87 protein-coding genes, 1 tRNA gene and 1 other RNA gene (2 of these 89 only partly in view) are annotated in these 115,343 nt (G+C 66.1%); 56 read left to right on the forward strand and 33 right to left on the reverse strand.

The genetic code is table 11. From position 1 onward, the window contains the following. On the forward strand, positions 1 to 247 hold the end of the coding sequence (gene purT / locus ABQ039_RS05915; RefSeq protein WP_349778528.1) for a formate-dependent phosphoribosylglycinamide formyltransferase. 953 nt of this gene lie to the left of the window's left edge; only the last 247 of its 1,200 coding nucleotides appear in the window; the start codon falls outside the window, past its left edge; the stop codon is at positions 245 to 247. 107 nt (positions 248 to 354) lie between these two features. On the opposite strand, the gene ABQ039_RS05920 is transcribed toward purT, so the two are convergent. Then, positions 355 to 1,584 carry an endonuclease/exonuclease/phosphatase family protein gene (locus ABQ039_RS05920; protein ID WP_349778529.1) on the reverse strand — a complete coding sequence of 410 codons (1,230 nt, stop codon included), beginning with the start codon at positions 1,582 to 1,584 and terminating at the stop codon, positions 355 to 357. A gap of 52 nt (positions 1,585 to 1,636) precedes the next feature. Next, positions 1,637 to 2,551 (reverse strand): arginyltransferase, encoded by a 915-nt coding sequence (locus ABQ039_RS05925; RefSeq protein WP_039519976.1) that lies wholly within the window; start codon positions 2,549 to 2,551, stop codon positions 1,637 to 1,639. Between ABQ039_RS05925 and ABQ039_RS05930 the strand changes: the two genes are divergently transcribed. Then, positions 2,442 to 3,179: an EF-hand domain-containing protein gene (locus ABQ039_RS05930; protein WP_374057716.1), complete on the forward strand. Its 738-nt coding sequence runs from the start codon at positions 2,442 to 2,444 to the stop codon at positions 3,177 to 3,179. The genes ABQ039_RS05925 and ABQ039_RS05930 overlap by 110 nt on opposite strands. Positions 3,180 to 3,365: 186 nt before the next feature. Here ABQ039_RS05930 and ABQ039_RS05935 read toward each other — a convergent pair whose 3' ends face one another. From ABQ039_RS05935 to ABQ039_RS05950, 4 genes are all read right to left on the reverse strand, one after another. Further along, a complete protein-coding gene (locus tag ABQ039_RS05935; RefSeq protein ID WP_054590907.1) occupies positions 3,366 to 4,559 on the reverse strand; it encodes an RNA polymerase sigma factor in 1,194 nt (397 codons plus the stop codon). Between the two features lie 99 nt (positions 4,560 to 4,658). Further along, positions 4,659 to 5,168: a hypothetical protein gene (locus ABQ039_RS05940; RefSeq protein WP_054590908.1), complete on the reverse strand. Its 510-nt coding sequence runs from the start codon at positions 5,166 to 5,168 to the stop codon at positions 4,659 to 4,661. A 148-nt stretch (positions 5,169 to 5,316) separates the two neighbouring features. After that, on the reverse strand, positions 5,317 to 6,231 hold the full coding sequence (gene tesB, locus ABQ039_RS05945) for an acyl-CoA thioesterase II (protein ID WP_184611089.1): 915 nt from the start codon (positions 6,229 to 6,231) through the stop codon (positions 5,317 to 5,319). A gap of 71 nt (positions 6,232 to 6,302) precedes the next feature. Further along, positions 6,303 to 7,073 carry an enoyl-CoA hydratase/isomerase family protein gene (locus ABQ039_RS05950; protein WP_184611087.1) on the reverse strand — a complete coding sequence of 257 codons (771 nt, stop codon included), beginning with the start codon at positions 7,071 to 7,073 and terminating at the stop codon, positions 6,303 to 6,305. 83 nt (positions 7,074 to 7,156) lie between these two features. Here ABQ039_RS05950 and ABQ039_RS05955 point away from each other — a divergent pair, with 83 nt between their 5' ends. After that, complete coding sequence (locus tag ABQ039_RS05955; RefSeq protein ID WP_374057845.1) at positions 7,157 to 7,564, forward strand: copper chaperone PCu(A)C; 408 nt, start codon at positions 7,157 to 7,159, stop codon at positions 7,562 to 7,564. 251 nt (positions 7,565 to 7,815) lie between these two features. Here the strand turns inward: ABQ039_RS05955 and ABQ039_RS05960 are convergent, their stop codons facing one another. After that, positions 7,816 to 8,223, reverse strand: coding sequence for a thioesterase family protein (locus ABQ039_RS05960; protein ID WP_126965677.1), 408 nt, complete (start codon positions 8,221 to 8,223; stop codon positions 7,816 to 7,818). Beyond that, positions 8,223 to 11,189 (reverse strand): excinuclease ABC subunit UvrA, encoded by a 2,967-nt coding sequence (uvrA, locus tag ABQ039_RS05965; protein ID WP_024940077.1) that lies wholly within the window; start codon positions 11,187 to 11,189, stop codon positions 8,223 to 8,225. The genes ABQ039_RS05960 and uvrA overlap by 1 nt, the downstream gene beginning before the upstream one ends. A gap of 291 nt (positions 11,190 to 11,480) precedes the next feature. Between uvrA and rplU the strand changes: the two genes are divergently transcribed. From rplU to obgE, 3 genes are all read left to right on the forward strand, one after another. Further along, positions 11,481 to 11,801 (forward strand): 50S ribosomal protein L21, encoded by a 321-nt coding sequence (gene rplU / locus ABQ039_RS05970; protein WP_046342025.1) that lies wholly within the window; start codon positions 11,481 to 11,483, stop codon positions 11,799 to 11,801. Between the two features lie 12 nt (positions 11,802 to 11,813). Next, positions 11,814 to 12,074 (forward strand): 50S ribosomal protein L27, encoded by a 261-nt coding sequence (rpmA, locus tag ABQ039_RS05975; RefSeq protein ID WP_003484326.1) that lies wholly within the window; start codon positions 11,814 to 11,816, stop codon positions 12,072 to 12,074. A gap of 232 nt (positions 12,075 to 12,306) precedes the next feature. Beyond that, a complete protein-coding gene (gene obgE / locus ABQ039_RS05980) occupies positions 12,307 to 13,356 on the forward strand; it encodes a GTPase ObgE (RefSeq protein WP_016901714.1) in 1,050 nt (349 codons plus the stop codon). Positions 13,357 to 13,447: 91 nt separating this feature from the next. Here obgE and rpsT read toward each other — a convergent pair whose 3' ends face one another. Continuing rightward, positions 13,448 to 13,717: a 30S ribosomal protein S20 gene (rpsT, locus tag ABQ039_RS05985; protein WP_002807888.1), complete on the reverse strand. Its 270-nt coding sequence runs from the start codon at positions 13,715 to 13,717 to the stop codon at positions 13,448 to 13,450. Between the two features lie 116 nt (positions 13,718 to 13,833). On the opposite strand from rpsT, the gene murJ reads away from it, so the two are divergent. The 13 genes from murJ (at position 13,834) to ABQ039_RS06050 (ending at position 30,593) form a co-directional block, all read left to right on the forward strand. Beyond that, a complete protein-coding gene (murJ, locus tag ABQ039_RS05990) occupies positions 13,834 to 15,426 on the forward strand; it encodes a murein biosynthesis integral membrane protein MurJ (protein ID WP_167762910.1) in 1,593 nt (530 codons plus the stop codon). 223 nt (positions 15,427 to 15,649) lie between these two features. Continuing rightward, complete coding sequence (locus ABQ039_RS05995) at positions 15,650 to 16,729, forward strand: bifunctional riboflavin kinase/FAD synthetase (RefSeq protein WP_046342027.1); 1,080 nt, start codon at positions 15,650 to 15,652, stop codon at positions 16,727 to 16,729. Further along, complete coding sequence (gene ileS, locus ABQ039_RS06000) at positions 16,726 to 19,557, forward strand: isoleucine--tRNA ligase (RefSeq protein ID WP_349778530.1); 2,832 nt, start codon at positions 16,726 to 16,728, stop codon at positions 19,555 to 19,557. Before ABQ039_RS05995 ends, ileS begins: the two co-directional genes overlap by 4 nt. 320 nt (positions 19,558 to 19,877) lie before the next feature. Then, entirely contained in the window at positions 19,878 to 20,396 is a 519-nt protein-coding gene (gene lspA, locus ABQ039_RS06005) for a signal peptidase II (RefSeq protein WP_349778531.1), read from the forward strand. Between the two features lie 64 nt (positions 20,397 to 20,460). After that, positions 20,461 to 21,411, forward strand: coding sequence for a 4-hydroxy-3-methylbut-2-enyl diphosphate reductase (ispH, locus tag ABQ039_RS06010; protein ID WP_184611083.1), 951 nt, complete (start codon positions 20,461 to 20,463; stop codon positions 21,409 to 21,411). Between the two features lie 180 nt (positions 21,412 to 21,591). Further along, positions 21,592 to 21,667 (forward strand) — tRNA-Thr (locus tag ABQ039_RS06015). A gap of 357 nt (positions 21,668 to 22,024) precedes the next feature. Beyond that, a complete protein-coding gene (gene cyoA, locus ABQ039_RS06020) occupies positions 22,025 to 22,960 on the forward strand; it encodes a ubiquinol oxidase subunit II (protein WP_024940071.1) in 936 nt (311 codons plus the stop codon). Continuing rightward, complete coding sequence (gene cyoB, locus ABQ039_RS06025) at positions 22,960 to 24,960, forward strand: cytochrome o ubiquinol oxidase subunit I (RefSeq protein WP_039511404.1); 2,001 nt, start codon at positions 22,960 to 22,962, stop codon at positions 24,958 to 24,960. Before cyoA ends, cyoB begins: the two co-directional genes overlap by 1 nt. Then, entirely contained in the window at positions 24,957 to 25,586 is a 630-nt protein-coding gene (gene cyoC / locus ABQ039_RS06030) for a cytochrome o ubiquinol oxidase subunit III (protein ID WP_006450194.1), read from the forward strand. The genes cyoB and cyoC overlap by 4 nt, the downstream gene beginning before the upstream one ends. Continuing rightward, entirely contained in the window at positions 25,586 to 25,921 is a 336-nt protein-coding gene (gene cyoD, locus ABQ039_RS06035; protein WP_006450195.1) for a cytochrome o ubiquinol oxidase subunit IV, read from the forward strand. Before cyoC ends, cyoD begins: the two co-directional genes overlap by 1 nt. Positions 25,922 to 26,101: 180 nt before the next feature. After that, on the forward strand, positions 26,102 to 27,982 hold the full coding sequence (locus ABQ039_RS06040) for a M61 family metallopeptidase (protein ID WP_184611081.1): 1,881 nt from the start codon (positions 26,102 to 26,104) through the stop codon (positions 27,980 to 27,982). A gap of 531 nt (positions 27,983 to 28,513) precedes the next feature. Beyond that, a complete protein-coding gene (radA, locus tag ABQ039_RS06045; RefSeq protein WP_016901522.1) occupies positions 28,514 to 29,905 on the forward strand; it encodes a DNA repair protein RadA in 1,392 nt (463 codons plus the stop codon). 301 nt (positions 29,906 to 30,206) lie between these two features. After that, complete coding sequence (locus ABQ039_RS06050; protein WP_024940069.1) at positions 30,207 to 30,593, forward strand: DUF805 domain-containing protein; 387 nt, start codon at positions 30,207 to 30,209, stop codon at positions 30,591 to 30,593. Between the two features lie 403 nt (positions 30,594 to 30,996). On the opposite strand, the gene ABQ039_RS06055 is transcribed toward ABQ039_RS06050, so the two are convergent. Continuing rightward, positions 30,997 to 31,782: a response regulator transcription factor gene (locus ABQ039_RS06055; protein WP_102581795.1), complete on the reverse strand. Its 786-nt coding sequence runs from the start codon at positions 31,780 to 31,782 to the stop codon at positions 30,997 to 30,999. 909 nt (positions 31,783 to 32,691) lie between these two features. Between ABQ039_RS06055 and ABQ039_RS06060 the strand changes: the two genes are divergently transcribed. From ABQ039_RS06060 to ABQ039_RS06070, 3 genes are all read left to right on the forward strand, one after another. Beyond that, positions 32,692 to 34,047, forward strand: coding sequence for a helix-turn-helix transcriptional regulator (locus tag ABQ039_RS06060; protein WP_024940067.1), 1,356 nt, complete (start codon positions 32,692 to 32,694; stop codon positions 34,045 to 34,047). Positions 34,048 to 34,268: 221 nt separating this feature from the next. Beyond that, complete coding sequence (locus ABQ039_RS06065; RefSeq protein ID WP_349778532.1) at positions 34,269 to 36,137, forward strand: ATP-binding protein; 1,869 nt, start codon at positions 34,269 to 34,271, stop codon at positions 36,135 to 36,137. 24 nt (positions 36,138 to 36,161) lie between these two features. Beyond that, positions 36,162 to 38,486: a hypothetical protein gene (locus tag ABQ039_RS06070; RefSeq protein ID WP_104608703.1), complete on the forward strand. Its 2,325-nt coding sequence runs from the start codon at positions 36,162 to 36,164 to the stop codon at positions 38,484 to 38,486. Positions 38,487 to 39,466: 980 nt separating this feature from the next. On the opposite strand, the gene ABQ039_RS06075 is transcribed toward ABQ039_RS06070, so the two are convergent. After that, positions 39,467 to 40,567, reverse strand: a complete 1,101-nt coding sequence (locus ABQ039_RS06075) for an NADH:flavin oxidoreductase/NADH oxidase (RefSeq protein WP_184379799.1) — start codon at positions 40,565 to 40,567, stop codon at positions 39,467 to 39,469. A 545-nt stretch (positions 40,568 to 41,112) separates the two neighbouring features. Here ABQ039_RS06075 and ABQ039_RS06080 point away from each other — a divergent pair. The 6 genes from ABQ039_RS06080 to ABQ039_RS06105 are packed head-to-tail and all read left to right on the forward strand — an operon-like array spanning position 41,113 to position 46,532. Continuing rightward, on the forward strand, positions 41,113 to 41,955 hold the full coding sequence (locus ABQ039_RS06080) for an STAS domain-containing protein (RefSeq protein ID WP_046342035.1): 843 nt from the start codon (positions 41,113 to 41,115) through the stop codon (positions 41,953 to 41,955). A 1-nt stretch (position 41,956) separates the two neighbouring features. Next, positions 41,957 to 42,319 carry an STAS domain-containing protein gene (locus tag ABQ039_RS06085; protein ID WP_104552896.1) on the forward strand — a complete coding sequence of 121 codons (363 nt, stop codon included), beginning with the start codon at positions 41,957 to 41,959 and terminating at the stop codon, positions 42,317 to 42,319. Next, on the forward strand, positions 42,316 to 42,711 hold the full coding sequence (locus ABQ039_RS06090; protein ID WP_016901512.1) for an ATP-binding protein: 396 nt from the start codon (positions 42,316 to 42,318) through the stop codon (positions 42,709 to 42,711). Before ABQ039_RS06085 ends, ABQ039_RS06090 begins: the two co-directional genes overlap by 4 nt. After that, on the forward strand, positions 42,702 to 43,712 hold the full coding sequence (locus ABQ039_RS06095; protein WP_349778533.1) for an ATP-binding protein: 1,011 nt from the start codon (positions 42,702 to 42,704) through the stop codon (positions 43,710 to 43,712). The genes ABQ039_RS06090 and ABQ039_RS06095 overlap by 10 nt, the downstream gene beginning before the upstream one ends. Continuing rightward, positions 43,709 to 44,584 (forward strand): sensor histidine kinase KdpD, encoded by an 876-nt coding sequence (locus tag ABQ039_RS06100; RefSeq protein ID WP_024938083.1) that lies wholly within the window; start codon positions 43,709 to 43,711, stop codon positions 44,582 to 44,584. Before ABQ039_RS06095 ends, ABQ039_RS06100 begins: the two co-directional genes overlap by 4 nt. Then, on the forward strand, positions 44,574 to 46,532 hold the full coding sequence (locus ABQ039_RS06105) for a response regulator (RefSeq protein ID WP_104568783.1): 1,959 nt from the start codon (positions 44,574 to 44,576) through the stop codon (positions 46,530 to 46,532). Before ABQ039_RS06100 ends, ABQ039_RS06105 begins: the two co-directional genes overlap by 11 nt. 217 nt (positions 46,533 to 46,749) lie before the next feature. Here ABQ039_RS06105 and ABQ039_RS06110 read toward each other — a convergent pair whose 3' ends face one another. Then, a complete protein-coding gene (locus tag ABQ039_RS06110) occupies positions 46,750 to 48,354 on the reverse strand; it encodes a family 43 glycosylhydrolase (RefSeq protein WP_349778547.1) in 1,605 nt (534 codons plus the stop codon). Between the two features lie 249 nt (positions 48,355 to 48,603). Continuing rightward, positions 48,604 to 48,680: non-coding RNA, sX9 sRNA (locus ABQ039_RS06115), on the reverse strand. Between the two features lie 108 nt (positions 48,681 to 48,788). On the opposite strand from ABQ039_RS06115, the gene ABQ039_RS06120 reads away from it, so the two are divergent. After that, complete coding sequence (locus tag ABQ039_RS06120; protein ID WP_039520026.1) at positions 48,789 to 51,164, forward strand: TonB-dependent receptor; 2,376 nt, start codon at positions 48,789 to 48,791, stop codon at positions 51,162 to 51,164. Between the two features lie 157 nt (positions 51,165 to 51,321). Here ABQ039_RS06120 and trxC read toward each other — a convergent pair whose 3' ends face one another. From trxC to ABQ039_RS06150, 6 genes are all read right to left on the reverse strand, one after another. Next, positions 51,322 to 51,768, reverse strand: a complete 447-nt coding sequence (trxC, locus tag ABQ039_RS06125) for a thioredoxin TrxC (RefSeq protein ID WP_016901506.1) — start codon at positions 51,766 to 51,768, stop codon at positions 51,322 to 51,324. Positions 51,769 to 51,944: 176 nt separating this feature from the next. Continuing rightward, positions 51,945 to 52,310, reverse strand: coding sequence for a DUF1428 domain-containing protein (locus tag ABQ039_RS06130; protein WP_349778534.1), 366 nt, complete (start codon positions 52,308 to 52,310; stop codon positions 51,945 to 51,947). Between the two features lie 379 nt (positions 52,311 to 52,689). Further along, entirely contained in the window at positions 52,690 to 53,820 is a 1,131-nt protein-coding gene (locus tag ABQ039_RS06135; protein WP_102252541.1) for a hybrid sensor histidine kinase/response regulator, read from the reverse strand. After that, positions 53,817 to 54,404, reverse strand: a complete 588-nt coding sequence (locus tag ABQ039_RS06140; RefSeq protein ID WP_184611071.1) for a chemotaxis protein CheB — start codon at positions 54,402 to 54,404, stop codon at positions 53,817 to 53,819. The genes ABQ039_RS06135 and ABQ039_RS06140 overlap by 4 nt, the downstream gene beginning before the upstream one ends. Then, a complete protein-coding gene (locus ABQ039_RS06145) occupies positions 54,401 to 55,252 on the reverse strand; it encodes a protein-glutamate O-methyltransferase CheR (protein WP_172454412.1) in 852 nt (283 codons plus the stop codon). Before ABQ039_RS06145 ends, ABQ039_RS06140 begins: the two co-directional genes overlap by 4 nt. Then, the gene (locus tag ABQ039_RS06150; protein ID WP_184611069.1) at positions 55,225 to 58,389 is read right to left on the reverse strand and encodes a response regulator; all 3,165 of its coding nucleotides are present in this window, start codon (positions 58,387 to 58,389) and stop codon (positions 55,225 to 55,227) included. Before ABQ039_RS06150 ends, ABQ039_RS06145 begins: the two co-directional genes overlap by 28 nt. 156 nt (positions 58,390 to 58,545) lie before the next feature. Between ABQ039_RS06150 and ABQ039_RS06155 the strand changes: the two genes are divergently transcribed. Together ABQ039_RS06155 and ABQ039_RS06160 are read left to right on the forward strand one after the other, a co-directional pair. Then, positions 58,546 to 59,709, forward strand: a complete 1,164-nt coding sequence (locus tag ABQ039_RS06155) for a PAS domain-containing sensor histidine kinase (protein ID WP_046342045.1) — start codon at positions 58,546 to 58,548, stop codon at positions 59,707 to 59,709. Further along, positions 59,702 to 60,070 carry a response regulator gene (locus ABQ039_RS06160; protein ID WP_102581770.1) on the forward strand — a complete coding sequence of 123 codons (369 nt, stop codon included), beginning with the start codon at positions 59,702 to 59,704 and terminating at the stop codon, positions 60,068 to 60,070. Before ABQ039_RS06155 ends, ABQ039_RS06160 begins: the two co-directional genes overlap by 8 nt. 61 nt (positions 60,071 to 60,131) lie before the next feature. Here ABQ039_RS06160 and ABQ039_RS06165 read toward each other — a convergent pair whose 3' ends face one another. Both ABQ039_RS06165 and ABQ039_RS06170 read right to left on the reverse strand, forming a co-directional pair. Beyond that, the gene (locus ABQ039_RS06165; RefSeq protein ID WP_104568777.1) at positions 60,132 to 61,481 is read right to left on the reverse strand and encodes a family 16 glycosylhydrolase; all 1,350 of its coding nucleotides are present in this window, start codon (positions 61,479 to 61,481) and stop codon (positions 60,132 to 60,134) included. Positions 61,482 to 61,909: 428 nt separating this feature from the next. Beyond that, entirely contained in the window at positions 61,910 to 62,185 is a 276-nt protein-coding gene (locus tag ABQ039_RS06170; RefSeq protein ID WP_039511453.1) for a DUF2798 domain-containing protein, read from the reverse strand. A 136-nt stretch (positions 62,186 to 62,321) separates the two neighbouring features. Between ABQ039_RS06170 and ABQ039_RS06175 the strand changes: the two genes are divergently transcribed. Further along, on the forward strand, positions 62,322 to 63,287 hold the full coding sequence (locus ABQ039_RS06175; RefSeq protein WP_024938068.1) for a LysR family transcriptional regulator: 966 nt from the start codon (positions 62,322 to 62,324) through the stop codon (positions 63,285 to 63,287). A 186-nt stretch (positions 63,288 to 63,473) separates the two neighbouring features. On the opposite strand, the gene ABQ039_RS06180 is transcribed toward ABQ039_RS06175, so the two are convergent. Next, complete coding sequence (locus ABQ039_RS06180) at positions 63,474 to 65,057, reverse strand: alpha-L-arabinofuranosidase C-terminal domain-containing protein (RefSeq protein WP_349778535.1); 1,584 nt, start codon at positions 65,055 to 65,057, stop codon at positions 63,474 to 63,476. 239 nt (positions 65,058 to 65,296) lie between these two features. Between ABQ039_RS06180 and ABQ039_RS06185 the strand changes: the two genes are divergently transcribed. After that, positions 65,297 to 66,346, forward strand: a complete 1,050-nt coding sequence (locus ABQ039_RS06185) for an aldose epimerase family protein (RefSeq protein WP_349778536.1) — start codon at positions 65,297 to 65,299, stop codon at positions 66,344 to 66,346. Positions 66,347 to 66,398: 52 nt separating this feature from the next. On the opposite strand, the gene ABQ039_RS06190 is transcribed toward ABQ039_RS06185, so the two are convergent. After that, positions 66,399 to 67,190 carry an inner membrane protein YpjD gene (locus ABQ039_RS06190; RefSeq protein ID WP_016901491.1) on the reverse strand — a complete coding sequence of 264 codons (792 nt, stop codon included), beginning with the start codon at positions 67,188 to 67,190 and terminating at the stop codon, positions 66,399 to 66,401. 336 nt (positions 67,191 to 67,526) lie between these two features. Here ABQ039_RS06190 and ffh point away from each other — a divergent pair, with 336 nt between their 5' ends. From ffh to rplS, 7 genes are all read left to right on the forward strand, one after another. Continuing rightward, positions 67,527 to 68,903, forward strand: coding sequence for a signal recognition particle protein (gene ffh / locus ABQ039_RS06195; protein ID WP_016901489.1), 1,377 nt, complete (start codon positions 67,527 to 67,529; stop codon positions 68,901 to 68,903). A gap of 92 nt (positions 68,904 to 68,995) precedes the next feature. Beyond that, complete coding sequence (locus ABQ039_RS06200; RefSeq protein ID WP_349778537.1) at positions 68,996 to 70,066, forward strand: nitronate monooxygenase; 1,071 nt, start codon at positions 68,996 to 68,998, stop codon at positions 70,064 to 70,066. After that, a complete protein-coding gene (locus tag ABQ039_RS06205; protein WP_349778538.1) occupies positions 70,057 to 70,854 on the forward strand; it encodes an aminotransferase class IV family protein in 798 nt (265 codons plus the stop codon). The genes ABQ039_RS06200 and ABQ039_RS06205 overlap by 10 nt, the downstream gene beginning before the upstream one ends. Positions 70,855 to 70,951: 97 nt before the next feature. Beyond that, positions 70,952 to 71,212, forward strand: coding sequence for a 30S ribosomal protein S16 (gene rpsP / locus ABQ039_RS06210; RefSeq protein WP_011036396.1), 261 nt, complete (start codon positions 70,952 to 70,954; stop codon positions 71,210 to 71,212). A gap of 44 nt (positions 71,213 to 71,256) precedes the next feature. Next, positions 71,257 to 71,769: a ribosome maturation factor RimM gene (gene rimM / locus ABQ039_RS06215; RefSeq protein ID WP_016901486.1), complete on the forward strand. Its 513-nt coding sequence runs from the start codon at positions 71,257 to 71,259 to the stop codon at positions 71,767 to 71,769. A 62-nt stretch (positions 71,770 to 71,831) separates the two neighbouring features. Continuing rightward, complete coding sequence (gene trmD / locus ABQ039_RS06220; protein ID WP_349778539.1) at positions 71,832 to 72,590, forward strand: tRNA (guanosine(37)-N1)-methyltransferase TrmD; 759 nt, start codon at positions 71,832 to 71,834, stop codon at positions 72,588 to 72,590. 144 nt (positions 72,591 to 72,734) lie between these two features. After that, positions 72,735 to 73,142: a 50S ribosomal protein L19 gene (gene rplS / locus ABQ039_RS06225; protein WP_005989873.1), complete on the forward strand. Its 408-nt coding sequence runs from the start codon at positions 72,735 to 72,737 to the stop codon at positions 73,140 to 73,142. A 364-nt stretch (positions 73,143 to 73,506) separates the two neighbouring features. On the opposite strand, the gene ABQ039_RS06230 is transcribed toward rplS, so the two are convergent. Next, positions 73,507 to 74,982 (reverse strand): MATE family efflux transporter, encoded by a 1,476-nt coding sequence (locus tag ABQ039_RS06230; RefSeq protein ID WP_024938060.1) that lies wholly within the window; start codon positions 74,980 to 74,982, stop codon positions 73,507 to 73,509. A 278-nt stretch (positions 74,983 to 75,260) separates the two neighbouring features. Here ABQ039_RS06230 and ABQ039_RS06235 point away from each other — a divergent pair, with 278 nt between their 5' ends. Next, positions 75,261 to 75,668 (forward strand): RNA-binding S4 domain-containing protein, encoded by a 408-nt coding sequence (locus tag ABQ039_RS06235; RefSeq protein WP_039528472.1) that lies wholly within the window; start codon positions 75,261 to 75,263, stop codon positions 75,666 to 75,668. Between the two features lie 519 nt (positions 75,669 to 76,187). Here the strand turns inward: ABQ039_RS06235 and katG are convergent. The 3 genes from katG to mutS all read right to left on the reverse strand — a co-directional run bounded on the left by katG (position 76,188) and on the right by mutS (position 82,282). Continuing rightward, entirely contained in the window at positions 76,188 to 78,434 is a 2,247-nt protein-coding gene (gene katG, locus ABQ039_RS06240; RefSeq protein ID WP_349778540.1) for a catalase/peroxidase HPI, read from the reverse strand. Between the two features lie 362 nt (positions 78,435 to 78,796). Further along, entirely contained in the window at positions 78,797 to 79,411 is a 615-nt protein-coding gene (locus tag ABQ039_RS06245; protein ID WP_349778541.1) for a DUF937 domain-containing protein, read from the reverse strand. 315 nt (positions 79,412 to 79,726) lie between these two features. Then, positions 79,727 to 82,282 carry a DNA mismatch repair protein MutS gene (gene mutS, locus ABQ039_RS06250; protein ID WP_374057846.1) on the reverse strand — a complete coding sequence of 852 codons (2,556 nt, stop codon included), beginning with the start codon at positions 82,280 to 82,282 and terminating at the stop codon, positions 79,727 to 79,729. Positions 82,283 to 83,161: 879 nt separating this feature from the next. On the opposite strand from mutS, the gene ABQ039_RS06255 reads away from it, so the two are divergent. Next, a complete protein-coding gene (locus ABQ039_RS06255; protein WP_349778548.1) occupies positions 83,162 to 85,087 on the forward strand; it encodes an alpha-L-fucosidase in 1,926 nt (641 codons plus the stop codon). Positions 85,088 to 85,252: 165 nt separating this feature from the next. Next, positions 85,253 to 85,606, forward strand: coding sequence for a hypothetical protein (locus ABQ039_RS06260; protein WP_024938054.1), 354 nt, complete (start codon positions 85,253 to 85,255; stop codon positions 85,604 to 85,606). Between the two features lie 196 nt (positions 85,607 to 85,802). Here the strand turns inward: ABQ039_RS06260 and galA are convergent, their stop codons facing one another. From galA to ABQ039_RS06280, 4 genes are all read right to left on the reverse strand, one after another. Next, the gene (galA, locus tag ABQ039_RS06265) at positions 85,803 to 88,370 is read right to left on the reverse strand and encodes a beta-galactosidase GalA (protein ID WP_349778543.1); all 2,568 of its coding nucleotides are present in this window, start codon (positions 88,368 to 88,370) and stop codon (positions 85,803 to 85,805) included. Next, positions 88,367 to 89,566, reverse strand: coding sequence for an arabinogalactan endo-1,4-beta-galactosidase (locus ABQ039_RS06270; protein ID WP_054590935.1), 1,200 nt, complete (start codon positions 89,564 to 89,566; stop codon positions 88,367 to 88,369). The genes galA and ABQ039_RS06270 overlap by 4 nt, the downstream gene beginning before the upstream one ends. 162 nt (positions 89,567 to 89,728) lie before the next feature. Next, on the reverse strand, positions 89,729 to 92,419 hold the full coding sequence (locus ABQ039_RS06275) for a TonB-dependent receptor (RefSeq protein WP_126965705.1): 2,691 nt from the start codon (positions 92,417 to 92,419) through the stop codon (positions 89,729 to 89,731). A gap of 362 nt (positions 92,420 to 92,781) precedes the next feature. Then, positions 92,782 to 94,167, reverse strand: coding sequence for a short-chain fatty acyl-CoA regulator family protein (locus ABQ039_RS06280; protein WP_102252527.1), 1,386 nt, complete (start codon positions 94,165 to 94,167; stop codon positions 92,782 to 92,784). Positions 94,168 to 94,290: 123 nt separating this feature from the next. Here ABQ039_RS06280 and ABQ039_RS06285 point away from each other — a divergent pair, with 123 nt between their 5' ends. The 7 genes from ABQ039_RS06285 (at position 94,291) to ABQ039_RS06315 (ending at position 103,197) form a co-directional block, all read left to right on the forward strand. After that, on the forward strand, positions 94,291 to 95,796 hold the full coding sequence (locus tag ABQ039_RS06285) for a CoA-acylating methylmalonate-semialdehyde dehydrogenase (RefSeq protein WP_115510747.1): 1,506 nt from the start codon (positions 94,291 to 94,293) through the stop codon (positions 95,794 to 95,796). A 10-nt stretch (positions 95,797 to 95,806) separates the two neighbouring features. Next, entirely contained in the window at positions 95,807 to 96,988 is a 1,182-nt protein-coding gene (locus ABQ039_RS06290; RefSeq protein WP_349778544.1) for an acyl-CoA dehydrogenase family protein, read from the forward strand. Continuing rightward, the gene (locus tag ABQ039_RS06295; protein ID WP_349778545.1) at positions 96,985 to 97,782 is read left to right on the forward strand and encodes an enoyl-CoA hydratase; all 798 of its coding nucleotides are present in this window, start codon (positions 96,985 to 96,987) and stop codon (positions 97,780 to 97,782) included. The genes ABQ039_RS06290 and ABQ039_RS06295 overlap by 4 nt, the downstream gene beginning before the upstream one ends. Next, positions 97,767 to 98,954: an enoyl-CoA hydratase/isomerase family protein gene (locus tag ABQ039_RS06300; protein WP_349778546.1), complete on the forward strand. Its 1,188-nt coding sequence runs from the start codon at positions 97,767 to 97,769 to the stop codon at positions 98,952 to 98,954. The genes ABQ039_RS06295 and ABQ039_RS06300 overlap by 16 nt, the downstream gene beginning before the upstream one ends. A 156-nt stretch (positions 98,955 to 99,110) precedes the next feature. Continuing rightward, positions 99,111 to 100,013: a 3-hydroxyisobutyrate dehydrogenase gene (gene mmsB, locus ABQ039_RS06305; protein ID WP_181097777.1), complete on the forward strand. Its 903-nt coding sequence runs from the start codon at positions 99,111 to 99,113 to the stop codon at positions 100,011 to 100,013. Between the two features lie 764 nt (positions 100,014 to 100,777). Further along, a complete protein-coding gene (locus ABQ039_RS06310) occupies positions 100,778 to 101,743 on the forward strand; it encodes a cation diffusion facilitator family transporter (RefSeq protein WP_349778443.1) in 966 nt (321 codons plus the stop codon). Positions 101,744 to 101,913: 170 nt separating this feature from the next. Next, positions 101,914 to 103,197, forward strand: coding sequence for an aspartyl/asparaginyl beta-hydroxylase domain-containing protein (locus tag ABQ039_RS06315; RefSeq protein ID WP_349778444.1), 1,284 nt, complete (start codon positions 101,914 to 101,916; stop codon positions 103,195 to 103,197). A gap of 23 nt (positions 103,198 to 103,220) precedes the next feature. On the opposite strand, the gene ABQ039_RS06320 is transcribed toward ABQ039_RS06315, so the two are convergent. Then, complete coding sequence (locus ABQ039_RS06320; protein ID WP_184611042.1) at positions 103,221 to 104,723, reverse strand: sulfotransferase; 1,503 nt, start codon at positions 104,721 to 104,723, stop codon at positions 103,221 to 103,223. Positions 104,724 to 104,883: 160 nt separating this feature from the next. Here ABQ039_RS06320 and ABQ039_RS06325 point away from each other — a divergent pair, with 160 nt between their 5' ends. From ABQ039_RS06325 to ABQ039_RS06335, 3 genes are all read left to right on the forward strand, one after another. Continuing rightward, a complete protein-coding gene (locus ABQ039_RS06325) occupies positions 104,884 to 105,342 on the forward strand; it encodes a hypothetical protein (protein ID WP_126965754.1) in 459 nt (152 codons plus the stop codon). Between the two features lie 40 nt (positions 105,343 to 105,382). After that, on the forward strand, positions 105,383 to 106,966 hold the full coding sequence (locus ABQ039_RS06330) for a sulfotransferase (RefSeq protein ID WP_184611039.1): 1,584 nt from the start codon (positions 105,383 to 105,385) through the stop codon (positions 106,964 to 106,966). A gap of 381 nt (positions 106,967 to 107,347) precedes the next feature. Continuing rightward, positions 107,348 to 110,200, forward strand: a complete 2,853-nt coding sequence (locus ABQ039_RS06335; protein ID WP_054591499.1) for a TonB-dependent receptor — start codon at positions 107,348 to 107,350, stop codon at positions 110,198 to 110,200. 170 nt (positions 110,201 to 110,370) lie between these two features. Here ABQ039_RS06335 and ABQ039_RS06340 read toward each other — a convergent pair whose 3' ends face one another. Then, on the reverse strand, positions 110,371 to 112,452 hold the full coding sequence (locus ABQ039_RS06340) for a 3-hydroxyacyl-CoA dehydrogenase NAD-binding domain-containing protein (RefSeq protein ID WP_349778445.1): 2,082 nt from the start codon (positions 112,450 to 112,452) through the stop codon (positions 110,371 to 110,373). A gap of 235 nt (positions 112,453 to 112,687) precedes the next feature. Between ABQ039_RS06340 and rpoE the strand changes: the two genes are divergently transcribed. From rpoE to ABQ039_RS06355, 3 genes are all read left to right on the forward strand, one after another. Beyond that, positions 112,688 to 113,308, forward strand: a complete 621-nt coding sequence (gene rpoE / locus ABQ039_RS06345) for an RNA polymerase sigma factor RpoE (protein ID WP_046342100.1) — start codon at positions 112,688 to 112,690, stop codon at positions 113,306 to 113,308. Further along, positions 113,305 to 114,195, forward strand: coding sequence for a sigma-E factor negative regulatory protein (locus ABQ039_RS06350; RefSeq protein ID WP_349778446.1), 891 nt, complete (start codon positions 113,305 to 113,307; stop codon positions 114,193 to 114,195). The genes rpoE and ABQ039_RS06350 overlap by 4 nt, the downstream gene beginning before the upstream one ends. A gap of 109 nt (positions 114,196 to 114,304) precedes the next feature. Further along, a protein-coding gene (locus tag ABQ039_RS06355; RefSeq protein WP_349778447.1) for a DegQ family serine endoprotease crosses the window boundary here: on the forward strand, positions 114,305 to 115,343 show its 5' portion. It continues 533 nt past the right edge of the window; 1,039 of the gene's 1,572 nt are visible here — the first part of the coding sequence; it begins with the start codon at positions 114,305 to 114,307; its stop codon lies off the right edge, out of view.

The following is a 115,343-nucleotide window of genomic DNA, read 5'->3' on the forward strand; positions in this document are numbered from 1 at the left end:
CGGCGTGATCCGTCAGAGCGGCCCGTCGGCCTCGTGCGCGCTGCTGGCGCACGGTCATGGCGTGCCGGCCTTCGACAATGTCGCGCAGGCTTTGCGCGACCCGGACACCGCACTGCGCCTGTTCGGCAAGCCGCGCGTGGACGGTCACCGCCGCGTCGGCGTCACGCTGGCGCGTGCCGACAGCATCGACGCCGCGCGCGAGAAGGCGCGGGTAGCCGCAGAGGCGTTGCAGATCCAGCTGGACTGAGCGCTGCGCGGGTCACGGCGCGGTTGCGGCAACCAGCCGCAATCGCGCCAAGACACAAGCAACCAACCGACGCTTCAAATCCCCAATCCCCAATCCCCAATCCCCAATCACCGCGCCCCAGCCACATCCACCCAAACCGCATGATGATCGCTGCCATCGGCGATCGCCGCTTCCGGCGTGGCGCTGGCGGGCCAGAAGATGCCGCTGCCGACCAAGGTGAACTGGCGCGAAGGCAGCACGTAGTCCAGCCGCATCGTGCCCGCCTGCGGCCCGAAGTCGCCGGTGACCTGGTGCGGGTCGCCCGCATGGGCAATGCCTTGCGCGGCGTATTCGGCGGTTTTTTCCGGGCCGCCTGCACTGTGCGGCGTGGGGTACTGCAGCACCCGCGGGTGCGTGATCAAGGCGCGGATCGCATCGTGCCGGCCGGCGCCGTCGACCGGGTCGTTATTGAGGTCGCCGAGAATGACGAAGCGCGCATCGGCGGGCAGCCCGCCGCAGCGGCCCTGGTCGTCGCACAGCCAGCTGGCGTCCTTGGGATTGTCCAGATACTCGCGCCACAGCCGCAGCTCGTCGTGGTTGCGGGCGACGTTACGCTTCTCGGCGCCATCGAACACCGGCGGGGTGGGGTGCGAGACCAGCGCGTGCACCACACCGAGCGGCGTGCGCACCGGCACGTCCCAATGCGACTTGGACGACAGCCGCAGCTGCGCCCAAATCGCGTCGGGATAGAACGATTGTTTGCTGGACGGGTCGGTCGGGCGCAGCGCACCCGGCAGCGCGCTCCATTTCAGCAACTGGAAACTGCGCACCGCCTGCGTGTCGATCGGGTAGCGCGACAGCACCAGCATGCCGTACTGGCCGGGATGCAATCCGTAACCCCAGGCATCGTTGCCGCGGGTGCGGCCATCGCCACCGACGCTGCCGTTGTTGTCCAGATCCAGGCCGCTTGGCACGCCGGTATTGACCGGGGCCAGGTAGCGATATGGGTAGCGCAACGCTGCGCCGCCGCCCGGCTGGGCGACCTCCAGATAGCGCTGCTGAAACAGATCGGCGGCGCGGTGCTCGGGGTCGAAGTCGAACTCGTTGAGCAGCACCAGATCCGGACGCACCCGCTGCAGCACTGCGGCGATCTTGCGCGCATGCGCGCTGTCGCCCTGCAGTTCGCGCACCAGGCCGCCGGCCTGATCCGAATACAGCGAGGTGTTGTAGGTCGCGATGCGCAGCTGGGCCGGCGCGGAGGCGGCAGTTGCCTTGGCGCTTGTCTCCGGAGAGGTCGCCTGATGGGCGCAGGCGGCGCAGAGCGCGGTCAGCGCAAGCAGTAAGAGAGGTCTGATCATAGCGATATTCTCGCATGTGCAAGACGACAGCCCGATGTCGTCCCGGCGGGGTTCACCCTTCCGGTGCAGCGGCAGGAAGCCCGCGCCACTGGCGGCCGTCGTAGGCCTCCAGCGCGCTGAAGCGGCGCTTGTAGTTCATCTTGGCATGGCCGTCGATCCAGTAGCCCAGATACACATGCGCGCGGCGCTCGCGTTGCGCCCACTGGATCTGCTGCAGGATCGCAAAGGTGCCCAGGCTGCGCGCAGTGGCATCCGGTGCGTAGAACGTATAGACCGCCGACAACGCATGCTCGGTGACATCGGTGACCGCAACGGCGAGCAGCCGCCCCGGCGCGTGCGCCACTGCGGGTTCGCGGATTTCCAGGAAGCGTCCATGCGACCACCCACCGATCAGGAACTGGTCGAATTCGGTGGCGCCATGTTCGTCCATGCCGCCGCCGGGATGGCGGTGCTTGAGGTACTGCCGGTACAACGCGAGTTGTTCGTCGGTGCGCTCGGCAGCGACCACGCGCACCACCAGGTCCTGGTTGCGCGCCAGGCAGCGGCGCTGGCTGCGATCGGGCCGGAACGCATCCACCGCGATGCGCACCGGCACGCAGGCGCGGCAACGTTCGCAATGCGGCCGGTAGACCAGATCGCCGGAGCGACGGAATCCCCATGCTAAGGCCTGCGGATAGATCGCACCCAGACGCGGGTCGTGCGGATCCAGCACCAGGTCGCGCGCGCGGCGCTCGGACCAGTAGCCACAGGCATGCTCGCCGGTCTGGAACAGGCGCAGGTCGTCATGGGTGTCGGCGTGGATGGCCATGGCGTCAGGATAGCGCCTGCGCGTCGCAACGGCGGCGACTGTCCGCCGGATGAATACGCCCGGCTGCCGCGTCAACGCGCGCGCCGATGGCTCGTTGATGTGGGTGTTGGTGGCAGCGCACGGTGGATCCGGATGCGCCACCCACGCGATGCGGCCCATGCAGGTGCCGCGTGTGGTTCCCACATTCCAGGAGTTTCTCATGACGTCTCGCAAACCGTTTCTCGCACTGGCCGTGCTGGCTGCCCTGTCCACCGGCGCGGTGTTCGCCGCTCCGCCTGCCGCCGGCGATGCGCCGCGTCCTGCCAAACTCGACAAGAACGGCGATGGCGTGATCGATCGCAGCGAGGCCGCTGCCGACCCCAAGCTGGCCGCACAGTTCGACACGCTGGACACCAACAAGGACGGCAAGCTGTCGCGCGACGAGCGGCCGCATCATCGCGGCCCGGGTCGCGGTGGACGCGGCGAATGGCTGAGCAAGCTCGACACCAACAAGGACGGCCGCATCAGCCGCGAAGAAGCCAAGGCCGACCCCAAGTTCGCCGCGCGCTTCGATGAGATGGACATCAACAAGGACGGCTTTGTCGATCGCGCGGACCGTGAGCTGCGCATGCAGCAGCATCGCGATGCATGGTTTGCCAAGGCCGATACCGACAAGGACGGCAAGTTGAGCAAGGCCGAGTTCGATGCCGCATCCAAGCAGCGCGGCGAGCATGGCCGCTGGGGTCAGGGCGAGCATGGCGATCACGGCAAGCGTCCGATGCCGGCCAAGCCTGCCGCGGGCAACTGAGTTCATCCAGTCGCTTACCCGGTCGCAGTGCTGCGACCGGGGCAGCACTGGCGTCACACGCAGCATGTAAACCGCAACACGCAACAAGGCGCCGATCGACCAACGGCCTCCCGCGCAAGCAGGAGGCCGTTTTTGTTGACTGGAATGGCCGCACTTGCCGCATGCGGCGATGGCGCCACGCCGGGATCAGAGCATCCCCAGCTTCATGTAGTGCCGCACGATGGGCAGCATGACCGCCGCCGTGCTCACCAGCATCGCGGCCGGGCTGAACATGCAGCGATACAGCAGCGGTGCCCGCGTGGTGCCGCGTCGTTGCGCATCGCGTTCCAGCATCGGGCGCATGACGCGTGGCAGCACCCGGATGGATTGGTAGGTGAGCACCGCCATGCCTGCGCCCAGCAGCAGCAATGACGCCCATGCGCCGGCATCCAGGCGTTTGAGCAGCAGCGTGCTGCCCACCACCAGCACCGACGTCAGCGTGGTGATGTGCAGGAAACGACGAATCGCCGCTGCTTCGGCGGCGGTCTGCGCAAAGCGCAGCAGATACCAGCACGACCAGTACGTGCCGACGCCGGCAATCAGCACGGCGCCGGCGGCGAATAGAGACGGCAGGCCGAGCCAGAGGCTTAGCGCACCGGCCGCGCCACCCCCGCCCAATGCCGAGCCGGTCAGCCCGCTCACGCCTAATTTGCCCGCGCCCCCCATGCCCGTCAGCACGATGGCCGCGCTCGCCGTCCCCGGCGCGGCCAGCAGGGTTGCCGAGGTCACCGCGGTGGCAAAGGCCACGCTGGGCGCGCTGCCATGGGCGAACTCGCCGAACCGGCGCAGCAGCTCGCCGCGCACGCTGGCACGTGCCCGCGACAGGCGCTTGCGCACGGCCGCATCGCTCAGCCCGAGCAGCGAGGCAACCTGCCGCGAACTCTGGCCTTCGCGATAAAACAGCAGCAGCGTCTCGCGGCTCTCTTCGGGCAATGCAGAAATGATGTCGAGCGCGGCGATCTCTTCTTCCACCTGCAGCAACTGGTCGGCGGGCGAGGGGGCCGGGTCGGCAGCCATCGCGATCGCCAGGTCCGCCGCTTCGCCGCTGAGCGCGCGATGCCGGTTGGCGCGCAGCCAGTCGCGCGCCAGGTTGCGGGTGATCTGCCGCAGCCACGGCAGGAAACTGGCCGGCTGATGCAATTGCGCCAGCCGCTGCCAGGCGCGCAGGAAGGCTTCCTGGGCGATGTCTTCGCTGGCGGCGATATCGCGGGTGATCGCCAGTGCGATGGCGGTCACCGTGTTCTGGCAGGCGCGCACGATGCGGCCGTAGGCCTGCTGGCAGCCGGCGGCGGCGACCGGCAATTCGCGTTGCAACATCAGGTCCAGCGTGTCGGTGTGCATCGGCGCAATCCATGTCCTGGTCCCAGCATGACGCAGGCGAGCAGCGGATGTGACCAACGTGATGGCGGTGGCGCCTGGCGCAGCGCCGGGTGGCTGCGCTCAGCGCGCCGGCTGGATCCGTACACGCACTTCGTCGTCCTCTGTGGCGGGCGGTGCGGTGGTGGCGGGCGCTGGCTGCGCGGCCGGCGGTGCCACTGGCCTGGCCGCATCCGGGGCATTGCGATGGCGCAGCACCACGAACATGGCGACCGCGCCGATCACCAGCAGCAGCACCAGCCGGATGCGCCAGGCCCAGCTGCGCGCATTGGTGCTCGAGCCGTTTTCGCCGTCGCGGAAGGTGTACTCCACATTCGGCAGATCGCGGCGGGTGGTGTCGAGCAGGCGTGCGTCGCGCAGCAGATCGCGGGCGCGCGGCTGGTCGTCGGCGTGCACGATCCACACCGTGGGGTAGGCCTGGGCGTTGCCCTGTTCGAGATAGCTGAACTGGCCGCTGCGCTTGCTCTCGTAGGAGCGGCCGTTGCTCATGCGCACGTCGATACCGGCGTTGCGCAGGAGATCGGCCACGCCTTCGGCGGTTTCGATACGTTGACTGCTGAAGATCTTGCGCATGCTTAAGGAGTGCCAGCGATTGCCGAGCAGGGCGCGCTGCGAATGCGCTTGCTCGAGCTGAAAGAAAGGAGCGGCAAGGACGTCGATCCAGGCCGGAAAGTGCAGGCGGCCATCAGCATGCCTGCGCGCGACGAACGCGGTGCAGCGATCAACATGGCGAGTCGTTTGCCGGCACCGCGATCGCGCTGCCGTCGGGCACCACCCGGATCAGGCCTTCCTGGGTGGTGCTGGCGACCAGCACGCCATCGCGGGTGAAGAACTGCCCGCGCGCCAGGCCGCGCGAACCCTGTGCGGTGGGGCTGTCGAGCGAATACAGCAGCCAGTCGTCGGTGCGGAACGGGCGGTGGAACCACAGTGCGTGATCGAGCGAGGCCATCTGCACGTTCGGCGTGTAGTAGCTGATGCCATGCGGAAAGGTGGAGGTGCCCAGCAGCTGAAAATCCGAGGCATAGGCCAGCAAGGCCTGGTGCAGGCCGACGTCGTCGCCGACCGGGTCGCTCAGGCGCAGCCACATCTGCTGGAAGGGCGGGCGCTTGGGCGGCTTGAGTTCGTCGCGCGGAAACACATGGCGAAACTCGAACGGGCCGCCACGCGACAGCCAGCGCTGCACCTTGGCAGGCAGTTTCTCCAGCACCTTCGCCGCCAGCGGCGGGGTGGGTTCGATGTCTTCGGGCGGCGGTACCACCGGCATCGCGGACTGGTGTTCGGCGCCGTCTTCGCGCTGCTGGAACGAGGCCGCGCAGAAGAAGATCACCTTGCCATGCTGGATCGCGGTGACCCGGCGCACCGAAAAACTGCCGCCATCGCGGGTGCGGTCGACGTCGTAGACGATCGGGTGGTCGATATTGCCGGCGCGCAGGAAATAGGCATGCAGGGAGTGCGCTTGGCGGCCGTTGTCCACGGTGGCCTGCGCGGCGGCCAGTGCCTGGCCCAGCACCTGTCCGCCGAACACGTACTTGGTGCCGATATCGCGGCTCTGGCCGCGGAACAGGTTGTCTTCCAGGCGCTCCAGCGACAGCAGGCTGATCAGTTCGGAGACGACGGGTTCGGCAGTGGCGGACAAGGGGCTGGCCTGGGCGTGCGACGGACCGCGATTATAGCGGGCCGCCCCCTGCGCGCCGTGCGGGAGCGGCGTCAGGCCTTCTGCAGCCGCGCCACCAGGCCGTGCAGGGCGGCCTGCGCATCCGGCGCGTACCAGCCGTCGATGAAGCGCTCCAGCTGGATCAGCTCCGGCGCCAGTGCCGCGCGCAGATCGGCGCGCGCAATCGCGCGCGTGGTCAGCATCGGCTGGCGCGGCAGCTGCTGCAGGTCCTGCAGCCAGGCCACCGCGCGGGCGGTGACCAATTCGCCATCGACCAGTTCGTCGACCAGGCCGATCGTGACCGCCTGCTCGGCCGGCAGCAGTTGCCCGGAGATCAGCAGGCGCTCGGCGCGGTGCGCGCCGACCACGCGGCGCAGCAGGCGCTGGATGCCTTCCGGCGCAGCCAGGCCCACCTGCACCTCGTTCAAGCCGATCGCATACGGTTTGGCGGTATCGGCGCTGCGTGCCATCACCCGGTAGTCGCAGCACAGCGCCAGCACGCAGCCGCCGGCCGGCGCATGCCCGCCGATGGCCGCGACCACGGGCACGCGGCTGTTGGCCAGCGCCTGCGCGGCCTCGAAGAAGGCCGTCCAGCTGGCCAGCAATGCGGCGCGGTCGGTGCCATGCGCCAGCAGGTGTGGCACGTCCATGCCACCGGAAAAGATCCGCTCGCTGCCCGCCAGCACGATGCCGTCGGTCTCCTCGCCGGCCTGCTGCACCGCAACGCTCAGGGCCTGGCACAGCGCGCTGTCCAGTGCATTGACCGGCGGGCGCGCCAGACGGATTTCGCGAAGACGGCCATGGTCTAAGATCTGGATGCTCATTCGGGGCTCCTGGAGGTTGGGTCATGATAGACGGCAGTCGAAGCAGGCAGCGCATATATGCACGCGTGCTCGGTGCATGGGTGATGCTGGCAAGTGCAGGCGCTGGCGCGCAGTGCCTGCCCGAGTTCAAGGGCGGCTGGATCCGCATTCCGCCACCCGGTGGCATGGGCATGGCAGCGGGCTTCGGACAGTTCCACAATGGCTGTGCGCAGCCGTCGAAGGTCACCGCGGCCAAGAGCAGTGCGTTTGCCGATGTGTCCATCCACGAGACCACGCAAACCAACGGCGTCAGCCGCATGCGCGCCGTGCCGGAGCTGGCATTGCCGGCCGGCAAGTCGGTGCCGCTTGCACCGGGCGGCCTGCATCTGATGCTGATGGAAGCGCGTGCGCCGCTGCAGGAAGGCGCGCAGGTGCCGGTGACCTTTACCTTGCAGGATGGCCGCGAGGTCAAGACCACGCTGCAGGCGCGCAAGCGCGCGCCGGGTTCGTAGACGCGCGCAGTGCGCGGCTGAGCGGAGTCTGGGTCCTGCAGTGTTTGCCGAGCCCACTGCGCGATGTTGCCGATCAAACGCGATGCGTGGTGGCGAGCAGGCTGCCACTTCACGGTGTCGGTCTCGATCACGCGGCCTGTCAGTGGTATCGCGCAGCGGCAGGACAGGAGCGCTGCAAACAACAACGGCGGCTCCCGGAAGAGCCGCCGTCGTCTTATGGCGCTGGCGAGCCAGCGCGCAACTGGCAAATCTCAGCTGCTGGCGGCGCGTACCGCATCCGGCAGCGCCGCGCTCTTGCCGGTCTGCGTATCGATCCACACCACCACCACGTTGCCATCGGAATACAGCACGCCCTCGTCCTTCTGGTCGAGGATGCGGTGGCCGATGGTGATGCTGCTGCTGCCCAGGCGCTCGACGAACAGTTCCACCAGGATGTCGTTCGGCCATATCAGCGGGCGCTTGTAGTTGACGTTGGTGGCCGCAACCACCGGCGCGATGCGGTCGGTCATCGCCACGCCTTCAACGCCCAGCATCCAGCGCACGCGCGCTTCCTCCAGGTACGAAATGTACTTGGCGTTGTTGACATGGCCCATGCTGTCCATGTCGCGCCAGCGCACGCTGATCGGGATGCGTGCCAACACCTTGTGCTCTTCGCTCATCAGCTTGCCTTCTTCTTTGCGGTTTTCTTGGTGGCGGACTTGGCGACTTTCGCCACCTTCTCCGGTTTGATCTTGCGTGGCGGGCGCGCATCGGGCTTGTTGGCCATCGCCGCCGGCCGGGTCTCGCGCGCCTTCACCGATGGCAGCATCTTGGCCAGGAACTGCCCGGTGTAGGACGCCTTGTGCGCGGCCACATCTTCCGGCGTGCCGGAGACCAGGATGCTGCCGCCGCGATGGCCACCTTCCGGGCCCAGATCCACGATCCAGTCGGCGGTCTTGATCACGTCCAGATTGTGTTCTATCACCACCACCGTGTTGCCCTCGTCGCGCAGCTTGTGCAGCACGCCGAGCAGCGCTTCGATGTCGTGGAAGTGCAGGCCGGTGGTCGGCTCGTCGAGGATGTACAGGGTACGTCCGGTATCGCGACGCGACAGCTCCTTGGACAACTTGACGCGCTGCGCCTCACCGCCGGACAGCGTGGTCGCGCTCTGGCCGAGCTTGATGTAACTCAGGCCCACATCCACCAGCGTTTCCAGCTTGCGTGCGATCGACGGCACCGGCTCGAACAGCCGCAGCGCGTCCTCGACGGTCATCTGCAGCACGTCGCTGATGTTGAAACCCTTGTAGCGGATCTCCAGCGTCTCGCGGTTGTAGCGCTTGCCGTGGCAGACATCGCAGGGCACGTAGACGTCGGGCAGGAAGTGCATTTCCACCTTGATCAGGCCATCGCCCTGGCAGGCCTCGCAGCGGCCGCCGCGCACGTTGAAGCTGAAACGGCCCGGCGAATAGCCGCGCGCGCGCGCTTCCGGCACCTGCGCGAACAACTCGCGCAACGGCGTGAACATGCCGGTGTAGGTGGCTGGATTGGAGCGCGGCGTGCGCCCGATCGGCGACTGGTCGATATCCACGACCTTGTCGAACAGATCCAGATTTTCCACCTCGCGATGCGCGGCCACCGGATGCGAGGCGCCGTTGATCTCGTTGGCCGCCAGCGAGAACAAGGTGTCGTTGATCAGCGTGGACTTGCCCGAGCCGGACACGCCGGTGATGCAGGTCAACAGGCCGGCCGGAATATCCAGGTCGACATTCTTCAGGTTGTTGCCGGTCGCCCCGCGCAGATGCAGCATCATCTTCGGGTTGGGCTTGTGGCGCTGCTTGGGAATCTCGATGCGGCGCTTGCCCGACAGGTACTGGCCGGTCAGCGAGCCGGGCGCATCCAGGATGTCCTGCAACGAGCCTTGCGCACAGATTTCGCCACCGTGCACGCCGGCGCCGGGGCCGATGTCCAGCACGTAATCGGCCAGGCGGATCGCGTCTTCGTCATGCTCGACGACGATGACGGTATTGCCCAGGTCGCGCAGCCGCGTCAGCGTGCCGAGCAGGCGTTCGTTGTCGCGCTGATGCAGGCCGATCGATGGCTCGTCCAGCACATACATCACCCCGACCAGGCCGGCGCCGATCTGGCTGGCCAGCCGGATGCGCTGCGCCTCGCCACCGGACAAGGTATCGGCCTTGCGTTCCAGGGTCAGGTAATCCAGGCCCACGTCGACCAGGAAGCCCAGCCGCTCGCCGATCTCCTTGACGATCTTGCTGGCGATCTCGCCACGCCAGCCCGGCAGCGACAAGCCGCGGAAAAAGCTCAGCGCCTCGTTGACCGGCAGCACCACCAGTTCGGGCAGCGGGCGGTCGGCGACGAACACGTTGCGCGCGGCACGGTTCAGGCGCGTGCCGTTACAGGCCGGGCAGGGCTGCTGGCTGACGTACTTGGTCAGCTCTTCGCGCACGGCCGGCGATTCGGTTTCGCGGTAGCGGCGTTCCAGGTTCGGCAGGATGCCCTCGAAGCGGTGCTTGCGCGTGGTGCGCCCGCCCGCATCGGTGAAGTAAGTGAAACTGATCACCTCATCGCCGCTGCCGAACAGCACCGCCTGGCGCACCTTGGCTGGCAGCGTGTTCCACACCGCGTCCACGTCGAACTTGTAGTGCTTGGCCAGCGAGGCGATCAGCTGGAAATAATAGGCATTGCGCCGATCCCAGCCGCGCACTGCGCCGGCCGACAGCGATAGCTCCGGATGCACCACGACGCGATCCGGGTCGAAGAACTCGGCCACGCCCAGGCCATCGCAGCTGGGACAGGCGCCCACCGGTGCGTTGAATGAAAACAGCCGCGGCTCCAGCTCCGGCAGCGAGTAATCGCAGACCGGGCAACTGTACTTGGACGAGAACAGGTGCGGCGCCGCGGCCGGGTCGTCCAGCGACTGCACTGCGACCATGCCTTCGCCGAGCTTGAGCGCAGTCTCGAAACTTTCCGCCAGTCGTTGCTTGATGTCTTCGCGCGGACGGAAGCGGTCGATCACCGCCTCGATGGTGTGCTTCTGGCGCAGCGCCAGTGGCGGCACCGCGTCGATCTCGTACAGCTCGCCGTCCACGCGCACACGCACAAAGCCCTGCGCGCGCAGCTGCTCGAACACCTGCGCATGCTCGCCCTTGCGTTCGCGGATCACCGGCGCCAGCAGCATGTAACGCTGCTCCTGGTCCTGCGTGAGCATGTGGTCGACCATCTGGCTGACGGTCTGCGCCTCCAGCGGGAAGCCGTGGTCCGGGCAGCGCGGCTGACCGACGCGCGCGTACAGCAGGCGCAGGTAGTCGTAGATCTCGGTGATCGTGCCGACCGTGGAACGCGGATTGTGCGAGGTCGATTTCTGTTCGATCGAAATCGCCGGGGACAGGCCTTCGATGTGGTCCAGGTCCGGCTTTTCCATCACGCTGAGGAACTGGCGCGCATACGCCGACAGCGACTCGACGTAGCGGCGCTGGCCTTCTGCATAGATGGTGTCGAACGCCAACGACGACTTGCCCGAGCCGGACAGGCCGGTGATCACGATCAGTTTGTCGCGAGGCAGGTCGAGGTCGATGTTCTTGAGGTTGTGCGTCCGCGCGCCGCGGATGCGGATGAAATCCATCGCCATGGGGGATCCGATGTCGGGCCGGCGAACCGGCAGTGGTGCGAGCGTGCTCAGCAGGAATGAGTGGCAGTCGATCAGCCTACCCGCCGACCTAGGTGAGGGCAATTGCCCCAAATGCCAGTCTGACCGGGCGCCTGTGGCGGCCGGATGATGCGTTGCACGGGTGGATCGGGCGGGGCCATGGCCGGCTGGCCGGCAGGTTGACCCCAAACCCCGCAAGCCCGTACAATCCCGCTCCTGTCTGCCCTAGGGCACGTCAGTGCGACCATAATAACTACAGAGGAAAACCTGGTCATGTACGCAGTTCTGGTAACTGGCGGTAAGCAATACCGCGTCGCGCAGGGCGAAACGCTCCGCGTGGAAAAGCTCGATGTCGAAGCTGGCAACGAGATCAAGTTCGACACCGTCCTGATGCTGGGCGATAGCGATGGCATCAAGCTGGGCGATGCGCTGAAGGGCGCCTCGGTCACCGCCAAGGTCGTGGCCCATGGCCGCGCCGACAAGGTGCGCATCATCAAGTTCCGTCGCCGCAAGCACCACATGAAGCGTCAGGGACACCGTCAGCACTACACCGAAATCGAGATCACCGGCATCGCCGGTGGCGATAAGAAGTAAGGAGAACCAGTCATGGCACACAAAAAAGGCGTAGGTTCCTCGCGCAACGGTCGCGATTCCAACCCGAAGTACCTGGGTGTGAAGATCTTCGGTGGCCAGGCCATCGATGCCGGCAACATCATCGTGCGTCAGCGTGGCACCCAGTTCCATCCGGGCGCCGGCGTCGGCCTCGGCCGTGACCACACCCTGTTCGCGCTGGTCGACGGCAAGGTGGAGTTTTCCACCAAGGGCCCGAAGAAGCGTCGCACCGTCAGCGTGGTTGCCGAGGCGTAATCGCCCGCTCCATGCAGGCCAGTCCGTCAGGCATCGCTGCCTGGCGGACGAGACGGAAAGCCCCGCTTTTGCGGGGTTTTTCGTTTGGCGGCCGGGAGTGGAGAATCGGGATTGGGGATTCGCAACGGCGGATTTCGACAGTCCCGGTACCGCTGCTTCCTGCTGTTTCCGCGGCCGCCTAGCGGCGTCCTGCGGTGGTGTTACCAATCCCAAATTACGAATCCCAAATCTCATGAAGTTAGTCGACGAAGCAGAAATCCTGGTCAGTGCCGGCAATGGCGGCAATGGCTGTGTCGGCTTTCGCCGCGAGAAGTTCATCCCGCTCGGTGGGCCCGATGGCGGCGACGGCGGTAACGGCGGCAGCGTATGGATCGTGGCCGACGAGAACGTCAATACGCTGGTCGACTTCCGGCATGAGCGCACCTTCAAGGCGCAGCGCGGCGAGAACGGCATGGGCCGCCAGGCCTACGGCAAGGGCGGCGAAGACCGCATCATCGTGGTGCCGGTCGGCACCGTGGTGATGAACGTGCAGACCGACGAAGTCATCGGCGACCTGACCCAGCATGGCGATCGCCTGCTGGTGGCCAAGGGCGGCAAGGGCGGCCTGGGCAACATGCATTTCAAGAGCTCGGTCAATCGCGCGCCGCGCCAGTCCACCACCGGTGAAGAGGGCGAGGAGCGGTTGCTCAAGCTGGAGCTGAAGCTGCTGGCCGACGTCGGCTTGCTGGGCTTTCCCAATGCGGGCAAGAGCACCCTGATTCGCGCGGTGTCCTCGGCAACCCCGAAGGTGGCCGATTACCCCTTCACCACCCTGTACCCGAATCTGGGCGTGGTCAGTGTCGAGGCATACCGCAGCTTCGTCATCGCCGACGTGCCAGGCCTGATCGAGGGCGCGGCCGACGGTGCCGGGCTGGGCACGCAGTTCTTGCGCCATCTGCAGCGCACCCGTCTGCTGCTGCATCTGGTGGACATTTCGCCGATGGATGGTGGGGTGGAGGCGTCGCCGGTGGATCAGGTGCGCACCATCGAGCGCGAGCTGGAGCGCCACGATCCGGAGTTGCTGAAGAAGCCGCGCTGGCTGGTGCTCAACAAGGCCGACCTGATGTTCGAGGACGAGGCCCGCGCTGCGGCCGAGACGATCGTGGCCGAACTCGGCTGGACCGCGCCGTGGTATCTGGTCTCGGCGCTGGGCCGCGATGGCACCTTCCCGATCATGAAGGACATCATGGCGTTCTTCGACCGTCAGCGCGAGGACGAGCTCGAGGCACGCAATGCCGGCTGAGCGCATGCGCAGGCACACAAAAAACCCGGCCAAGGCCGGGTTTTTCTATGCCACCGCAAGCCAGGCCTGCGGTGATGCCAACCCGGCTCGCTTACGCGGCCTTGATGGCCTTGATGCGAGCGGTCAGGCGGCTCTTGTGACGCGCAGCCTTGTTCTTGTGAATCAGGCCACGGGCGCTGAAACGGTCGAGAATGGGCTGGGCAACGGCGAAAGCAGCTTCGGCGCCTGCAGCATCGTTGGCGTCAAGGGCCTTGATCACCTTCTTGACGGCGGTGCGCAGCATCGAACGCTGGCCCGTGTTGCGCTCATTGCGCACGACGGTCTGCTTGGCGCGCTTCTTGGCGGACTTGATATTGGCCACGGTGGTGGGTTCCTGAAAAATCGGTGTAGTGGAAAAAGCAAGCGGGAAAGTATGATGGGCTTAGTTATGTACGTCAAGTCAGTTGTCAAGAGGGATGCAGCGTGAGCAAGCCCGGCATGTTGAGAGGCCTGCTCTCATTCAGCAGTATGACCATGGTGTCGCGGGTGTTGGGCCTGATCCGCGACCAGGCGATCTCCACCACCTTCGGCGCCAATGCGGTCACCGACGCGTTCTGGGTGGCGTTCCGGATCCCCAATTTCCTGCGTCGGCTGTTTGCCGAGGGCTCGTTCGCCACCGCCTTCGTGCCGGTGTTCACCGAGGTCAAGGAGACCCGCCCGCATACCGACCTGCGCGAGCTGATGTCGCGGGTGTCCGGCACGCTCGGCGGCATGTTGCTGCTGATCACCGCGCTGGGGCTGATCTTCACCCCGCAGCTGGCGTCGGTGTTTTCCGATGGCGCGGCCACCGATCCGGATAAATACGGCCTGCTGGTCGATTTGTTGCGGCTGACGTTTCCGTTTCTGTTGTTTGTCTCGTTGACCGCGCTGGCGGGCGGGGCGCTCAACAGCTTCCAGCGGTTTGCGATTCCGGCGCTGACGCCGGTGATCCTCAACCTGTGCATGATCGCCGGCGCGCTGTGGCTGGCGCCGCGGCTGGACGTGCCGATCCTGGCGCTGGGCTGGGCGGTGCTGGTGGCCGGGGCGCTGCAGTTGCTGTTTCAGCTGCCGGCCCTGAAGGGCATCGACCTGCTGACGCTGCCGCGCTGGGGCTGGACGCACCCGGATGTGCGCAAGGTGCTGACCCTGATGATTCCGACCCTGTTCGGTTCGTCGATCGCACAGATCAACCTGATGCTGGACACGGTGATCGCCGCGCGGCTGGCCGACGGCTCGCAGTCGTGGCTGTCGCTGGCCGACCGGTTCCTGGAACTGCCGCTGGGCGTGTTCGGGGTGGCGCTGGGCACGGTGATCCTGCCGGCGCTGGCGCGCCATCACGTCAAGACCGACCGCAGCGCGTTCTCCGGCGCGCTGGACTGGGGGTTCCGCACCACGCTGCTGATCGCGATGCCGGCGATGCTCGGCTTGCTGCTGCTGGCCGAGCCGCTGGTGGCAACCTTGTTCCAGTACCGCCAGTTCACCGCCTTCGATACGCGTATGACCGCGATGTCGGTCTACGGCCTGAGCTTCGGCCTGCCGGCGTACGCCATGCTCAAGGTGTTGTTGCCGGCCTTCTACGCCCGTCAGGACACCCGCACCCCGGTGCGTGCCGGTGTGGCGGCGTTGATCGCCAACATGGTGTTCAACTTCGCGTTGCTGGCAGTGGTCTACCAGATCATGGTGCCGCCCGAGCTCAAGGCGCAGGGCGTGATGCAGGCGCTGGGCAAGCAGCCGGGCCTGCATCTGGCGCTGGGCATCGCCAGCGCACTGTCCAGTTATCTCAACCTGGGTTTGCTGTGGTACTGGCTGGGCAAGTCCGGCGTGTACCAGCGCCGGCCGGGTTGGGCTGGCTATGCGCTGCGCCTGCTGCTGGCATGCGCGGCGATGGTGGCGGTGCTGTTGGGCCTGCTGTGGTGGCTGCCATCGTTCACCGTGATGGACAAGTGGGATCGCATCGGCTGGCTGGTGGTGCTGGTCGGCAGCGGTGGGGCGACCTACCTGGTGGCGCAAGTGGCGCTGGGATTGCGGCCGCGGCATCTGCGCGAGGGCTAGTCGTCCGCCGAGCTGGCCGAGCGGGTGCAGAGCCAGCCGTCATGCACGGTGGGCGGGGCCAATCCCGGGCCGGGAAGGCGCGCAATCGTCTGCCCGCTTCCGGGACGCGGCGGCACAGGCCCGCCCGGGGACGCGCCCATGCGGATTGACAGGCACGGCTATACTTGCGGGTTATGCATCAACGAGGGTCGGCCGGCAGGCCGGCATCTGTTTGGATCGAGGAATGAGCAGGCTGTTTAGAGACGTCGAGGGCGGGACGCTGTTCCCGCACGGAAGCGTGGTCTGCATCGGCGCCTTCGATGGCCTGCACCTGGGGCATCGGGCATTGGTGCAGCATGCGGTCGCGCGCGCGCGCGCGCTGGGGGTGCCGGCGGTGGCGGTGAGCTTCGAGCCACTGCCGCGCGAGTTTTTCGCCCCGGCCGCGCCGCCGCCGCGGCTGACCCTGGCCCGCGCCAAGATCGAAGGGCTGCACGGCTTCGGTGCCGACAGCGTGGGCATGATCCGGTTCGACGGTCGCCTGTCGGCGATGAGTGCCGAAGACTTCGTGCGTCTGGCCCTGGTCGGCCGACTGTGCGCCAAAGAGGTCTGGATCGGCCCGGAGTTCCGTTTCGGCCATCGGCGTGGCGGCGATATCGGCCTGCTTCGCTCGCTTGGTGCCCAATACGGCTTTGCAGCGGGCGAAATCGCGCCGGTGCACCTGCACGGCGAGCGCATCTCGGCCACGCGCATCCGTGAGCTGCTGGGCGCGGGCGAGTTCGCGCACGCCGGGCAATTGCTTGGCCGTCCGTATGCCATCGGCGGGCGGGTGGTGCGCGGCAAACAGCTTGGCCGCACCCTCGGCTATCCCACCGCCAATCTGCGCTTTCCGCGCACGCCGGCGCTGTCGGGCATTTACGCGACCTGGGTGCATGGCGTGGCCGAGCGGCCGTGGCCGTCGGTCTCGAGCTTTGGCACGCGCCCGACCGTGGCCGGTGTGGAGCCGCTGCTGGAAGCGCATCTGTTCGATTTCCAGGGCGATCTGTATGGCCGGCATATCGAGGTCGAATTCGTCGCCAAGCTGCGCGACGAAGAGAAGTTCGACGGCCTGGACGCGCTGACGGTGCAGATGCATCGAGATGCCGAGCAGGCGCGTGCGGTGTTGGACAGGCACGCAGTTTCTGCAACACATGCGAGTTCCTCGCAACAGCCCGCCTATGATGCGAGTCCCTCGCAAGAGCCGACCTATGATGCGAGTCCCTCGCAAGAGCCCGCACATCCATGTGCGGACTTATTAAAAATCCAGCGCAACGGTAGAGACCTGTGACCCAAGACTACAAAGCCACTCTCCATCTGCCCGCGACGGAATTCCCGATGCGCGGCGACCTGCCCAAGCGCGAGCCGGCGATGCTGGACCGCTGGGAGCGCGAGGGGCTGTACGCGCAACTGCGCGCCAATGCGGCAGGGCGCCCGCTGTTCGTGCTGCACGACGGCCCGCCGTATGCCAATGGCCAGATCCATCTGGGCCATGCGGTCAACAAGATCCTCAAGGACATCATCGTCAAGTCGAAGTATCTGGCTGGCTTCGATGCGCCCTACATCCCGGGCTGGGATTGCCACGGCCTGCCGATCGAGATCGCGATCGAGAAAAAGTACGGCAAAGTCGGCGTCAAGCTCGATGCAGCCGAGTTCCGCCAGAAGTGCCGCGAGTACGCCACCGAGCAGATCGATCTGCAGCGCCGCGATTTCAAGCGCCTGGGCGTGATCGGCGATTGGGACAACCCGTACAAGACGCTGGATTTCCGCTTCGAAGCCAACGAGATCCGCGCGCTGGCCAAGGTGGTCGACAATGGCCACCTGACCCGTGGCGTGAAGCCGGTGCACTGGTGCTTCGATTGCGGCTCGGCGCTGGCCGAGGCCGAGATCGAATACGCCGACAAGGTGTCGCCGACGGTGGACATCGCCTATCCGGCGCGTGATCCGGCGGCTGTCGCTGCCGCGTTCGGCGCCAGCCTGCCGGCGGGCGTGGGCGTGGCGGTGCCGATCTGGACCACCACGCCGTGGACACTGCCGGCGTCGCTGGCGGTGAGCCTGGGCGCGGAACTGGACTACGTGCTGGTCGAAGGCCCGGCCGATCGCGGCCAGCCGCGCTGGTTGGTGGTGGCCGAGGCCCTGGCCGGCAAGGCGCTGTCGCGCTATGGCGTGGACACGGTGGTGGTGCACGGCCATGCCAAGGGCGCGGCGCTGGAGCAGATGCTGCTGAACCACCCGTTCTATGCCGAGCGCGAGATTCCGCTGCTGCTGGGCGACCACGTGTCGGCCGAGGACGGTACCGGCGCGGTGCATACCGCACCGGGCCATGGCCAGGAGGACTACCAGGTCTCCAAGCAGTACGGCCTGCTCGAGCGTTACGGCGCGGCGCAGATCAACCCGGTGGACGGGCGCGGCGTGTACCTGCCGTCGACGCCGCCGCTGGGCGACACCGTGCTGGCCGGGCTGCACATCTGGAAGGCCAACGACATCATCATCGAGGCGCTGCGCGACACCGGCGTGTTGCTGGCGGCCAGCAAGATGGAGCACAGCTATCCGCATTGCTGGCGCCACAAGACGCCGATCGCGTTCCGTGCCACGCCGCAGTGGTTCATCTCGATGGAGCAGGCCAACCTGCGCGCCGATGCGCTCAAGGCCATCGACAACGTGCACTGGTATCCGTCCTGGGGCCAGGCGCGTATCGCCGGCATGGTCGATGGACGTCCGGACTGGACCATCTCGCGCCAGCGCACCTGGGGCGTGCCGATCGCCTTGTTCGTGCATCGCGAAACCGGCGAGCCGCATCCGCGCAGCACCGAGTTGCTGCGCCAGGTCGCCGACCGGGTGGAACTGGGCGGCGTGGACGTGTGGTACACGCTGGATGCGGCCGAACTGCTGGGCGACGAGGCGGCCGATTACGACAAGATCACCGACATCCTGGACGTGTGGTTCGACTCCGGCGTGACCCATGAAGCGGTGCTGGTGGACCGCGGCCTGCCCAAGCCGGCCGACCTGTACCTGGAGGGCTCCGACCAGCACCGTGGCTGGTTCCAGTCCTCGCTGCTGACCGGCGTGGCGATGGACAAGGCGGCGCCGTACAAGCAGTGCCTGACCCACGGCTTCACCGTGGACGAGCACGGCCGCAAGATGTCCAAGTCGCTGGGCAACGGCATCGAGCCTCAGGACATCATGAAGACCCTGGGCGCGGACATCCTGCGCCTGTGGATCGCCTCGGCCGATTACAGCAACGAGATGTCGCTGTCGCAGGAGATCCTCAAGCGCAACGCCGATGCGTATCGCCGCCTGCGCAATACCGCGCGCTTCCTGCTCGGCAACCTGCACGGCTTCGATCCGCTGCAGCACCTGGTGACGCTGGACGACATGGTGCTGCTGGACCGCTGGATCGTGCACCGCGCGCACGAATTGCAGGAAAAGATCGTTGCCGCGTATGCGCGCTACGACTTTGCCGAAATCGTGCAGGCGCTGCTGAATTTCTGCAGCGTCGACCTGGGCTCGCTGTATCTGGACGTGACCAAGGACCGCCTGTACACGATGGCCGAGGATGCACGCGGCCGCCGCTCGGCGCAGAGCGCGATGTATCACGTGGCCGAGGCGTTCGTGCGCTGGATCGCGCCGGTGCTGAGCTTCACCGCCGAGGAACTGTGGGGCTACCTGCCGGGCAAGCGGGTCGACAACGTGTTGTTCGCCACCTGGTACGACGGCCTGGCGCCGTTGCCGGCCGACGCCGCGCTGAGCAGTGCCGATGTCGACAGGCTGCTGGCCTTGCGCGAGCAGGTGGCCAAGGTGCTGGAGCCGATGCGTGCCAATGGGGCGATCGGCGCGGCGCTGGAAGCGGAGATCACGGTGGCCGCCGATGCGCAGACCGCCGCGCGCTGGCAGCCGCTGGCCGACGAGCTGCGCTTCCTGTTCATCAGTGGCGATGTGACCGTGACTGCGGCCAGCACCGACGACATCTTCGTCAGCGCGCAGCCGACCAGCAAGGCCAAGTGCGTGCGTTGCTGGCACCACCAGGCCAGCGTGGGCAGCGATCCGCGTCACCCGGAACTGTGCAGCCGCTGCGTCAGCAATATCGAAGGCCCCGGCGAGCAACGCCGCTGGTTCTGACGGTGTTGCGTGAAGGCGCGCGGCGGGCAGGTCCTGCCACGCGTTGTCGAGACCCCGTACGGGCTGCGTGCGCCTCTATCGCGGCATCATGGGCAGGCGCTGGTGCCGGATGACGAGTGCCTCGGCGCTGCACGCACGCCCTTGCTGAAGCGTGGCGCATACGGCACGGCGGGGCAGGGTAGCCGGCTCCGGTGCCCATGCCATCCTTGCCTGCCTGTCATTCCGCTTTCGTCAGCTTCATCTGCCACCGCCGTCACCTATCGCCATCCAGGCATCTTCTCCGACGTCGGAGAAGTCACCACCAACTGCGACCTTCCGACATGAGTCAACGCCCCAAACCCTCCGCCCTGATCTGGTTGCTGCTGTCGGCACTCGTGGTCGGGCTGGACCAGTGGAGCAAGGCCTGGGTGCTGTCCAGCCTGCCCGAATACACGCCGGTGCCGGTGATCGACGGCTTCTGGAACTGGTACCGCACCTACAACACCGGCGCGGCCTTCAGCTTCCTGAGCGATGCCGGCGGCTGGCAGCTGTGGTTCTTCACTGCGTTGGCGGTGGGCATCAGCGGCCTGCTGGCGTTCTGGCTGTCGCGCACCGCGCGTGGGCAGTGGCGCAGCGCGCTGCCGTATGCGCTGGTGATCGGCGGGGCGATCGGCAACGTGATCGACCGCCTGATGCACGGCCACGTGGTCGATTTCATCCAGTGGTACATCGGCACCCATACCTGGCCGGCGTTCAACATCGCCGACTCTGCAATCGTGGGCGGCGCCATCGGGATTGCGGTATTCGGTCTGTTCGACAAGTCCGGCAAGCAGAAGTCGGAAATCGGGAATCGACGCTGAAGTCGCGGCGCACCGGCGCCGCCCGGTCCCATCCTCCAGTCCCCATTCCCGTAGAATGCCCACCATGGATGTCCTGCTCGCCAATCCCCGTGGTTTCTGTGCCGGCGTCGACCGTGCGATCGAGATCGTCAAGCGTGCGATCGAAACGCTGGGCGCGCCGATCTATGTGCGCCACGAAGTGGTGCACAACCGTTTCGTGGTCGACGACCTCAAGCAGCGCGGCGCGGTCTTCGTCGAGGAACTGGACGAGGTGCCCGACAACGCCACGGTGATCTTCAGCGCACACGGCGTCTCGCAGGCGGTGCGTCAGGAAGCCGAGCGCCGCGGGCTCAAGGTGTTCGACGCGACCTGTCCGCTGGTGACCAAGGTGCATTTCGAGGTGGCGCGGCATTGCCGGGCCGGCCGCGACGTGGTGCTGATCGGCCACGCCGGGCATCCGGAAGTGGAAGGCACGATGGGGCAGTGGAGCCGCGAGCGCGGTCCGGGCACGATCTATCTGGTCGAGGACATCGAGCAGGTCGTCACGCTGCAGGTCCGCCAGCCGGAGAACCTTGCCTACACCACCCAGACCACGCTGTCGGTGGATGACACCATGGGCATCATCGAGGCCCTGCGTGCGCGCTTCCCGGCGATGCAGGGGCCGCGCCACGACGACATCTGCTACGCCACCCAGAACCGCCAGGACGCGGTGCGCGATCTCGCGCGCCAATGCGATCTGGTGCTGGTGGTCGGTTCGCCCAACAGCTCCAATTCCAATCGCCTCAGCGAGCTGGCCCGGCGCGACGGGGTGGAGTCCTACCTGATCGACAACGCTGGCGAGATCGACCCGGCCTGGATCGTCGGCAAGCAGCACATCGGCCTGACCGCCGGCGCCTCCGCACCACAGGTGCTGGTCGATGGCGTGCTGGCGCGGTTGCGCGAGCTGGGCGCTGAGGGTGTGTCCGAACTGGAAGGCGAGCCGGAATCGATGGTGTTCGCGCTGCCCAAGGAACTGCGGTTGCGTCTGGTCAGTTGACAGCGGGTGCTCCGGGCTGGCTGAGCCAGCGTCGAGTCGTTTGCGGCAAATCCGGGTGTTTCGCAGTTGCAGGTGGCCATCGTTCCAAGGCCACACCCCCTGACTCGAGGCCGGGATGCATCGTCCGCCGCCTGGCGGCGATTGACCCGGCACCGGCTCCGCTCCTACAATTCACGGCTCGCCGGAATAGCTCAGTTGGTAGAGCGGCGCATTCGTAATGCGTAGGTCGTAGGTTCGATTCCTATTTCCGGCACCATCGCTTCAGTACTGGGTCGACCATGGGTCGGCCCAGTTGCGTTTTGGGCCGATCACGCACATCCCGGCACTGCGCCGCCATATACGCCGCACATCACACAGGCCGCAATCGATGGCCGCAACCGCATCTTTTCCGCCCTGCGCAGCGCTGCGACAACATGTCGCACAGTTTTGCGCGCATTAATTGCGGCAGATCATTGCCGATGGGTTTCGTGCAGGTGCAGCAAAGTCTAAAATCAGGGAGCTAACTCGTGTCTTCGGTCTGCGTGGCTGCCTTCCCCCGGGAAGCGCGCCGTCAGGACGAGTCCACATGGATACGACGAACGAGGCTGGCGTTCCTTCGCACTTGGATCGACCGATGATTCCGTTGAAACATCTCGGGCGTGTACTTCGTCCAGGCCTGATGCTGCCGTTCCTGCTGTTGGCAGGCTGCAACTCGGCCATTCTCAATCCGAAAGGCCAGATCGGCCACGACGAGAAGCAGCTGCTGATCACCTCGGTCGTGCTGATGCTGATCGTGGTCATCCCGGTGATCGTGATGACGATTGCGTTCGCGTGGAAATACCGCGCGTCCAACACGAAGGCGCGCTACGAGCCGGACTGGTCGCACTCCACCGCCATCGAAGTGGTGGTGTGGTCGATCCCGTGCGTGATCATCCTGGTGCTGGCGGTGCTGACCTGGCGCTCCTCGCACGCGTTGGACCCGTACCGTCCGCTGGATTCGGACGTCAAGCCGATCACCATCGAAGCGGTGTCGCTGGACTGGAAGTGGATGTTCATCTACCCGGACCAGAACATCGCCACGGTCAACGAGATCGCGTTCCCGGTGCATACGCCGCTGAACTTCAAGATCACCTCCGATACGGTGATGAACTCGTTCTTCATCCCGCACCTGGGCACGATGATCTACGCGATGGCCGGCATGGAAACCAAGCTGCATCTGGTGGCCAACGAGCCGGGCGAATACTTCGGCCTGTCGACCAACTACAGCGGTCACGGCTTCTCGAAGATGAGCTTCAAGGCGCATGCGGTCGATCAGGCCGGCTTCGATGCGTGGGTGGCCAAGGTCAAGGCATCGCCGACTGCGTTGAACGCTGCCGAGTACCAGGTGCTGGCCGCCAACCGCAACGACAAGGAACAGTATCCGGTCACCTACTACTCGTCGGTGCAGGACGGCATGTTCCGCTCGCTCGTCGACAAATACATGAATGGTCCGGGCCATAACAAAGGCCATGGCGACCATCAGGCAGCGGCTGCAGAGCCGGTTGCCATGTGCACTTCTGGAGACAAGTGATGCTAGGCAAACTTACGATCGAGGCGGTTCCGTACCACGAGCCGATCATCATGGTCGCACTCGGTGGTGCCGGCCTGCTCGGCCTGCTCATCGCGGGCGCCATCACCAAGTACAAGCTGTGGGGCTACCTGTGGAAGGAGTGGTTCACCTCGGTGGATCACAAGCGCATCGGTGTGATGTACATCATCGTGGCGCTGGTCATGTTGCTGCGCGGCTTCGCCGATGCGGCGATGATGCGCACCCAGCAGGCGCTGGCGGGTAACGGCGGCGAAGGTGTGCTGCCGCCGCATCACTACGACCAGATCTTCACCGCGCACGGCGTGATCATGATCTTCTTCATGGCCATGCCGTTCATGACCGGCCTGTTGAACCTGATCGTGCCGCTGCAGATCGGCGCACGTGACGTGGCGTTCCCGTTCCTGAACTCGCTGAGCTTCTGGCTGTTCGTGGCCGGTGCGGCGCTGATCAACATCTCGCTGGGTGTCGGCGAATTCGCGCAGACCGGCTGGCTGGCCTACCCGCCGTTGTCGGGGCTGGAATACAGTCCGGGCGTAGGTGTCGACTACTACATCTGGGCGTTGCAGGTCTCAGGCCTGGGCACCTTGCTGACCGGCATCAACTTCTTCGTGACGATCATGCGGATGCGCGCACCGGGCATGACCCTGATGCGCATGCCGATCTTCACCTGGACCGCGCTGATCACCAACATCTTGATCATCGCCGCATTCCCGATCCTGACCGTGGCGCTGGCGCTGCTGGGTGCCGACCGTTACCTGGGCACGCACTTCTTCACCAACGACGGTGGCGGCAACGCCATGATGTACGTCAACCTGATCTGGATCTGGGGTCACCCGGAAGTCTATATCCTGATCCTGCCGGCGTTCGGCATCTTCTCCGAGCTGATCGCGACCTACAGCCGCAAGCGCCTGTTCGGCTACACCTCGATGGTCTACGCCACCTCGTGCATCGGCGTGCTGTCGTTCGTGGTGTGGTTGCATCACTTCTTCACCATGGGTTCGGGTGCCAACGTCAATGCCTTCTTCGGCATCACGACGATGATCATCTCGATCCCGACCGGCGTGAAGATCTTCAACTGGCTGTTCACCATGTTCCGCGGTCGTGTGCACATGACCTCGCCGGTGCTGTGGACGATCGGCTTCATCATCACCTTCACCATCGGCGGCATGACCGGCGTGATGCTGGCGATTCCGGCCGTGGACTTCGTGCTGCACAACAGCCTGTTCCTGATCGCGCACTTCCATAACGTGATCATCGGCGGCGTGGTGTTCGGCTACCTGGCCGGCCTGACCTACTGGTTCCCGAAGGCGTTCGGCTTCAAGCTCAACGAGAAGATCGGCAAGGCCTCGTTCTGGTGCTGGATCATCGGCTTCTTCGTGGCCTTCATGCCGCTGTACGTGCTCGGCTTCATGGGCATGACCCGTCGCATGAACACCTACAACCACCCCGAGTGGGCGCCGTGGCTGTACGTCGCTGCGGCCGGTGCTGCGATCATCGGCCTGGGTATCTTCCTGAACCTGGTGCAGATCGGTTACAGCGTGTGGAAGCGCAAGGAGCACATGGACTACACGGGCGATCCGTGGGATGGCCGTACGCTGGAGTGGGCCACCTCCTCGCCGCCGCCGTTCTACAACTTCGCCGTGCTGCCGCACATTGACGACCGCGATCAGTTCTGGGCCGACAAGCAGAACGGCAAGGGCTGGGTGCGTCCGTCCAAGTACGAGGCGATCCACATGCCGCGCAACACCGGGGCTGGCGTGTATATCGGTGCCTTCAGCGTGCTGATGGGCTTCGGTCTGATCTGGCACATCTGGTGGCTGGCCATCATCGGCCTGGTCGGCATGATCGGCAGCTTCATTGCGCGCACCTTTGATGACGACATCGATTACTGGGTGCCGGCCGACGAAGTGGAGCGCATCGAAAACGCGCGCTTTGCCCTGCTCGAACAGCAACATGCGGCGCAGGCCGCGAAGGTGGTATGACCATGTCTTCCTCGACCACGCTTGACCACGCCGCCCACGCGGGCGGCCACGACGACCACGAACATCACGACGCCGGTGGCAACACCGTCTTCGGGTTCTGGGTCTACCTGATGAGCGACTGCCTGCTGTTCGCCGGCCTGTTCGCCACCTATGCGGTGCTCTCGGGCGCCACGGTGGACGGACCGACCGCCAAGGAGCTGTTCGACCTGAAGTTCGTGCTGGTGGAAACCTTCCTGCTGTTGTTCAGCAGCCTGAGCTTCGGCGTTGCGATGATCTCCGCGCACAAGCGCAGCATGACCGGGCTGTACGCCTGGCTGGGCGTCACCGCACTGCTGGGTATCGGCTTCCTGTGCATGGAAGTGTGGGAGTTCAACCACCTGATCCATGAAGGGGCGGGTCCGGGGCGCAGCGCGTTCCTGTCGGCCTTCTTCACCCTGGTGGGCACGCACGGCCTGCACGTGGCCTCCGGTCTGTTGTGGATGGCAGTGCTGGTGATCCAGATCTCCAAGAACGGCCTGACCCCGCGCAACAGCACGCGTCTGGCCTGCCTGAGCCTGTTCTGGCATTTCCTGGACATCATCTGGATCGGTGTGTTCACCGTCGTCTACCTGCTGGGAGCGCTGTAATGGCCAATCACCACGCGCATGAAACCGCTGCCGACGCACATGCCGGCGGCCTGAAGTCCTACCTGATCGGCTTTGTGATGGCCGTGATCCTTACCGTCATCCCGTTTGCGATGGTGATGAGCGGGGCGTTCTCCAAGGGCGTCACCGTCATCGTGATCTCGCTGATGGCCGCAGTGCAGATGCTGGTGCACATGGTGTACTTCCTGCACATGGATCGCTCGCCCGAGCAGCGCTCCAACGTGCAGGTGGGCCTGTTCTCGCTGCTGATCATCGGCATCGTGATCGTCGGCTCGCTGTGGGTGCTACACAACATGAACGTCAACATGATGCATTGAGACGGCGCTGTGCCGGATTACGGCACGCCGGATCCAAGCATGCTGGACAAAAAGCCGCCGGGTCACCGGCGGTTTTTTTGTGTGTGAATCGCTGCGCAGCATGACCTATGGCATACGGGGAAGCGCGGGCAGGCGCTTAGCATCGTGGGCTTGCCTGTTCCAGGTCCCTGCGGAGTTGCGATGAAGATCCCCACCTTGTTGTCCGTGTCGTTGCTGGCGGCACTGTCGTTGCCTGCGGCCGCACAAACTGCCGCGCCGCAGGATGTGCCGTTCGAGGGCACCTTGAAGATCGACGTCGATGCCACCGATCTGGCCCATCGCATCTTCAAGGTCAAAACCACCATGCCGGCCCGGCCGGGCCCGATGACGCTGCTGTATCCGCAGTGGATTCCCGGCAATCACTCGCCGACCGGGCCGATCGACAAGCTCGCCGGTCTGGTGATCAAGGTCGATGGCAAGGTGGTGCCGTGGAAGCGCGACCAGTTCGATGTGTATGCCTTCACCGTGGACGTGCCGCAGGGCGCCAGCGAGCTGGTGGCCGAGTTCAAGTTCCTCTCGCCGCAGGCCCCCAACCAGGGCCGGGTGATGATGACCCCGGAGATGCTCAACCTGCAGTGGAACACCACGGCGCTGTATCCGGCCGGCGTCTTCGCACGTAACATCAAGGCCCAGGCCAGCGTCACGCTGCCAGCCGGCTGGAGCTATGCCACGGCGCTGGAGACCGACCGCCGGGTTGGCGACACGGTGACCTTCAAGCCGATCGACTTCGACGACCTGGTCGACTCGCCGATGTTCGCCGGCAAGTACTACAAGCGGGTGGAGCTGAGCGGCGGCAAGCAGCCGGTCTACCTCAACGTGTTCGCCGACGAAGCCAAGTCGCTGGAGGCCAAGCCCGAGCAGATCAAGGCGCATGCATCGCTGGTGCAGCAGATGGACAAGCTCTACGGCGCGCGGCATTTCGACCACTACGAATTCCTGCTGGCGCTGACCAAGAAGTTGGGCGGCATCGGCCTGGAGCACCATCGCTCCAGCGAAAACAGCGGCGTGCCGACCTACTTCACCGAGTGGGACAAGAGCTGGACCGGCCGCGACCTGCTCGCGCACGAGTTCAACCATTCCTGGAACGGCAAGTACCGCCGTGGCGCCGACCTGGCCACGCCCAACTTCAACGTGCCGATGGGTGACAGCCTGCTGTGGCTGTACGAAGGCCAGACCCAGTTCTGGGGCGAAGTGATGGCTGCGCGTTCGGGCCTGTGGACGCAGGATCAGGCGCGCGAGATGCTGGCCGGCGTGGCGGCGAACTACGAGCGTGGTCGCCCCGGCATGGCCTGGCGCACCGTGCAGGACACCACCAACGACCCGACCATGTCGATGCGCCGGCCCAAGGCCTACCGTAGCTATCAGATGGCCGAAGACTATTACTCCGGCGGCCAGATGATGTGGCTGGAAGTGGACAGCAAGCTGCGCGCGCTGACCAACAACAAGCGTTCCATCGACGATTTCGGCAAGGCCTTCTTCGGCATGAAGAACGGCGACTGGGACGTCAACCCGTACACCTTCGACGACATCGTCGCCACGCTCAATGGCATCGCCGCCTACGACTGGGCGAGCCTGTTGCGCAGCCGCATGGACGGGCATGGCTCCTTGAACGGCGGTATCGAAGCCAATGGCTGGAAGCTGGTCTATAACGAGGAGCCGAACCTGGCCACCAAGGCCGACGAGAGCGACGACAAGGACGCCAGCCTGACCTATTCGCTTGGCGTGTCCCTGAAGGCCTCTGGCGATATCAGCGATGTGCTGTGGGACGGCCCGGCCTTCAATGCCGGCCTGATCGCCGGCAACACCATCGTGGCGGTCAACGGCCGCGCCTTCAGCAGTGAGGTGATCAAGGACGCGATCAAGGCGGCCAAGGGCACCACCGCGCCTATCGAACTGCTGGTCAAGCGCCTGGACCGCTACGACACCGTGCGCATCGATTACCACGGCGGCCTGCTGTATCCGCATCTGGAACGCATCCCCGGCAAGCCGGATCGCCTGAGCGAGTTGTACAAGCCGCGCTGAGTGGCAGCCGCCCGCTCGCAGCCGTTGAAGCGGGCAATGGCAAGACCTGGAGCTGCATGACCGGCTGCGATCGATCATGTAGCTCCAGACATTGGTTCTGGTCGGTACCGATGCCGACCGACCAAAAGACAGCGCGCCAGCCAAACGCTCGGCGCCATCGATGTCCGAGCGAGAACGCAGCAGCAGGAATGCGCGGTTGCATCCATTCCAGCGCCGCCGCAGCCTGGCCGACTCCCGACTCCCGACTCCCGACTCCCGACTCCCGATTCCCGACTCCCGACTCCCGACTCCCGACTCCCGATTCCCGACTCCCGACTCCCGACTCCCGACTCCCGATTCCCGAATCCCGAATCCCGAATCCCGAATCCCGAATCCCGAATCCCGAATCCCGATTCCCGAATCCCGATTCCCGAATCCCGAATCCCGAATCCCGAATCCCGAATCCCGAATCCCGAATCCCGAGCCAGCGTCGCGCATCCTGAGACCGACGCCGACTATCCTGTCGCTCCAGAAGCGATTGGTTAACTGACGATGGCGAAGGCGAAAACGGCCTATGTCTGCGGCGAGTGCGGCGCCGAATACAACAAGTGGCAGGGGCAATGCACCGAGTGCGGGGTCTGGAACACGCTCAGCGAGATCGTGCTCGAAAGCGCCACGCCCGGCGGCAAAGCCTCGCCTGCGGCATCGCGGCGTAGCGGCTGGGCCGGCAAGGCCGAGGCGCCCAAGATCACCGCGCTCAAGGACGTGCAGCAGTCAGAGCAGGCGCGCGTGTCCACCGGCATTGGCGAGTTCGATCGGGTGCTGGGCGGCGGCCTGGTCGAAGGTGCGGTGGTGCTGATCGGTGGCGATCCCGGCATCGGCAAGTCGACGCTGTTGCTGCAGGCGCTGGCGAGCATGGCCAGCACGCTGCCGGTGCTGTACGTCACCGGCGAGGAATCGCTGGCGCAGGTGGCCGGGCGCGCGGTGCGGCTGGATCTGCCGTTGGAGGGCCTGAACGCGCTGGCCGAAACCGGCATCGAAAACATCCTGCAGCATGCCAGCGTGGCGCGGCCGAAGCTGATCGTGGCCGACTCGGTGCAGACGCTGTGGACCGAATCGCTGACCGCAGCGCCGGGCTCGGTCAGCCAGGTACGCGAGAGCGCGGCGCGGCTGGTGCGCTATGCCAAGGAGACCGGCACCGCGGTGTTCCTGGTCGGCCATGTGACCAAGGAAGGCGGCATCGCCGGCCCGCGCGTGCTCGAGCATATGGTCGATGCGGTGCTGTACTTCGAAGGCGAGAGCGGCAGCCGGTTCCGGCTGTTGCGCGCGTTCAAGAACCGCTTCGGTGCGGTCAACGAGTTGGGCGTGTTCGCGATGGGCGAGAAGGGCCTCAAGGAGGTCTCCAATCCGTCGGCGATCTTCCTGTCCGGTGGCAGCACCCAGCAGCCGGGCAGCTGCGTGATGGTCACCCGCGAAGGCACCCGTCCGCTGATGGTGGAGGTGCAGGCGCTGGTGGACGCCTCGCCGCTGTCCAATCCGCGGCGCGTGGCGGTGGGTCTGGAGCAGAACCGGCTGGCGATGCTGCTGGCGGTGCTGCACCGCCACGGCGGCATCGTGGTGGGCGACCAGGACGTGTTCGTCAATGTGGTCGGCGGCATCCGTGTGCAGGAAACCGCTGCCGACCTACCGGTGCTGCTGGCGGTGTTGTCCTCGCTGCGCGATCGGCCGCTGTCCGAGAAGACCATCGCCTTTGGCGAGGTGGGGTTATCCGGCGAGATCCGGCCGGTGCCCAACGGCGAGGACCGTCTGAAAGAGGCCGCCACCCACGGCTTCAAGCGCGCGATCGTGCCCAAGGCCAACGCGCCCAAGACCACCAGCATCAAGGGCATGGAGATCGTTGCGGTGGAGCGGCTGAGCCAGGCGCTGGAAGCGGCCGCCGAGTGATGCCGGTGCGGTAGGGGGAGCGACTGTCGGCACAGGCGTCGCTCTGCACGCGATGAGCTGACCCCGCACCCCCATGTAGTGGGCGACATGGCCGCCTGCGCCATGCCGGAATGACATCAATGAAGTTTCGGGCTGGCTGTCGCCAGCTCCGGTGACCGTCCGTCGGCCAGCAGGTCGCGATCTGCCATTCGTCGATAAGAAAACGTTTTCAGCGCAGGGCGGCTATGGCAACATGCGCGGCCCGTTGCACTGTGCACCGGATCACGGACAGCGCTCACTGCGCGTTATCAGGAGAAACACGATGGAATGGATGTTGTTGCCACTCAAGCGCTACGCCGACTTCAATGGCCGCTCGCGCCGCAAGGAATATTGGATGTTCATGCTGCTGCAGGCGATCGTCCTGCTGGTGTTGGGCGGCCTGTTCGGCATCGCGGCTGCACTGATGGGCGGCGAGAACGGTCCTGGTGCATTGGCGTGGCTGGTCGCTGCCGTCATCGGGATCGTGGTGCTGGCATTGATTGTGCCGAGCATTGCAGTGACCGTGCGTCGCTTGCACGACCAGGGCAAGTCGGGCTGGTTCTATCTGATCAGCCTGGTGCCTTATGTGGGCGGCTTCATCGTGCTGGTCTTCATGTGCCTGGAAGGTACGCCCGGCCCGAACGAGTACGGCGAGAATCCCAAGCAGTAAGCGGGTGCAAGGCCTGATCGAACAATGGCGCGGAGACTTCTCCGCGCCATTGTCGTTTCTGGAGATGTACGGTTGGCGCAGGCTGACCAACAACACGCGTGCGTTTGAGTGCCGGATTCGGCTCGATTGATGCGTTCTTCAACTGCCGGCAAAAACTTGGACGTCCTGCCAGGGTGTAGGAAGCAGTCGGCCGGCAATGCGCCAAGCTCTATTTGTATATTCAATACATTATTGAACTATTAACTGGGTGCGTTTCCACTCGACATGGAGCCGGCGAACAAGCTCTGCCAGTTAATGCCTGACCAGCTCAACGCACGGCAACGGCCGATTCACTGCCATGCAGGCGCCGGTAGCAGATAGCAAGCGCAAGTCGCCGCGCTTCGCTCTTGCAGGGCCGCATCGGTCAACAGGCCGCAGCATGATGGCCGGTGCTGGGGCTGACGACCTTGCCGGGCGTCGGTGCATCCTTGTCCTGCAGGGCAAGTTCCAGCTTGTACCCATGCGAATACACGGTTCTGATGCGCACCACGCCGCTGTGATTGCACAGCTGCAGCTTCTTGCGCAGCTTGTAGATGTGTTGCTCCATCGTGCGGTCGGTGAACTCGGTGTGGCTACCCCACACCGCCTTGGCCAACTGGCAGCGGCGGAAACACACACCGGGGCTGGAAAACAGCAGCCAGGCGATCGAGAACTCGCGTGCGGTCAACACGATCGGCTTGCCGTGCAGGTATACGGTATTTTCGTCGCGGATCAGCTGATAGGGGCCCACACTCAGCTGTTGGCTCTCGGGGCACGCCTCGGCCACCGGCGACAGCGCCAATGCTGCGCGCACATGCAGCTCGTGCGAATTGAAGGGTAGGGCGAGCACATCGTGTGCGCCGGCGCGGTACCAGGCCAGGATGTCGTGGGCACAGTCGAAACGCCCCAGCACGATCAGCGGCGTGGGATGGCCGCTGTGGCAGCGTTGCCAGGCCAGCAGCGAGCTGTCGTCCGACGCGACGCAGGTCGCATCGAAGATCAACAGCTCGCAAGGGGAATGCCGCAGCGAGCGCAGAAGTTCGAGTTCATCGGAAAACACCGCAAAACTCGGGGCCAGCGGTGCGAGGCTCGCGTTGACCTGCGATGCCAGACGCGCGTCCTGCGTCAACAGGAAAGCCGATCCGTGCTTGCCGGGAAGGTTGCCGTGCATCAGCCGGCCTTCCCATGTCTGCACACGTACCAGGCGTGCGTCGGATGCCTGTTGCGGACAGCAGGCGTCAATACAAAACCCACATGTAGAGATAAGTGCATCGCCATCGCCTTCGGCTGCCAGGGGATCCGACCTGGGGTCGGACGAATGGTATGTACCATTGCCGAGCCAGAAAGTTTCACTGCTGCGTACTTTTCTTCGGCTTTGGGTAGGCCGGCTTTAACGTACGCTCATCTAGGCGTAAAGCAGCTCTTACATCCAGGGCATGCGTCGTCAGTAACTAACAAAATTCCGACATTGCGCAACGCGCAGTCGGTCGACGCGGCGAGACGACGGGCGCGGTCGCGGAATCCATTCCAATTCGCGTCCAGGTCTATACCACGGTATTGCGATTTGCACGCGCTTGCAGCGCACATGGAATATCTGAGCGATCCGCCGATGCAGCACAACGGCGCGGCCATCGTTTGACGCGCATCTTTCATTTCCTGAAGTACCGCGCATGCGGCCATTGCAACGTCATGCCGGGACAGCACTGAAGCCGACGCAAGGCATGGGATTTGGTTGGCCCTGCCAATCTTCTCTGGCTGCCGCCCTGTCTTCAATACGGTTTCGCATGGCGTGCAATGTCCTATGCACGACAGCGCCGGCGGTATGCAAAAAGTGCCCTTTATCTGCATGCCGCATAACTGGGTTGGCAGGAGACAGAGTGAGGTTTTTTGATTTTCTTGGTGCCTTGGAGTGAGAAATTCCATTGGATCCGCTGCATACAATCGGTTGCGCCAGCCAGACCGGCGCATTGTTGTTTTTGCTCATCCCCCTATGAGAGAGCCCGGCATGATCCTTTCAACCTACTTCGCGGCGATCTCTGCGTTGTCGTACGCAGACCGTCTTCCTACCTATACAAGCAGGATGCTGGTTGGTGCCTGGCCGCAAGGTCTGCAACATCTTCAACAACGCCGTGACGGCCAGGCCGCCGCGGATGGCGCTGACGATGAAGTCGGCCTGCTCGGCGCCAGCGGCGACGCCTTGTTGATCCTCGAATACCAGGAGGAGGCCGAAGATGCCTACCGCCACGCCTTGAAGGCGATGCGCGGGCATCAGCGCCAATTGCGGTTGCTGTCCTGCCGCAATACCGCCTGGTTGATGCTGAGCCAGCGCCGCCTGAGCGCTGCATTGAACTGCTTTGCACAGCTGGCGATGGACCGCGAGACGCCGGCCTGCCTGTGCGGGGAGAGTCTGCTGGGCAAGGCGCTGACCCACTTTCATCTGGGCCAGAGCACGCTGGCGTTGCAGACGCTGGAGCGTGCCAACGACGTGCTGGCGGACCTGGACAGCGGCGCAACCGAGTGGCTGCGCATCGCCAATGCGCTGCGCCTGGACATGATTGCGCAGTTGCGCATCCGGCGCGCCGACCGGATGAGCGACCACGTGTTCTGGCAGGCCACGCTGCGCCAGGAGGATGCGGCGCACGCGTTCGAGCCCAACGAGCTGCGTGCCTGCATCGCCGACCTGGCCGAGAGCATGCCGGTGCTCGCACAGCGCATGCGCCACGTGCGCAATCTGCTGCGCATCGCCGGTGGCGACACCTTCGGTTTCGATGCGCAGATCGATGCGCTGCCGGCCGCCGCCACCGGTTGCCCGCCCTGCGCCCGGCAGGATGCGCAGGTGGAGCTGGCGCTTGCCGCATTGGCGGTAGGGCGTGCCGATCTGGCAGAGCGCGCCCTGGCCGGTGCGGGCCGGCACCACGCGCCGCGCTGGAATCTGGAGTTCGAGTATTGCCAGGCCAAGATCAGCCAGGCGCTGGGCAAGACCGAGCAGGCACTGCTGCTGTACAACCGCTATGCGCTGGGTGCGGTGCAGTGCCTGCGCAGCGAGGTACAGGCGCCGCGGCTGCTGGAAAGCGGCACGCCGGCGCATGTCAGCGACGACATCTCCGCGCGGCTGCCGGCCAAATACCGGCGTGCCTACGCCTACATGATCACCAATGCGCACCGCTCGGATCTGTCGATCAACGAGGTGGCCGCGCAGATCGGCGTCACCGGGCGCGCCCTGCAGCAGGCGTTCAAGTCCGCTACCGGGCTGTCGCCGACCCAGGTGCTGCGTCGTTACCGGATGCAGAGCATTCGCGACGAACTGCTGGCCGAAGGCGGCTGCGGCAGCGTGCTGCAGGCGGCCAGCCGCTGGGGCGTGGGCAGCCGCTCGGCGCTGGCCAAGGGCTATCGCCAGCACTTCAATGAGGCGCCGATGGAAACCCTGCAGCGCTAATCCGTTGCGCGCCACGGCCGGGCGTCGACGCAGGCCGTGGCGTGTCGTTTCCGAAGCGCATGCTGCAGTGGCGACCGAACGGCCGGCCAGCCATTGGAAGCCGTGAGAGTGCGGCGCGCGTGCGTACGACGTGGCTTGCGGCTATCCTGTTCGGCTCGCACTGCCACCCAGGAAGGCGCGTCCGAGGATGGGCGTGGCCGCCAAGGAAACGACGAACGATCATGCAAGATCACACCTCCGAGGCGACGGACGCCTCCCAGATCCGCCGTGCAGGCGTCGATCTCAACGGACTGATGTCCGTCCTCAGCAAGCATCTGTATTCCACGCCGGTGGTCGCGCTGCGCGAGCTGGTGCAGAACGCGCACGACTCGATCCTGCGTCGCCGGCTGGAACAACCCGACTGGCAAAGTGAATCGCGCATCGAAGTGCATGCCGACGCTGCCCAGGGCATCGTGCGCATCATCGACACCGGCGCCGGGCTGACCCAGCAGGAAATCCACGATTACCTGGCCACGGTCGGCGTGGGGTATACGCGTGGCCTGCGTCAGGGCGGGCATGAGGACAGCGGCCTGATCGGCATGTTCGGGCTGGGCTTTCTGTCGGCCTTCGTGCTGGCGCGCCGCGTCACCGTGCGCACCACCTCTTACCAGAGCCCGACGCTGGGGCATTGCTATATCTCCAGCAATGCCGAGCAATACACGGTGAGCCCGATCCCGGCGCGTGCGCAGGTCGGGACGGAAGTGGTGCTGGAACTGCACCAGGACTATCTGTCGTTGGCCCAGGAAGCACGGCTGCGCGAGATCCTGTCGCGCTATTGCGCGCTGCTGCGCGAGCCGATCTGGATCGGCTCCGATACCCAGGCGATCAACCCCGAGCCGCCGCCGTGGCGCATGCACGATGCGGTGCCGTTGCATCCGGTGCAGGCCTGGCGGCGCCAACGCGAGTTTGCTGCACGTTTCGAGCGCAACTTCGAACCCTTGTGCTGCATGCCGGTGCGCGCGGAGGAGGGCAGCGATGCGGTCGGCCTGCTGTGGGTGCAGGACGGGGCCACCTATGGCACCAGCGACAACCGCAATCTGTCGGTGTTCCTGCGCGGCATGCTGCTGGACGACAACGCGCGCGAATTGCTGCCGCCGTGGGCGGGCTTTATCGGGGGCGTGATCGAATCCAATCGCTTGACGCCCACCGCCAGCCGCGAAGACCTGCAGCGCGATGCCACCTACGCGGCCGTGCAGCACGCACTGTCCGAGGCGCTGGTGCAGGGCCTGGCCGATGTGGCGCGTCAGCAGCCGGAGGCCTGGCGGCGCATCCTGCTGCGGCACAACGAGGCATTGCTGGGCGCGGCCTTGTGCGACGAGCGTCTGTTCGAGTTGCTGATGGAACACGTGCGGGTGCCGACCTCGCAGGGTGACCTGCCGGCGCAGCAGTTGCCGGCGCGTGGTGCGGTGCACGTGATCCTGGACAGCGACAGCGGTTTCGAAGAAATGTTGTTCCGCGCGATGGGCGTGCCGGTGGCCTACGGAAATCGCTATGCGGTGGTGCCGTTCCTGCGCCGCTGGGCGCAGGCCAAGGGCGTGCGCCTGGTCGAGCTGGGCACCGAGCAGGGCAACCGGCAGTTGTTCCAGCTGGACACGCTGCCGGCCGACGAACTGGCCTGGCTGGAACAGCATCTGGGCGATGGCGAAGCGCTGGTGCCGGCGCGTTTCAGCCCCGAGGCATTGCCGTTGGTGGTGGTGCCCGACCGCGAGGCCGAACTGAAACGCCGCCTGGAGCAGGACGAGAACGACAAGCGCGTGTCCACCGCTGCGCTGCGGCTGGCCCGGCAGTTCACGGCGGGGATCGAAGCACGGCAGACCCAGCGGCTCTACCTGAATCTCGATAACCCGGCGTTGCAGGCGCTGCTGGCGGCGCAACGCGCCGGCAATCCGCAGGCGGCGGTGGCGGCACGGCTGCTGCGCTCACTGAAGGTGATCGTGTCGGCGCAGGGGCGCACCCAGCCGCAGCCCGGTGCCAACGCATCGGGCGGATCGGATTTGAATCGGGCCTTCGGCGATCTTGCCGAGGCCGTGACCCAATTGCTGGCACGCTGAGCGCCGCATCGAAGGAGCAACACGATGGAAATCTGGAACTGGGTGGAGAAGCTGCAGGACGATCTGGGCGAAGCCGGGCAGCCGCAGAATGCGCAACTGCTGACGCGCCTGACCGACCATATCTGCGACCTGCAGATCGAACGTGCCGAAGCGCTGTTGCCCGAGGCGCGTGCGCTGGGCAAGACGCTGGCCAATCCGTGGCTGGAGGTGTTCGTCGGGCATTGGGAAATGCGCAACCGGGTCGGCAACCTGTGCGAGGGCGAGCGTGCGCTGAGCGATGCGGTGACGCTGTTCGAACGCGCGCACCGCCCTGATGCAGTTGAGTGCCCGCAGTCGGTGTGCGTGACCCAGGATCTGGCCGCGTGCTACGCCAACATCGACGGTCCGGGCTGGGTGGAAGAGCGCATCGAGGTGTGCGAGGAAACGCTGGGCCGCATCGATCCGAGCTGGTCGTGCTACCAGTGCCTGAGCTGCGAAAAAGCCGATGCCTTGCTCGACGACGGACGCGGCGAGGCGGCGCTGAGTTATCTGGACCAGCAATCGCAGACCATTGTTGCGCATGGCGGTCAGATCTACGACGGCGTGCCGGACATGCGCATTTCGATCCTGCTCTCGCTGGGCCGCGCGGAAGACGCGCTGGCACTGATCGAGCAGCGCGAACGCGAAGCCGCGCGCGAAGGCGCGGAGTGGGCCAACTGCAGTCAGCCGCGGCGTTTGCAGAAAGCCCGCGCCTTGGCGATGTTGAATCGCGACGACGAAGCGCTGGAAGCGTTTCTGCCGTGGCGCGAGGTCGCGCCGCGCTATCGCCTGCACTGGTTGCGTGCGGTGGTGGTGCTGGTATCGCGCCAACCCGAGCGCAACACCTGGGATCTGGGCAGCCGCCTGCAGGTGATGCTCGATCATTACGCGCAGGTCGGTGCGCATCGCATCCTGATCGAGGCGGCCGAGATGGCGATCGGGCTGGCCTTGCAGCGTGGCGCGGTGTGGACCGCACGCCGCCACCTGGCGCTTGCGCGTGCGCACGTGCCCAAGTTGCGCCAGGACCGGGGCGCCACGCAATTGCTGGACGGTCTGGCCGTGCGCATCGAAACCGCACCGGCGGGCGAGCCGGCGCCGGTGCCCGCCGAGCAGTTGCTGGCATGGCTAGATGCGCAGGGCGAAGACGTGGCGCGTAACCCCGAGCGCGAGGCGCAGTGGTTGCTGCAGGCAGTGGCCGAGCGACCCGACGATGCCGAGTTGGTGGACACCACGGCGTCGGCATTGAGCGCGTGTGCGGCCGACGACGAGGCGATCGCGCTGCTGTGGGCCTTCGTGCAGCGGCATGCCGATCGCGAAACCAGCCCGACCTTCCGGCTGATGAATCTGCTGCTGGGCCGTGGCGACGAGGCCGGCCTGCGCCGGCTGGCGCAGCTGTATCGCCCGCTGGTGCCGGTGGCGGCGCTGTGGTGCGAGGCGCAGCTGGCCCAGCGGCTGGCCGATTGGCCGGCACTGGAGCAGGCCTGCACCGCGTTGCTGGAACTGTCGCCCGGCTCGCACGGTGCGCGCGGCTTGCTGGGGCGCATGTATCTCAATACCGGCCGCTTCGCCGATGCCACCGAGGTGTATCGACAGTTGACCGAGTTGATGGAAGAGCCGCGCTCGGCGCATTGGGATCACATGACCGCGGCCAGCGCGGCGCAGCAATGGGACGCAGTGCGCACCTCGGCGCTGGCGCTCGGCATGGAGCTGAGCAGCACCAGCGGCGTGGTCGAAGAAACCTGGGGTTGGGTGATCGTGCGCTGCGTGGATGACGGCGAGGCAGCCGAGTACTACGCGCGGCGCACCGGCCCGGTCACCGCGCGTATCGTCGAAAATGCACCGGCGCATCGGCGCCAGCATGTCGGCGACTGGGTGGTGTTCGATGCCGAACTGCTGTATCCGCCGCCGGAGGACGAGGCCGAGCGCGAGCGTTTCGTGCCGACCTATGCGCAGGTGCATGTGCTGGAGGCGGGCGGTTACGGCAGCAGCTGGCTGGTGGATGGCGTGCATCCCGGCGAGCAGGCGATCGAGGCCTTGCGCGAGGACATCGAGGCGCGTGGCTGGAAACTGTGGCTGCATAGCCGCGACGACTATCGTGTGGTCGATCCTGAGCACGCGGAGGCATTCGACCCGGAAGATGCGAGCACGGGTCTGCCGGGCGTGCTGTTCACCGTGGCGCTGCCGGAAGCGGCGGCGCCGCTGGAACTGCATCGCGTCCTGCTGGCCACAACCGCGCAGTGGGCGCACCCGATGTGCTGGCTGCGCCTGGCCGAGGCCTGCGATCAGGACCCGCGCCCGCATCTGGACGCAGTGGAGCGTTACGGGCTGTAGGGCGGCGATCAAGCTCGTCGCGCATTAGCTGCTGACGCGGCCGCCGCCGGGATTGGGGATTGGGCATTCGGGATTGGCATGCGTGGTTGCATGCCAACTGCTGGTATGTCGTCAGGAATGGTGGCGCTCGGAAGAACGTGCAGCTCATCTGGCTGTTCGCATTTCTTTCCGCAACCGATAGCAATCGGTGGTGCTTGCGCGCGTACCGGTGTGGGATCTTGAGCGGCATGGATGCCGCGCTGGAGCCTACACGGACGTACTTGCGGCGTGTCCCACGCCGGTATGCGTGCAAGTACCCTCGGCAGACCGAGGCATTCGCGTAGAACCGGTAAATGTCGTGCGCAAGACTGATGGGTGTGCGGAGGCGGTCGGCGGCGCGGCGTCGCATCCAGTGTCGGGACACGCCGTGAATCCATCCCTGGAGGCTCGGTGGCGGCATCGATGCCGCCACACGGTCCCGCCCCCGGACGCGACACCACGCTCCCAAGATTGCTACCGCTGATCGGCAAGCAATGCTTTCAAAGCACGTGTGGATGCCTGCGCAGTCCGTGGCCAATGCAAATCGGCAAGCCATCTATCCGCTGCCCCATCGTCAGCGATGGCGACATGCCGAAGCACCTACGGCCCAACAGGCTCTCCGCAGTTCTTTCAGCAACCGACAGCAACCGGTGGTGCTTGCACGCGTGCCGGCGTGGGACCTTGAGCGGCATGGATGCCGCGCCAGAGCCTACAGGGACGTACTTGCGGCGTGTCCCACGCCGGTACGCGTGCAAGCGCCCTCGGCAGACCGCAGCATTCGCATGGAACCGGCAGAGGTCTTGCACAAGATTGCCAGGTCTGCGGAGCTGGTCGGCGGCGCGGCGCCGCATGCAGTGTCGGGACACGCCGGGAATCCATCCATGGAAACCCGGTGTAAGCGCCCGCAGCAGACCTAAGCATTCGCCTGTACGGCTATCTCGCAGTGCATGGCAGCTGCCCGATCAGCTGCGCTTGCCGTAGCGCTCCAGCCAGTGCGCGTACGAGGGCGGCAGCACCCACGACGGGCGTTCTTCGCCCAGGGCCAGTGCGGCGTGATACGGCCAGTGTGGGTTGGCCAGGTGCGCGCGGCCGACCATCACCAGCTCCATCTGTCCGGCGGCGACGACGCGGTCGGCTTCCAGCGGATCGTCGATGTTCCAGGACGAGGCAACCGGCAGCTGCGCCTCGCGGCTGACCCGTTCGGCGTAAGGCGCCAGCAAGGCCGGTCCCCATGGAATCTGCGCAGTCGGGGTGCTGAAGCCAATGCTGACGTTGAGCAGATCCAGGCCGCCTTGCCTGAAGTTACGCGTCAGTGCGATGGCTTCCTGCAGGGTCTCTTCGTCGCGGCCATCGAATTCGATCACGCCAAAGCGTGCGGTGAGCGGCAGCTGTTCCGGCCAGACCGCACGTACGGCCTGCAGCGTTTCCAACAGGAAGCGCGCACGGTTGTCGGCCGTGCCGCCGTAGTGATCCTGGCGTTGATTGGCGTGTACCGAGAAGAAGCTCTGCGCCAGATAGCCATGGGCAAAATGCAGCTCCAGCCACTGGAAGCCGGCATCGCGCGCGCGCTGTGCGGCGGCGACAAAATCGCCGCGCACGCGGGCGATGTCGTCCAGCGTCATCTCACGCGGCACTTTGGGCAGGCCGCCGCCGAAGGCGATGGCCGAGGGCGAGATGGTGTCCCAGCCGCGCGGGTCGCCGTCGGGGATGTGGTCGTCGCCTTCCCACGGCAGGTTGGCACTGGCCTTGCGGCCGGCGTGGCCGATCTGGATGCCCGGTACGGCGCCGGCAGCGCTGATCAATGCCGCGATGCGCGCCAGTCCCTCGGCCTGGGCGTCGTTCCACAGGCCCAGGCACCCGGGGGTGATGCGTCCTTCCGGCGATACGCCGGTGGCTTCGACGATGACCAGGCCCGCACCGCCGCGCGCCATGCTGGCGTAGTGCACCTGATGCCACGCGTTGCTGAGGCCGTCGACGGCGGTGTACTGGCACATGGGCGGCACCGCGATGCGGTTGCGCAGGGTGACGTTCTTGAGTTGATACGGAGAGAACAGCGATGACATGGAGAGCGACCACCTGAGAAAAAGCAGGCTGCGATCAGACCACGCCCGGCTGCCGCGCAGACACCCTGCCGGTGGCACAGCGCGTTGCATGCGGTGCCGGTTGTGGACGAGCGGGCCAGCTGGCGCAGCGGGCGCGTCCGCTGGCATGGGATGCGCGCTTCCGACAGGTATGGGGCGGCGTCAGACGCGCTCTGCCCGCAAAACCATGACCACCGTTGCGTAGCGGTCGGCGGCTACACGCACGGCCGAGCCGGCGGTGGACGCCAACCGGCGGCCGTCGCGCCTGCAATCGTCGCGCCTGTGGCAAGGGAACGGGACGGCAGTTATCGCATCTTTCCAGGCGTGGTCGCGCTCACGTTCACCGCGTGCGCCGCAATGTCAAACTCTGTCTGCACGTTCCACTGACCGCTACAGGTTCGTCGCTGGTTGCCGAAACTGAATTGCTTTATTCTGCTGCGCTTCGGCGTGGGGGCGCCGCGCCAGTCAGGGGGCGCCATCGCCCCGCATGCCCAGCCTTCTCTCTTCTACTCTCGGCGGGTGATCTCATGGTGGCATTGCAGCAGCGCTCGATCGATGCGATTCGTGGCCAGGAAACGGCGTTGTTGGCTGCATGGCTGAGCTCCAGCCTGGGCAGCGATGGACGTATTTCCCGGCAGGACGTCGAAACCCAGAGCGCGGACTTTTTGCATCTGCTGGTCGCTTCCCTGAAGGACGGCGGCAGCAGCCTGGATAGCGCCGACTGGAGCGAGGTGCGTCGTTTCCTGGAAAACCTCTCGCGCGACCGCGCCACCCGTGGCTTCGATTCGCAGGAAACCGCCAACTTCATCTTCTCGCTCAAGCGGGTGCTGTTTGCGCTGATGCAGCGCGAGTATGCCGATGCGCCGGAGGATCTCGGCCAGCAGCTGTGGGCGCTGTCCGAGCTGCTGGACCGTCTGGGCCTGTACACCGTCAAGGCGTTCCAGAAGACCCGCGAAGACATCATCGTGCGCCAGCAGGAAGAAATGCTGGAGCTGTCCACCCCGGTGGTCAAGCTGTGGGAGGGCGTGCTGGCACTGCCGATGATCGGCACGCTGGATTCGCAGCGCACCCAGGTGGTGATGGAGTCGCTGCTGCAGCGCATCGTCGACACCGGCTCGGAAATCGCCATCATCGACATCACCGGCGTGCCCACCGTGGACACACTGGTGGCGCAGCACCTGCTCAAGACCGTCACCGCGATCCGCCTGATGGGCGCCGATGCCATCATCAGCGGCGTGCGCCCGCAGATCGCGCAGACCATCGTGCACCTGGGCCTGGACCTGCAGGGCATCGTCACCAAGGCCAACCTGTCCGACGCTTTGGCGCTGGCGCTCAAGCGCATCGGCGTGACCGTGGGCAAGGCGGGCTGACATGGAGCGCATCCCGATCCTGCGGATGGGCGACCTGCTGCTGGTCACCATCCAGGTGGACATGCACGACCAACTGGCGATGACGCTGCAGGAAGACCTGTCGGAAAAGATCAGCGCCACCTCCGCGCGCGGCGTGCTGATCGACATTTCCGCACTGGACATCGTCGACTCCTTCATCGGCCGCATGATCAGCACCATCTCCGGCTTGGCGGCAATCATGGATGCCAGGACCGTGGTGGTGGGCATGCAGCCGGCCGTGGCGATCACGCTGGTCGAGCTGGGCCTGACCCTGCCGTCGGTGCGCACCGCGCTCAATGTCGAACGCGGCATGCGCCTGTTGCAGCAACCCGATCACGCTTCATGACCACCGGTTCGCAACCGGTGCGCACCGAACAGGATGTGGTGCTGGCCCGGCAGACGGTACGCAAGCTGGTAGTGCAGTGCGGCCTGCGTCTGGTCGACCAGACCAAGCTGGTCACCGCAGCCAGCGAGCTGGCCCGCAACACCGTGATCTACGGCGGCGGCGGCGACATGGATTGGGCCCTGGTGGAAAGCGGCATCCGCAAGGGCGTGCAGCTGACCTTCCGCGACGAGGGCCCCGGCATTCCCGACCTGGATCTGGCGCTCACCGATGGCTGGACCTCCGGCAGCGGGCTGGGGCTGGGCCTGTCCGGCAGCCGTCGGCTGGTGGATGATTTCGTGCTGGACACCGCAGCCGGCAAGGGCACGCGGATCACCATCACCAAATGGAAGTGATGCTCGCCGGCGAGGTTACGCGCGCGTTTCGCGTCGACGAAACCAGCCAGGTCGGGCAGGCACGCCGCGAGGCGGCGGTGCTGGCTCAGGCGCTGGGTTTCGATGAGGCCGCCTGCGGGCGCGTGGCGCTGGTGGCTACCGAGCTTGCCACCAACATGGTCAAGCATGGACGTGGCGGCGTGCTGCAGTTGTCCACGGTCGCCACCGCCCAGGGCATGGGTGTGGAGATCTGCGCCATCGACGGCGGCCCCGGGTTCGCACTCGTGGACGGCCTGCGCGATGGCTATTCCACCGCCGGCACGCCAGGCATCGGGCTGGGTGCGATCCAGCGCCAGGCGCAGGTGCTGGATGCGTATTCCGATGCCAAGGGTGCGGTGGTGATGGCACGGTTGTTTGCGCAGCAACGCGCCGAGCTGGACCTGCCGTACGGCGCCATCCGCCTACCGCTGCACAACGAAACGGTGTGCGGCGATGCCTGGCATCTGGCGATTGGCGGGCAGCGGGCGACCGTTACCCTGATCGATGGCCTGGGCCACGGTCCGGGCGCCGCCGATGCCGCCGATGCCGGCGCGCGCGCGGCGGCGACGGCCCGCGGCGAACCCGGCGAGCGCATCGCGCAGCTGCATGCCGGCATGTCGGGTACCCGCGGCGGCGCGGCCGCGGTGATGCAGTTCGACAGCAGCACCGGCCGGGTGCGCTTTGCCGGGGTGGGCAATATCGTCGCCTCGCTGTGCGATGGCGACGGCGTGCGTGGCATGCCGTCGCATCCGGGCATCGTCGGGGTGCAGTTCCGCAAGGCGCAGCCGTTCGATTTTGCGGATGCCGCCGGCAAGCTGCTGGTCATGCACAGCGATGGCCTGCAATCGCGCTGGAACCTGCGCGATCACCCGGGCCTGCTGTCGCGCCATCCGCGTCTGATTGCGGCGGTGCTGTTGCGCGATTACACGCGTGGCCGCGACGATTGCGGCGTATTTGTCATGCGGCTGGGAGGCCTGCAATGAATGCTTCCGGTGAGACACCGCCGCTCGATCCGCTGGCCGAACTGGATGCGCTGCGGCGGCAGAACCAGGCCCTGCGCGAAGAGTTGGAAGAGACCAACCAGGGTGTGCTGGCGCTGTATGCCGAGCTGGATCAGCAGGCCGAACAGCTGCGCGATGTGTCCGAGCTCAAGAGCCGCTTCCTGTCGTACATGAGCCATGAGTTCCGCACCCCGCTCAGTTCGATCCTGAGCATCACGCGGCTGCTGGAAGACGGCATGGACGGGCCGCTGACCGCCGAACAGGCCAAGCAGGTGCGCTTTGTCAGCGCCTCGGCGCGCGAGCTCACCGAGATGGTCGACGACCTGCTGGATCTGGCCAAGATCGAGGCCGGGCGCATCACCATCTCGCCGGGCTGGTTCGACCTGATGGACCTGTTTGCGGCTTTGCGCGGCATGTTCCGCCCGCTCACCGATGCCGGCAGCACCACCTTGATCTTCGAAGACCCGCCGGTGCTGCCGATGCTCTATACCGACGACAAGAAGCTGGCGCAGATCCTGCGCAACTTCATTTCCAACGCACTCAAGTTCACCCCGCAAGGCCATGTGCGCGTATTCGCGCAGCTGGAAGGCGAGACCCATGTGCGCTTCGGCGTGCAGGACACCGGCATCGGCATTCCGGCCGAGCTTCACGACGCCTTGTTCGAGGATTTTGTACAGGTGGATTCGCCGTTGCAGAAACGCCTCACCGGCACCGGTCTGGGGCTGTCGATCTGCAAGCGGTTTGCCGAGTTGCTGGGCGGCACGGTGGGGATCAACAGCGTGGTCGGGCAGGGCTCGGAATTTTTCGTGGTGCTGCCGGTCACGCTGGCAGCGGAGGATGCACTTGGGCAGTAAGCCACACATTCTGGTCGTCGACGATAACGCGGTGACGCGTTATTCGGTGCGCCGCGTGCTCGAACACCATCAGTTCGTGGTCGAAGAAGCCGGCACCGGCACCGACGGCCTGGCCAAACTGGCCGAGCAGGCATTCTCTGCGGTGGTGCTGGACGTCAATCTGCCGGACATGAGCGGCTTTGACATCGTGCGCACGCTGCGCGCCGAGCCGCGCACCGCGTTGTTGCCGGTGGTGCACGTGTCGGCCGCGTCGATCGCCACCGGCGACATGATCACCGGCCTGGAGGCCGGTGCCGACGCCTACCTGATTCACCCGGTCGACCCCAGCGTGCTGGTCGCCACGCTGCGCACCCTGCTGCGCGCGCGCCAGGCCGAAGACGCCTTGCGCATCAGCGAGGCACGCTTCCGCGAGATCTTCGAGCACATCAGTGCACCGATTGCGGTGGTCGATGCGAGCTTGCACACGCATGAGGCCAACGCGGCGTTCCAGCGCTTGATCGGTACCGTCACGCCCGGCGAGGCGCTTGCCGTACCCGGCGTGGACCAGGCCGCCACCGTGCAGGCGCTGACCAACGCACTGGCGCAACGCGAGCGCTGGAGTGGTGCCTTGTCGATCCTGCGCGAGGGCAAGGTGCGCGAAACCGAGTGGCGCGTGTCGCCGTATCGCGAACCGGATCTGGGCCTGCTGCTGGTCGAGGACGTCACCGAACAGCGCCTGCGCGAGCGTGAGCAGCGCCAGGAGCTGGATACCGCCACCACCGAGCTGGCCCACCAGATCGCCGAGCGCCAGCGCACCGAAATCCAGTTGCTGCAGGCGCAGAAGATGGAGGCGCTGGGCAAGCTCACCGGCGGCATCGCGCACGACTTCAACAATCTGCTGACCAGCATCATTTCCGGCCTGGACATGATCCAGCTGGCGGTCGAGTCCAACCGCATCGAGCGGGTGCCGCGGCTGGCCGAGATCGCCACCGGCTCGGCGCATCGCGCCGCCGCACTGACCCAGCGCATGCTCGCCTTCGCGCGCAAGCAATCGCTGGATGCGCAGGCCTTCGATATCAACACACGCGTGCGTTCGCTGGAAGACATGCTGCACCGCTCGATCGGCGAGAACATCGTGCTGGAGCTGGAGTTGGCCGACACGCCACTGGTGGCGGTGGCCGATGCCAACCAGCTTGAAAACGTGGTGCTCAACCTGGTGATCAACGCACGTGACGCCTTGAAGGGTCGGGGTACCATCCGCATCCAGAGCGCGGCCTACACCGCGCAAGGCGATCCGGAACTGGACGATGGTGATTACGTGGTGCTGAACGTGATCGACAATGGCAGCGGCATCGAACCGGCCATCCTCAATCAGGTCTTCGAGCCGTTCTTCACCACCAAGCCGATCGGCGAGGGCACCGGCCTGGGCTTGTCGATGACCTATGGCTTTGCGCGCCAGTCCGGCGGCACCGCACGCATCACCAGCACCGTGGGCCGCGGAACCACGGTGGCCTTGCTGCTGCCGCGCGGGCTCACTGCCAGCGCGGTGCCGCCGGCACCGGCACCGAGTTCGCCCCGTACACGCAGCGAGCGCATCTTGCTGGTGGACGACACCGATGTGGTGCGCATGATGGTGAGCGAGGTGCTCAGCGATGCCGGCTACCACGTGGTGGAAGCCGATGATGCCAACGGCGCGCTGGATCAGTTGCGTGCCGGGGTGGAGATCGATCTGGTGGTGTCCGACGTCGGCCTGCCCGGCATGAACGGGCGCGACATGGCCGACGTGGCGCGCGCGCTGCGGCCGGGCCTGCCGATCCTGTTCATCACCGGCTACGCCGAAAACGCCGCCACCCGCCAGGAATTCCTGGCCGACGGCATGGCGCTGCTGCCCAAGCCTTTCAGCCTCAACGATCTGCTCAACATGGTCGGGCAGATGCTCGATAGCAGCGTGATCGCCGCCCGCGCCTGACGCGGTTTACGCGCGTAGGCGCCAGCTGTCGGTGCCTGCGCCTGCCGCGCGACGATGACGATGTGCCGCGACGCCTCAGGCGTTGCGTGCGTCCAAACCAGCGTCCAGCTGCGTGTGTTTCAGGTGTGCGCCGCCTGTGCCTGACACGCCGTGTTGCACGCGCTGGATGCCTTTCCAGTGCGCCGGCAGCACCGGCGTGTCGTTGGCGTGCGTGCGCTCACTGCGCGTACGCGTACGGGCCGAACGTGGCACCCAGGAAACCGCCGGCGCTGTCGGTACTGAGCATGCGGGCATCGCCCTGTTCCTGCAGCGTGTGCCACTGGCCGCTGCCGACTGCGTAATCCACATGCACGCGTGCGCCATCCAGGGCGAAGCGCAGCGTGACCGGTTGGGTTGCATCGGCCAGCGGCGCGCGCGCCAGCACCACCGACATGCCGGCATCCTCGCGCACCAGCAGTAAGGCCAGGTAATGCGTTTCCCTGGCGACGATCGCCAGCCCCGCCTGTTCGCCCGCTGCCAGCGTGCTGCCATCGACGGTCGCCGCCAGCGTGGCGTGGTGATGCTGCAGACGGTGGCCCAGATACGCCGGCTGCCCGCGGCCGATATCGCCCAGCGCCACGCTCGAGGGCGTGATGCGCAGACCCTGCGGGCCGGTGACATACCACGGCGCCGTTGGCGGATGGATGGTCATCCATTGCATCGGCACGCGCGCGTCCTGGAAATGCTCGCTCCACTGCATCGGCCCGCTGGTGGGTGCGTCCTGCGTGCCTGCCGGCAGCGGCGGGCGCGTGGCAACCGCAGGCACAGCCGTGCCGTGCGGCAGTATCACCGGCCAGCCGTCGCGCCATTGCACCGGCAGCAGGAAGGTTTCGCGACCCAGGGTGTAGTGGTTGCCTTGATACGGGCGGGTGGCCAGGAATACCGCCCACCAGGAGCCGTCCTGCAATTCGACCAATTGCGCGTGGGCGGCGGAGGTAATCGGCGCGCTGCGGCTGGGGTCCAGATCGCGCTGGGTCAGCACCGGATTGCCGCTCCAGGGCTGGTAGGGCCCGGCGATCTGGCGGCTGCGGTAGATCATCTGTGCATGCTGCTCGCCGGTGCCGCCCTCGGCTGCGGTCAGGTAGTAATAGCCATCGCGACGGAACAGGTGCGGGCCTTCGATATGCTCGGGGTTGCTGGCCGGCTGGAAGCCCGCATCCACCAGTACCTGGCGCGTGCCGACCAGTTTCATGCTGGCCAGATCCAGCCGCTGCAGCCAGATCGCGCGGTGCCCGTCGTAACGCAGCTTGCCTGCCGGCACATCGTTGTTGACCAGCCAGGCGCTGCCGTCGTCGTCGAAGAACAGCGATGGGTCGATGCCCTTGGCATCCAGCCAGATCGGGTCCGACCAGGGCCCGGCCGGATCCTTGGCGGTGATCAGGAAATTGCCGCCATCGCAGTAGAAGCAGGTGTTGGCGATGTAGAAGGTGCCGTCGTGGTGGCTGATGCTGGCGGCGAACAGGCCGCGGGTGAGTTCGTCGTTGCCGTATTTGATCTGATCGGGGCGATCGATCGCGTTGCCGATCTGCGTCCAGTGCACCAGATCGCGGCTCTTGAACACCGGCAGGCCGGGGAAATAGCCGAAGCTGGAATTGACCAGATAGAAGTCGTCGCCGACGCGGACCGCCGACGGGTCAGGATGGAAACCGGCCACGACCGGGTTGCGGTACTGTGCCGCGGTCGGTATCGGGCCGCCGTCATCGCCCTGGTAGTCGATCCGGCTGATCACCGCGCTGCCGGCCTGCGCCAGCTGACAACTCACTGCGGCCAGTACGCCCGCCATCCATCCAAGTCGTTTCAAGCTCTGTTCCTCTCCGCTGAGCGCGTCCGCATGGCGCCAGCATGACAGCACGCGGCCAGCGCAGGCATGCCGTTTCGAAATGCCTGGCGCGCGCCGCGGCATGGCTCTGCAACGGCGGCCATGTGCGCAACGCCACGCTTGCCATAGAGCTGCAACATTGCTGACATATCGTGCGCGCGGCGCCACCTTGCGTCGTCGGCCGGCATGCCCGGTGCCGACGGACGCTGGAGTGGCCAACAACAGGTGGCGAGCAGGTGTCAGGTGGGTGCGGACGGTGGGGGAGGAACCGGCGTGTACGAGTGCGACGTGCCGATTCCAAGTACCGGCCGTGCCCGCCTGATCGCCGCGCAGTCATGTTGATCGCCACGTTTGCCTCCGTGTCACCCCTCGCGTCACCTACCCAAGGATCATCTCGCATGTCGTTGTACTCGTCTGTCTCCGCGTCCCTGACGTCCGCCACCACGCACGCACCCGCACGCCGTCGCGCCGCCTTGCAGCGCACGCCGCTGGCGCGTGCCTGCGCCGGCCTGCTGCTTGCCTCGCTGGCCGCTGCTGCCTCTGCGCAGCAGGCGCCGACGCGCCAGGGCGAGGGTGAGGGCAGCCCGACCGCGCTGGATACGGTCACCGTCACTGCCGAACACCGCGAGCAGAACCTGCAGGAAGTGCCGGTGTCGGTGGGCGTGGTGCAGGGCGCGGCGATGCGCGAGTTCACCGCCGGTGGCGACGACACGCTGCTGGCGCTGTCCGGCCGCGTGCCGGGCTTCTATGCCGAGACCACTACCGGGCGCATCTTCCCGCGCTTCTATATCCGTGGCCTGGGCAATATCGATTTCTACCTCGGCGCTTCGCAGCCGGTGTCCATCATCCAGGACGACGTGGTGCTGGAACACGTGGTGCTCAAGTCCAACCCGGTCTACGACGTGGACCAGGTCGAAGTGCTGCGCGGCCCGCAGGGCACCTTGTTCGGCCGCAACACCACCGCCGGCATCGTCAAGTTCGACACCATCAAACCCGGCGATACCTATACCGGCCGCGTCGATGCCAGCTACGGCAGCTACAACACGGTATCTCTGGACGGCGGCTTCGGCGGCCCGATCAACGACGTGCTGTCGTTCCGCGTGTCGGCCCTGTACCAGCACCGCGACGACTGGGTGGACAATACCTTCGCCGGCAGTAGCGCCGACGGCACGCGTACCCCGCGCAAGGATGCGATGGGCGGCTACAACGACCGCAATGCGCGCCTGCAGTTGCTGCTCAAGCCCAACGACGCGTTCTCGCTGCTGGGCTCGGTGCATACCCGCGACTACGACGGTACCTCCACGTTGTTCCTGCGCAATGCGGTCACGCGCGGCAGCGACAAGGTCGACGTGCCGCGCGATCGCGTGGCCTACGACGAGGCGCACGACAACCCGCAGGCGTATCAGACCGACGGCGGCTCGATCAAGGCGATCTACGATTTCGGCGGCGTGTCGCTGACCTCCATCACCGCCTACGAAACCACCTCCGGCTATAGCCGTGGCGACACCGATGGCGGCGCAGCGGCGAACTACCCGGTCAACGGCGTGCCGAACGGCTTCGGCCAGTCGATGGGGCAGATCCGCGACCTGGACCAGTACACCCAGGAACTGCGTCTGGCCAGCGAAGGCGACGACGCTCTGCAATGGCAGGTGGGCGCGTTCTACTTCGACGGGCGCGATACCACCGATTTCTATCAGCGGGCGTATTTCCTGCAGACCGCCGCGCGCAACCCCAACAACTGGGTGCGCCTGCGCAACACCAATACCTCCTGGGCCGGGTTCGGGCAGCTCAGCTACAAGGCCACCGACGCGCTCACCCTGACTGCCGGTCTGCGCCAGACCAAGGACAGCAAGGAAACCCGCCTGCTCAAGACCGCCGATACCGCGGCCGGTGCGGTGACCTATCGCGGCCGTCGCGACGTGCGCATGTCCGACACCCAGCCCAGCTGGGATCTCAGCGCGATGTATGAGATCAATCCCGAGCTGAGCGTCTATGCGCGCGTGGCACGCGGTTTCCGCGGCCCGACCATCCAGGGCCGCAGCGCGGTGTTCAATTCGGATTTCACCACCGCCGATTCGGAAACCATCCTGTCGTGGGAGGCCGGCATCAAGAGCAGCCTGTTCGACAATCGCCTGCGTCTGAACGTCAGCGGCTTCACCTATACGGTGGACGACATCCAGCTCAACGGCAACGACTCGGACGGCAACGGCGTGCTGTTCAATGCCGACAAGGCCAAGGCCTACGGCCTGGAGGCGGATCTGGACTGGCGCCCGATCTCCAACCTGTCGCTGACCGCCGGCCTGAGCCTGTTGCATAGCGAAATCCACGACGATCGCGTCTACGCGCAGGCCTGTGCGCTCAACGGCGTGGTGGTGTGCACGGTCAACGACCCGACCATCCGCGTCGGTGCCAACACCTTTGCGCAGATCGACGGCAACCCGCTGCCCAACGCGCCCAAGTACAACCTCAACCTGGCCGCGCGCTACGACATTCCGGTGGGCAACGATGGCGCCTTCTTCGTCTCCACCGACTGGAACAAGCAGGGCGAAACCAGCTTCGTGCTGTACGACTCCACCGAGTTCCGCGCCAACGGCAATTTCGAAGGCGGCCTCAAGCTCGGTTACACCGGCGGCTATGGCGCGTGGGAGGTGGCGGCGTTTGCGCGCAACATCACCAACGAGAAGAACGTCAAGGGCGTGATCGAAAACTACATGGCTGCGGTGTACAACGAGCCGCGCGTGGTGGGTGTGTCGGTCAACGTCAACTGGCAGTAAGAGCGACTGAAAAGTCGCCAGCGGCTGCACAGTGCTCTGGTCAGCCGCTCCCGGTGCTTGATCGATCGACTGCATCACTGCGCGTGTGCCGCAGTGATGCCGATCGTAGAACGTAGAACAGACCCGCTGCGTGCATCATGCAGCGGGTTTTTTTGTGTCAACGGCTGCGCAACACCGACTGCACCCAGCTGACGATCTGCGCGCTGCTCACCGCGCCGGAGTGACGGCCCAGCTCACTGCCGCCGCGGATGACCAGCAAGGTCGGGATGCTGCGGATGCCGAAGCGCGTGCCCAGCGCCGGATGCAGATCGGTATCGACCTTCGCCAGCCGGACCTGCGGTTCGAGCAGTGCCGCGGCTGCGGCAAACTGCGGCGCCATGCTCAGGCACGGCCCGCACCACGGCGCCCAGAAATCCACCACCAACGGCAGCGCGCTGCGCACCGCATGCTTGTCGAAATCGGTGCCTGACAGCGCCACCGGCGTGCCCAGGAACAAGGGCTTGTGGCAACTGCCGCAGTTGGGGGCATCGCGCAGACGCGCAGCTGCGACACGGTTCATCGCAGCGCAGCTCGGGCAGGCGATCAAAAGCGGTGCGTCGGTCATGCGGTGGTCTCCGGTGGCAGGCAATGCAGTCGCTGCGCCCGCGCATCGTGGGCGGCGAGCGCGGCTGCATGCGGCCCAGTGTAACGGCCAACGCCGAAGACCCGGTGCCGTCGGCCACTGCCGCAACACCGGGTGTGCGGCGCTCATGCCACAAGCTGGCGCACGCGCTGCAGTGCTCAGCCCGATTGTCCCAGGCTCAGGATCGGAATAAAGCCGCCGTAGATCAGTCGCTTGCCATCGAACGGCATCGGGTTGACCGACGGGTCCATGCGCGGGTCGTCCATCATCTTGCGCATGCCCGCATCGCGGGTCGCCTTGTCCGGCCATTCGATCCACGAAAACACCACGGTTTCGTCCTCGCCGGCAGCGACCGCGCGGTGGAAGTCGGTCAGTTGTCCATGCTGGACGTCATCGCCCCAGCACTCCACCACGCGCAGCGCGCCATATTCGATGATGATGGCATCGCCCATGCGGGCATGTTCCAGAAACGCGGCCTTGTTGGCCGTGGGTACCGCGAGTGCAAATCCATCCACATACGACATGACCACCTCCTCGGACATGGCGCACGACGTGCGCCGGATGATGACGACAGATGCTGGTGCGATCGAAACAGGCTGGAACGCTGCGCCGGGACGGGGCGTGGAGTACGAGCATACGGCGCATCCGTCATGCGGGCACTGGTCGCGCCCGCATGACGATGCAAACCGTCTTCGTGCCGGCTTCCGTTGTCGGACCGCATGCGCCGCGCGCTGCGTGAGGCGTCCTGGATGAGTTCGTCAGAGGGATTATGTTGTCGCGATGGGCTGGGGTTGCGACAGGCCGCCAGCATCGGGATTGCATGGGTTTCGATCGCCCCTCACGCCTTGCCGGGTGCGCCGTGGCGGCAGCCCGGCGTGCTGCCCGGCCGCCGCATGGCCGCGACTACGCGGCCAGGTTGTGTCGCCGCAGCACGGCTTCAAACACCACGTCGCCGTCTTCGTTGCGCGCCTGCAGCGTGCCGCCGTGCGCCTTGACGAACTGGTCGGCGATGAACAGGCCCAGCCCCAGGCCCTGGCTGGCATGGAAGCTGGCCTTGAACGGCTCGAACAGGCGCGGCATCAGGCTGTCCGGGATGCGCCCGACATTGCGCACCGACAGCCGCAGCGTGTCGCGTTCGCGTCCGTCCAGATGCACCCGCACCGGCTGGCTGCCGCCATGCAGCACCGCATTGCCGACCAGGTTGGACACGACCTGGGCCAGGCGATCGCCGTCGCCATCGCCGTCCAGATCGCCTTCGGTACGCAGGTCGATCGGCGTGTGCGGGTTGGCCTGCGCCACTTCGCCCACCACGCTGTGGGTGACTTCGCCCAGATTGCAGGGGCCGAACTGCATCGACAGCCCGTCGCTGCGCAGGCGCGAGAAATCCAGCAACTGCTCGACCATCCGTGCCATCCGCCGCGCGCTGTTTTCCAGGTGATCGAGCGTGCGTGCGGCCGAGCCATCGGCCTCCACATCCAGGCCGAGCTTGTCGGCGCACAGCAGGATCACCGACAGCGGCGTACGCAGGTCGTGGGTGAGCACGGCCATCATGGTTTCGTTGAGCGTAAGCGCGCGTTCCAGCGAGGCGTTGCGTGCCTTGAGCAGGCGCCGCTGCTGGTACAACTCGATGAACACATTGACCTTGCTCAGGATCACGTGCGGCTCGATCGGCTTGTGCAGGAAATCCACCGCGCCGGTTTCGTAGCCCTGGAAGGCGCGCATCGGATCGTTCGGCGATGCGGTCAGGAAAATGATCGGCACATGCCGGCTGCGCTGCGAGCCGCGCATCAGTTCGGCCAGCGAAAAACCGTCCATTTCCGGCATGTGCACATCCAGCAGCGCCAGCGCCACATCGTGTTCGAGCAGCAGCTCCAGCGCCTGCGCGCCTGACGCGGCACACAGCACCTGGAGGCCGTCGCGCTGCAGCAGCGCTTCCATCGCCACCAGGTTCTGCGGCACGTCGTCGACGATCAGCAGCTTGGCGGGTTCGTCGCCGTTGCCGTGCGCAGCCAAGCCGGTCGCGGTGAGATTCATGGGTGAAAGGCTTCCAGTCGGCTGCAGATCGCCTGCAGGGTGAGCACCGCATCGGCGCCAGCATAGGCGAGAGCGGAGGCGGGCATCAGCGGTGAGGCGGCATCGTCGGGGCGCTGGATCCAGGCGGTGCCACCGACTGCGCGCACCGCCGCCACGCCGGCGCTGCCGTCGCTGCTGGCGCCGGTGAGCAGGATCGCCAGCAGGCGCTGCCCGAAGACGTCGGCCGCCGATTCGAACAGCGGGTCGATCGCCGGGCGCGAGAACAGCACCGGTGCATCCATCGACAATGCCAGGCTGTCGCGCGTTTCCACCAGCAGATGGTAGTCGGGCGGGGCGATGGTCACGCTGCCGGCAAGCAGCGGCTGCTTGTCTTCGGCCTCGCGCACCGGCAAGGCGCAGCGTGCATCCATCAGCTCGGCAAGATGGCTGGTGCGGTCGCGCGGCAGGTGCAACACCACCAGTACCGGCATCGGCAGGTCCGCGGGCAGGCTGGACAACAGCGCCTGCAGGGCCATGACGCCGCCGGCCGAGGCACCGATCACCATCGCGTCGAACTGCGCCGCCGCCGCGTGCAGCGCGTTCATGCCGCCGCCTTGCGGAACAGGCGCTGCTCGCGCGCCACGGTTTCGAACGCCTGCGCATGCGCCCCGAACTGCAGCGACTCCTTGCTGCCCAGGCCCAGGAACCCGCGGTGCACCAATGCATCGTGGAACAGGCCCACGGCACGGTCCTGCAGGCTGCGGTTGAAATAGATCAGCACGTTGCGGCACGACACCAGGTGTACTTCGGAGAACACCGTATCGGTGGCCAGGCTGTGGTCGGCGAAGACGATATTGCGCTTCAACCGGCGATCGAACACCGCGCCATCGTAGGCGGTGGTGTAGTAATCCGAGAGCGAGCCGCGGCCGCCGGCATCCAGGTAATTGCGGCTGAACTGCGCGATGCGGTCGATGCCGAAGGCGCCGGCCTCGGCCATGCCCAGTGCTTCGGGATTGATGTCGGTGGCGTAGATCACCGCCTTTTCCAGCAGGCCTTCTTCGTGCAACAGGATCGCCAGCGACCAGACTTCCTCGCCGGTGCTGCAGCCGGCCACCCACAGCTTGATCGATGGATAGGTGCGCAAGACCGGCACCGCATGCTCGCGCAACACGCGAAAGTAGGCCGGGTCGCGGAACATCTCCGACACCTGCACGGTGAAGAACTGCATCGCCTGCGCAAAGGTGTCCGGTTCGTGCAGCAGGCGGTGCTGCAGATCGGCCACGCGCGTGCACTCCAGGCGTGCCATCGCGTGGCGCATGCGCCGGCGCAGCGACGACACCGCGTAATCGCGGAAGTCGTAGTGGTAGCGCTGGTAGACCGCTTCCAGCAGCACCCGCAGCTCCAGGTCGAACAGCTCCACCGCGTTCATTGCCGCGAGCACCACACCCGGCACAGCGACACCAGCTTGTCCACGTCGATGGGCTTGGCGATGTAGTCGTTGGCACCGGCCTCCAGACAACGTTCGCGGTCGTCGGCCATGGCCTTTGCGGTCAGCGCGATGATCGGCAGATCCTGCCACTGGCGGTTGGCGCGGATCTGGCGCATCGCGGTCAGGCCGTCCATCTCCGGCATCATGATGTCCATCAGCACCAGGTCCACTTCGTGCTTGGCCAGATGTTCCAGCGCCTCGCGGCCGTTGCGGGCGATCTGCAGCGTCACGCCCAGCGGCTCGAGCACGCTGGAGAGCGCAAAGATGTTGCGCACGTCGTCCTCGGCCAGCAGCACGGTGGCGCCGTCCAGCACCGCGTCGCGGCGGCGCGCTTCGCGCAGCAGGCGTTGCTGGTCGCTGGGCAGCGAGGCTTCCACGCTGTGCAGGAACAGCGTCACCTCATCGAGCAGGCGTTCGGGCGAGCGCACGCCCTTGATGATGATGCTCTTGGAATAGCGGCGCAGGCGTTGTTCCTCGTCGCGGGTGAGCGCGCGCCCGGTGTAGACGATGACCGGCGGAAACGCGACTGCATCGTTGCCGGCCATGCGCTCGAGCAGGTCGTAGCCACTGCCGTCGGGCAGCGCCAGATCGGTGACCATGCAGTCGAAGGTCGAGCCGGCCAGCTGCTGCATCGCCTCGGCGATGCTGCCCACCGCGATGATCTCCAGCTGATCGCGCGCCAGCAGCAATTGCAGATTCGCGCGCAGCGCGCTGTCGTCCTCGACGATCAGCAGGCGGCGTACCGCGCGTGCATTGGTGTCTTCCAGTTGACGGATCGCGCCCGCCAGCAGCTCGCGCGTGGCCGGCTTGATCAGATAGCCCACCGCGCCCAGTTCCAGCGCAATCTGGCTGCGCTCCAGCGCGGACACCACATGCACCGGAATATGGCGCGTGGCCGGATCGCGCTTGAGGCGCTCGAGCACGCTCAGGCCGGACGCATCCGGCAGGCCGATATCGAGCAGGATGCCGCTGGGACGCAGTTCGGCGGCCAGGCGCAGCGCTTCTTCGGCGCTGGGAGCCACCACGCAATCGAAGTCCAGCTCGTGCGCCAGGTCGACCAGCGCCTGTGCAAAGCGTGCTTCGTCTTCCACCGCCAGGATCAGCCGGCCGGGGCGGGTGCGTTGGTCGCGATCGTCGTCGGCACGCTGCAGCGGCGGGGCGGCAGCTGCCGGAATCGGCAGCGGCATCCCCGCGGACGCACCCGTTGCGCGCCCATCGAGGCGCGAGGCCATGGCCGTGCCACTGGCAGATTGCGACGACGGCGCAGTGCCGATCGCCATCGCGCCCGCGTTGGCCTGTGCTGCAGTGACCGGCTCGGCCGGCGCGCCGTCGATCGGCAATTCCAGCGTGAAACAGCTGCCGCGTCCGGGCTGGCTGTCCACCCGGATGCTGCCGCCCATGCGCTGGGCCAGGTCGCGCGAGATCGACAGGCCCAAGCCGGTGCCGCCGTAGCGACGGCGCGTGCTGCCATCGGCCTGACGGAACGCTTCGAAGATGATCTCGGTCTGTTCGTGTGCGATGCCGATGCCGGTGTCGTTGACCTTGAACAGCACTCGTCCCGGCGTGTGCGCCTGGATCGACAGGCTGACGCTGCCGTGCTCGGTGAACTTGATCGCGTTGGCCAGCAGGTTCTTGAGGATCTGCTGCAGGCGCTGGCTGTCGACGACCAGTTGCGTCGGTGCGTCCGATTCGGCAGCCAGCTGCAACGCCAGGCCCTTCTGGCGCGCCAGCGGCTCGAAGGTTTCGCGCAGGCGCTGCAGCACCGAGCTGGTGGCGACGGTTTCGTCGGCCAGTTCCACATGCCCGGCCTCGATCTTGGACAGGTCGAGAATGTCGTTGATCAACGCCAGCAGATCGTTGTTGGACGACAGGATCGCCTGCGCGTATTTCACCTGCTCGGGGCTGAGCGTGCCGTCCTTGTTGTCCGACAGCAGCTTGGCCAGGATCAGCGCGCTGTTGAGCGGCGTGCGCAGCTCGTGCGACATGTTGGCCAGGAACTCGGATTTGTAGCGCGAGGCGGTGGACAGCTCGTTGCTGTTGCGCACCAACTGATTCTGCGCGATCAGCAAGGCCTGCTTCTGCGCTTCCAACGCCTGGGTGCGTTCTTCCAGCTGCACGTTGGTCTGTTCCAGCTCGGCTTGCTGCAGTTCCAGATCGCTCTGCGACTGCTGCAGGCTGCGGCTTTGTTCCTCCAGCTCCTCGTTGGCCACGCGCAGCTCTTCCTGCTGGGTCTGCAGCTCTTCGCTTTGGCGCTGGGTTTCTTCCAGCAGGGCCACCAGCTGTGCGCGCAGCAATGCCGTACGCAAGGCCAGGCCGATGTTCTCGCCGCAGCGCGTGAGGAGTTCTTCCTCGCGCGTACGGGCCGTGCCCGGCGCAGCGGCGCGCCCCAGCTCGAGGATGCCGATCACCCGCCCATCGGCGATGACCGGTGCCAGCAGCAGTTCCTGGCAGGCGCTGCGGCCCAGGCCCGAGGCGATCTGCAGATGTCCGGCTTCCACACCGCGCACCCGGCGCACCGTGCCGCTACGCAAGGCCTCGCCGAGTTGGCCGGCATCGGTCGGCAGTGTCCTGGACACATCGGCCGGCAGCGCGGCGCCGCCGGTCAGACGCAGGCGTTCGCCCTCGATGCGATACAACGCGCCGACCTGCGCATCCAGCGTGTCGCACAGCGCGCGCACGGCGGCATTGGCCAGATCGTCGGGGCTGTGATCGCCGCGCAAACTGGCTTCGACGGTGTTTTCGGCCTGCTGCAGCCACAGCGCCAGTTCGGCCTGGCGGCGCGCGCGGATCGCCTGCATCACCACCAGCGCCATCGCCAGGAACGACACCCCGCCGATGCTGCGGTTGATCGAGGAAAAACTCGAGCTGGTACTGGACGGCGCCAGCTGAAAACCGACGGCCAGCAACACGCACGAGAGCGCGGCGACCACCAGGGGCACCTGCACGCGATTCTGGAAGACCGTCACGCCCACCGCGACGAAATAGGTCAGCCACACCGCATAGCCGAGCGGCGTGACCAATTCCACGCCGAGCGTTCCGGCCATCAGGGCCCCCGCGATCACCCACACCCAGCGGTCGCGTGTGGTCGAGATGTTCTGCATAAAGGCGCGGACCGGACGGGGAGGGCGGTCATGGTAGCCGATAACTTTCACGCGCAAATCGCCGGGATTTTGACGCTCTGCAGCCGGGTCGGCTTGCACGCAGCCTTCACGCACTCGTCACTATGGTCGCGCGCTTTTCCGGGGGAAAGTTGCGTGATGGATGCGGAAACGGCCGTCGACAGTGCGGGGCCGCTTTCTCACGACAGCCGGCAGTGCCAGCTGTTGGTGCAGAGCGTGTCCGATTACGCGATCTACATGCTCGATACGGGCGGCCACGTGTGCAGCTGGAATCCCGGCGGCGAGCGCATCAAGGGTTACACCACCGCCGAGATCATTGGCTCGCATTTTTCGCGCTTCTATCTGCCGGAGGATGCGCAGGGCGGCGAACCTGCCCGCAATCTGGACACCGCCAGACGCGAGGGGCGTTTTGCCACCGAAGGCTGGCGGGTGCGCAAGGACGGCAGCCGCTTCTGGGCAAGCGTGGCGATCGAGCCGGTGCTGGAATTCGGTGTGCTGGTGGGGTTTGCCAAGGTCACCTGCGACATCGACCAGCGGCACCAGGCGCAGCAGCTGTTGCAGCATGCGCAGCATGCCCTGCTGCAGTCGCAGAAGGTGGACGCGCTGGGTCGCCTGACGCTCGGCATGGCGCACGATTTCAATAACCTGCTGACCGTGATGGTGACCAGCCTGGACCTGATCGCGCTGCGTGCCGGTGACGATGCGCGTACCCGCATGCTGGTGGACGCGGCGCAGACGGCAGTCGATCGGGGCACCTTGCTGACGCGCCAGCTGCTCGCCTTTGCGCGCGGGCAGCGCCTGATTCCCGAACGCCACGGCGCCAACGCGGTGGTAACGCGCTCGCTGGAGCTGCTGCGGCGTGCCTGTCCGGCCGGGATCGTGCTGTCGCTGGCGTTCGCCGAACAGTTGCCCGATATCCGCGTGGACCCGGGCCAACTGGAGGCGGCCTTGCTCAATCTGGTGTTCAACAGCTGCGATGCCATGCCGGGCGGCGGCACCATCGTGCTGGAAACGGCGCTACAGCAGCGTGCTGCGCCATCCGATCCGCATGGCCGGCCGCGCGCTTACGTCAGCATTGCCGTACGCGATGATGGCCCCGGCATGTCGGCACACGTGGCGCAATGCGCCAGCGAGCCGTTTTTCACCACCAAGGACGTGGGCAAGGGTTCGGGCCTGGGATTGAGCCAGGTACACGGCTTTGCGTCCCAATCCGGTGGCTTCGTCGAGCTGGACACTGCGCCTGGCCGCGGCACCACCGTTACCCTGTTTCTCCCGGCCATCGAGGAGGCTGAGCATGACTGAATCCCTGCGTCTGTTGATGGTGGAAGATCAGCAGGAATTGCGCGAACTGATCGGCGAGGCGCTGCGCGACGCAGGCATCACCGTCGAAACCGCCGACGACGGCCACACCGCCTTGCGCATGCTGCGCGAGAACGGCCCCTACGATGTGGTCTTCAGCGACATCCGCATGCCCAACGGCATGTCGGGCATCGAACTGAGCGAACACGTGGCGCAGCTGCTGCCGCAGGCGCGGGTGATCCTGGCCTCGGGGTTTGCAAAGGCGCAATTGCCGCCGCTGCCGGCGCAGGTGGATTTCCTGCCTAAACCGTATCGCCTGCGTCAGCTGATCGATGTGTTGAAAGGCGTGGCAACCAACGCCTGAGCGTTGGCTGCGGTGTCCTGCGCTGCAGGGGCCGTGACCGAGCGTCCTGCGCCTGCGCTGCTCAACGGCTCTGGTAATACACCTTGTCGATGGCGATCTCCACTGGCGCAGCCGGCGGATCGGCCACCAGCATGAACATCTGTTTGACCGCCTGCAGATCCAGGTCGTAGAACGCACTGAAGGGAATGCTCACCTCATGCCAGGCGCCATCGCGCACCAGGCCGTACTGATTGCCGCCCGCGACAAAATCCACCCAGCTGTCGCCAAAGCTGGTGTTGATGCCGATCTTGAAGGTCGATGGCGTGGTGGTTTTCAGGTGCAGCTTCAGCGCGCCGCCGGCATAGGCGGCCATGTTGCGATAGTCGGTCTGGATGCCCAGGCCATACCAGGCACCGGCGTTGGCGCGGTAGGCCATCACGTTGCTGCCTTCGAACGGCGCCTGCGCAATCGGGGTGAGGTTGTTCCACAGATACAGCTCGGCATCCTGGCCGAAGTTGAGTCGCCCGCTGGTATCGGCCTGCTCGGTGAACACCCCAAATCGCCCTGCGGGCGCTGCGTGTTGCGCACCCACATACAGTTGCGAACCGGGGTTTTGATACAGGCGGATGTAATCGATCTCCATCCTGCCCGGCAACGGCGCGGTCACCGCCGCAGGCGAGGTGATGCCGGTATAGGTGCCGCCCACGGCGAGATTGAGCAGCAGATACTGCTGCTGATGGAATTCGTGCAGCGAGGCACCTTCGATATTGGAGATCGCAAACTCGAAGTATTGCTGGCCATCGATCGACACGCGGATGAACTGCGGGTCCCAGGTCAGGCGGTACACATGGAAGTCGGCATGCAGATCCACCGGGCTGGTGTAGCTGGTGTCGTAGTCGGCCTGCTGGCCGTTGTAGTCCCAGTGCACCGCAGCGCCGATACGGCGATTGGCGGTGCCATTGGCGATCGCCGCGGCCATGCCGGCTTCCAGCAGGTCGATCTCGCCGCGACCTGGCCACACGCCGATGGTGCCCAGCATCCAGTACGCCGGCCATAGCCCGTTGCCCACCACCGGCGTCTTGATGCGCGCCTCCAGCGTGCCGTATTTGAAGTGCATGCGGCCTTCGGTCTTGAGACGCGCCGAGGTAAACGGCATGCCCTGGAACGCTTCGCGTCGCGCTTCGATCACCAGCCGGCCGTTATCGATACGCGCGTTTTCGGCGCGGCTGGTGTAGTACTGCATCTCCCCGTTACCCCAGCCGCACAGGCCGATCTGACAGCCGTTGCCGACGTCGTAGGTCCACTTGTTGCCATCGATGCCGGGGCCATTGAAGTTGTCTTCCCAGACCAGGGTTTGCGCGTGCGCACCTGGCGTCATCGCCACTGCGCATAGCAAGGCGAACTGCACAGCGACACTGCGTAGCATGTTCATTGCGTGCGTCTCCAAAAAGTGGACCGACGTCCAGGGAGAGGTGACGCTGCGCAGCGGCTACTTCAGTGTCAAAGCAATTGTGTGGCGCGTTTCAGTTCCGTGGTGTTCATTCCGGAATAATCCATCATTGGCATGACGGCGGTCGCAGACTGCATGGGGCGGATGCTGCGTGGCAGCAGCTAGATGCGGATGTTTCGTTCTGGCGCGACGGCATCTGTGGCGTCCAGGTCACTGCATTCAAGCCGGCAGATGCTTCGAGCGCCAACGCATGCACGCGTTGGCAGGCTCTGGAGTGGCTACGGCGCTGGGAACGCCATCGGAATGCCACCGTGGTGGGCAAGCCGCGTGCTGCGGCACATCGATGGCCTTGCGGATGCATCGGCACGATTGCCTGCGGCAGCGTTTCGCGCATGCCGCATACGCCAGACTCAATGCCCGGCATGCACCGTCCAGGCCACCAGCCGTATCACCAACGGTCGCACCACCAGCACGCAGCAGAACGCGGTGGGCATCGCAATGCGGTAGGCATCCAGCACGCGCCACAGGTAGCCGGGGGCAAGGCCGGTATTGGCGCCGGTGATCACCAGGCACATCAGCAAGGCCATGATCGCGGCCATATAGAACGCGAACACGAACGGGGTGGTGCGCACGCCGAGTTTCCAGCGCGGGCGCAGCAATGGGGAGGAGGGGGGAGATGACGACATGCTGTGGCCTTTGGTTGCCGCGGATCGGCGTGATGGGCAGCACTGTAGAGACGCCACCGCGGGCGGGGTAGATCGCGTAGCCTTGCGGCTTACGTAAGAAAAAATTATGAATCCTTTGGTAATACTTGCCTGACCAATGAACATTCTTCAGTCCATCCGTAGCTTTGTCAGTACTGTCGATGCCGGCAGCATTGCCGGAGGCGCCAAGTTGCTGGGGATCAGTGCGGCTGCGGTCAGCCAGAACATTGCGCGGCTGGAGCAGCACCTGGGCGTGCGTCTGCTGCACCGGACCACGCGCAGCCTGGCGCTGACCGAGCGCGGCACGCTGTACTTCGAGCAGGTGCGGCAGCTGGAGCGCGACCTGGAGCGCGCGCGCCAGTCGGTGGCCGGGCCGCAGCAGGCGCCGGCGGGGCGCTTGCGGGTGGCCAGCACCGCGGCCTTCGCACGGCACGTGCTCGCCCCGATGCTGCCGGCCCTGCGTCAGCAGTACCCGCAGCTGGAGATCGAGCTGCTGTGCACCGACCGGGCGGTGCAGCACGCGCAGGAAAGCGTGGATGTCAGCCTGCGCATCGAGGCGCAGCTGGAAGACGGCCTGGTCGCACGCTGCATCGCCCAGGTGCCGCTGGTGGTGTGCGCAGCGCCCGAGTATCTGGCGCGCTGCGGGACGCCGCAGGGTGCGGACGACTTGAAATATCACGATTGCCTGCTGTTGCGTTATCCGGTCGACGGGCGCTGCCTGCCGTGGAATTTCGTGCGCAATGGCGTGCGCTTCCAGCCGGAACTGGGCAAGGCAATGGTCAGCGACGATATCGATGCGCTCGCCACCATGGCCGCGGCCGGCGGCGGCATCGCGCGCCTGGCCGCCTATGTCGTGCAACCTTACCTGCAGCGCGGCGAGCTGCAGCCGCTGTTTGTCTCCGATCTCGGCAGCACCGCCCAGGCATTGCCGGAGCCGCTGCGGATCTACCTCTGCGTCGCCGACCGCCGCGACTTCACCCCGAAGGTGCGCGCCTTCATGGAGCACGTGCTCGAACGCCTGCCGGTGCAATGGCGTACTGCCGAGCCCGCGCCGGCGCCGGCTCATGCAGCGACCGGGGTGTAGCCAGCATCTGACATCTGGAGAGCGCCTGGTCCGTGCGCTGTTCGACAGGGCGCACGCGGGCGTGACGTGCTGATGCGTGATGGATGCCACGTTGCTTGAGAGCGAACGACGCTGAAGACGCAGTTTGCGCAGTCGTCGTTCTCGACCAACGACTAAGGCGGCAGTTGATGCCGCCGTCGCCATCGCTCACTCCAGCTTGAGCATCACAATCGAGCGCGCCGGCAGCGAGACAGTCACTGCGTTGCCTTGCATGCGTGCTCCCTTGAACGCCTTGGGTTCCACCGCATGTGGCTGGGCAAAAGTGTTGTGCGCAGTGATCGCCGGCCCGGTCAGAATCTGTCCGGTCACCCCGCGCGCCGTCAGGCCATCCACCTGCACAATGACGCTCGCGGCCGACGTCGCATCCAGATTGGTCAGGGCGATATAGACGTGTCCATCCCTGGCCTTGACCGCCGAGCCGTGCACTGCGGGCACGTGGACATCGCCGTGGCGATACTCGGGTGTCTGCAGGCGCAACGGCAGCTGGGTGGCATCCTGGTAGGGCTTGTACAGCGCGAACACATGGTAGGTGGGCGTTAGCACCATCTTGTCGCCGTCGGTGAGGATCATCGCCTGCAGCACATTGACCATCTGCGCGATATTGGCCATGCGCACGCGTTCGGCATGCGCGCTGAAGATGTCGATGTTCAACGACGCCACCAGTGCATCGCGCAGCGTGTTCTGTTGATGCAGGAAGCCCGGGTTCGCATCCGGCAGCCCGGCGTACCAGGTGCCCCATTCGTCCACCACCAGCGCGACCTTCCTGCCCGGGTCGTAGCGGTCCATGATCGCGCTGTGTTTGCGGATCAGCTCGTCCATCACCAGCGTGCGCGACAGCGTGTCGATCCAGGCGGCTTCGTCGAAGTCGGTGGAGGAGGCGCGCGGTGGCCAGCCACCTGGCACGGTGTAGTAATGCAGGCTCAGGCCGTCCATCAGCGTGCCGGCCTCGCGCATCATCACCTCGGTCCAGTGGTAATCGTCGTTGTTGGGGCCGGGCGCGATCTTGAGGATCTTCTGATTGGCCGGGGCCTTGACGAAGGTCTGGTAGCGCCGATAGACGTCGGCCGCGTATTCCACGCGCATGTTGCCGCCGCAGCCCCACAGCTCGTTGCCGACGCCGAAGTAGGGCACCTGCCACGGTGCGTCGCGGCCATTGGCGCGGCGCTCGTTGGCCAGGCTCGAGCGGGTCGGCGCCGTCATGTATTCGGCCCACTGCGCGATCTCGTCCGGCGCCGCATTGCCCACATTGCCGGCGATATAGGCCTGGGTGCCGAGCAGCTCGGTGAACTCCATGAACTCGTGCGTGCCGAAGCGGTTGGACTCTTCCACGCCACCCCAGTGCGTGTTGACGCTGACCGGGCGCTTGGCCGGCGCACCGACGCCATCGCGCCAGTGGTATTCGTCGGCAAAACAGCCGCCGGGCCAGCGGATGTTGGGCACCGCAATCGCCTTCAACGCTGCCAGCACATCGTTGCGATAGCCGCGCGTATTGGCAATCGCCGAGTCCTCGCCGACCCACACCCCGCCGTAGATGCCGGTGCCCAGATGCTCGGCGAACTGGCCGAACAGCTGTCGCGACACCTGCGCACCGGGCTGGCCCACGCGCAGCGTGCCGGTCACCTTGACCTCGGCCGCGGGGGCGGCGAGCGCGCTGGCGAGCAAGGCCGCGCCAACGACAGCCTGCAACAGCCGTCCCGGTGAGATTCGCAAAGCGGGGGAAATCCACTGCATCGGCTTGGCGCTCCTATGCTGATCGATCGAGGTGGTCACACGCCGCTGCGGGGCGGGCGCGTCGCTAGCCTAGTGCCTGCAATGGCAAGTTGTCGCTGCATCGCAATCAATCAGCCAGGGCTGGCGCAGGTCTCGCCGACACGATCATCGCATCGCACGCCAGGATGTGCGCCGGGGCATGGTCGGCGACCGCGCTCCCCCGCTATGCTCGCCAGCTTCCAGTATCGGCAGGACGATCCATGCAGCGAGTGTTCGGGCAGTTGCCAGACGGTGTCGAAGTCCACGCGCTCACGCTGCGCAGCACTGCCGGGCTGGAGGCGGAGGTGCTCACCTATGGCGGCATCCTGCATGCGCTGCGGCTGACCACCGAGCATGGGGTGGTGCCGCTGCTGGTGGCATTGCCGGATCTGCCGGCCTACGCCGCCGATGGCGACAGCCTCAATATCCTGGTCGGCCGCTTCGGCAACCGCATCGCTGGCGCGCGCTACACGCTGGATGGGGTCACCCACACCCTGGCGGCCAACGAAGGGCGCAACCAGTTGCACGGCGGCCTGCGCGGCTTCGGGCGGCGCGTGTGGAGCGTGCTGGAGCAGGCACCGGACCAGGTGCTGCTCGGTTACGACTCGCCCGATGGCGAAGAGGGCTATCCCGGCAATCTGCAGGTGCGTGCGAGGCTGCAATTGCGCGGACGCAGCCTGCAGCTGGACTTCGAGGCGCAATGCGATGCCGCCACCGCGTTGAACCTCACCCATCACCCGTACTTCAACCTATCCGGCGACCCGCATCGGCGCGCCGCGCTGCAGGTGCTGCGGGTGCCGGCCGATCGCTATCTGCCGGTGGATGCCGAATCGATCCCGACCGGCGAAATCGCCTCCGTCGCCGGTACGCCGTTCGATTTCCGCCATGCTGCCGCGTTGGCCGACAAAAGCGATCCGTCACATCCGCAGGTGGTGCTCGGCAAGGGCTACGACCAATGCCTGGTGCTGGCCGCCGGGGCCGATTGCGTTGCCGAGTTGTACTCGCCGCACAGTGGCGTGGCGCTGCGCATCAGCAGCGACGCACCGGCGGTGCAACTCTACGAAGGCCAGCATCTGGACGACCACCATCCCGGACTCGGCCGCGGCGTCTGCCTGGAGCCGCAGGACTACCCGGACGCGCCCAACCACCCCAATTTCCCATCGACGATCCTGCGGCCCGGGCAGGTCTACCGCCGCCGCATCGCCTATCACTTTGCCAGCCCGGGGCCGGATCAGCCGTGGGCGGCGGTGAGCGCTGCGCTGGACGCCTGAGCGCGGGTGGCGTGGCGACGGCGGGGCCAGGACGGGCCTGGAACCAGCGCGATCAGCGCGGCCCCAGCACCAGTTCGATCACAAACTTGCTGCCGAAGAACGACAACACCAGCAGCGCCATCGCGGTCAGCGTCCAGTGCACCGCCTTGGTGCCGCGCCAGCCATTGCGCCAGCGCCCGATCAGCAGCGCACCGAACACGATCCACGACAGGATGCTGAGTACGGTCTTGTGCAGCAGCCGCTGCGCCAGGAAGTCCTGCACGAACAGCAGGCCGGTCAGCAGGGTCAGGCTCAACAGCACGAAGCCGACGGTGATCGTGCGGAACAGCAGCGTCTCCAGCTCGGTCAACGGCGGCAGCGCGCGCAGCCAGGTATGGAAGTCGCGCCGGCGCAGGGCGCGCTCCTGCAGCCACAGCATGATCGCCAGCAACGCGGCGATGCCCAACGTGGCGTAGGCCAGCAGCGCCATCCACGCGTGCAGTTCCAGCCGCCAGCCCAGGTCCGAGCTCGGTTCGTGGCCGTAAGCGTGATAGCAGGCCAGCAGGATTGCCGACAGCGGGAACACCACCACGCCCACCGCCGCCATGCGCCCGCGCGCGCCGAACACCGCCGTCAGCGCGGCCATGCCCAGGCCGCACAGCGATAGCGCCGCGAAGAAGTGCATGTCCGGCCCGCCGGCGGTGCGCAGCGCCACTAGCACGTGGTACCCGGCGTGCAGCGCCACGGCCGCCAGTGCCGGGATCAGCCAACGGGCAGGCGCCTGGTTGCCATCGCGCAGCACCGAGCGGGTGAGCAGTGCCGTGGCCAGCAGATACAAGGCGAACGCGATGAGAACGATTGTCATCGTGGAAGTTTCGCATATTGGGGGCTGGGAATCGGGAATCGGGAATCGGGAATCGGGAATCGGGAATCGGGAATCGGGAATCGGGAGAGCAGTTGCGAGCTGCGGGGCTGGAGGTGGGCTGGCGTGCTGGGGGCGGAGCGCGAGCGGGCAGGGGCTACCTGCTGGCACCGCAGTTGCCGTTCCCGTCCTGGCGCTGCTGCGCTGGTTGGCCGTGCGCGTTGGTGAGGCTGCTCGCTGATCTGGCTTTGCCGGTCGGGCGCTGGCGGCCGCCGGGGCGGCCGGCTGGCCGGTGCCGCTATAATCGACGCCCGTTTCCCCTCACGCGGTCCCTTGCGCATGTTCGAGTCCCTTACCCAACGTCTCTCCGGCACCATGGAGCGCCTGCGCGGCCGCGGCCGCCTGACCGAGGAGAACATCCGCGAAGCCACCCGTGAAGTGCGCATCGCGTTGCTCGAAGCCGACGTTGCGCTGCCGGTGGTGCAGGCGCTGATCGAGCGCATCAAGGTGCGCGCGGTCGGTCAGGAAGTGCTCAAGTCGCTGACCCCGGGCCAGGCGCTGATCAAGATCGTTCGCGACGAGCTGACCGCCGTGATGGGCGCGGCCGCCACCGACCTCAACCTCAACGTGCCGGCGCCGGCGATCATCCTGATGGCCGGCCTGCAGGGCGCGGGCAAGACCACCACGGTCGGCAAGCTCGCCAAGCACCTGAAGGAAAAGCGCAAGAAGAAGGTCATGGTGGTCTCGGCCGACGTCTACCGTCCGGCCGCCATCGAGCAGCTCAAGACCCTGGCCGAGCAGGTCGGCGTGCTGTTCTTCCCGTCCGACGCCTCGCAGAAGCCGGTCGACATCGTGCGCGCCGCCATCAGCGATGCGCGCAAGTCGTTCGCCGACGTGCTGCTGGTCGATACCGCCGGCCGCCTGGCCATCGATGCGGCGATGATGGAGGAGATCAAGGCGCTGCACGCCGCGGTCAACCCGACCGAAACCCTGTTCGTGGTCGATGCGATGACCGGCCAGGACGCGGCCAACACCGCCAAGGCCTTCGGTGAGGCGCTGCCGCTGACCGGCGTGGTGCTGACCAAGACCGACGGCGACGCCCGTGGCGGCGCCGCGTTGAGCGTGCGCTACATCACCGGCAAGCCGATCAAGTTCGTCGGTACCGGCGAAAAGACCGACGGCCTGGACGTGTTCCATCCCGACCGCGTCGCCAGCCGCATCCTGGACATGGGCGACGTGCTGTCGCTGGTGGAACAGGTCGAGCACAGCGTCGACCAGGAAAAGGCCGCCAAGCTCGCCGCCAAGGTCGCCAAGGGCAAGAAGTTCGACCTCAACGACATGAAGGAACAGCTCGAGCAGATGCAGAACATGGGCGGCATCCATGGGCTGATGGACAAGCTGCCGGGCATGGGCCAGATCCCGGACAACGTCAAGCAGCAGGTCACCGGCAAGGAAGTGCCGCGCATGATCGCGATCATCAACTCGATGACCAAGAAGGAGCGCCGCAACCCGGCCCTGCTCAACGGCTCGCGCCGCGCCCGCATCGCCCGCGGCTCCGGCATGCAGCCGGCCGACGTCAACAAGCTGATGAAGCAGTACCAGCAGATGGAAAAGATGATGGGCAAGCTGGCCGGCGGCGGCATGAAGGGCCTGATGCGCAACATGAAGGGCATGATGGGCGCCATGGGCGGCCGCGGCGGCATGCCGTTCCGTTGAGTTTCAATCGGCGACGCGCGCGGTAAGTCCTTCGACAGGCACGCGTGGCGTTGAACTCGCGCATAACGCGTCATCACTTCAGGCCGCGCACGATGGGTTCGTTTTCGCAGATCGACGCCTTCCAGCAGCGTTTTGGTTTAGGCCTTCCCATCCTGCTCAGCCCCATGGCCGGTGCCTGCCCGGTGCAGTTGTCGGCGGCGGTTGCCGAGGCCGGCGGCATGGGCGCGATGGGTGCGGTGTTGTCGCAACCGCAGGACATCGTGGCGTGGATGGCGGCGTTTCGCGACGCGAGCGCCGGGCCCGCCCAGGTCAATCTGTGGATTCCCGATCCGGCCCCTGTGCGCGACGCCGCGGCAGAGGCGCGCGTGCGTGCGTTTCTGTCGCAGTGGGGCCCGCCGGTTCCCGAGGACGCGGGCGACGCAACACCGGCCGACTTCGATGCCCAGTTCGACGCCTTGCTCGCCGCACGGCCCGCCGTCGCCTCATCGATCATGGGCGTGTTTCGGCCCGATCAGGTTGCGCGGCTGAAAAGCGCCGGCATTGCCTGGTTTGCCTGCGCCACCACGCTGGACGAAGCGCGTGCGGCCCAGGCGGCCGGTGCCGATGCGGTGGTTGCGCAGGGCGCCGAGGCCGGTGGGCATCGCGGTGCATTCGATGCCGGTCGCGCCGAGCGGCAGATGACCGGGTTGTTCGCCTTGTTGCCACGATTGGTCGATCACCTGGATCTTCCGGTGATCGCCGCAGGCGGCATCGCCGATGCGCGCGGCATTGCCGCGGCGCTGACGCTGGGCGCGAGCGCCGTGCAGATCGGTACCGGCCTGCTGCGCACGCCCGAGGCGGCGCTGCCCAGTGCCTGGGCGGACGCCCTGGCCCGGGCCGAACCGGAACAGACCCAGCCGACCCGTGCATTTTCCGGCCGGCTGGGGCGTGCGCTCGCCACGCCCTATGTGCGTGCTGCCATTGCCGCCGAGGCGCCGGTGCCGGCGCCGTATCCGGTGCAGCGCGCGCTGACCGCACCGATGCGTCAGGCCGCCGTGCGCGACAACCGTCTGGACGCCATGCAGGCCTGGGCCGGGCAATCGGCCTGGATGGCACCTGCCCAGCCTGCCGCGCAATTGCTAACCCAGTGGTGGGCTGAAGCACAGGCGCTGTTGTGCCGCTGATCTTCTGCAACGGCGCAGTGGCGACAGCGCAGCAGTTGGGCGCGGCCGCATTGATCAATTACGGCCACTTCACCACGCTGCAGGTGCGCGGCGGTGCGGTACGCGGGCTGGACCTGCATCTGCAACGACTGCAATACGACGGCGCTGCGCTGTTCGGTGCATCGATCGATGAGGCATCCCTGCGCGTCCAGTTGCGCGCTGCGTTGTCGGCTGCGAACTGCGAAGACGCCAGCGTGCGCATCACCGTGTTTGCGCAGGATTTCGACCTGCGCGATCCATTGCGCCAGCTTGCGCTCGATGTGCTGATCTCCATCGCGCCCGCAGCCCGGATGCCAACCACCGCGCTGCGCGTGCAGCCGGTCCGTCATGTGCGCGCGCAACCCCGGCACAAGCATGTCGGCACCTTCGCGCTGCTGCATCTGCGTCGCCAGGCCATGGCGGCTGGCTACGACGATGCATTGCTGATCGACGCGCAGGCGCATCTGCTGGAGGGCGCCTTCTGGAATCTGGGCGTGTGGCAGCAGGGCAGGGTGGTGTGGCCGCAAGGGCCGGCGCTGCCCGGCACCCAGCAGCGTCTGCTGCAGGCCGGTCTGCAGACGCTCGGTATCCAGCAGGAGTTTCGCCCGGTCGTGCTGAGCGAGCTGGGCGGCTTCGATGGCGCCTTCAGCTGCAACGCGCGCGGCCAGCAGGCGATCGTGCAAGCCGGCGCGGCGTCGTGGCCGGCGCAGGCCGCGCAGCTGCCATTGCTGGAGCAGGCCCTGCAGACCCAGGCCTGGCAGGGGATCTGAGCGATTCCGGGGTGACTTGGCTTCGCTGCCGTAGCCCGCTATAATCGCCGGCTTACCGCGCCATTCTGGCGACTGGGCAACTCAGGAAAACGACACCATGGTCAAGATTCGACTGACCCGCGGCGGCGCCAAGAAGCGTCCGTTCTACCACATCATCGTGACCGACGTGCGCAGCGCGCGCGACGGCCGCAACATTGAGCGTCTGGGTTACTACAACCCGGTTGCGCAGGGCGCAGAACCGCGCGTCGTGCTGGACGTTGCTCGCGTCGACCATTGGGTCGGCCAGGGCGCTCAGCTGACCGACAAGGTGCGCAACCTGTATCGCGAAGCATCCAAGTCCCAGGCCGCTGCGGCCTGATCCTGGAGGGCCAGGCGCCAGCGCCTGGCCCAGAGTCGACGCAGATGAAGCCGACCGAGCGCCGCATCCTGTTAGGCAGGATTGTCGGCGCTTTTGGTGTCAAGGGCGAGCTCAAGCTCGAATCCTGGACCGAGCCGCGCAGTGCGATCTTCCGGTATCAGCCGTGGATCGTGCGGACGCCCTCGGGGCAGGAATCGGTTGTGAGCGGCGTACGTGGGCGCGATCAGGGCAAGAATCTGATTGCGGTGTTCCCCGACGTCACCGACCGCGACACCGTCGAGGCCATGCACGGAACCGAGATTTACGTCGCGCGCAGCGTGCTGCCGCCACCCAAGCCCGATGAATATTACTGGGTGGATCTGGAAGAGCTGCAGGTGGAAACCGTCGAGGGCGTCAAGCTCGGCACGGTGTCACACCTGTTTTCCACCGGCTCCAACGACGTGATGGTGGTGCGCGGCGATCGCGAGCGGCTGGTGCCGTTCGTGCTGCCGGATTTCGTCAAGTCGGTCGACTTCGAAGCCAACCTGATCGTGGTGGACTGGGATCCGGATTTCTGACCGGAATGGCGCATCGCGCCACTCCGCTATTGCTTTCCCCATTCCCCACTCCCGATTCCTCAGTGCGCATCGACGTTATCAGCCTGTTCCCCGAGTTCATCGCGCAATGCGCGGCGTTCGGCGTGGTCGGGCGGGCGCAGGAGCGTGGCTTGCTGGAACTGCAGGGCTGGAATCCGCGCGAGCATGCCCAGGGCAATTACCGCCGGGTGGACGATCGTCCGTTCGGTGGCGGGCCCGGCATGGTGATGTTGATCGAGCCGTTGCGGGCCTGTCTGGACGCGGTGCAAGCGGCAGACGCGCGTCCGGCGCCGGTGATCTATCTCAGCCCGCAGGGGCGGCCGCTCACCCAGCCGCTCGCTCGCGAGCTGGCGCAGTTGCCACGCATGGTGTTGCTGTGCGGGCGCTACGAAGGCGTGGACGAGCGCTTTCTGGCGCAGGCGGTGGATATGGAAATCTCCATCGGCGACTACGTGTTGTCCGGTGGCGAGTTGGGCGCGGCGGTGCTGGTGGATGTGGTGACGCGGTTGCAGGAGGGGGTGTTGAACGACGCCGAATCCGCAGCCCAGGACAGTTTCGAAGGCCCGCAAGGCCTGCTCGACTGCCCGCATTACAGCCATCCAGCGACCCATGACTGGGGCGATGTGCCGGAAGTCTTGCGCTCGGGCAATCACGCTGCAATTGCGCGCTGGCGTCGGCAGCAGTCGCTGGGCCGGACCTGGTTGCGTCGCCCGGACCTGCTCGATGAGGTCGGGTTGGACAAGAACGATCGCCGTCTGCTGGACGAGTTTCGCCGCGAACTCGCCCCGGGCGACGAGAAATAAGGGCTCACCCCTAGCTCTTGCACTATCGATTGGGGTACAATATGCGGCTTGCTGGCCAGCCTTGCGTCTGGCCCTCCTACGAACCTCGAGCAATCGCCGTGCGGCGACTGCCGGTCCAATATCACCAGACACGCGGTGCCCATCATGAGCAAACTCAACAAGACCATCCTGGCTGACTTCGAAGCCGCCCAGATTCAGCGCAAGCTTCCCGAGTTCAACCAGGGCGACACCGTCGTGGTGAACGTCAAGGTGAAGGAAGGCAACCGCGAGCGCGTGCAGGCCTATGAGGGCGTCGTGATCGGTACCAAGAACGCCGGCCTGAACTCCGCGTTCACCGTGCGCAAGATCTCGCACGGCTTCGGCGTCGAGCGCGTGTTCCAGACCCACAGCGCCATCATCGACTCGGTCGAAGTGAAGCGTCGCGGTAAGGTGCGCGCCGGCAAGCTGTACTACCTGCGTGGTCTGGAAGGCAAGGCTGCCCGCATCAAGGAAGATCTGGCCGCCGCTGCACAGGCCAAGGCCGCTCGCCAGGCTGCTGCCAAGGCTGAGTAAGTCACTGGCAGGCTGGTCCTGCTGTTGCCAGACGGCCGCCTTCGGGCGGCCGTTTGCGTTGTGGGAATCGGGAATCGGGAATCGGGATTGGGGAATCGAGATTAGGGATTAGGGATTCGCCGGTTGTGCGTACGCGATGCTCATAGGCGCGATGCTCATAGGTTTGCACGTGAGCACAGCGGTTGCTGCGCAGTAGGGCGGGATGTCTTCTCGTAGCGACGGCGAGCGGTGGCGTCGGTCGGCTGGGCCGATCATTCAAGAAATCCCGGCGCGCTGTATCGATCATTTCAGTGCAGCGTCCGGCTCCTGCTTTCGCGCGTGATGTCGGCCGGTGTGGCAGCGTGCCGCCTGGCGTCAGCCGACGTCAGTGCCGGCGGGGCTGTGGCGCGCCTGCGATCGGCGCGGTATCGGCGACCGGCGAGGCCGGATGTGCCGGCACTTCTGCGGCGGCGGCCAGTTCGGCAGGATCTGCCGGCGTGGTCAGCATGCGTGCCTTGCGCCAGCCGCCCCAGCGGTAATACGCCAGCGACAGCAGCATCGAACACAGCGAACTGATCGGAAGACTCCACCAGATGCCGTCGGCTCCCAGCTGCGGAATCAAGGCGTTTGCCAGCGGCACGCGCACACCCCACAGACCGAAGGCCAGGATCAGCAGCGGCGGGATCACCGCACCGGTGGCCCGCACCACGCCGGAAACCACAAAGCTCACGCCGAACAGCAGGAACGACCAGATCCCGATGTGGTTGAGATGCCGCGCGACCTCCAGCGTCGGGCTGTCGGTCGGCAGGAACAGCGCCAGCGTCCAGCGATCGAACACGATCAGCAGCCCGATCAGCACGCCGGTCATCAGGAAGTTGGCAGCGATGCCGGTGCGTGCGGTTGCATCCACGCGCGTCCACAATCCCGCGCCCACGTTCTGCGCGGCCATCGTCGAACACGCTGCGCCCAGCGCCATCGCCGGCATCTGCACATAGGTCCACAGCTGCAACGCGGCGCCGTAGGCGGCTGCGGTGTCGGTACCGAAGCCGTTGACCAGCGTCATCATCGCGATCATGGCCAGCGAAATCAGCACCATCTGCAGGCCCATCGGCACGCCTTTGACGATGAGCGCGCGCAGGATCGTCGGCGCGATGCGGAACAGGTGCAGATCGGCGCGGCCCAGCCACAGCACATGGCGTTTGCTGCGCAGATACAGCAGCAAACCGCCCAGTGCCACCGCCTGCGCCAGCAAGGTGGCCCAGGCCGCGCCGGCGATGCCCAGCGCCGGGAACGGGCCCAGGCCGAAGATCAGCAGCGGGTTGAACACGATGTCCAGCACCACCGACACCAGCAAGAAGCGGAACGGCGTGCGGGCATCGCCGGTACCGCGCAGTGCCGCCGACAGGAACGCAAACACATAGATCAGCGGCATCGCCAGGAAGATCACCCGCAGGTACTCCTCGGCCAGTGTCTGAGACGCCGGTGGCGTGCCCATGGCGGTCAACAGATGCGGGGCCAGAAACCAGCCCAGCACCGCGATCAGCGCCGACAGCCCGCCGAAGAAACTGGCACTGGTGCCCATGACCTTGCGCGCCTGCGCGATGTCGCGCGCACCCATTGCCTGGCCGATGAGGATGGTCGAGGCCATGCCGATGCCGAATACCGAGCCGATCAGGAAAAACATGATGCTGTTGGCGTTGGCCGCCGCAGTCAGCGCCGCCTCGCCGAGGTAGCGGCCCACCCAGATCGCATTGATCGAGCCATTGAGCGATTGCGCGATGTTCCCGGCAAGGATCGGCATCGCAAACAGCAGCAGATTCTTGCCGATCGGGCCTTCGGTCAGGACAGCGGATTTGGGCATCGCAGGCGCGCCGTGGTGCGGAAGCTGCGAACACTAGCATTGGCAGGTGTGAGGCGTGCTGTCGCCAGGCCGATGACACGACGCACGCTTTGCGGATCAGTCTGTATGAGTCAGCCAGCGTGTGGAAGGAAGGCTGTACTTGGACGGCAGCCACGCTTGAGTTACAGCGGGCTCGCCCAGATATTTCCCGCTCAACGCAGCCCGTTGCGCCGCGCCGATACAGTGGCGATCACGGCAGCGGCCCGCAGCCCATTGGATCCGACGGCAAGCACAACGCGATGACTCAACTGGTGGAACAAGCGACGACGGTCAGGCTGGATGTCTGGCTGTGGGCGGCGCGCTTCTTCAAGACGCGCAGCCTGGCCAAGACGGCGGTGGACAACGGCAAGGTGGACGTCGCCGGCCAGCGGCCCAAGCCCTCGCGCACGCTGCGCAGCGGCGAGCAGTTGCGCATCGACCGTGGCGGCGAAATCTTCGAAGTCACCGTTGCCGCGCTGAGCGATGTGCGCGGCCCGGCTCCGGTCGCACAGACGCTGTACGTGGAAAGCGATGCCTCACGCGAGGCGCGGGCGCAATGGCGGCTGCAGCGCGCCGCCGAACGTACCGGCTATCGCGCACCCGAGGGCAAGCCGGACAAGCGCGCACGCCGGCTGATCAACGCGCTGGGCGATATCGACGCGTTGTAGCACTGCGTAGTCTGTCCGCTGCAATTGGATGGTGGAAAAAGAAACGCCTGGGTCTTCGCCACGCTGGTCAATCAAGAAAGAACGGCGCTTTCCCATTGAGATGGGAAGCGCCGTTTTCTGTTGTGGTGCGCGATGTAGCCGGTGCAGAACCATCGATCAGAAGCTTGAGAACCGCTCATAAGACCTGGCCGGATGGCGAGCGGTCGAGTGGTCGCGGTATTGGTGCAAGCCGCACAGTATCCAACCAGCGCACCTCATGCTCTGCTCTTAACCATGCATACCGACCGTCTCGACGGGTCCTTGCCCGCTCACCGTCGCGGGACCTTACGCGGCATGGATGCCGCGTAAGAGCCTACAAGGACGTACTTGCGGCGTGTCCCGCGATGGTGGGCGGGCAAGGGCCTTGCAGCCAAACCGCAGACCCGCCGCTCCACTGACGTCTTCCGTGCCGAGTCTATCTCTTGCGTGCAGTTCAACAGAGAGTTGGAAGCGCACGTACGATGGCGTGCGCCTTGCAACTCACGCCAGATCGAAACGATCCAGCTGCATCACCTTGGTCCAGGCGGCGACGAAGTCCTGGACGAACTTCTCCTGTGCATCGGCACTGGCATAGACCTCGGCCACCGCACGCAGGATCGAGTTGGAGCCGAACACCAGGTCCACGCGCGTGCCGGTCCACTTGGCTTCACCGGTACTGCGGTCGCGGCCTTCGTAGATCTCCTTCGATTCGGAGGTGGCCTTCCACTCGGTACGCATGTCGAGCAGGTTGGCGAAGAAGTCGTTGCTCAGCACGCCGGGGCGGGTGGTGAACACGCCATGGCTGGAGTCGCCGACATTGGCGCCGAGCACGCGCAGGCCGCCGACCAGCACGGTCAACTCGGGCGCGGTCAGCGTCAGCAGCTGTGCCTTGTCGATCAACAGCGCCTCCGCGGGCACTGCATAGCGCTGCTTGGCGTAGTTGCGGAAGCCATCGGCCACCGGTTCCAGCACCGCGAACGATTCGACATCGGTCTGCTCTTGCGAGGCATCGGTGCGGCCGGGTGCGAACGGCACGGTGACGCTGTGACCAGCGGCCTGTGCGGCATGTTCGACCGCGGCATTACCGGCCAGCACGATCAGGTCGGCCAGCGAGATCTGCTTGCCGCCCGCCTGCGCACCGTTGAAGTCGGCCCGGATGCGCTCCAGCGTGCCCAGCACCTGTGCAAGCTGTTCGGGCTGGTTGGCCTGCCAATCCTTCTGCGGTGCCAGACGGATGCGTGCGCCGTTGGCGCCGCCACGCTTGTCCGAGCCGCGGAAGGTCGATGCCGACGCCCACGCGGTGGACACCAACTGCGCCACGCTCAGGCCGGAATCGATGATGGTCTGCTTGAGGGCGGCGGCGTCCTGCGCATCGACCAGCGGGTGGTCGACGGCCGGCACTGGGTCCTGCCACAGCAGTTCTTCGCTCGGCACTTCGGTTCCCAGGTAACGCGAGCGCGGGCCCATGTCGCGATGGGTGAGCTTGAACCAGGCGCGGGCGAAGGCGTCGGCGAACTGGTCGGGGTGTTCGTGGAAGCGACGCGAGATGGCCTCATAGGCTGGGTCGAAACGCAGCGCCAGATCGGTGGTCAGCATGGTCGGCCGATGCTTCTTTGATGCATCGTGGGCGTCGGGAATGATGGCGTCGGCATTCTTGGCCACCCACTGGTGCGCGCCGGCCGGGCTCTTGCTCAGTTCCCACTCGAACTTGAACAGATGGTCGAAGAAGTCGTTGCTCCACTGCGCCGGGGTGGTGGTCCAGGTGACTTCCAGGCCGCTGGTGATGGTGTCGGCACCCTTGCCGCTGCCGTAGCGGTTGTGCCAACCCAGGCCCTGGCTCTCCAGCTCGCCGGCTTCCGGCTCGGCGCCGACGTTGTCGGCCGGGCCGGCGCCGTGGGTCTTGCCGAAGGTGTGGCCGCCGGCGATCAGCGCCACGGTCTCTTCGTCGTTCATCGCCATGCGTGCGAAGGTGTCGCGGATGTCGCGCGCGGCGGCGACCGGGTCGGGCTTGCCGTCCGGGCCTTCCGGATTGACGTAGATCAGGCCCATCTGCACGGCGGCCAGCGGATTTTCCAGATCGCGGGTGTGCGGCACTTCGCTGTCGTCGTCCTTCACCAGCACGCCGTGCGCTTCGTCCACGCCGGGCGAACCGCGCGAATAGCGCTCGTCGCCACCCAGCCACTTGGTTTCGCGGCCCCAGTACAGGTCCTGATCCGGTTCCCAGGTGTCTTCGCGGCCACCGGCAAAGCCGAAGGTCTTGAAGCCCATGCTTTCCAGCGCGACGTTGCCGGTGAGGATCATCAGGTCGGCCCAGGAGATCGCCTGGCCGTACTTCTGCTTGATCGGCCACAGCAGGCGGCGCGCCTTGTCCAGGCTGACATTGTCCGGCCAGCTGTTGAGCGGTGCGAAGCGCTGCTGGCCGCGACCGCCGCCGCCACGCCCGTCGCCGATGCGGTAGGTGCCGGCGCTATGCCAGGCCATGCGCACGAACAGCGGCCCGTAATGGCCGAAGTCGGCCGGCCACCAGTCCTGCGAGTCGGTCATCAGCGCACGCAGTTCTTGCTTGAGCGCGGCCAGATCGATGCGCTTGAACGCCTCGGCGTAATTGAAGGTCTGGCCCAGCGGGTTGGACTTGCTCGAATGCTGGCTGAGTAGGTCCACGCGCAACTGCTTGGGCCACCAATCGCGGTTGGTGGTTCCGGTGCCGACGACGGCGTGATTGAAAGGGCACTTTGCTTCGGTTGTCATGGCAATACCTGTGTGCGTGAGCACTTGGGGAGCTGTGTGCCGAAACTGCGGACACGTGCTGGTGGAATCGAAACGGTGGGCAATGCGTCAGTTGTGGTCATCGATCGAAGGCGCAGATGCGGCCGTGGGGTTATCGAGAATGGTCGCCGGGTGTGCCGATGCTAGCGCCTGCCTGCAGGCGCCGGTATAGGTCGATATGCAGACTGTGACTGGCAGACAGACGCATCAGGCGGGCTCATCGTGGTGGCGTGCGCACACGATAAGCAGCATCGATTGGTTGGGGAATTCGAATTATTCAACCATATCGATAGCGAGACGCTATGGATGGCACGCCGGTGCCGAACCAACCTGCGCCTGCGATCTCAGCGCTTGCCGAACAGGCTGCCGCCGAGCTTCATGACATCGCCCAGTCCAAGCTTTCCGTCGCCGTCCTGATCCAGCACGCTGCCCAGCACGCTGTTGACCCCGGTGTTGCTGCTGGCGCGCTGCTGTTCCTGTGCCAGGGCCGGGCCGAGCTGGCTGCTGGCAGCGGCATTGCCGCCGAGGAAGCGCTTGGCCAGATAGGCCATCACGATGGGCGCCAGCAACTGCAGCAGTTGATTGGCCTTGCCGGTTTCCAGGCCGGTGGCCTGGCCCAGACCGGCGGCAGCCTGCGGCGCCCTGTCGCCGAAAAGATGCCCCACGATGCCGGCACCATTGCCTTGCGCACCGCTGGCCGAGCCGCCGAGCAGCGCACCGAGCAGGCTGCCGATGTCCGGGCTGCCGGCATGATCGCGCTGCAAGGCACCCAGCAACGCATCGGTGCCGCCGGCCTGCTGGCTGTTACGGCCCAGGGCGCCCATCAACAGCGGCAGCGCGGTCTGCACCGCCGATTGCGCCTGCTCGGGCGCAATGCCGAGCCGGCTGGCGAGCTGCTGCAACTGCGGGCCTTGCAACTGCGCGGCGAGTTGATCGGTCAACGAGGCGGACGTGGTCATGGGTGTCTCCGGTTGGACAAAACGTCGCCGCAGCGTGCGCCCGTCGCGGCAGCAGAGCAATCCGCGCGCTGCAAGTCACCGCGCGATGCAGCGTTATCGCAGCGCAGCATTCAAGCAACCACGCAAACCTGCAACAGCAATGGATTATCAGGCCCCGCAAGCATCAGTCATGCAGCTACACCGTGACGAACCTAAAAACCAGCATTCAAACGACCAACCAACCTTGTCGCCGTAACAGATCCGTAAACGCAGCAAGCTGCGCTATTACGAATCCCAAATCCCAAATCCCAAATCCCGACTCCCCAATCCCCGCACTCAAAGCAACGCCTTCAACCGATACAAGGCTTCCAGCGCCTGCTTGGGCGTGAGTTCGTCCGGATCCAGCGCCTGCAGCGCTTCCTGCGCAGCGGACGAGGGCGCAGTGAACAGGCCGAACTGTTGCGGGGCGTCCAATGCGGCCGGCGCCATCTGTGCGACATGGCTTTCGCCGCCGCGTTGTTCCAGTTCGGCCAGGCGATGACGCGCCTGGGTCACGGCGGCCTTGGGCAAGCCGGCGAGCGCGGCCACCTGCAGGCCGAAGCTGCGATTGGCCGGGCCGTCCTTGACCGAATGCATGAACACCAGGCGCTCGCCGTGTTCGACCGCGTCCAGATGCACGTTGGCGATGCCGCTGGCACCGCCGGCATGCGATTCGTCGGCCAGTGCGGTGAGCTCGAAGTAATGCGTGGCAAACAGCGTGTAACAGCGGTTGGTATGCGCCAGATGGCGTGCGACGGCATCGGCCAGCGCCAGGCCATCGTAGGTGGAGGTGCCGCGGCCGATCTCGTCCATCAGCACCAGCGATTGCGGCGTGGCGTGATGCAGGATGTAGCTGGTTTCGGCCATTTCCACCATGAAGGTGGATTGCCCGCGCGCCAGATCGTCGCCCGCGCCGATGCGGGTGAGGATGCGGTCGATCGGCCCGATCACCGCGCGGCTGGCCGGCACATAGCTGCCGATGTGCGCCAGCAGCACGATCAGGGCGTTCTGGCGCATGTAGGTCGATTTACCGCCCATGTTCGGGCCGGTGATGACCAGCATGCGGCGGTCGGCATGCAGCTCCAGATCGTTGGGTTCGAACGGCTGGTCGCGCACCGCTTCCACCACCGGATGGCGGCCGCGTTCGATACGCAGGCAGGGGGCACTGTCCAGTTCCGGCTGCGCCCAGTCCAGCGCCTGCGCGCGCTCGGCGAAGGCGGCCAGCACATCCAGTTCGCTCAATGCACTCGCGCAACGCTTGAGACCTTCCAGCTCGCTGCCGAGTGCATCGAGCAGGCCTTCATACAGCAGTTTTTCGCGCGACAACGAGCGCTCGCGCGCCGACAGCACCTTGTCCTCGAAGCTCTTGAGTTCTTCGGTGATGTAGCGCTCGGCGTTGGTCAGCGTCTGCCGGCGGCTGTAGTGCAGCGGGGCCTTCTCGGCCTGGCCCTTGCTGATCTCGATGTAATAGCCATGCACGCGGTTGTAGCCGACCTTGAGCGTGGCGATGCCGCTGCTGGCGCGTTCGCGCTGTTCCAGGTCGATCAGGAATTGATCGGCATTGGTGGACAGACGGCGCAACTCATCCAGATCGGCGTCGTAGCCGGTGGCGATCACGCCACCGTCGCTGAGCTTGAGCGGCGGTTGTTCCGCCACTGCGCTGATCAACAGGTGCGCGGTGGCATCGTGCTCGCCGAGTTCGGCATGCAGCGTCTGCAGGCGCGGCGAATCCAGTGGTGCGAGGATCGTACGCACCTTCGGCAACAGCGCCAGGCCATCGCGCAAGGTGGAAAAATCGCGCGGGCGCGCCGAGCGCAGCGCCACGCGGGTGAGGATGCGTTCCAGATCGCCCAGCGCGCGGAAGGCCTCGCGCACGTCGGCATCGGCGCCGCTGTCGATCAGCGTGCCGACCGCGTGGTGGCGCTGCACCAGCACCTCGCGCAGGCGCAGCGGGCGGTGCAGCCAACGCCGCAGCAGGCGCCCGCCCATCGGCGTGACCGTGCTATCCAGCACCCCGAGCAAGGTGTTGCGGGTGTCGCCATCGACGCGCGTGTCCAGCTCCAGATGCCGGCGCGTGGCCGCGTTCATCGAGATCGCCTCGCTGGCCACTTCCATCGCGATGGAGGTCAGATGCGGCAGCCGCTGTTTCTGGGTCTCCTCGACATAGCCCAGCAGCGCGCCAGCGGCGGCGGTAGCGCAGGGCTTGTCGTCGATGCCGAAGCCGGACAGGTCGTGCAACTTGAAGAAGGCCAGCAGCTGGCGCCGGCCGCTGTCGGCGTCGAACAACCACGGTGGCCGCCGCCGCACGCCGACGCGGCCACGCAGGAACTCCGGCCAGTTGTCTTCGTCCGGCACCAGCAGCTCGGCCGGTTCCAGGCGTGCGATCTCCGCTTCCAGCGCGTCCACGCTGTCCACTTCGTTGACCAGAAAGCGCCCGCCGGCCAGATCGGCCCAGGCCAGGCCGTAGCCTTGCTTGCTGCGCGAGATCGCCATCAGCAAGGTGTCGCGGCGCTCGTCCAGCAGCGCCTCGTCGGTGACCGTGCCGGGGGTGACGATGCGCACCACCTTGCGCTCGACCAGGCCCTTGGCCAGCGCCGGGTCGCCGATCTGTTCGCAGATCGCCACCGACTCGCCCAACGCCACCAGCCGCGCCAGATAGCCCTCGTAGGCATGCACCGGCACGCCGGCCATCGGGATCGGCGCACCTCCGGAGCTGCCGCGCTGGGTCAGGGTGATGTCGAGCAGCCGCGCAGCCTTGCGCGCATCGTCGTAGAACAGCTCGTAGAAATCGCCCATGCGGAAGAACAGCAGCAGGTCGGGGTAGTCCGACTTGGCGGCGAAGAATTGCTTCATCAGCGGGGTGTGCTCTACAGCCCCGTTAGCGTTCTTGGTTTTTTCTTTTGTATCAGTGCTTTGCAAGAAATGTTCTTCCGGGATGTGGCGGTCAATCAGGGTCGCCAGCGGCGAGTAGCGGTGATTTGTTGCGAGGCTGTTGCGACGACCCTCCAAACGAGATCAATCGATGTTGCGACGAAACGGACAAAGCGTTGGAAGGGCACAGGATGTTGCGACGGAACCAGGAGCCGCCTCACGTCGGCGCGGATGCAAGTTTAAGCCCACCCACCGACAAATCCTTGCGCTGGCGGTCGAGAGGGTGCCGGCCCTGGGTCCCGGTGGGCGATTGGCCATTGGGCCGGGGCCTTCAAACGTCCACTGCCGGATCGCTCAACGCATACCGGCGCTGTCGCGGATGAATCTGCGACAGCGTCGCTAGTGCGCACGGCTGCCGGCTGGGCGGCCTGATCCCTGAGCGTATGGCTCGGTCAGCTCGGGCACGTGCCGCTACATCATGACCTGTGGACTTCCCGCAAGTCAGTGCCAGCCAAGATGAGACCTCGACGGTCAATGTTGATGCCAAAACTTGGCAGGTGTTGGCACGCCGACGCTGTCGCGCAGTCCTTGTTGGTTGTCGTCGGCCAGCCATTGTGCGTTCTGTTCGCGGAACGCGCTTCGCGTACGCAAGATGCAGCCATGCGAGCACCCACAACGCAGCGTGCGGCGCGGCCATCAGCCGTCAAACGACGCATGCCCGGCTTGCTTGGCACGCTGTTCGGCGCTCGCCGCGCAAAGACCCGCGTGTGCGTGGTGCATTGCATAAACCGCCTGCTGTTTTGGGACTCTTTCGCCTTGGGAAAAGCTAAGATCGAAACTTGTGCAAAGTCGGAGGCGCTAATGATCGATCGTCGTACCTTTCTTGCCACGGGTGTGGTGGCCGCCGCCAGCTTCAGCGCCTCGGCAGCTCGCATCGCGCAAACATCACGCGCCAGCAGCCCCGCGCCGTGGGGCGCGGTGCCCAGCGCGCGACAGCTGCGCTGGCATCGGTGGGAGCAATACGCCTTCGTGCATTTTGCGATGAACACCTTCACCGACAAGGAATGGGGCTACGGCGACGAGGATCCGCGCAAATTCGATCCCAGCGATTTTTCAGCCGATCAAATTGTTGCTGCTGCCAAGGCCGGCAATCTGAAAGGGCTCATTTTCACGGCCAAGCATCACGATGGGTTTTGTCTTTGGCCGACGCGCCTGACCGAGCATTGCATCCGGAACTCGCCCTACAAGAATGGCAACGGTGACATCGTCGGCGAGATGGCAGCGGCGTGTCGACGCGCTGGCCTGGCGTTCGGCATCTATCTCTCTCCCTGGGATCGCAATCATGCCGAATATGGGCGTCCCGGCTATCTCGACTATTTCCGCAAGCAGATCGTCGAACTCTGCACAGGCTATGGCGACCTGTTCGAGTTCTGGTTCGACGGCGCCAATGGCGGCGACGGCTACTACGGTGGAGCGCGCGAATCGCGCAAGATCGATGCGCCCGCTTACTACAACTGGCCACGGATGATCGAGCTGGTGCATCGGCACCAGCCGATGGCCTGCACCTTCGACCCGCTCGGCGCCGATATCCGCTGGGGCGGCAACGAGGACGGTATCGCTGGTGATCCGAGCTGGCCAACCATGCCCAATGCCCCGTATACCCAGGAAAACGGCAATTCCGGCGTGCGCGGCGGGGCGCTGTGGTGGCCGGCCGAAACCAACACCTCGATCCGCCCTGGCTGGTTCTACCATGCCGATGAAGACGGCAAGGTGCGCAGCCCGGAGAATCTGGTGCGCTATTTCGACACCTCGGTCGCGCGTGGCACCAACATGAACCTCAATCTTCCGCCCGACCGACGCGGCCGCATCCCCGACCACGACGTGGCGGTGCTGCAGAGTTTCGGCGACGCGATCCGCGCCAGCTTCGCCATCGATCTGGCCAAGGGTGCCAAGGCCAGTGCCAGCGCATCGCGCGGCCCCGGGTTTGAGCCGGCGCGCGTCCTCGACCGCCAGCCGGACAGCTACTGGTCCACGCCGAACGAGGTCACCACGCCGACGCTGACGCTGGAGTTGTCGGCGGTGCACAGCTTCGATCTGATCCGGCTGCGCGAGTATCTGCCGCTGGGCGTGCGCGTCACCCGCTTCGCGGTCGAAGCCGAGGTCGATGGGCAGTGGCGGCGGCTGGCCGAAGCGCAGTGCATCGGTGCACAGCGCATCGTGCGGCTGGACAGCCCGTTCGCCGCACGCCGGGTGCGCCTGGTCGTGCTGGAGGCACCGGTGTGCCCGGCGATCAGCGAATTCGCGCTGTTCCGCGCCGTTGCGCCCGTGCCGGTCGCGCGGCCGACCACGAACGCACCAGACGTGCTGTCCACCGCCGGCTGGCGAATCGTCGAGGCCAGCGCGCCAGGGGCGGACACGTTGCTCGACGACGATGCCAGCACGATCTGGATCACGCCCGCTCCCACGCCGGGCCATCCCGTACAGGCGACCATCGACCTTGGTGCGCTGCGGCAGGTTGCCGGCTTCAGCCTCACGCCCTCGCGCACGGTGATGAACGGTGCGGCGCCGCCTAGGGGCTATCGCGCTGAAACCAGCGAAGATGGGCAGCACTGGCAGCCGGCTGGCGCCGGCGAGCTGTCCAATATCGCTTATGCGCTCTCGACCCAGCGCCTGAATTTCCCCGAGGTCCGCCAGATCCGCTACCTGCGGCTGTCGTTCGCGGAGACGGCGGTGCCCGCCGACCGGTTGGCGATCGCGGGCATCGGTGCATTCTCGCGCTTGCGATGAGTCTTGCGCTCCCGCGCCGCCCTGCGCCGCGCGGGAGCACATCGTTGCGGTGATGCAGTGTCGCGGGCCTGAGATGGCTCAGGCGAAGCGATGGAGAGAGCAATCATGTGTTCGCATCACGTGGTGACCTGAATCTCGAACCGGGCTTGCACACCGCCGTCCCGGATGGCGCGCTATGGTGCGCGGCGCACGAGGCAAGCGATTCGGTTGGGTATGGAACAGAAACAGCAAGAGTGGATGCAGGCCGTGACCGAGGCGCTCAGCGACCTGCTGGCCGCACGCGTGGCGCAGGCCACGCTGCTGGAAGCGATGATGGTCTCGCATCCCGATCCGGTGATGCTGCGCAAGGCGTGGGACGAGCTGTCTTCCCAGCGCATCGCATATGTGGCGCAGAAAAAAGCGGTCGCCACCGATCCGCGGCCGATGGATGCCTACACGCTTGAGCAGTTCCAGGCATGGGAAGAAAAGCTCAGCCGCTACTTTCCGCGTGCGCCGGATGCAGGGAGCACGGATGCGTGAACCGGCCCGCCAGTGGTCCAGTCGCCGGGCGTAGCAGCGGTGGGCCGGGCGGGTGTGACCACTGCCTGTCGCCTGCGCACGCGGGCGCAGGCGACTGACTGTGCCGGGAGCCGGTCATGGCTCCCGGCATTGCGGCGCGCTCAGGTGGTGCCAATCTGGTCGTTGGTGATCACTGCAGCCGCTGCGAAGGCCTGCGTCAGGCCACCGATGCGCGCGGTTTGGCCTCGTCGGCCTCCAGGCGCAGGGTGGCAGCGGCGAGGCCGGGTGCGGTGGCCTGCAAGACGATGCTGCCGGCGCTGCGCGTGCTCTGCAGCAGGGCCGCACACAGTCCATTGAAGGCCTTGCGTTGCGGCGCCTTGTCGTCCTCATGGCTGGCGGGGTCGCCGTTGCCCACGCCGATCAACCGCGCAGGGCCGCGCAGCGCGAACTGCACCAGGTTGTCGGCGGTCGGCACCAGGCGGCCCTGCGCATCGACGATCTCCACCTTGACCACCGCCACGTCTTCGGCATCGGCGCGCACTGCATTGCGGTCGCAGCTCAGGCGGATCGCTGCCGGCTTGCCGGCCGTCTCGCGGCGTTCGCTGAGCACCAAGTTGCCGCCGCGATAGCCGCGTGCCTCGATCACGCCCGGTGCGTAGGCCACGCGCCATTCGACATGGCCGTAGGCCGGCACCTGCTGCAGGCCCTGGCTGACGCCGTTGACCAGCAGTTCCACCGCTTCGAGATTGCTGTGGCACCAGACCTGGACGCGGCCCTTGTCATCGGGCTGCAGCAAGCCGTCCCAGTTCCAGTGCGGGAACAGATGCAGCACCGGTTCGCTGGTCCATTGCGCGCGGTAGTACCAGTAGTTGTCCTTGGGAAACCCGCAGCTGTCGAGCACGCCGAACTGCGAGGCGACATTCGGCCAGCGGTTATAAGGCGTGGGTTCGCCGCGGTAATCGAAGCCGGTCCAGATGAAGCCACCAGCGATATACGGGCGCTGCGCGACATAGCTCCACCAGGCTTCGGCGGTGCTGGCCCACCATGGGTGGTCGGTGTCGTAGGCGCGGGTGTAGCCGCGCGCGTCGTCGCGCTGGTAGTTACCGCGCACCGACACGGTGCTGCCGGTTTCGCTGCCGTAGATCGGAATGTGCGGATACTGCGCGTGGAAGCCATCCATCTGGCTGGTGCGGTAGTTGAAACCGACCACATCGACGACCTGGCCGACGCCATCGCCAAAGCCCTTGTCCATGGCGAAGGTGGTGGGGCGGGTGGGATCGAGCTGGCGCACGCGTTGCTGCATGCGGCTGACGATGCGCGCGCCGCGCTCGGTGACCTGCTGCGGCTCTTCGTTGCCGAGCGACCACAGGATCACGCTGGGATGATTGCGCCCGCGCCGCACCATCGTCTCCAGCTCGCCCATCGCCTCGGGGTCGGTGGACATGCGGCGGGTTTCCTCGATCACGAACATGCCGAGCCGGTCGCACAGCGCGAGCAGTTCGGGTGCGGCCGGATTGTGCGAGCTGCGGTACGCGTTGCAGCCCATCGACTTGAGCTGGCGCAGGCGCCATTCGTGCAGGCTGTCGGGGATGGCGGTGCCGACGCCGGCATGGTCCTGGTGGTTGTTGGTGCCGTGCAGCTTGAGCGGCGTACCGTTCAACAGGAAGCCGCGCTGTGCATCGAAGACGGCCGTGCGCACGCCGAATGGAGTGACCAGCGCATCGACCGCCTTGCCATCGCTGTGCACGCTGGTGGTCAGGCGGTAGAGCTGCGGGGTGTCGATCGACCATAGCGCCGCTTCGCCGAGCGGCAGGGTCTGTTCGACGAGGTGCACCTGGCCGGGTGCAACGGTGACCGCGGTACTGGCTGCCTGTGCGACGACGCGTCCATCCGGCGCGGTCACGCGCGCCTGCACCGTGCACTGGCGCGGGGCGCTGCCGTCGTTGCGCACCTCGGTGGACAGCTGCGCGGTGGCGGTGGTGCCTTGCAGCGTGCTGCGCACGAACACGCCGTCCTGCGGCAGGTGCAGCGGCTCGGTCTTGTGCAACCACAGATGGCGATAGATGCCGGCGCCTTCGTAGAACCAGCCTTCGCCCAGCGTGGCATCCACGCGCACCGCAATCAGGTTGGGCTTGCCATAGTCGAGCACCTCGCTGAGGTCGACCTCGAACCCGCAATAGCCGCTGGCATTGCGCCCGACGATGTGGCCATTGCAGAACACGATGCAGTCGCGGAACACGCCGTCGAACACCAGGCTGATGCGCTTGCCTAGATCGTCTGCGGGAATTTGCAGCACGCGGCGATACCAGCCGACGCTGGTCTCCGGAAAGCTCGTGCCCAGTGGCTTGTAGCCGTGCGCGGCGGCCGGATCTTCCTCGGTGATGGTGGCCGAGATCGGTTCCTGCCGGAAGGGCAGGGTGACGGCCCAGTCGTGCGGCAGATCCAGCAGTTCCCAGCCACTGTCGTCGAAGGCGAGTTGCGCGGCGGTGGCGGTGTCCTTGCCGGCCTTGGCGAAGCTGCGCTGGAAGGTACCGAACTCGAAGTCGCGCGATGGGTCGCTGGCATGGCCCAGATGGAAGCGCCAGCCGAAGTCGAACAGCAGCCGTTCGCGCGGTGCCAGGGCTGCATCGCCAAACGCGGCAAGCGGCGTGGCGCTATTACCTGCAGCTGGTGCTGCAGCGGCAATGCTGGGCAGCAACGCACCGGCCGTACCGACCGGAAGTGCGGCGCTTACGCCGCTGGCGAGCATGCCGCGCAGCAGTTCGCGGCGATTGATGCCGGTCATGGCTGGGTCCTCTTGTCGGTATCCGCAGCGTTGCCTTGTGTGCCCGCAGCAGGCTTGCTTGTCGTTGCAGGTACGCCGGTATACGGATGGCGCATGAAGTCGATCGCCGGCAGCACTTCATTGGCGTGCTTGAAGTCGAAGAAGCTGGCGTTTTCCCACGACGAGCCGGTGCCCCAGCGTGTCTTGCAGCTGCTGCTGGTCCATGCCGGCTCCCAGTACACGACGCCGGCGCCGCCGGTGTCGATCACCAGCTGGGTGAGATCGACCATGTAGCGGAACTGGCCCTGCGGCGTGGCCGGGTAGCCGGGAATCAGCGAGTCTTGGCCGAGCAGATTGTGCGAGGTGTCGCCGGAGTCCAGCGTCCACGGATAGGCGGTTTCCACCACCACTACGTCGGCATCAAAGCGGCCGCGCAGGCGCTTGATGGTCTTGCCCAGCTCGGCCATCGACTGGGTCGACCACTTGCGGTAGTAGCTGATGCCGATCAGATCGTAGTCGGTGACGCCGGCCTTGGTCGCGGCGGCAAACCACGGTTCCACATTCTCCGGCTGGGCGATATGCAGCATCACCCGCGGCTTGATCGCCGAGCGTGCGCCGATATCGCGTACCGCCTTGATGCCGGCGTTGAACAGCTTGGCGTTGCGCTGCCAGTCGATGGGGCGCTTTTTGTCCCACGGCTTGCTGTCCATCAGATCGGAATTGCTTTCGTTGCCCACCTGCACCAGCTCCGGCATTAGGCCGGCACGGTCGAGCGCGCTGAGCGTGTCATAGGTGAAGCCGTACAGCGTGCGTGCCAGTTCATCGGTATCGGTGATGCTGGCCCAGGCCTTGGGAATCAGCTGTTTTTCGCCGTCGGCCCAGTCGTCGGAATAGTGCAGGTCCAGCAGCACCTGCATGCCTTGCGCGCGTGCGCGTGCGATGGTCTTCTTGACGTCGGACAGGTCGCTGTAGCGGGTCCAGCGGGCATCGTTCCACAACCGCACGCGCACCAGATTGGCGCCGTGCGCATGGAACAGTTCGAACGGGTCCTTGACCACGCCGTTCTCGCGGTATTGCACACCGCATTCCTCCATCTCGTTGACGTAGGACAGGTCCGCGCCCAGATACAGCGTGGCGGGGGCCGGGGCGGCGTGTGCGAAGGTGGAGATGGCCAGCGCGAGCAGCGCGGGCGTCCAGAGGCGGCGTGTGGAGCGCATGCAATTCCTCGACAGATGAAACGCGGAGCGGGTGACAGCCTGCCGCATGCGGCGGTGCCGTCGTGCGGGCGGTGCGCGCAATCACAACGTCAGTGACGTAGGCGATTGCGCACACCGCGCGCAGTGGTGGAGCAGGCGTGCAACAGAGGTGTCAGCGGTGCTTTAGAACTTGTAGGTCGCTTCCAGCGCGTAGCGACGGCCGAACACCTGATAGCCGCCGTCGTCCTGGTTGGCCAGACGGTTGGGCTTGTTGTCGGTGTAGGCGCGCAGCGGTTCGTTGGTGAGGTTGCCGGCCTGGAAGCGGAAACCGAGCTGCTTGCTGTACTGCCAGTTCAGGCTCAGATCCACCGTGCCTTCGCTCTGCAGTCGTGCCAGCCGCGCCGCATTCCAGCCGTACACCACGGTGTAGGGGCTGTGGTATTTGTAACCCACGCGCGCTTCGAAGCTGCCGTTGCTGTACCACAGGTCGAAGGTGCCGGTCTTGCGTGCCAGCCCGCTTAGCGGCAGCGGGTTGTCTTCCGGCGAGAATTCCTTGAGGTTGGAATCGACCAGCGAGAAGTTGGAGTAGACGCCGAAGTTTTCCATGTGCGGGATGAAGTAGAACGGCGTCTGGAAGGTGAGTTCCACACCGTTGATATGCCCGCCGCCGCCATTGAACGGCGCGCTGACCAGGTAATCCAGGCCGTTGATCACTTCGCGGTCGGTGCGGTAGCCGATGCTGGAATCCACTTCCTTGCGATACACCGCAATCGCCGCCAGCGCTTCCTTGTGGAAGTACCACTCGTAGGACAGGTCGACCTGGGTGGCCTTGAACGGATCCAGCTGCGGGTTGCCGCCGCTGCCGGTGAGCTGGCCGACGGTGACGTTGGGGTCGTCCAGGCGCCGGCCGGTGCGCAACTCGTCCAGCGGCGGACGTGCGATGACCTTGGCCACCGCAAAGCGCAGGATGCGTTGATCGTCGATCAGGAAGTTGACGGTGGCACTGGGCAACACGTCGGTATATTCCTTGCTGTCGCTGCTGGCCTGCACGGTGGTGCCGACCGAATCGAAGCCGTCGCTGGTGGTCTTGGTGTTGACCAGGCGCACGCCGATGTTGCCGGTGACATCGGTGCCGAACAGCTGCGAGCTGAACACCGCCTTGGCGAAGGCTTCGCGCACGTCTTCCTTGACGTTCCAGTGGTCGAGCAACTGCTCGTCGAGCGTGGCCGGGTCGAATCCGCCGAAGCCGATCTGGGCGATGGCATCCATGTTGCCGCCGGTCAGCGTGGGCACGTTCAAGTCCGGCATGGTCACCGGATAGATCAGGCCCTGGTACGCCGAGATCGGTTGGTCGTAACCGGACTGGTTGCTGATGAAGCGGCGGTTCTGCTTCTCGCGGCGCGCGGCGCGTGCGCCGAATTCCAGCGAGGTGAACGCCGCGGCATCGACCGGGCGGCTGGCGTTGAGCGCCAGCGCGGCGATCTTGTCGCGCAGCCCCTGCGGCTCGGTCTGGCCGGCAATGCCCCACTCGGGCGTGTCCGAGCTGGTGCTGATGGTGGGGGTGACGCTGCGGCGGAAATCGAACGAGACGGTGTCAGGGTTGCTGCCGAAGCGCACCGCCTGCCAGGTGTTGTCGCGTTTGGCCTGCGAGAACGACAGGTCGCTGCCCAGCGTCCACACATCGCCGCTCCACTTGGCGTTGAGGCCGCCGGCGGTGAGCGTCTTGACCTCGTTGTAGTGACTGACCACATGGTCGACCTGCAGGTTCGAGTTGGCCAGCGTGCCGGCCACCACGTCGCCATCGACGATGGTGTAGGACGAGCCTGGCGTGGTGTACGGATTGGCGCCGGTCGAGAAGGTGCTGTAGGCCAGCCCGTTGAACCAGTTCTGCAACTGGTCCTCGTCGATCTCGATACGCGAATACAGGCCGTCGAACTTCAACTCGAAGTTGCCCGAGCGCCATTGCACCGTGCCCATCGCACCGGTGCGGGTCTGCTCGGTGAGCTTGAGCTGGTCGGCCGCGCCCCACGGGGTCGGGTCCACGCGGCCGTCGCCGTCCACATCACGCGAGGTGGTGGCATCGGTATAGCCCCAGCTGCCGATCGAGGAGTTGGAGTTCTTCTGTTTCTGGTAGGTGGCACCCAGCGCAACCGCGAGGTTGTCGTTGATCTGGTGCACCCAGCTGGCACCAAAGCGGCTGCCCCACGGGGAATAGCCGTCCACGTCCTTGGCGTGGTCGTAGAACACCGGGCCGGCAGTGCCGACAAAGCCCGGGCCGGTGTAGTCCAGCGGGCTGATGGTGGAGATGTCCACCGTCGCGGCAAGGCCGCCGGCGACCAGGTCCGCCGACTGGGTCTTGTAGACCTTGACGGTGGAGACGATCTCGGTGGGAAACACTTCCCAGCGCACGGCACGATTAGGCTCGGAGGAGGCGATTTCGCGCCCGTTGACGGTGCCCATGGTCATGCGCGGGCCAAGGCCGCGCACGGTCGCCAGGCTCTCGTTGCCGCGGTCGCGGGTGCCGTTGACGCCGGGCAGGCGCACCAGCGCTTCGGCGACGGTGACATTGGGCATCTGGCCCATGTTGTCGGCGGAGATCACTTCCATAACGTGATCGGACATCTGCTTGGCCTGCACCGCCTGATTCAGGCTGGCGCGCTGGCCGATCACGGTGATGTTGTCGAGCGTGACCGGCGGCGCAGCCGTGGTGGTGGCATCAGTGGCCGGCGGCGCGGCAGGCGCGCTGTCCTGTGCGTGCGCACTGAACGCGGTGGCCAGCACACAGGCGATGGTGGTGCAGAGAACGTCGCGCACGGGGGTGCGGCGCAGGCGCATGCGCCGGCTGGCCGGGTGGCCGGTGTGGTGAACGGGCATCGTTTGATCCCTCCCAGGACAAAGTTACCGAATGAAATAGTGGCCGCTGGTGCGGCGCTGTGGCGCGGCTGCGCGTTGGCGTGTCCAACGCGGGCATGGCGGTTGCTGCGGTGTGGAGCTGATTGATCGCTTGCGTGACGCTGCGACGATGGTCGATCGCCTTGACGTCCCCCTGTCCTGCATGTGTCCGCTTCAGGGTAGAAGCGCAAGTCATTCCATTCCAATGAAGCATTTTGCGGGAGCTATCTCGCGTTGGAATGCTGCAGTGCAGCGGTAGCGTCTGCCCGGTCACAGTTGCGGTGTGCGTGGCCTGTACCGCGGACCAAGGTTGCCTGGTCGGCGCGACGGACCAGGGTTCTGCACTAGCGCGGGTGGGCAGATAACCGGGGCAATGCCGGAAAGGCGCGCTGCACGCAGTCGTTGCGTTCGCAGGTCAGGCAACCCGGGCCGATCGGCACCGCATCGTCCACCGCGTCCAGGTCCCAGCCGCGCGCATACACCAGTTGATCGGCATGGCGCAGGTCGCAGCCCATCGCCAACGCAAAGGTCTTGCGCGGGCGGCCGTAGCCGGGCGCGCCGCTGCTGACCTGGCGCGCCAGCCAGAAGTAGCGCCGGCCATCGGGCATGCGCGCGATCTGGGTCAGGATGCGGTCGGGCTGGTTGAAGGCCTCGTAGACGATCCACAGCGGGCAGGCGCCGCCGACATGCGAGAAGTGGAAATCTGTGGCCGAGTGGCGCTTGGACACGTTGCCGGCACGATCGACCCGCATGAAGAAGATCGGCAGCCCGGCCGCACCGCGCCGCTGCAAGGTGCTGAGCCGGTGGCAGACCGCCTCGAAGCCGACGCCGAAGCGATCGGCCAGCCATTCGATGTCGTAGCGCGAGCGTTGGGCGCTGCGCAGGAATTGGCCATACGGCATCACCAGCGCGCCGGCGAAATAGTTCGACAGCCCGATCCGTGACAACGCGATACGCTCGGCATCTTCGAAGCCGGCGTCGGCGATGCGTGCGTCGAGCAAGGGCGCGCATTCCAGCAAGGCCAGTTGCGCGGCCATCTGGAAGGCCTGCTGACCAGGGCGCAGATGCGCGGGCAGCCATAGCACGCGCGCCTGCGTATCCACACTGCGCTTGTCGCTGTGCAGATCGGGCGCGTCCTGCACCAGCAGGCCGTGGCGATCGGCCAGGCGTTGGCGCAGCCGCAGCGGCAGGTTGTCCGAGGTCAGGCCGAGTTCGGCATACAGCGCCTCGGCGCGCTCATCCAGTTCCGGCAGATAGTTGTGCGCGCGGTTGAAGTAATCGCGCACCTGCTCGCCCGGCGACAGCGAGGGCAGTGCGGCGTGGTCGGCGCCGATCTGTATTTCCAGTGCGGCGGTGCGCTCGAGCAGGTGCTGGTGGGCGCGGTGCAGGTCTAGCAGGGCCTGGGCCACCTGCGGCAGGTTGCCGGTGAGCACGCGCAGCTCGGCGGCCGAGAGGCTGTGGCCCAGGCTGCGCAGCGATTCGTCCAGCGGCTCGACCAGCGCGGCGGGGTCGTCCAGGTCGAGCAGGCCGTCCAGATCGCCCAGGGTGGCCTTGAGCCGCTGCTGGATTGCCAGGGTCAGGGGGCGCTGGTTGCGCTCGATCTGGTTGAGATAACTCGGCGACAGCCCGAGCCGGCGCGCCAGCTCCGCCTGGGTCAGGCCGTGGCGCTGGCGCAGCCGCTGCAGGCGCAGGCCGAGCTGGTGGCGGAGCGGGAGGGACGACTGCGGCATTCGCAAGATTCGCAAAATAGTGGCGGCAGCTTAGCGCGATTAAGCAGTCTCGGGCTGGGAATGCCAGGTCCCGGTGCGAACAATGCGAAGTATCCGTAGCGACCTTCTGCGAGCGACCCTGCAATGAGTGATTCCGTCCCGCGCGTTCCCCTGTTGATCGACGGCCAGTTCGTCACCTCCGCCAGCACCCACTGGCAGGACGTGGTCAACCCGGCCGATCAGTCGGTGCTGGCACAGGTGCCGTTCGCCACCACCGGCGAAGTGGCCGCGGCGGTGGCGGCGGCCAGCCAGGCCTTCGTGAGCTGGCGCAAGACCCCGATCGGCACGCGTGCGCGCATCTTCCTCAAATACCAGCAGCTGATCCGCGAGCACATGCCCGAGCTGGCCGCGCTGCTCAGCGCCGAGCAGGGCAAGACCCTGGCCGATGCCGAAGGCGATGTGTTCCGCGGGCTGGAAGTGGTGGAACACGCCGCGGCGATCGGCAACCTGCAGTTGGGCGAGTTGGCCAACAACGTCGCCAACGGCGTGGACACCTATAGCCTGCTGCAGCCGCTGGGCGTGTGCGCGGGCATCACCCCATTCAACTTCCCGGCGATGATTCCGTTGTGGATGTTTCCGATGGCCATCGCCACCGGCAACACCTTCGTGCTCAAGCCATCCGAGCAGGACCCGATGGTAACCATGCGGCTGGTGGAATTGGCGCTGGAGGCGGGCATTCCCAAGGGCGTGCTTAATGTCGTGCACGGCGGCGAAGACGTGGTCAACGCGTTGTGCGACCACCCGGACATCAAGGCGCTGTCGTTTGTCGGGTCGACCCGGGTCGGCACGCACGTCTATCGGCGCGCCTCGCTGGCAGGCAAGCGCGTGCAATGCATGATGGGTGCGAAAAACCATGCCGTGGTGCTGCCGGACGCCAATCAGGAGCAGACGCTCAATGCGATGGTCGGCGCCGCCTTCGGTGCGGCCGGCCAGCGCTGCATGGCGGCGTCCACGCTGGTGCTGGTGGGCGAGGCGCGGCAATGGATTCCGGCGCTGGTGGCCAAGGCCAAGGGCCTGACCCTGGGCGCGGGCAATGCGCCGGGCACCGAGGTCGGGCCGCTGATCTCCTGCGCGGCGCGCGAGCGTGTGGAAGGCTTGATCGCCTCCGGCGTCGAGCAGGGCGCCACACTGGAACTGGATGGGCGCGCGCCCAGCGTGCCGGGCTTCGAGCAGGGCAACTTCGTCGGCCCGACGATCTTCTCCGGCGTGCGGCCGGGCATGCGCATCTACGACGAGGAAATCTTCGGCCCGGTGCTGGTGATCCTGGAGGCGGCCACGCTGGACGAGGCCATCGCCCTGGTCAATGCCAACCCCAATGGCAATGGCACCGCCTTGTTCACCCAGTCCGGTGCGGCGGCGCGGCGTTTTCAGGAAGACATCGACGTGGGCCAGGTCGGCATCAACGTGCCGATCCCGGTGCCGGTGCCGCTGTTCTCGTTCACCGGGTCGCGTGCCTCCAAGCTCGGCGACCTGGGCCCGTACGGCAAGCAGGTGGTGATGTTCTACACCCAGACCAAGACCGTGACCGCGCGCTGGTTCGACGATGAAACGCTGGGCCACGGCGTCAACACCACCATCTCCCTCAAGTGACACGATCGCCATGAATGCAGCCATCCAGCTACACGCCAATACAGCCGATTTGAATGACGAGCAGGAAGCCTTCCGCGCTGCCGCGCGCGACTTTGCCGACAAGGAACTCGCACCGCACGCCGCGCAGTGGGATGCGGAAAGCCACTTCCCGCGCGAGGCGATCGCCAAGGCGGCCGAGCTGGGATTCTGCGGGCTGTACACCGATGAAGGCGTGGGCGGCCTGGGCATGCGCCGGCTCGATGCCGCGGTGGTGTTCGAGGAACTCGCCACGGTCGATCCATCCACCTCGGCGTTCATCAGCATCCACAACATGGCCACCTGGTTGATCGCCAGTTACGGCAACGACGCGGTGCGCGCGCAGTGGGGCGAGGCGATGACCAGCGGCGCCAAGCTGGGCTCGTACTGCCTCACCGAGCCGGGTGCCGGCTCGGACGCGGCCTCGCTCAAGACGCGTGCACAGCGCGACGGCGACAGCTACCTGCTCAACGGCAGCAAGGCCTTCATCTCCGGCGCGGGCGCCACCGATGTGCTGGTGGTGATGGCCCGCACCGGCGACGACGGCGCGCGCGGCATCAGCGCCTTCGTGGTGCCCGCCGATGCGCCCGGCATCAGCTACGGCCGCAAGGAAGAGAAAATGGGCTGGAACAGCCAGCCCACGCGCGGGGTGAGCTTCGAGAACGTGCGCATTCCGGCCGGCAATCTGCTGGGCAAGGAAGGCGAAGGTTTCAAGATGGCGATGAAGGCGCTGGACGGCGGCCGCATCAATATTGCCGCCTGCTCGTTGGGAGCGGCGCAAGGCGCGCTGGATGCCGCCCGCCGCTACATGGGCGAGCGCCGGCAGTTCGGCAAGAAGCTGGCCGATTTCCAGGCGCTGCAATTCAAACTGGCCGACATGGCCACGCAACTGGTGGCCGCGCGGCAGATGGTGCACACCGCTGCGCGCAAGCTCGATGCCGGCAGCCACGATGCCACCGTGTGGTGCGCGATGGCCAAGCGCTTTGCCACCGACGCCGGCTTTGCGATCTGCGACGATGCCTTGCAGATCCACGGCGGCTACGGCTATATCCGCGAGTATCCGATCGAGCGCCTGCTGCGCGACAGCCGCGTGCACCGCATCCTGGAAGGCACCAACGAGGTGATGCGCATGATCATTGCGCGCCACCTGCTCAACGGTGAGGAGGAATTGCGATGAGCGATTGGGCAACGCGCACGCATACCGGCTTGCAGGTCGAACGCGACGGCCATGTTGCCATCGTCACCCTGCGCAATCCGCCGGCCAACACCTGGACCGTGCACAGTCTTGCAGCCTTGCGCGATCTGGTCCGCGCGCTGGATGCGGACCGCAGCATCTACGCGCTGGTGATCACTGGCGACGGCGAGAAGTTCTTCAGTGCCGGCGCCGATCTCAAGCAGTTTGCCGATGGCGACAAGGCTGCTGCACGGGAGGCCGCGCGGCGCTTCGGCGAAGCCTTCGAAGCCTTGAGCGCGTTTCGCGGCGTGTCGATCGCCGCCATCAACGGCTATGCGATGGGTGGTGGCCTGGAGTGCGCGCTGGCCTGCGATCTGCGCATTGCCGAGCAGCACGCGCAACTGGCTTTGCCGGAAGCCAGCGTCGGCTTGTTGCCGTGCGCCGGCGGCACCCAGAACCTGCCGCGCCTGGTCGGCGAGGGCTGGGCCAAGCGCATGATCCTGCTCGGCGAGCGTCTGGATGCCGCCACCGCGCACCGCATCGGCCTGGTGGAAGAGGTGGTGGGCACGGGCGAGTCGCGCGCGCTGGCCATTGCCTGGGCACAGCGCGCCGGCAAGCAGAGTCCGGCCAGCGTTGCGGCGTGCAAGCGCCTGGTGCAGTCCACCCGCCACGGCACGCATGCCGCCGCGCTGGTGGCAGAGCGCGAAGCCTTCGTCGACCTGTTCGAGCAGGCGGATCAGGCCGAGGGAGTGGCGGCCTTTCTCGAGAAGCGCGCACCGCAATGGAGCAATGGCTGATGCTGGATGTGAGCCTCCCCGAAGAAGCCCCGGTGCTGTTCGAACAACGCGATTGCGCCGACGGGCATCGCATCGGTATCGCCACCTTGAATGCGCCCAGGACGCTCAACGGCCTGTCCCTGCAGATGACGCGCCTGCTGGATGCACAGTTGCGCATCTGGGCCGACGATACACAGATTGCCTGCGTGGTGCTGCGTGGCGCAGGCGAGAAGGCGTTCTGCGCGGGTGGCGATCTGCATGGTCTGTACCAGAGCATGCGCGCGCATCGCGAGGCGGTGCCGGATGCGCAGCAACGTCGCGCGCAACCGCAGGGCAATGCGCACGCCGCTGCGTTCTTCGAAGAGGAATATCGGCTCGACCATCGCATCCACACTTACCCGAAGCCGCTGCTGTGCTGGGGCCACGGCATCGTCATGGGCGGCGGCATCGGCCTGATGTCCGGCGCCAGCCATCGTGTGGTCACCGAGCGCTCGCGGCTGGCGATGCCGGAGATCAGTGTCGGCCTGTTTCCCGACGTGGGTGGCAGCTGGTTGTTGCGCCGCGTGCCGCACAGCGCCGGATTGTTCCTGGCACTGACCGGCGCGCCGCTGGACGCCAGCGATGCCATTTATGCCGGGCTTGCGGATGTGCGCCTGGAGCATGCGCAATACGCGGCAGTGCTGGACGCCCTGGACGCGCATGCCTGGACAGGCGATGCCGATGAGGATCGCGCCCAGCTCGGCGCATTCCTGCACGGGATTGCGCAACCGCTGGAGCCGGGCCCGCTGCAGGTGCATGCGGCGCTGATCGCGCAAGTGGTGGCAGGCCAGACGCTGCAGGAGGTGGTCGCCGCAATCCTGGCACTGCAAAGCGAAGATGCCTGGCTGCAGGCCGCGCGTGCAACGCTGGCGGCCGGCGCCCCCGGCTCGGCGCGCCTGGCCTGGGAGCTGCAACGTCACCCGGGCACCGGCACGCTGGCCGACACCTTTCGCACCGAGTACGTGGTGGCGCTGCATGCCGCCGCGCATGGCGACTTCGCCGAAGGCATTCGCGCGCTGTTGATCGACAAGGACCGCACGCCGCAGTGGCAGCCTGCCGCGCTCGAACAGGCCGACGCGCAATGGGCGGCGGCATTCCTGCAATCGCCCTGGCCGCCTGCACGGCATCCGCTTGCCGATCTTGGTGCAGGTTGAGTCGCTGACGCGGGAGTGCAAACGGTCGGCGGATGCGTGCGCTGAGCAGCATGCGCATTGCAGGACCGAGGGACGCCACTGCGCCCGTTTGCCGCGCTGCGCTGCGGCCGGGCACACCATTCAACGGCCGCGCCAGTTGGTGATGGCCGCCCAACCCTGGAAAACCACACCATGAGCAAGATCGCTTTTATCGGCCTGGGCAATATGGGCGGGCCGATGGCCGCCAACCTGAGCAAGGCCGGGCACCAGCTGCGGGTGTTCGATCTGGTGCCCGCTGCGCTGGACGCGGCAGTCGCTGCCGGCGCGCATGCCGCCAGCTCCGCACACGACACCCTGGCCGACGCCGAGATCGTGATCTCGATGCTGCCGGCCAGCCGCCATGTCGAAGCGCTGTACCTGGGCGAGGCCGGGATTCTGGCGCAGATTCCCGAAGGCGCCCTGGTGATCGATTGCAGCACCATCGCACCCGCCAGCGCACGCAAGCTCGCCGCCGAGGCGCAGGCGCGTGGCCTGGCGGTGCTGGATGCGCCGGTCTCCGGCGGCACGGCGGGTGCGGCGGCAGGCAGCCTGACGTTTATCGTCGGCGGCGCCGCGCAGGTATTGGAGCGCGCGCGGCCGGTGTTGCAGGCAATGGGCAAGAACATCTTCCACGTTGGCGACAACGGCGCCGGCCAGGTCGCCAAACTGTGCAACAACATGGCGCTGGGCGTGATCATGGCCGCCACCGGCGAGGCGCTGGCGCTCGGCGTTGCGCAGGGGCTGGACCCGGCGGTGCTGTCGCAGATGATGGCGGTCAGCACCGGGCGCAGCTGGGCCACCGAAGTGTGCAATCCGTGGCCGGGCGTGTTGCCCAGCGCGCCGGCATCGCGCGGTTACAGCGGCGGCTTCGGCAACGATCTGATGCTCAAGGACCTGGGGCTGGTCGCCGAATCCGCAGTGCAGGCGGGCGTGTCGATTCCGCTCGGCGAGCTTGCGCGCAATCTGTACGCGATGAACAGCCAGGCCGGTAACGGTGCGCTGGATTTCTCCAGCGTGATCAAGCTGGTGGCCAAGGTTTGAGAGCGGCTGACAGGGAGGGGTAGTCGGAGTGGCACTTCGCATCCGTCTGGAGAGTTGATCGAACTGGGGGCATCGGCGGTAGAGCGAATGATCTGCGGCTTGGCTGCAGGGCCCTTGCCCGCCCACCCTCGCAGGACACGCCGCAAGTACGTCCATGTAGGCTCTTACGCGGCATCCATGCCGCGTAAGGTCCCGCGACGGTGGGCGGGCAAGGACCAGTCGAGTTGATCGGTGTGCATGTTTTTTCAATAACACAGCCAGCAAACTGTCTGATGCGGTGCGGGCACCGCGCACTCGACGCTGTGGTTTTGCTGCAGGGCCCTTGCCCGCCCACCATCGCAGGACACACCGCAAGTACGTCCATGTAGGCTCTTACGCGGCATCCATGCCGCGTAAGGTCCCGCGACGGTGGGCGGGCAAGGACCAGTCACGATGGTCGGTATGCATGGTTGCAAGCAGGGGTAGGTGGTGCATGCAGCGCAGCCGTCCGGCGAGGTGCGGTCTGATCGGCTTCTTTCTATCCGAACAATGTCACTGCCAATACGACATCACTCCACCCGCTAACGAAAGCGAGGGTGGCCGACGCGTTGTCGCCATCGCTGCGGCGTTTGAGAGGTTCTGTTGGCCGCTCCAAGTCGCTACCCGCCCTGGGCAACAAGGTGCAGCGCCGCGCTCGCGTGATGTGATGTCATCACGCCCGGGTGTAATAGTCTCCGCCATCGCGTGCGCCTAAGGTGCGCGCATTGCACGAGGCCACCGCATCCATGGGACACGACCACAACCACGCACCCAGCGACATCCGCCACGAGACACCGCTGTGGTGGGCGCTAGGACTGACCGCCACGTTCCTGCTGGCGGAAGTCATAGGTGCGTTCATCACCAACAGCCTGGCGCTGCTGTCCGACGCCGCACATATGGCCACCGACACCGTCGGCCTGATGATCGCCCTGCTTGCCGTGCGCCTGAGCCGTCGTCCTGCCGATGCGCGCCGCACCTATGGCTATGTGCGGCTGGAAGCGCTCGGCGCGCTGGCGAACGGCGCGCTGTTGTTCGCAGTCGGCGCCTACATTCTCTGGGAGGCCGCGCAGCGCTTCCGCGCACCGCAGGATATTTCCTCCAGCGGCATGCTGCTGATCGCCGGCTTCGGCCTGGTGATCAATCTGATCGCCATGAAGTTGCTGCACGCCGGCAGCGGCGAGAGCCTGAACGTCAAGGGGGCCTATCTGGAGGTCTGGAGCGACATGCTTGGCTCGGTGGCGGTGATCATCGGCGCACTGCTGATCCGCTGGGCCGGTTGGCAGTGGATCGACCCGGTGCTGGCCGTGCTGATCGGCCTGTGGGTGCTGCCGCGCACCTGGGTGCTGCTGCGCGAGGCGATCAACGTGCTGCTAGAAGGCGTGCCCAAAGGCATCGATCTGCCGCAGGTGCAGCAGGCGCTGAGCAGCTACCCCGGCGTCGAAGACGTGCACGACCTGCATGTCTGGGCACTGGCCTCCAGCACGCCCGCGCTCACCGCACACGTGGTGGTCAGCGAAACCACCGACCGCGACCGCCTGCGCGACGCCCTCGCCGAGCTGCTGCACGCGCGTTTCGAGATCACCCACGTCACCCTGCAGGTGGAGAGTGGCGACTGCGGCACCGAGCCGTGTGGCGCGGCCCCGGCCGCGCAAGGCGCCGCGCATGACGATCACCGTGGTCACGCGCATTCGCACGGCGGCCACGCGCACTAAGCGGACCACGCCGCCAATAGGCTTATTGCCTGACTGGCGGTGGCATGGCGTTGCCTGGAGCAGCGCCCAGCCAGGTCATCGGGTCCGATCCAGGGGAGAACCGTCCTGCTTCCTGGCTGCCGCCCAGGTCGTATGATCGAGCCGGGGAAGACTGCGAGGCCGGCGGCGCGATGGCGGTACAGATCGAACAACGCAACGAACGCATCGCCGCGCTGATCGCCGAGGCGGGCGCGGCAGCATCGGCCGGGCAATGGCAACAGGCCGAGCAATTGTGGACACAGGTGCGCCAGTTGGCGCCGACGCACCCGCAGGCCTTGTACAGCCTGGGCGTGCACGCCTACCAGCGCGGCGATGCAACGGCGGCGCTGGAATACCTGGCAGGCGCACGCGCAAGCAGCCCGGGCGATCCGATGATCGTGCTGACCATTGCGGTGGTGAAGCAGGCGCAAGGCGATGTGGATGGCGAATGGCAGGCCATCAGCGCGGCGCTGGCGCTGGATGCGTACTTCCTGCCCGGGCTGCTGGCAAAGGCCGCATTCCTGCAGGCACGCGGCCGTCCGCGCGCCGCCGCTAGTGTCTATCGCGATGCGCTGAAGGTCGCGCCGCCGGAGCCGCAATGGCCTGCGGTGTTGCGTCGCAAGCTGGCCCTGGCCACGCAGGCGGTGGAGCAGGACACGCTTGAGCTGGAGGCGCAATTGCGCGCCGTCCTGGACGCTCCTGGCATCGCCGTGGACGCCGCACTCGCAGGACGCTGGGCGGAAGCGGCCGCGATCGCATGCGGGCGCAGTCGCCCGTTCCATTCCCACTCCAACCGCTTGTACATCCCGCGACTGCCAGCCCTGCCGTTTCACCCGCCGGACGCGTTTCCCTGGATCGCTGCAGTACAGCGTCACACCGCGGCGATCGCGCAGGAACTGCGCGCCGTCATGCACGAGGACAAGGGCGGCTTTGCGCCGTACATCGCCTACGCGCCGGACCAGCCGGTCAATCAGTGGAAGGACCTCAACCATTCGCCGGCATGGAGTTCCTATCCGTTGTGGGCACATGGACAGCCGGTGGATGAACATCTGCGGCAGTGCCCGGCAACCGCCGCCGCGTTGGCATTGGTCGATGCGGCGCAGATCGACGGCGTGTGCCCGAACGCGATGTTTTCGGTGCTTGCGCCGCAGACGGTCATTCCGCCGCACCACGGCGAGACCAACGCACGTCTGGTGGCGCATCTTCCGTTGATCGTGCCCGAGGGCTGCAGCTTCCGGGTCGGTTACGACTGGCGGCAGTGGGAGGTCGGCAAGGTACTGGTGTTCGACGACTCGATCGAGCATGAGGCGCGCAACGCGAGCGCGCAGCAGCGTGCGGTGCTGATCTTCGATGTCTGGAACCCGCTGCTGAGCCAGGAGGAGCGGCAGATGGTCAATGCCATGGAGACGGCGATTGCGCGCCACCGTGCGGGATGAGGTGGTGCCGGTAGTCGGCCGGTTCAGTCCGCAGGCATGATGCCGAACCGGGCAAGTGTGTCGCGCAGCGGAGCAAGCTGGGTCGCGTAGGGTTTCCAGCGTCCGGACGCATCGCCATGCAGGGGTTGGCGCACCTGCCAGTAGCTGGCTGTTTTGACGGCTCCAGGCGCCTTGTGGAAATCCAGGCAATCCGGTTCCCAGGGCAACTGCAAAAAGTCCAGCAGTGCGCGCAGGCTGGGCTCCGGCGCGGCGACAAAGGCGTCGTAGTCGAACGTGTGGATGCTGTCCGGATACAGCGACAGCCAATGCGCCATCAGTCGCTGGTAGGCGGCATAGAAATGCCCGATGTCCTCCAGCCGGCCCGCATAGTCAAAGCGTTGCGGATTGAGCTGCTGCATGAAGATCGACAGCCCGTTGTCCAGCGGGTGACGACGTGTGTGCACGATCCTGGCCGCCGGAAACAGCTGTTTGATCAGCCCGATCAGCAGAAAGTTGTCGGGGCGCTTGTCGGTGATGTAGCGCAGTTGCGCGTGATGGGGAACGGCCGCAGCCACGCGTCGACGATAGGCCGCGGCCAGCTGCGCCAGCGTGTGCGAGGACAGATGCTGCGCGGCTTGCGGGAACGGCGACAGCGACTGTGCGACCAGTCGCGGCAACGCATCCAGTTCGCCCCCTGCAGCAATGCACGAGTGGCGCGACAAGGCCTGTTCGATCAAGGTGGAGCCGGAGCGGAACATGCCGCAGATAAACAGTGCCGGCACCGCGTCGCCGACAGCATCCATGGGCGGTGGCTGGCGCGCGTCGCTTGCATCGGCAAATACCGCAGCGATGCTGTCGAACTGCTGTTGTGTGCGGATCGGGTCGTAGCGCCGCGCATGTGCATGGCCATGCCGGTTGGCGGCACTGGCCGCAGCGAATGCCTGGCTGTGCAGGCCGAGGCGGTCATAGGCATGGGCCACTGCATGCAGCAGCGTGGCCGTCAACGCAGGATCCTGCCCCGCGACCGAGCCTGCCTGCGCAAGTGCAAGCAGGCGTGTGTCCTGCGCATGCGTGGGAGGATCCAGGTGCAGCAGGCGTGCGGTGGCTTGCAGCTGCAGCGCCCGTGTCTGGGCATCGACAGGAGGACTGGCGAGCAGTCGGCGATAGGCGGCGACCGCCTGGTCGCGTGCGCCCAGCTCTTCCTGCAGGTTGCCCAGATTGAGCAAGGCCGGGGCGTAGTCCGGCCGGCACTGCAGTGCCAGATCAAGTTCCTTCAGCGCTGCCGCCTCCTGATGTAGATGGTCGCTCAGCAACGCGGCGCGATTGAGATGGATTTGCTCCGGCAGCGCGGCACCGTGCTGCAATGCCTGCGCATAAGCGTCCAGTGCGGCGGATGCCTCACCGGTCTGGCGCAGCAGATATCCCAGGTTGTACCAGGCATCGGCGCATCGGGGCTGCGCCTGCAGGATGCGGCGGTAAGCGGCGATCGCCTGCGCCAGATGGCCTTGTTGCAGTAAGCGTGCGGCGTGCTGCAAGGACGGGTCCAAGGCGTTTTCCAGGCATTCTTGCAGCGGGTGGGAGACCTGCAGCTTAGGCGGCGCCGTCGGTGCGTTCAATCGGCCCGTGGCGGACGGTGATGAGCGGTCTTTCCTGTGTGCGCCGCTTGCCTTGTATGCTCTGCTGCAATCGACGAGTGAAGATGCGCGCATGCACAAGCGAGTGGTGTGGGGGCTGACGGTGTTGAGCTGCGCCTGGGCGGCATCGGCGCAGGACGTGCCGACGCATCGCTGCGCCGCAGTACTCGATCCCTTGCCGCGGCTGGCCTGCTATGACGCCAGCTTCCCGCCAACGCAGGCGGTGCGGGCGGCGGAGGCGGACAGGGCAGTCAGGGCATTCGGCCGCAGCAGCCAACAGGCCTCGGCAGCGACAGGCGCGCAGCAGTCAGCGCCTGCGCAACTCACCGCGAAGGTGCTTGCAGTGGCGTATCAGCCAGACGGTACGCGCATCGTGTCGCTGGACAGTCGCCAGCGTTGGGCGCTGACGGAAGCGACCAGCCGCGGGCCGCTGGCCGAGGGCGAGGTCGTGGTGATCCGCAAGGCCGCAATGGGAAGCTACATGCTGGTCACCGCTGCCGGTGTGGCGCTACGCGCCCGCCGTATCGACTAGCCAGGCCAACGACGGCATCGCAACAGACAGAAGAGAACGAATGACTGAGAGACAGCTGCGCGCACTGTTGCACAACGGGTATCAACTGTTGCGTCAGGGACGTTATGCCGAGGCCGCCGTGTTCGCCGACCGCGCCTGCGCAGAGCAGCCTGGCAATGCGCATCTGCTGGAGCTTGCCAGCGAAGCCCGGCTGGCCAACGGCGATCCGCAGGCCGCAGCCGACCGCATCGCACAGGCCGCGGCGGTTGCAACGTCACCGCTCCCGCTATTGATCAAATACGCCAGTTTGCTGCTGCAGCTGCGTCGCCGCCGCGAGGCCCGGCTCGTCGCCGGCCAGGCACAGGCGCTGGCCGCCGCCGACGGCGCTGCATGGTGGCGGATCGGCGCGCTGTACAGCGGCTGCCACGAGGTGGCGGCCGCCCGTGATGCGTATTGGCATGCGATGACATTGCTGGGAGAACAGCCCGGCTTGCTGTATGACCTCGCCACCATGCAGTTCTTTGGTGGCGAATTCGATGCGGCTGAGCGCACCCTGGAGCGGCTATTGCAACTGGCACCCGGCACGGGCGATGCCCTGTACCTGCGCGCCACGCTCCGGCGTCAGACCGGGCAGCACAACCACCTGGACGATCTGCGTCACCGCTTGACCACGCTGTCGGAACCGTCCGCCCGAGCGGCCGGCCTATACGCCCTGAGCAAGGAGCTGGAGGACCTGGGCCAGCATGCGGAGTCGTTCGAGACATTGACCGCAGCAGCGGCCTGCAAGCGCAAGACTTTGCAATACGACGTTGCTGCCGAGTGTGCGCATATCGCCCAGGTGCGCGAGGCGTACGGCCCGGCTGCCTTGCGCGCACTGCAGCCCGGTCATGCGGGCGAGGGGGCGATCTTCATCGTCGGTTTGCCACGCTCCGGCACCACCTTGCTGGAGCGCCTGCTGATCCAGCGCGGCGGTGCACGCTCGGCCGGGGAGCTGATGGATTTCGGTGCGTTGCTCGGCAGTGCGACCTCCGGCGTACTGTCGACCAATCCCGAACTGACCGCCGCCCAGGCATCGCTGCAGATCGATCTCGCGGCGCTTGGGCAGGAGTATCTGCGCGGTGCCCGTGAGCTGGTGCACGACCATCCGGTGTTCATCGACAAGATGCCGGTCAATTACCTGTATTGCGGCATGATTGCCGCCGCGCTGCCATGCGCACGCATCATCCATCTGGTGCGCGATCCGCTGGACACCTGTTATGCGATGTACAAGACCTTGTTCTACAACGCCTATCCGTTCTCGTACGCGCTCGATGAACTCGCGGATTACTACCTGGCCTACCAACAGACCATGCGGCACTGGCATGCGGTGCTGCCCGGCGCCATTCTTGACGTGCACTACGAAGAGTTGGTGCGCGACACCGACCAGCAGATCACGCGGGTGCTGAGCTGGTGCGGGCTAGCGCGCAGCGACACCATCGCCGAACTGGAGCATGTGCCGTTCGTGACTGCGAGCGCGGCGCAGGTGCGCGGCGATGTCCACCAACGCTCGGTGCATAGCTCTCGCCGGCATCTGGACGGACTGCTGCCGTTGTTGAGGCGACTTCAGGCAGCTGGCGTGATCGTGCCCGGCGTCGAAGCGTTGTAGCGATTGGCGCTGGCTGATCAACCGGTCCAGTCCTCCGAGTGAGCGCGCGGCCGGCTTGCGAGCGACGAGCGAACACACGTGGCGGCATCGAGCCCTACATCAGACACCGGCGGCATAGGGCCACTTTTCCCTGACTTCCGCACTGTTTTGGGGATTCGTCGCACCGATTCGGAGCATTTCTGAATGGCGCTTTAATTCTCCTCAACGTGGTCTTAACATCGGGTTGGCAACGTTTTTTCGGGCGCTCTTTCGTCCGGCCGTTCGCCAGTGTGGAAGCGCAGTTTGATGCGCTTGCCAACAACGTCGCAGCACGTGCCGGCATTGCCTCAGATGCCGATGCAGTGCGTCGCGCTCACCCGTTCGAACTTCTCGGAGAGAGAGATGAGATTGAAGACCACCAAGCTGCGCGACGCCATCCGGGTATCGCTCACGGTTGGCGCTGCCGCATTTGCCCTGTCGGGAACCGTGATGGCGCAGGAGCAGCCCTCGACGGAACTCAAGAGCCTGGACGCGATCAGTGTCACCGGTACGCGCATCAAGAGCCAGACGATGACTGCCTCCAGTCCGGTGGCAGAGATCAACAAGGAGGAATTCCAGTACACCGGCTCGACCAAGGTCGAAGATCTGATCAACCAGTACCCGCAGCTCTCGGCGAGCTTCGACAACTTCGCCAACAATGGCTCGCAGGGGTATGCGACCGTCGATCTGCGTGGATTGGGCGCGCAGCGCACCTTGACCCTGGTCAACGGCAGGCGCATTCCCAAAGGCATCGGCGAGAGTCCGGACATCAGCATCATTCCGGCAGCGCTGGTGCGCCGCGTGGACATCCTGACCGGCGGCGCCTCGGCGGTGTACGGCTCCGATGCCGTCGCCGGCGTGGTCAATTTCGTGCTCGACGACGAGTTCGAAGGTGTCAGTGTCGACATGGGCTACAACGCCTACCAGCACGACAACGGCAACACCTTGATGCGCGGTCTGATGGATGACGCCGGTTACGATTATCCGACTGGAAACTCCGGTTTCGACGGCATCTCCCGCAATGTGGATTTGGCCATCGGCGGCAGCTTCGGCGAGGCGGGGCATGCCACCGCATGGGCCACCTGGCGCGAAAACGATCCACTGCTGCAGGGCCAGCGCGATTACTCCGCATGCGCATTGAGCAACCGCGGCACCGCCTGCGGCGGCTCTGCCACCGCAGATCCAGCCAACTTCTATGTCGTCGCTCCGTCGGCTGGCGCGTTCTACGTGCAGCCTTCAGCCGGCGGCACCTGGTCGCAGGTCGCATCCCCGAACCTCTACAACTTCGCGCCGTTGAATTACTACCAGCGTCCAGACACGCGCTACACGGCCGGCACCAACATCAAGTACGAGGTCAACGAGCACTTCAAGCCCTATCTCGAAACCTTGTTCGTCAACCGCAAGAGTTCGACCCAGATCGCGCCGTCGGGCGCGTTTTTCACCGACCTCAACGTCAACTGCGCCACCTCGGTGATCGGCAGCCTGTGCAACGATGTGGGCATCACCGACGACGAGTTCACCGTCTACGTGGCCAAGCGCAACGTCGAAGGCGGCCCGCGCATCACCGACTCGGATACCAACAGTTTCAGCATCACTACCGGCGCCCAGGGCGACATCAACGACAACTGGTCGTACGACGCCTCGTTCACCTACAACCGCAGTACCACCAAGTCGGAAAACAGGAACGACTTCGTGACCACGCGTGTCCGCGATGCACTACTGGGCTGCCAGCCTGGTTCGTTCGATGGCTGCGTGCCCTACAGCGTGTGGACCGACAGTGTCACCGCAGCAGAGGCAGAGGCATTGCAGGGCGTGGGTATCGTCAACTACGAAACCTCCATGCGCGTGTTCAACGCCTATGTGACCGGCAATTTCGGCTACAGCCTGCCGTGGGCCGGCGATAACCCGATCAGTCTGGTCGGCGGTGTCGAGACCCGTACCGAAACCTTCAAGCGGGTGGCCGACAGCAACATGCAGACCGGCAACTTCACCGGCCTGGGTGGCCCGACCTCCAATGTGTCCGGCGACATCGGCGTCAAGGAACTGTTCCTCGAGGGCGCGGTACCGCTGGTGGCGCAGGCCGGTAGCCTGGATCACCTCGACATGCAGCTTGGCTATCGCTATTCGGACTACGACACCTCCGGTGGCGTGAGTACCTACAAGGCCGGTCTGGGTGCAACATTCGTCGATGGCAAGTACCACCTGCGCGCTGGCTGGAACCGTGCGATCCGCGCTCCGAACGTGACCGAGCTGTATAACGAAAATACGATCGGGCTATGGAGCGGTAGCGACCCGTGCGCCGGTGCCAATCCGGTCTTCACCCAGGCCCAGTGCGCCAACACCGGCGTGACGGCAGCGCAATACGGCCGCGTTGCAGCCAACCCGGCCGGCCAGTACAACGAAATCGGCGGCGGCAATACGACATTGCAGCCGGAAACGGCCAACACCTGGACCGTCGGTTTTGCCGCCAGCCCGATCAAGGGGCTCGATCTGAGCGTGGATTACTACGACATCAAGATCGACGACGCGATCCGCAGCATCGGCTCGTCCAACATCCTCACCGCATGCGGCGTGACCGGTAATGCGGATATCTGCAGCCGCGTGCGCCGCAATGCCACCACGGGCGATCTGTTCCGCGGTAGCGACCCGGACGTGTCCGGTCTGATCCTCAATTCCCAGGACAATTTTGGTTCGCTGCATTTCCAGGGCGTGGATCTGACCGCATCGTATGCCTGGAGCGTTGGCCCCGGGCGCCTGACCGCCTCGATGATGGGCAGCTACGCCATCAAGCAGGAGTACGAGCCGGTTCCGGGTGTGCAGGAAGTGACCTACGACTGCGCGGGCGTGGTCAACGTGGCCTGCAACAGTGCCGAATGGCGGCATGTGCTGAGCACGCGCTACAGCTTCGATCGCTACACCGTCGGGCTGCGCTGGCGTTATATCGGTGAGCTGGATTACCAGAACACCGACGGCACCCGTGGCACAACCGACGTACGCCTGGTGAACCAGGGCAACAAGGTGTCGGCGTACAACTACTTCGACCTGTCCGGTTCGATGCAGTTGGGCGATTACGTCACCTGGACCTTGGGCATCAACAACATCGCCGACAAGGAGCCGCCGCTGGTGGGCGGCAGCCTGACCTTCAACGGCAACTCGCTCGCCGGTTACGACCAGGCGGGTCGTTACTTCTTCACCAGTGTGGGCCTGCGTTTCTGAGGCACGTTGCAAGCTGGTAAAAACAACGGCGAGCCTCGGCTCGCCGTTGTTGTTTGTTGCCTGTGACAGCGTGTGTCGATGGCTCGCCGCGCTGCAACCTGCGGATCACCCCAGTCGCCGATCGCCCCCCGCTTGCGTGTCTGATCGACGTCGAAGACAGCGTCGACGGTTCACTCCACCGGTTCACGCAGCAACGGCGACTGCCAGCCCGGGCGCGGCGCGAAACGCTCGCCATAGCGCGCCTGCAGTGCCTGCAGACGTGCCAGCAAGGCGTCGGCGCCGACACTGCGGATGTGCTGGATCGGGCCACCGCGGAACGGGGCAAAGCCGGTGCCGAAGATCACGCCGGCGTCGAGCAGGTCCGCATCGGCCACCACGCCGTCGTGCAGGCAGGCGACGGCTTCGTTGAGCAGCGGCAGGATCAGGCGATCTTCCAGGTCTGCCGGCGCCTCGTAGCCGCTGGCGACCTCGGGCTTGACCGCGCGCCCGTTCTCCCACTTGTACAGGCCCTGGCCGTCCTTCTTGCCGCGCTTGCCCGGCTCCACGGTGGCCAGCGCCGCCGGAATCGGCAGGTGCAGGAACGGTGCGAGCTCCGCGCCCACGCCGGCGGCAACGTCCAGCCCCACCGTGTCGATAAGTTCGATCGGCCCCATCGGCATGCCGAACTTCACCGCGGTCTTGTCCAGCACCGGGCCCGGTACGCCTTCGGCATAGGCGGTGGCCGCTTCGAGCAGGTACGGGAACAGCACGCGATTGACCAGGAAGCCCGGCGTGCCGGCCACCGGTACCGGGAACTTGTCCAGCGCCTTGCAGAATGCCGCCAGGCGCGCGACGTTGGCCGGATCCAGCCCGTCGTGCTGCACGATTTCCACCAGCGGCATCATCGATACCGGATTGAAGTAGTGCAGGCCGGCAAACTGCGCCGGGCGCTGGATATGTCCGTGGAGCTCGGTCAACGGAATCGACGAGGTGTTGGTGGTCAGCAAGGCATATGGCTTGAGCTGCGGCTCGATGGACTGATACAGCTCGCGCTTGGCCTGCGGGTTCTCGATGATCGCTTCGATCACCAGGTCCGCCTGCGCCACGCCCGCGCCGGCCAGGTCGCCACGCAGGCGCGCCGCCACCGCCGGCCGCTTGGCCTCGTCCTTGACGCGCTTGGCGAACAACTCGCCGCCGCGGCCCAGCGCCGTATCGATGAAGCGCTGCTCGCGATCCTGCAGCGTCACCTCGAAGCCCTTGTACGCCGCCCAGGCCGCGATATCGCCGCCCATCACGCCGGCGCCGACCACATGCACATGGCGGATCGGAGCCAGCGCCGCAGCGCCGGCATCCTTGCCGCCCAGCGCCTTCAGGCGCTCGGTGAGAAAGAAGATGCGGATCAGGTTGCGTGCGGTCGGCGTGCTGGCGAGCTTGACCACCGCCTTGCGCTCGGCCGCCAGGCGCGCCTGGATGCCGCTGCCGCCGGCACGCTCCCACACGTTGATTAAGGCGTAGGGCGCCGGGTAATGCTCCTTGCGCGCCTTGCGTGCGACCTGCTTGCGCATCTGTGGCGCCAGCAGCTTGCGCGCGAGCAAGGTATTGGTGGCCCACGCGGTGGCGCGCTGCTTGAACGGGCGTTTGCTGCCGGTAAGCGCCAGCGCGGCGGCGACATCGACCAGCACCGCGGGCGCGGCGACCTTGTCGACCAAGCCCATCGCGCGTGCGGCCTTGGCCGCGACGGTGCGACCGGTCAGCATCAGGTCCATCGCCGCCGGCGCACCGATCAGGCGCGGCAAGCGGGCGCTGCCGCCCCAGCCGGGGAAGATGCCGAGCTTGGTTTCCGGCAGGCCGATGCGCGTGCCGGCATCGTCGGAGGCCACGCGATACCGGCAGGCCAGCGCAATCTCGGTGCCGCCGCCCATGCAGAAGCCATGGATCGCCGCCACCGTGGGGCAGGGCAGTTCGGCCAGCTTCTGAAAGACGCTCTGGCCGCGATGGATCGCATCATTGACGGTGCCCTTGCGGTCGAACTCCTGAAATTCCTTCAGGTCGGCGCCGGCGATGAAGCCGTTGGGCTTGCCCGAGCGCAGCACCACGCCCTTGGGCGGGTCCAGCGCCAGACGTTCGACCAGCGCGCCCAGCTCGAGCAGCACCTCCTGCGAAAACGCGTTGACCGGTGCGCCCTGGCGATCAAGGCTGAGCACGACCACGCCGTCCTCGCGCAGGTCGGCCTGCCAATGGCTGAATCGGAGCCCGTCGAAACCTGGAAGCATGCGTCTGGCCGTCCGGAGATATAAGGAAAGGTCGTTATCATCCAGAGGTTGTTTCCTTCACGTCAAATACCCATACCTGTCGGCAGGGCGGCGCGCGCCTCGTGCGAGGCGTCGCCAGTGGCGCATCGGTGCAGCTAGTCTGATGCGTGACGATCGTCCGGGTCGGTATGAACTTTTCTTTTCATTGGTTGTCTCATTGCCCGACTTCGGTGGGCTGACAGGAGTGCGGCCCGACATGGCCGAAGTCGATATACCTCAGGAGCTGGACCTGGAACTGGTCCGGCGTGTGCAGCGCGGCGAGAGCGCAGCGTTCGATGTGCTGGTGCGCAAATACCAGCACCGCATCGTTGCGTTGATCGGGCGCTACATCGCCGACTGGAGCGAGTGCCAGGACGTGGCCCAGGATACGTTTGTGCGCGCCTACCGCGCGATCAACAGTTTCCGTGGCGACTCCCAGTTCTATACCTGGTTGCACCGCATTGCCGTCAACACTGCCAAGAACCATCTGGTTGCGCACAACCGCCGTCCGCCCACCGACGATATCGAGATCAGCGATGCCGAACAGTTCGATGGTGCCACCCGCCTGCGCGATACCGACACCCCGGAGCGCGAATTGATGCGACAGGAGCTGGAACAAACGGTGATGCGTGCGGTCCAAGCCCTACCGGAAGAACTTCGGTCGGCCATCACCCTGCGCGAGGTGGAGGGGCTGAGCTACGACGAAATCGCGCGAAAGATGGATTGCCCGATCGGGACGGTGCGCTCGCGCATCTTCCGGGCGCGCGAGGCCATCGACATCGAGCTGCGGCCTCTGTTGGAGACCGAAAGCGCCACCCGTGAGCGACACCGTGTATGAGCCATAACCCTGCCATGTCCACCACCGACAAGTTCGAGCGTCACTACCGTCAGCAGCTGTCTGCGCTGGTGGATGGCGAATTGAGCGCCGACGAGTCGCGCTTCCTGCTGCGCCGCCTGGCCCACGACGAGGAACTGGCCGGCTGCCACGAGCGTTGGCAGCTATGTGGCGATGTGCTGCGCGGTGCGGCCAGCGCGCCGGCACCGCTGGATTTTGCCGCGCGCGTGCGCAGTGCCATTGCCGACGAGCCGGTGCCGCAGGCGCAGCCATCCACGCGTCCGGCCACGCGCTGGCGCTGGGGTGGTGGCGCAGCGATCGCGGCATCGGTCGCTGCAATCGCCCTGTTCATGGCGCGCGAGCGCCTGCCCGAGACCGTGCCGCCGGCCGAGCAGGTCCCGGTGTTCGCCACGACGGCGCAGCTGCCGGCGGCCACGCCGGCCCCCGCCACGCCCGCAGCACCGAAGGCTCCGGCCGAGCCCGGCCCGGCCGCTCCCGACGAGGTGGCCGCGCTGGCCGCAGCGGTGCCGGCCGCCGCGCTGGCATCCACGCGCCGTGGCGCGGCCACACGCAACCAGCAGGTCGCCCGCAGCGTCGCTTCGCGTCAGCAGCAGGTGCCGACCCGCATGCTGGCGTCCGCTGCTCCTGCTGCGACGACGGCTACGGCCGGTGCGGTGTCGCCATCGAATCCGTTCACGCATCCGGATACCACCTTGCAGGCACGCCCATGGCCGCGCGCGGCGCTGTCCGGTGCCGGTGAAAGTCCGCTCAATGCCAGCTTCCGCCAAGGCGGACAGGGCACCGCGTTCTATCCGTTCGAGCCTGCGCCGCAGGGTGTTGCCAGGCCCGCGCCCAACCGGCCGCTGCCGGTGCAGCCGCCGCAGGATTGATGCCGCCGCCGATCTTCATCCGTTCGGCGCCCTCCCTCCCGTTATCGTGCCGGACCCCTGCAGTGGCAGGGGCTTTGGCCCCTGTCGCCCTGCCATCGGAGGCAACCTGATGAACCACCGCATTCGCACCCAGATGTTCGGCCTGATCGCCATGACCCTGCCGCTGGCCGCCTGCGCGCAGCAGTCCGCGCCCGCGGCCAAGGATGTTGCCCCGATTGCCGCCAACCGCAGCGCCACCCCGGCTCCGCAGCTGGTGAGCGGCTTGCCGGACTTCACCAATCTGGTCGAGCAGGTCGGCCCGGGTGTGGTCAATATCGAAACCACCATCACCCGCAAGGACGCCATGGCGCGCCAGCGGCGCGGTGGGCAGGACGGCGGCGCGATGCCCGGCGACGAGCAGATGCCGGAATTCTTCCGCCGCTTCTTCGGGCCGGATTTCCAGATGCCGGGCGGGCCGCGGCAGGGGCCGGGCCAGGGCGGCGATGACGATGGCGGCATCGCCGGCAAGTCGATGGGCTCGGGCTTCATCATTTCCGCCGACGGCTATGTGCTGACCAATCACCATGTGGTCGATGGCGCCAGCGAGGTCACCGTCAAGCTGACCGACCGCCGCGAGTTCAAGGCCAAGGTGGTCGGCAGCGACGAGCAGTTCGACGTGGCGCTGCTCAAGATCGAGGCCAAGGGCCTGCCGACGGTACGCCTGGGCGATTCCAACACGCTCAAGCCGGGCCAGTGGGTGGTGGCGATCGGCTCGCCGTTCGGCCTGGATCACTCGGTCACCGCCGGCATCGTCAGTGCCACTGGGCGCAGCAACCCGTATGCGGACCAGCGCTACGTGCCCTTTATCCAGACCGACGTGGCGATCAACCAGGGCAACTCCGGCGGCCCCTTGCTCAACACGCGCGGCGAGGTGGTCGGCATCAATTCGCAGATCTTCTCCGCCTCGGGCGGCTACATGGGGATCAGTTTTGCGATCCCGATCGACCTAGCCTTCAGCGCTGCCGAGCAGATCAAGGCCACCGGCCATGTGAGCCGCGGCATGCTGGGCGTGGCGGTCGGCCCGATCGACTCGCTCAAGGCGCAGGGCCTGGGCCTGCCGGATACACGCGGCGCGCTGGTCAACGACGTTCCGCCCGGCAGCCCCGCCG

This window comes from Xanthomonas sp. WHRI 6108 (assembly GCF_040202385.2).
GTDB classification, from domain to species: domain Bacteria; phylum Pseudomonadota; class Gammaproteobacteria; order Xanthomonadales; family Xanthomonadaceae; genus Xanthomonas; species Xanthomonas arboricola.

Excerpts from the sequence above, each read along its gene's own strand:
- ABQ039_RS05920 (WP_349778529.1), bottom strand. The coding sequence starts at position 1,584 with ATGATCAGACCTCTCTTACTGCTTGCGCTGACCGCGCTCTGCGCCGCC.
- ABQ039_RS05930 (WP_374057716.1), top strand. The coding sequence starts at position 2,442 with ATGAATACGCCCGGCTGCCGCGTCAACGCGCGCGCCGATGGCTCGTTG.
- ABQ039_RS05925 (WP_039519976.1), bottom strand. The coding sequence starts at position 2,551 with ATGGGCCGCATCGCGTGGGTGGCGCATCCGGATCCACCGTGCGCTGCC.
- ABQ039_RS05935 (WP_054590907.1), bottom strand. The coding sequence starts at position 4,559 with ATGCACACCGACACGCTGGACCTGATGTTGCAACGCGAATTGCCGGTC.
- ABQ039_RS05940 (WP_054590908.1), bottom strand. The coding sequence starts at position 5,168 with ATGCGCAAGATCTTCAGCAGTCAACGTATCGAAACCGCCGAAGGCGTG.
- ABQ039_RS05950 (WP_184611087.1), bottom strand. The coding sequence starts at position 7,073 with ATGAGCATCCAGATCTTAGACCATGGCCGTCTTCGCGAAATCCGTCTG.
- ABQ039_RS05955 (WP_374057845.1), top strand. The coding sequence starts at position 7,157 with ATGCTGGCAAGTGCAGGCGCTGGCGCGCAGTGCCTGCCCGAGTTCAAG.
- ABQ039_RS05960 (WP_126965677.1), bottom strand. The coding sequence starts at position 8,223 with ATGAGCGAAGAGCACAAGGTGTTGGCACGCATCCCGATCAGCGTGCGC.
- uvrA (WP_024940077.1), bottom strand. The coding sequence starts at position 11,189 with ATGGCGATGGATTTCATCCGCATCCGCGGCGCGCGGACGCACAACCTC.
- rplU (WP_046342025.1), top strand. The coding sequence starts at position 11,481 with ATGTACGCAGTTCTGGTAACTGGCGGTAAGCAATACCGCGTCGCGCAG.
- rpmA (WP_003484326.1), top strand. The coding sequence starts at position 11,814 with ATGGCACACAAAAAAGGCGTAGGTTCCTCGCGCAACGGTCGCGATTCC.
- obgE (WP_016901714.1), top strand. The coding sequence starts at position 12,307 with ATGAAGTTAGTCGACGAAGCAGAAATCCTGGTCAGTGCCGGCAATGGC.
- murJ (WP_167762910.1), top strand. The coding sequence starts at position 13,834 with ATGTTGAGAGGCCTGCTCTCATTCAGCAGTATGACCATGGTGTCGCGG.
- ABQ039_RS05995 (WP_046342027.1), top strand. The coding sequence starts at position 15,650 with ATGAGCAGGCTGTTTAGAGACGTCGAGGGCGGGACGCTGTTCCCGCAC.
- lspA (WP_349778531.1), top strand. The coding sequence starts at position 19,878 with ATGAGTCAACGCCCCAAACCCTCCGCCCTGATCTGGTTGCTGCTGTCG.
- ispH (WP_184611083.1), top strand. The coding sequence starts at position 20,461 with ATGGATGTCCTGCTCGCCAATCCCCGTGGTTTCTGTGCCGGCGTCGAC.
- cyoA (WP_024940071.1), top strand. The coding sequence starts at position 22,025 with ATGATTCCGTTGAAACATCTCGGGCGTGTACTTCGTCCAGGCCTGATG.
- cyoB (WP_039511404.1), top strand. The coding sequence starts at position 22,960 with ATGCTAGGCAAACTTACGATCGAGGCGGTTCCGTACCACGAGCCGATC.
- cyoC (WP_006450194.1), top strand. The coding sequence starts at position 24,957 with ATGACCATGTCTTCCTCGACCACGCTTGACCACGCCGCCCACGCGGGC.
- cyoD (WP_006450195.1), top strand. The coding sequence starts at position 25,586 with ATGGCCAATCACCACGCGCATGAAACCGCTGCCGACGCACATGCCGGC.
- ABQ039_RS06040 (WP_184611081.1), top strand. The coding sequence starts at position 26,102 with ATGAAGATCCCCACCTTGTTGTCCGTGTCGTTGCTGGCGGCACTGTCG.
- radA (WP_016901522.1), top strand. The coding sequence starts at position 28,514 with ATGGCGAAGGCGAAAACGGCCTATGTCTGCGGCGAGTGCGGCGCCGAA.
- ABQ039_RS06050 (WP_024940069.1), top strand. The coding sequence starts at position 30,207 with ATGGAATGGATGTTGTTGCCACTCAAGCGCTACGCCGACTTCAATGGC.
- ABQ039_RS06055 (WP_102581795.1), bottom strand. The coding sequence starts at position 31,782 with ATGCACGGCAACCTTCCCGGCAAGCACGGATCGGCTTTCCTGTTGACG.
- ABQ039_RS06060 (WP_024940067.1), top strand. The coding sequence starts at position 32,692 with ATGCTGGTTGGTGCCTGGCCGCAAGGTCTGCAACATCTTCAACAACGC.
- ABQ039_RS06065 (WP_349778532.1), top strand. The coding sequence starts at position 34,269 with ATGCAAGATCACACCTCCGAGGCGACGGACGCCTCCCAGATCCGCCGT.
- ABQ039_RS06070 (WP_104608703.1), top strand. The coding sequence starts at position 36,162 with ATGGAAATCTGGAACTGGGTGGAGAAGCTGCAGGACGATCTGGGCGAA.
- ABQ039_RS06075 (WP_184379799.1), bottom strand. The coding sequence starts at position 40,567 with ATGTCATCGCTGTTCTCTCCGTATCAACTCAAGAACGTCACCCTGCGC.
- ABQ039_RS06080 (WP_046342035.1), top strand. The coding sequence starts at position 41,113 with ATGGTGGCATTGCAGCAGCGCTCGATCGATGCGATTCGTGGCCAGGAA.
- ABQ039_RS06085 (WP_104552896.1), top strand. The coding sequence starts at position 41,957 with ATGGAGCGCATCCCGATCCTGCGGATGGGCGACCTGCTGCTGGTCACC.
- ABQ039_RS06090 (WP_016901512.1), top strand. The coding sequence starts at position 42,316 with ATGACCACCGGTTCGCAACCGGTGCGCACCGAACAGGATGTGGTGCTG.
- ABQ039_RS06095 (WP_349778533.1), top strand. The coding sequence starts at position 42,702 with ATGGAAGTGATGCTCGCCGGCGAGGTTACGCGCGCGTTTCGCGTCGAC.
- ABQ039_RS06100 (WP_024938083.1), top strand. The coding sequence starts at position 43,709 with ATGAATGCTTCCGGTGAGACACCGCCGCTCGATCCGCTGGCCGAACTG.
- ABQ039_RS06110 (WP_349778547.1), bottom strand. The coding sequence starts at position 48,354 with ATGGCGGGCGTACTGGCCGCAGTGAGTTGTCAGCTGGCGCAGGCCGGC.
- ABQ039_RS06120 (WP_039520026.1), top strand. The coding sequence starts at position 48,789 with ATGTCGTTGTACTCGTCTGTCTCCGCGTCCCTGACGTCCGCCACCACG.
- trxC (WP_016901506.1), bottom strand. The coding sequence starts at position 51,768 with ATGACCGACGCACCGCTTTTGATCGCCTGCCCGAGCTGCGCTGCGATG.
- ABQ039_RS06130 (WP_349778534.1), bottom strand. The coding sequence starts at position 52,310 with ATGTCGTATGTGGATGGATTTGCACTCGCGGTACCCACGGCCAACAAG.
- ABQ039_RS06135 (WP_102252541.1), bottom strand. The coding sequence starts at position 53,820 with ATGAATCTCACCGCGACCGGCTTGGCTGCGCACGGCAACGGCGACGAA.
- ABQ039_RS06140 (WP_184611071.1), bottom strand. The coding sequence starts at position 54,404 with ATGAACGCGCTGCACGCGGCGGCGGCGCAGTTCGACGCGATGGTGATC.
- ABQ039_RS06150 (WP_184611069.1), bottom strand. The coding sequence starts at position 58,389 with ATGCAGAACATCTCGACCACACGCGACCGCTGGGTGTGGGTGATCGCG.
- ABQ039_RS06155 (WP_046342045.1), top strand. The coding sequence starts at position 58,546 with ATGGATGCGGAAACGGCCGTCGACAGTGCGGGGCCGCTTTCTCACGAC.
- ABQ039_RS06160 (WP_102581770.1), top strand. The coding sequence starts at position 59,702 with ATGACTGAATCCCTGCGTCTGTTGATGGTGGAAGATCAGCAGGAATTG.
- ABQ039_RS06165 (WP_104568777.1), bottom strand. The coding sequence starts at position 61,481 with ATGAACATGCTACGCAGTGTCGCTGTGCAGTTCGCCTTGCTATGCGCA.
- ABQ039_RS06170 (WP_039511453.1), bottom strand. The coding sequence starts at position 62,185 with ATGTCGTCATCTCCCCCCTCCTCCCCATTGCTGCGCCCGCGCTGGAAA.
- ABQ039_RS06175 (WP_024938068.1), top strand. The coding sequence starts at position 62,322 with ATGAACATTCTTCAGTCCATCCGTAGCTTTGTCAGTACTGTCGATGCC.
- ABQ039_RS06180 (WP_349778535.1), bottom strand. The coding sequence starts at position 65,057 with ATGCAGTGGATTTCCCCCGCTTTGCGAATCTCACCGGGACGGCTGTTG.
- ABQ039_RS06185 (WP_349778536.1), top strand. The coding sequence starts at position 65,297 with ATGCAGCGAGTGTTCGGGCAGTTGCCAGACGGTGTCGAAGTCCACGCG.
- ABQ039_RS06190 (WP_016901491.1), bottom strand. The coding sequence starts at position 67,190 with ATGACAATCGTTCTCATCGCGTTCGCCTTGTATCTGCTGGCCACGGCA.
- ffh (WP_016901489.1), top strand. The coding sequence starts at position 67,527 with ATGTTCGAGTCCCTTACCCAACGTCTCTCCGGCACCATGGAGCGCCTG.
- ABQ039_RS06200 (WP_349778537.1), top strand. The coding sequence starts at position 68,996 with ATGGGTTCGTTTTCGCAGATCGACGCCTTCCAGCAGCGTTTTGGTTTA.
- rpsP (WP_011036396.1), top strand. The coding sequence starts at position 70,952 with ATGGTCAAGATTCGACTGACCCGCGGCGGCGCCAAGAAGCGTCCGTTC.
- rimM (WP_016901486.1), top strand. The coding sequence starts at position 71,257 with ATGAAGCCGACCGAGCGCCGCATCCTGTTAGGCAGGATTGTCGGCGCT.
- rplS (WP_005989873.1), top strand. The coding sequence starts at position 72,735 with ATGAGCAAACTCAACAAGACCATCCTGGCTGACTTCGAAGCCGCCCAG.
- ABQ039_RS06230 (WP_024938060.1), bottom strand. The coding sequence starts at position 74,982 with ATGCCCAAATCCGCTGTCCTGACCGAAGGCCCGATCGGCAAGAATCTG.
- ABQ039_RS06235 (WP_039528472.1), top strand. The coding sequence starts at position 75,261 with ATGACTCAACTGGTGGAACAAGCGACGACGGTCAGGCTGGATGTCTGG.
- katG (WP_349778540.1), bottom strand. The coding sequence starts at position 78,434 with ATGACAACCGAAGCAAAGTGCCCTTTCAATCACGCCGTCGTCGGCACC.
- ABQ039_RS06245 (WP_349778541.1), bottom strand. The coding sequence starts at position 79,411 with ATGACCACGTCCGCCTCGTTGACCGATCAACTCGCCGCGCAGTTGCAA.
- mutS (WP_374057846.1), bottom strand. The coding sequence starts at position 82,282 with ATGAAGCAATTCTTCGCCGCCAAGTCGGACTACCCCGACCTGCTGCTG.
- ABQ039_RS06255 (WP_349778548.1), top strand. The coding sequence starts at position 83,162 with ATGATCGATCGTCGTACCTTTCTTGCCACGGGTGTGGTGGCCGCCGCC.
- ABQ039_RS06260 (WP_024938054.1), top strand. The coding sequence starts at position 85,253 with ATGGCGCGCTATGGTGCGCGGCGCACGAGGCAAGCGATTCGGTTGGGT.
- galA (WP_349778543.1), bottom strand. The coding sequence starts at position 88,370 with ATGACCGGCATCAATCGCCGCGAACTGCTGCGCGGCATGCTCGCCAGC.
- ABQ039_RS06270 (WP_054590935.1), bottom strand. The coding sequence starts at position 89,566 with ATGCGCTCCACACGCCGCCTCTGGACGCCCGCGCTGCTCGCGCTGGCC.
- ABQ039_RS06275 (WP_126965705.1), bottom strand. The coding sequence starts at position 92,419 with ATGCCCGTTCACCACACCGGCCACCCGGCCAGCCGGCGCATGCGCCTG.
- ABQ039_RS06280 (WP_102252527.1), bottom strand. The coding sequence starts at position 94,167 with ATGCCGCAGTCGTCCCTCCCGCTCCGCCACCAGCTCGGCCTGCGCCTG.
- ABQ039_RS06285 (WP_115510747.1), top strand. The coding sequence starts at position 94,291 with ATGAGTGATTCCGTCCCGCGCGTTCCCCTGTTGATCGACGGCCAGTTC.
- ABQ039_RS06290 (WP_349778544.1), top strand. The coding sequence starts at position 95,807 with ATGAATGCAGCCATCCAGCTACACGCCAATACAGCCGATTTGAATGAC.
- ABQ039_RS06295 (WP_349778545.1), top strand. The coding sequence starts at position 96,985 with ATGAGCGATTGGGCAACGCGCACGCATACCGGCTTGCAGGTCGAACGC.
- ABQ039_RS06300 (WP_349778546.1), top strand. The coding sequence starts at position 97,767 with ATGGAGCAATGGCTGATGCTGGATGTGAGCCTCCCCGAAGAAGCCCCG.
- ABQ039_RS06310 (WP_349778443.1), top strand. The coding sequence starts at position 100,778 with ATGGGACACGACCACAACCACGCACCCAGCGACATCCGCCACGAGACA.
- ABQ039_RS06315 (WP_349778444.1), top strand. The coding sequence starts at position 101,914 with ATGGCGGTACAGATCGAACAACGCAACGAACGCATCGCCGCGCTGATC.
- ABQ039_RS06325 (WP_126965754.1), top strand. The coding sequence starts at position 104,884 with ATGCACAAGCGAGTGGTGTGGGGGCTGACGGTGTTGAGCTGCGCCTGG.
- ABQ039_RS06330 (WP_184611039.1), top strand. The coding sequence starts at position 105,383 with ATGACTGAGAGACAGCTGCGCGCACTGTTGCACAACGGGTATCAACTG.
- ABQ039_RS06335 (WP_054591499.1), top strand. The coding sequence starts at position 107,348 with ATGAGATTGAAGACCACCAAGCTGCGCGACGCCATCCGGGTATCGCTC.
- ABQ039_RS06340 (WP_349778445.1), bottom strand. The coding sequence starts at position 112,452 with ATGCTTCCAGGTTTCGACGGGCTCCGATTCAGCCATTGGCAGGCCGAC.
- rpoE (WP_046342100.1), top strand. The coding sequence starts at position 112,688 with ATGGCCGAAGTCGATATACCTCAGGAGCTGGACCTGGAACTGGTCCGG.
- ABQ039_RS06350 (WP_349778446.1), top strand. The coding sequence starts at position 113,305 with ATGAGCCATAACCCTGCCATGTCCACCACCGACAAGTTCGAGCGTCAC.